Origin of the sequence: Hymenobacter bucti (assembly GCF_042681145.1) — a bacterium.
GTDB lineage: Bacteria > Bacteroidota > Bacteroidia > Cytophagales > Hymenobacteraceae > Hymenobacter > Hymenobacter bucti.
Window position 1 is genome coordinate 686,522 of record NZ_JBHUFD010000003.1, and the last position, 82,405, is coordinate 768,926.

Genomic DNA, 82,405 nt, shown 5'->3' on the forward strand with positions numbered 1-82,405 from the left:
ACGTCTGTCATGCAGAGCGCAGCGAAGCATCTGCGTGGTGCAGTAATTTCTTACGCTAGCAATGAAGCGAGCGAGATGCTTCGCTGCGCGCTGCATGACAAGGCGTTAATTCTCATAAATGGCAATGTCATCGAGCCCCAGCCGGCCATTGAGTACGGCGGGCGGGTTGCTGACACCTAGGCCCAGCTTGTTGATGCGGAAGCGCACCGGTCCGCTGATGTTCATGAGAAAAGTGATGGAGCGCTGCCAGTTGCCGGCGTCGGTAATGACGGGGCCGGTTTGCGTCCAGGTCGCGCCCTGGTCCCGCGAATACTCCAGCTTCCAGGAGCTGGCGGCGTCGGTGTAGTAGGCGCCGTAGAGCAGCGTGACTTTGGTAGCGCCGTTGGGTACATCGAATCTCATTTCCACCACGGCCGGCACCGTGAGGCCCTGCTGCAGCCGAATGCCCTGAGTACCGGTGTAGCGGTCGCGCCCCGCAGTGTTGCCCAAAATGGCCTGAAACAGCTTCCAGCGGCCGGTGCCAAACTGCACGGTGTTGTCGGGCACGGCCGTGGTATTCATATTATACATGTCTTTGGTGGTCTGCGGCACCGCCTCGAAGCTCTCGGGGAAACCGGGGTAAATCGGGCCGCTAGGGTCCACGGCATCGCCGGCGGTGCGCAGCCACAGCTGCGGCGCGGCGGCTTGCGCGGCATCGAGCGCGCCCACCGCGACGCCCACAAACGTGGCGCTGGCCGGCAGGCGCCGGGTAGCGAAGGCGGCGGCAGTTTCGGTGTGCAGCGTGAGGCGGTTGTTGCTGCCGTCGGCCAGGGTTTTGTTGCCCGCGTAGGTAGCGCCCGATACCGGCAGCGGCGTGATGCTGGCGCTCGTGATGCGGACCAGCGTGCCGTCGTAGGCGTTAACATCGGCCAGCAGCGTGCTGATATTGATGTCACGGGCCAGCACGGCGTTGCCGCTGCTCACCTTGCGCACGCGGTCGGCGGTGATGCCTTCGAGGCGTAGCGCGCCGGCGCTTTTGGACAGCGTCGCGCCTTTGATGTCAACCACTACCGAGTCGCCCACGGCCAGCGCCGGCGCGGGACCGCCGCTGATGGGGATGATGATGCCGCGCACCACGCCGCGCCGCTTGTTTTGCACCACGATGGTGCCGGGGCCGCCGGGCACGTTGCCGCCCGCCGCATCCGAAATGACGAGGCCCACCACTTGGTGCGCGCCCGACAGTTGGCCCGGCTCCAGCACCACATTGCTGCCCTGGTAGAGGCGGCGCAGCTCGTCGAGCGACACGTTGGGGCTGGGCGTACCGGCCGCGTAGTTGGGGTTGTCCTTAAGGCAGCTGGTGGTAGCCAGGGCCAGAAAGATGAGCAGGCTAGCTAGAAAATGGTTTTTCATAAGGAATTGAAGTAGTAAAAAACCGCGCTTGTCATGCAGCGCGCAGCGAAGCATCTCGCGTGGCGCAGTAAATCCTGACGTTTTAAGGTTAGTGCAGCACGCGAGATGCTTCGCTGCGCACTGCATGACAGGCGCCAACTACCGCTATACCGCGTTAGAAATGAGCTACAATTGCCACCATACCTTGGTATTAACATCATCCGCTCCCTGGTCGGCCACGGCGGCCTGGTAGTTCACCTGGTTGAGCGACTGCACGTAGACGGGGTAGTTGATGCGGGCCGGCATCTGGCGATTGTTGCGCACGCCGGGGCCAATGGGCAGCACCGGGTGGCCCGTGCGGCGGTACTCAAACCACTGCTGGAAGTCGGTGAAAAACAGCGCGTAGTACTTCTGCAGGTGTATCTGGTCGAGCTTGGTGGCGGGGAGGCTGGTGGCGCTCCACTGCACGTCGGGGTTGGTGAGGAAGCCGCTGGGCACGGCCAGGCCCCAGAGCGTGATGCCGTTGGTGGCGCCGGTTTCGTAGTAGGTTTTGGCGTCGCCAGTTATCCAGCCGCGTAGGGCGGCTTCGGCCAGCAGCAGCTGCACCTCGGAATAGTTGAGGATGTTGCCGAGCAGCGGCTCGGTCATGAGGGCCGTAGGATAGGTCGATTGGGCGGCCGGAATCTGGCCCGGCACGTAGCCGCTTGGAATGCCCTTGTAGACGCCGCCCGCCAGCGTGGCCCACTTGGCCAGGCGCGGGTCGTTCCAGCTCACCAGGTTGTTGATGAAGAACTCGCCCATCGAGCTAAACGACGTGAAATCGGCCGTGCGGTAGGTCTGGAACGGCGACTGGTAGGGCGCGGTGCCGGTCCAGCGCATGATGGCCGATTCCGCGTTGTTGGCGATGAGCGGGTAGTCGCTGGCGCGGGTGTTCACCATGTCGCGCAGCTTGGCCTGCGGGCTGAGGCCGCCCGGCGCGATAAGGTTGGTGCGATTGGACACCCGCATGAGCAGCCGCAGGTAGAGCGAGTTGCCAAACTTGCGCCACTTCAATGCGTTACCCTGAAAAAGCGGGTCGAGCTGGGCCTGGTCCACGCCTAGGTTCACGTTGGTTTTCAGCAGGTCGTTGGCTTCTTCCAGCTTCACAAACAGGTCGCGGTAGATGTCCTCCTGGCGGTCGAATTTGGGCTGCAAATTGCCCGACCGGCCTTGCAGGGCCTCTGAGTACGGCACGTCGCCGAAGGTGTCGGTGAGCAGCGAAAACGTCCAGACCTCGCAGATGCGGGCGATGGCCATGAAGGTGTTGCTCTTCACCGCCACCGCGCTGTTGTACATATCCCGAAAGTCGGTGAGCTGGGTGTACCAGCCGTTCCACATGTAGTCGGCTTCGGCCGAGCGGATGATGTAGCGGTGAAACTCGTCGTTATCGACCCGCGACACGTGCACCTGCATCAGCTCATTGGTGATGCGAAAAGCGCGGTCCATGTTGCGCTTCACCAGGTCGGTGAGGGCCGGCGCCAGCAGCGTTTCCGGGATGACGTTGGGGTTCTGGTTGGGGTTGATATTCAACTCCTCGAAGCCCTTGGTGCAGGATGAGATGCCGCCTAGGGTGGTGGCGGCGAGGAGGAGGGAGGCGAGTAGTTTTAGCTTTTTCATATTAAAATCAGCGTATGAAAATCGGTCATGCAGCGCGCAGCGAAGCATCTCGCGTGGCGCAGTAAATCCTGACGTTTTGAGGTTAGTGCAGCACGCGAGATGCTTCGCTGTGCGCTGCATGACAGACGCTTTGAAGTTGAGCAAATAGCCAGGCTATATCCCCACCGTCAGGTTAATCCCCATCGTGCGGGTGCTCGGAAACTGCCCCAGCTCAAACCCTAGGTCAATCGTCCCGTCATTCAGCGTTCCAAACTCCGGGTCAAACGCTGGCCAGTTGGTGAGGATGAATAGGTCGCGCCCGTACAAGCCAATGGAGGCCTGCGTGAGGTGCAGCTTGCTCAGCAGCGAGGGCGGCAGGCTGTAGTCGAGGCGCATTTCGCGCAGCTTGATGAAATCGGTGCTGAAGAGGTTGCCCTCCACGTTGTCGCGGCCGTAGTGGGCGGTGTAGTAGTTGGGCAGGTTTTCGGCCACCACGTCGTTGGGCCGGAAGGTGCCGTCGGAGTTGCGAATCACGCCCTCCCCGATGATGCCGTTGTAGCGGCCGGGCAGCGTGATTTTAGTCTTGCCGCCCTCGGCCAATACGGCGTTGGTCATCGAGTACGCTTTGGCCCCAAACTGGCTGTCGAACAACACATTCAGCCGGAACTGCCGGTACGTGAACTCGGTGCCCGCGCTGGCCTTCCGCTTGGGCAGCGCACTGCCTAGGTACTGCACCGCATCGGTGAGCAGCGGCAGGCCGTTGGCGTAGATAATCTGGCCATCGGGGGCGCGCTCGTAGCCGCGGCCGTAGATGGCGCCCATGCTGCCGCCGGGCCGCGCCTCCACCGAGCCCCGGCCACCGGGGCCGCGCTGGAGCTGGTAGGTGAGTACGCTGTCGGCCAGCTCCACTACCTGGTTGCGGTTGGCGGTATAGGTGCCGTACACGCGCCAGCCCAGGCCGCGGGCGTTTTCGAGCAGGCGGGCATTTAGCTGAATTTCGAGGCCCTCGTTGCGGACCAGGCCGGCGTTGAGCACGGCCGCGTTGTAGCCCGAGGCGCGGTCCACGGGCACGCTCAGAATCTGGTTCGAGGTGTTGTTGCGGTACACCGTCACGTCGAGGCCGATGCGGTTGCGCACGAAGCGCAGGTCGGCGCCCAGCTCCACGCTCTCGGTGCTGCGGGGCTGAATGCCGGCATTGGCGATGGAGCTGGGATTGGTGAGGCCCGAGGGGTAGCCCGTGGCCACGGCGTAGGTGTAGGCCGTGAGGTAGGGCGTGGTGCCGCCGCTGCCCACCCGCGCCCACGAGGCCCGCAGCTTGGCAAACGACACCACTTCGGGCAGCGGCACGATGTCCGACACGATGGTGCTCAAACTGGCCGACGGGTACAGCGGAATGTTGGTAATGCCGCTCGCGCTGGCCAGCGTGCTGCTCCAGTCCTTGCGGGCCGTCAGGTCGAGATAGACCAGCTTATTATAAGAAAACGACCCTAGGGCGTACAAACCATTGAGCGCAAACTCGGCCCGGTAGGGCAGCGCGATGGGCAAATCGCGGCTGTTGGCGAAGGTGAACACGCCGGGGTAGAGCAGGCGCTCAGCCCGCAGCTCGTCCTTGTTGTAGCGGTTATTCAGGCGGCTGCCGCCCACCGACAGGCTGGCGTCAAATTTCTTGAAGGTATGGGCGTATTGCAGCAAAAAGTCGCTGTTAATCTCCTGCGAGAACACGTTTTGCGTTCGGTACATGCCCTCCTTGTACTTCTCCGTGTCCTTGGGCCGCTGTTGCGAGCGCGCCTCGTAGGAGTAGTCCAGGGTCGAGCGCAGCATCAGGTTGAAGCCCTTGGCAAAGGCGTAGTTCACCTGCACGTTGCCCGTGAGCTGGTGGCGGTTGGCCTTATTGAGCATCTCATTGGCAATGAGATAGGGGTTATCGACCAGGCTGCTGAACGGGTAGCGCTGCGTGATGCCTTGCGCGCCGGGCAGCCAGTAGTCCTTCAGCCAATCCAGGTTGTTATTGGGCACCTGCAAGATGGCCCAGTACATGATAGTCTGGTTGTTATAGCCCGTCGAGGGCAGATTGTCGCTGTAGCGATTGGTGTAGTTGACCTTGGTCGAAATCCGCAGGTTGTCGGTGATTTTCTGGCTCGCCGACAGCGCCACGGTATTGCGGTCGTAGCCCGTATTGGGCATAATCCACTGGTTCTGCAAGTTGGTCAGCGACAGACGCACGGCCGTGCGGTCGGTGCCGCCCTCCAGCGCCACGGTGTTGGTAAAGGTGCTGCCGGTCTGGAAAAAGCCCTTGCGATTATCCGGGTACGCCACCCAGGGCGTGCGCTCGGTGCCGCCGGTATTGGTGGCCGGGTCGTACTGGTAGAAAGACTGCCCGTTGAACCTAGGCCCCCAGGCCGAGCTGGTGCTGCGGGTGCTCAAGCCGTCGGCCGTGTTACCAAACGAGTAGTAATTCTCGCCCGCCGTGCCCTGGCCGTACTCGTACTGGTAGTCGGGCCAGCGCGAAATCGACTCAAAAGCCGAGTTAGAATTGAACGTGACGCCGATGCCTTTTTTGCGTGACTTGCCCGATTTGGTGGTCACAATCACGGCCCCGTTGCCACCGCGCGCGCCGTAGAGGGCGGTGGCCGCCGGCCCCTTCAGCACCGTCACTGATTCGATGTCCTCGGGGTTAATGTCGTTGAGGCTGGTGCCAAAATCGACCGGCGACTCGGTCTGCAAATACGCCGAGCTGCCGGTGCCGGTGGCGCGGTTGCTGCCGCCCAGCACCACGCCATCCACCACGATGAGGGCGTCGTTGTCGCCCGCTAGCGAGCTTTCGCCCCGCAGAATAATGCGGTTGGAGCCGGCCGGCCCGCCGCCCGATTTTATCAAATTCAGGCCCGCCACCTTGCCCGCCAGCGCGTCGGTCCAGTTGTTGGATTTGGCTTCGGTGAGCTGCTCGTTGCTCACCGTAGTATTGGCGTAGCCCAGGGCTTTCTCGTCCCTAGGGATACCTAGGGCCGTTACCACCACCTCGTCAATGCTGTTAGCGTCTTCGCGCAGCACGAGGTCGTAGGCGGTGTTTTCGCCCACCGTCAGCTGCTGCGGCAGGTAGCCGATAAAGCTGAACGTCAGCATGCTGCCCGCCGGCACGGTCAGCTGGTAGCTGCCGTCGTTGCCGGTGATGGTGCCCGCCGTAGCGTCCTTCACCCGGATGGACACGCCGGGCAACGCCTCGCCCTTGGCATCCGTCACGTGGCCCTGCACCAGCACCGGGTCGGCGGCGCTGGTGGCGGCCGTGCTGCGCTCCATGGCCTTCACCACGATGCGCTTGTCCTGCACCGTAAACTGCACGCCGGCCTGCGCGGCCACCAGCGACAGCACGGTTTTGAGGTTGCTGTGCGGCGCTTCCACCGTGATGCGGCGGCTCAGGCGAGCGGCCTGGTCTACGTACAAAAACCGGTATCCGGTTTGCTGCTCGATGCTGGCCAGCACCTCGGCCAGCGGCTGCTGCCGCACCGTGAGGGCGCAGGGCACCACGGCGGGTTCTTGCCGCATCAGTGGCCCGCGGGCGGCCAGAGCGGCCGGCGCGGGGCTCAGCGTCAGCAGCCCCAGGCCGGCGAGCGCACTGCGCCAGGCCCGCTTTTGGCGGGAGGATATCGGTTGTTTCATGGTTTTGCTGGTGAGCTGGTTAGGTACTAAAAAGCACTAGTTATTTTCCGCCTCAGCGGGTTCTCGTCGCAGGTATATCACCTGTCCTTCGCGGTGGTAGCTAAGGCCCCCGGCCAGCCGCAGCGCATCGAGCACGCGGGGCAGGGGCTCGTTGTCGAAGGTGGCCCACAGGCGCACCTCGGCCGTGGCCGAATCAGCGAAGACCAGCTTCACGCCGTAGCGGCGCTCGAGCTGGTTGGCCGCATCGGCCAGCTTCTCGTTTTTGAAAATCAGCTGGTTGTTGCGCCAGGCCAGTACCTGCTGCCGGTCGAACGCCTGCCGATAAATACGCCCCGTGGCGCGCTCGGCCCGCAGCTGCTGGCCCGGCGTCAGCAGGTATTTATCTTGTTTATCCGTCACCTGCACCTTCCCCTCGACCAGCGACACCGCCAGCTGACTGGCCCCCGGCACGGCGCTCACATTAAATTTGGTGCCGAGCACCTGCGTCACCCACGCCCCACTATGCACCCGAAACGGCCGCCTAGGGTCCTTGCTCACTTCAAAAAACGCCTCCCCCTCCAAATACACCTCCCGCGAGCCCGCGCCAAACTGCGCCGGGTAGCGCAGCTCGCTCTGCGGAGCTAGCGTCACCACCGAGCCATCGGCCAGGCGCAGGCGCTGCGGCTGGCCGGCCGGCGTGCGGTACACCCGGTAAGCCACGGCCGGAACTGGCCGGCCGTAGAAATACACGCCGCCTAGAACGCTCATTATAAATACTACTAGCACCGCCAGCTGGGCGGGCCGCGCTAGCCGTAGCCGCCAGCGGCGCACGGGCGGTGCAGTTGGTGCAGGTGCGGCGGCTAACTCAGCCGCTAGGGTAGGCTGCGCCAGCCGGGCTTTCAGCCGACCTAGGGCCGCCGAAGTTTCGGCAGGGGCGGCGGGCGTCTGGCTGGCTTGCCACACGGTTTTCAGCTGCTCAAAGGTGCGCTCGTTTTCGGGCGACTGGGCCACCCAGGTGGCCAGGCGCTCGTTCTCGTCCGACGAGGTTTGGCGGGCGAGGTAGCGGGCGATGAGCAGGTAGACTTCTTCTTGTTGCAAGGGGCCAGCGGCCGGCTCTGATTGCCGGCGCTGTGGTTATGACGCCGCTGCCCGCCGACCTCGTGACACCAAAAACCACTCTTAACGTAAGGATAACAGCCGTAATCTGAGCGTAATACACTGCTCGCCGGGGGTGAGGTCCCATGCCCGGCGAGCTAAAAACTACTGCACGCCCGAAGCATACAGCGTGCTTTTCAAAAAGCGCAGCGCCCGGAACATGTGCGTTTTCACCGAATTGATGGAAATGCCCAGCAGCCCGGCCATCTCCTCGTAGGTCAGGCCACCATCGCGGTGCAGCTGAAAAACCTGGCGCGTGCGCTCGGGCAGCTGCCCGATGAGGTGGCCGACCTGCTCGCTCAGCTCCTGGAAGGCCAGCAGCTGGTCGGGCTGCAAGTGCTCGGCTTCGGGCTGGGTTTGGGGCAGCTCGTCGGTGGCGTCGAGCGGGGTGCGGCGCTGCTCGCGCAGGCGGTCAAAGGCGCGGTGCTTGACCGCCGTGTAGAGGTAGGCGGCTAACGAGCCCACCACGGCGAGCTGCGCGCGATTGGTCCAGAGGGTGCCAAAAACCTCGGCTACTACGTCTTCGGCGGCATCGGTTGGGTAGCGCAGCAGGGTAGCGGCGTAGCGCTGCAAGCCGGCGTAGTAGCGGGTAAAGAGCGCTTCAAAAGCCGCCTCATTGCCCAGGGCTAGGGCCGCCAAATACTGCTTGTCGGAAGAGCTAATCGGGAAGGCCATACTAGCAGACAAAGCTATCGGACCAATGCGGCCAGCACATTATCGGCCTGTTATGGTATGATTAAACATATGTAGAACAGGGTTTAAACTATCTGGCCGCGGGCGCTGGCTGGAAGCAGCACTGCTTGCCGGGCAGCCGCTACTTGCTCAAGTACTTACCCAGGTTTGAGATGTTGGCTATGCCTAGTTGCTCGGCCTGCTGCCGCCGCATAAGCAGGCAGTAGGCATTGTTGAAGCCCAGCGGCGCCCGCCACGCCAGCCCGTAGCGCCGCCGAAACTCGGCCTGCACGTACTGAAATACGGCCTCGGGGCGCCCGCCCAGCGAGTCGAGCACCGCGGCCGAGGGCTGCAAGAGCACTTGCAGGCCGGTGCCGGTGTACTCGGGGTACATATCAATCTGGCCGCCGCGCAGGGCTTCGAAGCAGATGGTGGTGCCTCCCAGGCCGGTTTTGGTAGCCACGGCCAGGTCGGTATTGCCGCGGATTAGGGCGGCGTACATTTCGACCAGAATATATTGCTCGGCAAAAATCTTGGAGCCCAGGCGCACCTCCGGCGCGCCGGGCGGCAGCGGGCGCGGCGCTTTGAGCAGGCCGCGGCGCCGCAGCCACCCTAGGGCCACGGCCTTGGGGTCGCGGTGCAAATAATCGACTTGGTAGTTGAGGTTGGTCATGGCCGAATCGGAGAGCTGCCCGCTGAGCTGGTCGAGCACGGGGCCCAGCTCGGGGTGGGCACGCAGCAGCGCGGGCCGCAGCACGGGCGCGCAGTAGTAGGGCGGCAGGGCGTGGCGGTCGTCGCGCAGCACTTGCAGGCCGTAGGCCCGGATGCGCCCGTCGGTGGAGTAGCCGTCGATGACATCAACGCGGCCGTCGCGCAGGGCTTCGTAGACCAGGGCGGGAGCTAGCACGCCGTGGGGCAACCGGGCCAGGCCGTAGGTGCGGCTGAGGCCCGGTAGGCAGTCGGCCCGCCCGATAAACTCGGGGCTGAAGGCGGCTTGCAGCGCGGGCCGGCCACTGCGCGCGCCCAGCAGCTGCGGCCCCCAGTAGCCGGCCGCCAGCAGCGGCAGGGCCACCAGCAGCCCCAGGCCCACCGCCCGCAGGCGCTGCACCGAGAGCTTTTCGAGCGCGCCTAGGCTTGCATCGAAGGCCAGCGCCAGGGCGGCCGAGGGCAGGGCGCCCGCCAGTATCATCACGGGGTTGTTGAGCGAAATGCCCTCGAAGATGAATTCGCCTAGCCCGCCCGCCGCCACGTAAGCCGCCAGCGTGGCCACGCCCACATTAATGACCGTGGCCGTGCGGATGCCCGCCATAATCACGGGCAGGGCCAGCGGCAACTCGACCTGCCGGAAAATCTGCCCATCGGTGAAGCCCAGCCCGCGCGCCGCCTCCACCACGGCCGGCGGCACGCCCTGGATGCCGGCCACCGTATTGCGAATAATGGGCAGCAGCGAATACAGCAGCAGCGCCACGATGGCTGGCCGCGCCCCAATGCCCATAAACGGAATCAGGAAGCCCAGCAGTGCGATGCTCGGCACGGTTTGGAGTACGCCTGCCACGCCCAGCACCGCAGGTTGCCAGCGCGGCTGCCGCGTCAGCCACAGCCCGAGGGGGCCGCCCACGGCCACCCCGAGTACCAGCGCCGCCGCCGTGAGCCGCACATGCTGGAGCGTTTGCAAGCCCAGCTTGCCGGCCTGCTCGTGCCAGAATGTGAAGAGGTCGGAGAGGAAATGCATGGTGAGGTTTTTACCGCGGAAAGCGCGGAAGAGAACGCGGAGAGGCCGCGGAAGCTGAATAGATTTACCCTAGGTTCCGAATCAAGAATCAAAAAACGCTTGTCATGCAGAGCGCAGCGAAGCATCTCGCGTGGTGTAGTAAAATCCTGCGTATTGATTACTGTATCACGCGAGATGCTTCGCTGCGCTCTGCATGACGAGCAGTTCTTCCAATTCAAATGATTATAAATCAATTTCTTACCCCAGGACTTGGCCAAAGGCGGCCAGCAGCTGGCCCCGCGTGATGGCCTGCGGCTGGTCGGCCAGCCGAAACGCGGGGGCCGCCTGGGTATCCAGCTGCCCTAGAGCCTCGTGCACGCTGGCGGTGGGCGGCAGAGTAGGTGCGTCGTCCGGGGCCGCGGGCTGGCCGGACTGGGGCAAAAAGGGCAGCACCTCGGCCAGCGTGATGCTGCGCAGCTGCAAGGCCAGTTGCTCGGCCTGGAAGAAGCTGCGCACGAAGTCGCTGGCGGGGTGCAGTAGCAGCTCGCGCGGCGGCCCTAGCTGCTGAATCTTGCCATTATTGAGCAGCATGATGCGGTCGGCCAGCTCGAAGGCTTCGGTTACGTCGTGGGTCACGAGCACTACCGTTTTGCGGCGCAGCTCGTCGAGCTCCCGGAAGTCGCGGCGCACGGCGGCGCGGGTGATGGGGTCGAGCGCGCCGAAGGGCTCATCGAGCAAAATCACGGGCGGGTCGGCGGCCAGGGCGCGGGCCAGGCCCACGCGCTGCTGCTGCCCGCCCGAGAGCTGGGCCGGCAGCATGGGGCCAAAGTGCTCGGCCGGCAGGTGTAGGCGATTGAGTAGCTCGGTGGTGCGGGCAGCCGTTTCGGCTTTGGGCCGACCTAGGAGGCCGGGCACCACGCCCACGTTTTGAGCCACGGTGAGGTGCGGCAGCAGCCCCACCTGCTGAATGACGTAGCCGATGCCGCGCCGCAATTCCTCCGGCTTTTGCTGGCGCACGTCGCGGCCGTTGAGCTCGATGGTGCCGCCGTCGGGCTCGATGAGGCGGTTCAGGGTTTTGAGCAGCGTGGTTTTGCCGCAGCCGCTGGGGCCGAGCAGCACCAGCGTTTCGCCCTGCGCTACTTCAAAGCTGAGGTCATCGACCACCACCTGCGCGCCAAAGCGCTTGGTGAGGTGCGACACGCGGATGACGGGCGAGCTGGACAATGGGCGAGGAGTAGAAGTAAGTGCCAATGGCGTCAGAGCAATCCGCAGGTTAGGGCGCGGGCGGTGGCGATGAGTTGCCCGTGCACTAAGTAGGCCCGCAGGTAGCACCCTAGGGGTACTACTTGCGGGCCTTATTGTTTAGGATTTAGGAGCTGTTAGGGTGTGCTAAACACAGTTGTCCTTGCGAGCGCAGCGAAGCAATCGCATCTGTTGAGCGCCACCGTTCGGGTGCGATTGCTTCGCTGCGCTCGCAAGGACAACTGTGTTTAGCACGCCGCTCGGCTGGTTCTAGAAGCTTACCCTGGTAATGGCGAACCGCGGCGACGTGGCCATATATGGGTACAGCACGTAGGGCACGCTGCTCGCGCGGCGAGTGATGGTGGTGGGGCTCACGGCTCCCGTGGCAAAGCTGCCGGTGGGGCGGGTGGTGGCCCAGGCATCGCTGCTGGCCATGCGGAAGACGGTGCTTTGGCTGCCCGCTACCACGAGCAGCGTGGTGTTGTCGAGTAGCAGTAGCCCATCGGCCCCCACCAGGCTCTGGGTGCTGGCCACGGCGGTGAAGCCCGTGGGGTTGGCGAGCGGTACTTTATAGAGCGTGCCGTCGTTAGACTTAGCCACCAGCAGGTAGCCATCGGGGTGGTAGACTAGGCCATTGAGGCCGAAGCCCGTGCCGCCGCTCAGCTGCGCGTTTTCTAGAAAAACCGTGGCCACGCCCTGCGCATCGACCTTGTAAATGATGGGCGACAGGCTATCGGTGATGTAGGCATTGCCCTGGCCGTCCACGGCAATGTCGTTGGCGAAGTGGGGCAGGTTGGGCCGCAGCGCCCCTAGGTCGACGTAGCTGAGCAGCGCGCCGGTGCTGGGATTAAAGCTGGCCAGGGCGGCCAACTTGCGCAGCGTGGTGGCCGTCGAGCGGGTGGTGTTGGCGCCCGCATCCGACACGGCGGCCAGCAGGCGCTGGCGCGTGACATCGAGGTTGAGACCGATGGTCGAAACCAGCCGAGGGTCGTCGGCGAGCTGGGTGTAGGTGCTATCGTCGCGCACGGTGCCAATGCGCCCTTGGGTGCGCGAGCTCACGATAAAGCGCTGATTGGCTTCGTCGTACTGAATGCCCTCGGGCGAGAGCGCCCGTTGGGGCACCGTTATTTTGGCGGGTAGGGAGGCCTCGATGGGCTCGCTGTTTTTGTCGCAGCTGGCCAGCAGGCCCAGCACGCTTAGCGCTAAGGCCGTGCGGCGCGCCCGGCGCGCCAGCGCCGGTGACCCAGGCTGGGCCGATAAGAAGAGAATACCCATGAGCAGCAGGATTAAATGAAGAAATAATGAAATGCTAGCTTGTACGGCCGCCAGCTTAAAAAGCTGCCCGGCCCACGCCCGGTTCAGCCGGCCCCCAAATACCAAGTGGCCGGGCGGTGGCGTTGGGGTGGGAGCGGCCGCGTTCGGCCGCCCCGCATTTTCTCGCTACTTTTGACCACTTATGCGGCCCGGCAGCCCGGTTGGGGCCGCGTTCTTCGTTCACGCTGCGCTACTTTCATGAAGCAACTTCCCCGGCTCGCGCTGGCGGCCAGCCTAGCGGCGCCGCTCGCGCTGGCTTCTCCCACCGCCCACGCCCAGCAAACCCAGACGTTCGCCGCCACCGAGCGGTATTTTCAGGAAGGCCTCGACCTGTTTGACCGCCAGCAGTACGGCGCGGCCCAGCAGGCCTTTCAGCTCTACCTGCGCCAGGCCCCCCAACGCGTGAATGAGCAGAGCGGCCCGGCCGACGTGAGCGGCCGCCTCGAGCGCCTCGCCGATGCCGAGTACTACTACGCCGTGAGCGGCCTCTACCTGCTGCACCCCGATGCCGAGGGTCTCATCCTGGCCTTTGCCCAGCAGCACCCCACGCACCCGCGGGCGGCGGTGGCCTACTTCGAGCTGGCCAAGTTTTACTTCGACCAAAAAAACTACGGCCAGGCCCGCGCCTACTTCCTGAAAGTGGCGCCCGCCAACCTCAGCGCCGACCAGCGCGCCGAGTCCGACTTTAAGCTGGCCTACAGCCACTACGAGTTCAAGGAATACGACCAGGCGCGCCTGCTCTTCGACCGTAATAAGAAGCAGCCCGGCCCGTACCGCGCCGCCAGCGCCTACTACGCCGGCTACCTGGCCTACCAGGCCGGCGAGTACCCCGCCGCCCGCCAAGACCTGCTGGCCGCCGCCGACACCGACCCGTACCGCAGCGCCGTGCCGGTGCTCATCACCCAGATTTACTACAAGGAGGGCGACTACGACGGCCTGATAACCTACGCCGGCCGCGCCTTGCAGCAAACCCCGCCGCCCCAGAGCGCCGACGAGGTGAGCCTGCTGGTGGGCGATGCCTACTATCAAAAGCAGGATTACAAGCAGGCCAATACGTATTTCAGCCAGTACGCCGGCGCCCGCCAGGGCAAAATCGACCCCAGCCTGCAATACAAAATCGGCTTCGCTAACTACAAACAGGGCGATTACAAAAACGCCATTACTAACCTAAAGCCCGTGGCCGCCCGCCGCGATTCGTTGGGTCAAAATGCCGCCTACCACCTCGGCCTGAGCTACCTGCAAGCCGGCCAGAAAACCGCCGCCCTCACCGCCCTCGACGCGGCCCGCCAGAGCACCCTGCAAAAAGACGTGGCCGAAAACGCCACCCTGCGCTACGCCCAGGTGCAGTACGAGCTCGGCAACCAGCCCGAGGTGATTGCGGCGCTCAAGGACTTCCGCCAGAAGTATCCGCGCTCGAAAAGCCAGCCCCTAGTGGACCAGCTACTCAGCGACAGCTTCCTGGCCTCGACCGACTACCAGCAAGCCCTGACCTACCTAGACGGCGTGCCGGACCGCGGCACGACCCTCAATGGCACCTACCAGCGCATTGCCTATGCCCGCGCCGCCACGCTGTATAACGATGGTAAATACGCCGAGGCGCTGCCGCTGCTCGATAAGTCCTTGCAATACCCGCAGGATGATGCCCTGCGCGCCGCCGCCCAGGTGCTGCGTGGCGAAATCTATTCCGTGGGTCAGCAGTACCCCGAGGCCATCACGGCCTACGCCGCGGCCGCTCGCTCGGCCCGCGAGGGCGGCGTGGACGCTGATGAAACGCAGTACGTGCAGCTGGCCCGCTACGGCCTCGGCTACGCCTATTATAACACCAAGCAGTACGACAAGGCCCAGCCGCAGTTCAAGGCCTACCTGGCCGACCCCGCCGCCAAGCCCGCCGACCCCAACTACTACGATACCACCCTGCGCCTGGGCGATACCTACTACGTGGCCAAGGACTACCAAACGGCGCTGGCGCAGTACGACAAAGTCATTCAGGCCAACGCGCCCGACAAGGACTACGCCTACTACCAGAAGGGCGTGACCCTGGGCTTGCTCGGCCGCAAAGACGAGGCCGCCCAAACGCTCTCGACGTTGCTCAAGGCCAATCCCAACTCGCGCTACGCCGAGCAGGCCGTGTTTCAGCAGGCGCAGCTCGACTTTCAGGCCGGCGACTACGCCCCGGCCTCCGAAGGCTTCTCGCGCCTCATTCAGAACCGGCCCACGTCGAGCCTGTTGCCCGATGCCTACCAGCGCCGCGGCGTAGCCTACGCCAACCTAGAGCAGCACGAAAAAGCCGTGGCGGACTTCCGCAAGGTGCTGGCTGACTATCCGCGCAGCTCGGCCGCCCAGCCTGCGCTCTACGGCTTGCAGGAAAGCCTGACCGCCCTAGGTCGCACTGAGGAGGTAGACCAGGCCCTGGCCAATTTTAAGACCCAGAACCCCGATAGCAAGGCCACCGAAAGCGTCGAGTTTGAAGCCGCCAAATCGCTGTACTTGGCCGAAAAATACCAGTTGGCTTTGCCGCGCCTACAAGCCTACCTCAAGCAGTACCCCGACAATGCCCTAGCGCCCGATGCCCGCTTCTTCTTGGCCGACTCGTACCTGAAAACCGGTGACAAAGCCGCCGCGCTGCCGTTGCTGCGCGCCGTGGCGACCGAGAATAAGAGCGAGTTTGTGAACCGCGCTGTGGGTCGCGTAGCTGACTTGGAGCTAGAAAACAAGAACTACCCCGAGGCCATCATCTACTACGGTCGCCTGCGCACCGCCTCCTCGAACCGCCGCGAAGTGGCCACCGCCACCCTAGGGCTGCTGCGCAGCTACTACGATAGCGGCGACTTTGCCGGTGCCCGCCGCACCGCCACCGAGCTCAGCACGCTGGCCGGCGCCACCGCCTCGGCCACCAATACCGCCCTGCTCTACCTCGGCAAATCCGACTACCAGCTGGGTAACCTCGACCAGGCCGCCACCGAATTGGCTGCCACCGTCGCGGCCGCACCCAGCGATGTGACCGGCGCCGAAGCGCAGTACACGCTGGCCGAAGTGCGTTTTAAACAGCAGCAATACGACGAGGCCATCAAAGAAGCCTTTAAGGTGAATGCCAACTACAGCGCCTACGAGCTGTGGCAGGGCCGCGCCTTTTTGCTGCTCGCCGATGTGTACACCGCCCAGGGCGATACCTACCAGGCGCGGGCCACCCTGAACTCGATTATCGACAATAAATTCCCGGTGGCCGACATCGTAGCCGGCGCCCGCCAGCGCCTCACCGCCCTGCCCGCCAGCGACGACACCGCGACGCCCGCGCCGGCATCGGCTCCCACGACACCCGCCAAAACCACGCCCGCTAAGGCCGCTGCTCCGGCTAAAACGGCCCCGGCGTCCCCTAGGGCCACCACGCCGGCCGCGCCCAAAACGCCGGTCCGCCCGCCCGCAACCACGCCGGTCAAGCCCAGCACCCGGCCCTAACTTGATTAGTAGCTCCGATGCGTAAAAATATAATAATGAAGCGTTTAGAAGTGAGTAAATCAAGCTTTACTAGAAGGTCGGTGCGGCCGCTATTGTTGGTGGCTGGCCTGAGCGGCGCCGCGGCCCTAGGCGCCCAGGCGCAAGCCCAGCCCGCCCGTGGCCGGGCCCGGGGCACCATTCAGGATGCCGAGATTGAGATTGTGAAGGACCGGGTGAACACCCTGCCCGAGGCCACCCGCAACTTCGAGAAAATCCGGCTGGCGCCGCCGCCCAAACCCACCCGCACGGTCACCTACACGTATCCTGATTTCCGGCTGCCCGCCACCCGGCTCAACACCGCCATTCCGGTGCTGCCCATCGCCCCCGAGGCGCCGAGCCTGCTCACCGGCAACTACCTCAAGCTGGGCATCGGCAACTACGGCACCGTGTACGGCCGCGCCCACCTGCACTCGACTCGCAACGAAAAGTATAGCTACGGCCTCGACCTGCGCCACCAAGGCTCGGCCAACGGCCCCGTCGATGGCAGCAACTCGGCCACCAGTCAGAGCAGCGCCGCCCTCACTGGTGAGGTCTACCAGGGCAGCGCCGCTTTAGGTGCTAGTTTGGACTACGGCCGCGAGCGTTATCATTTCTATGGCTACGACGCCAGTAAACTAGCGGCCACGCCCGACAAGGGTAGCATCGAGCAAACCTTCAACCGCTTCGGCGCCCGCGGCTACGCCCGCAACCGCGCCCCCGATGCCGCCATTCAGTACGAGCTCGGCCTGGGTTATAAGTATTGGAAAGACGCCTACACGTCGTCGGAAGGCAATTTCTTCCTCGATGGCAAGCTCGGCTACGCGCTCAGTGAAACCAGCAAGCTGACCTTGCAGGGCGAGGCGTCGTTCATCACGGAGAAGGAGGACCTGGCCGTGACGACGCCGCAGCCGGGCACCAGCAACTTTAGTCGCGCCCGCAACTTTGTGCAGGTGACGCCCGCCTATGAGCTGACCGGCAAAACCGGCGTTTCGCTGACCCTAGGGGCCACCTTAGGTTATTCGAGCGAGCCCGGTACGGTGCCCGGCGGCAATACCGACCAGCCCAACGGCGTGAGCAAGACCGCCGTGTACCCGGCCCTGCGCATCGGCTACGCCCTGGTGCCGGAAAAACTCCAGATTTACGGCGGCCTGGGCGGCGCCTTGCAGCGCGTGACGCGCTACGACCTCACCCAGGAAAACCCCTGGCTGGCCCGCGGCGCCAGCCAAACCGTGGCCGACGCCCACCAGGGCGTGTCAGTGTATGGCGGCTTCACGGCGGCCCCGGCCAGCGGGCTCGAAGTGGCGGCCCGCGCTACCTTCAGTCGCTCGCGCAACCTGTACTTCTACCGCAACTCGCTAACCGATACCACCAAGTTTGACTTGGTGTATGACCAGGAAAGCATCGGCGTGACTAACGTTCACGCCGAGGTGCTCTACAGCGCCGCCGAAAAAGTGCGGGTGGGCCTCAAGGCCGACTTCAACCACTACGGCGTGAAGAACCTCGACCAGGCCTACGGCCGGCCGTCGTTTATCGGCACGCTCTACGGCACCTACAACGCCACTGATAAGCTGCTGCTGGGCGCCAACCTCTACTATTACGCCGGTAACTACGGCGTGGGCTACCGCACCAACCTAGCAAATGGCTTCCCCGTGCGGGAGGTGGTCAGCCGCAAAACCGACGCCGTCGTAGACCTCAGCCTGCGCGCTGACTACCGTATTACCCCAAAATTCAGCATCTTTGCAATGGGGAATAACCTCACCAACCGCCATTACCAGCGCTACCTGAACTACCAAAGCCAGGGTATCAACGTGATTGGCGGCGCCGCTTACTCGTTCTAAATCAGTTTTTAGTAGTTGATTGTCAGTTGTTAAGACAACGGACTGTCAGCTAGTTTAAAGCCTGAAACTACCGCCTGCCAAACCTACTCTTATGAATCTTTCCGACCACCTGCGCCCACTACTCCGCGAGCACGATTGCGTGATAATTCCGGATTTTGGGGGCCTCGTGGCCGAGTATGCGCCAGCCCGCGTGCAACTCGCCGGCCGGCACTTGCTGAGCCCACCCACCCGCCACGTCGCCTTCAACCAGTCCCTAACCCGCAACGACGGCCTGCTGCTCGACGCCCTGCGCCAGCACCTGGGTTTGTCGGCCGCCGAGGCCCGCGAGCAGTTGCGCCAAGCCGTGGCCACGCTGCACCAGGAGCTGCAAGCCCAGCAGCGCCTCGAGCTGCCCGGCGTCGGGATATTCCGGCAGTTGGCCGGCCGCGGCTTGCAGTTTGAATACACCGGCACCGAAAACCTGTTTGCCGCCGCCTACGGCCTGCCCGAGCTCACGGCGCACCCCATCGCCGTGATTGACGCCCGCCTGGCCCGCGAGCAGCAGGCGCAGCTGGTGCCGCGCCTTCGCTCGGCCGCCACCCGCAACAACCGCGTGCCCCTGGGCCGCCTGGTTCGCGGCGGCGCCATTGGGCTGGCTGCCGGGGTGGTGGCCGGGGCCATCTACCTGCTGTCCTTGCACCCGGCTGCGGTGCCCGTGGCCTGGCAGGGCTACCTGCCCCGTTGGGAGCAGGCCCGCACGGCGCCCGTGCCGCAGCAGGCTACGCTGGCTACCGCCCCGCTCGCTACCCTAAATACACCGGCCGCCGCTGCTGAGGAAACCGCCAGCGAGGCGAAAGAGGAAAAAGTAGAAATGCCCACGGTGGTGCTCAAGACCGTGCCCGTGTCGGTCCCGGTGGCTTCGGCACCGCCCGCGCCCGCTCCAGTGGCCGCCGCGCCCAAGGTAGTAACTGCCGCTAAGCCAGTGGCGAAGCCCGTGGTTAGCATTAAGGACAGCAAAGCGGTGACCGTAGCCCCGGCCGCCCCCAAGGCAACTGTCACGGTTGCCAGCCCGGCCAAAGCGGCCACCGCCGCCGCCTCCGCTACCACAATTAAAGCGCATACGGGTCGTTTCTACGTCATGGTGGCTGCGTACTCCTCGTGGAATCGCGCCGAGGAAGGCCGCCGCAACCTGGCCCACGCCGGCCGCCCAGCCAAGATTATCGCCCCGTATCCCGGCACGCGCTACTACCGCCTCACGGCCGCCGATTTTGCCGACCGCCCCACGGCGCTCGCCGCCGCCGCCCGCCTGCGCCAGAATCCGCACCTCGACAAAGGGCTGTCGGTGATAGCTTACTAAGTACTGCAAGCCGCTAGTGGTTACGCGCTGTGACCTAGGTTATTATAAACGCTTCCGAAGCTAGTAGCCGCCTGCCGCTAGTAGCTAATTGCCTACTTCTTCTCCCGCTGAATGTCCGTTTTTCTGCTGCAAGCCGGCCCCGCCCTCACTACCGTCGCCACCGACACGGCCGCCGCCCACGCTAATGCCATAGCTAACGCCACCCCCGGCCTCTCGCTCGTCGACCTAATTTTGAAGGGGGGCTGGATAATGCTGCCCATCTTCGCGCTGCTCGTCGTTTCGATTTACATCATCGCCGAGCGTTACCTCACCATCCGCAGCGCGGGCGGCAATCCCGAGTCGTTCATGACCGGTATTCGCTCGCTCATGGTGAAGGGCGACCTGCCCGGCGCCAAGCTCTACTGCGCCCAAAACCCGTCGCCGCTGGCCCGCATGGTGGAGAAGGGGTTGCGCCGCATTGGCCTGCCCATCACCGAGATTGAAGCCAGCGTTGAGAACGTTGGAAAAATCGAAATTGCCCGCCTCGAAAAGAACATCAGCATCCTAGGTATCATCGCCGGCATTGCGCCCATGCTGGGCTTTGTGGGCACGATTATCGGCGTTATTAAGATTTTCTACGCCATCTCCAGCAGCGGCGAGTTCGGCATCACCCAGATTGCGGGCGGCCTCTACACCAAGATGGTGACCTCGGCGGCGGGCCTTGTCGTGGGTATCATCGCTCACATCGGCTACCACTGGCTCAGCATCCTGGTCGAGCGCATGGTATTTCGGATGGAAAACTCGGCCATCGAGTTTATGGACATCCTTCAGGATAATTAAAAAATTATGAATTAAAAATTAAAAATTGACTTCTAAAATAGCTGTTTAAAAGCTTCATAGAGAGTCAATTTTTTAATTCATAATTTTTAATTTTTAATTCAACCGCAGTGAATCTCTCCCGCCGCCGCCACGCTTCTTCCCACGTCGAGACCAGCTCGATGAACGACATCATGTTCTTCTTGATGTTGTTCTTTCTGATTGTGTCCACGATGGTGAACCCCAACGTTATCAAGCTGCTGCTACCCAATGCTAAAAGCAGCAAGCAGGTAATGAAGCAGCCCATCACGGTGAGCATCAACGCGGCCGGCGAGTATTTCGTCAATAAAAAGCCCGCCACCGCCGCTACGCTCGAGCCCGAGTTGCGCGTCCTCATCCCGGCCAACGCGCCCGCCGAGGCCCAGCCCACGGTAGTGTTGCGCGTCGATGCCGGCCTGAACGTACAGAAGCTGGTAGACGTGCTCGAAATCGGCAACCGTTTGAAGATGAAGATGGTCATGGCCACGCAGTCGCAGCAGGCCGCTGGGAAATAGGTTAAATTAAAAATTATGAATTAAAAATTAGAAATTGGCTACCCAGTTTGACCAGTGCGGCACGAGGGAAAACCAGCTTTTAATTCATAATTTTTAATTCATAATTCATAATTTTAAGAATGGCCCTCGATTATCCCGAAGAGCACCGGCGCGAAGCCCTGGGTATCACGGCGGCCATCGTGCTGCTGCTGGCGCTCGTGTGCTTCTTCCTGAAGTTTAGCGGCCCCAACCCGCCTCTGACTGCCCTAGGTGGCGATGGGGTAGAGTTGAACTACGGCCTCGACGAGGCCGGCTCGGGCGACGTACAGACCATGGCTACCGCCAACGCCTCACCCAACCGCGAGGACTCACGCCCCGCGGCCGCTCAACCCGACCCCACGCCGCAGCCAGCCCAGCCGCGCGTGGAAGCCACCCCCGCACCCCAGCCCGAAACGCAGGAAAAAGTAATTACCAGCGAGGCCGAGGACGCCGAGGTGGCCGTCCCGCCCGTTGAGAAACCCACTGTGAAGCCGGTGCGGCCCGCCGAGCCCGTGCGCGAAACACCCGCGCCGCCCAAGCCTCGCGAGCAGCCGCGCGCCCTATACACACCTAGGGGCAGCGCCAGCGGTGCGGCCGGCGGCAACGGCGTGGCGGGCTCCAGTAGTGCGCCCACCGGCAACAGCAATGGCGACCGCCCCGGCACCGTGGGCGACCAGGGCGACCGGAACGGCTCGCTCGACGCCAAGGCGCTCTACGGGGCGCCCGGCAGCGGGGGCAGCGGCTCGCGCCCCGGCAGTGGCGGCGGGGGGGGCCTCGAAATGAGCGGCTGGCGCTTTGATAATACGCCCGTAGTAGAAGCCGTGGACGACAACCCCGGCGTTATCCGCTTCAAGATTAAAATCAGTAGTGATGGCGAGGTAGAAGCCGTTACCAAGGTGTCGGGCAACGTATCGCCGGCCCAGGAAAAGCTCTGCCGCGATAAGCTGCTCGACGCCAATTTTGTGAAAACTAATGCCGGTGTTAGCGGTGCCACGGGCTTCTACACCTTCCGTTTTTCGGTGCGGTAGTTTGCAGGAATGAACAATTATCAATGAGCAATGAGCAGTTGGGAAGAGCATCTTCTTTTTAACTGCTCATTGCTCATTGCCTATTGATAATTAAAAATGACTTATCAGGAAACGCTGGCCTGGCTTTACGCACAACTACCCATGTATCAGCGGGTAGGGGCAGCAGGCTTCAAGAAGGGCTTGGGCAACACGGAAGCCCTGGCAGCGGCCCTAGGGCACCCCGAAACTAAGTTCCGGAGCGTGCACGTGGCGGGCACCAATGGTAAGGGCTCGTCGTCGCACCTGCTGGCGGCGGTGCTCCAAAGCGCTGGCTACAAAGTGGGCTTGTACACCTCGCCGCACCTGCGCGAGTTTACCGAGCGCATTCGGGTGAATGGGCAGGAGCTGGCCCCGGACTACCTGGTGAGCTGGGTCGAAAACCACCGCCACTTGTTCGCGGAAATTGAGCCCTCGTTCTTTGAGATGTGCGTGGCGCTGGCCTTCGATTACTTCGCCGCCGAGCAGGTCGATGTGGCCGTTGTGGAAGTGGGCCTGGGGGGCCGGCTCGACTCGACTAACATCATCACGCCATTGGTGTCGCTTATCACCAACATCAGCTACGACCACCAGGCCATGCTGGGCAACACACTGCCCGAGATAGCGGGCGAAAAGGCTGGCATCATTAAGCCCGGCCGCCCGGTGGTGGTGAGCCAGACGCAGCCCGAGGTGTCCGCGGTTTTTGAGGCTAAAGCTGGGCAGGAGGGTAGCCCGCTGCTTTTTGCTGATACCCGCTACGAAGCACGCCCCGCCGCCGAAACTACTGCCGACGATTACGCCAAGGGCGTGCAGCTGCTGCACGTGTACCGCGAAGGGCAGCTGTACCTAGAAAACGTGGCGCTGGGCCTGCTCGGCGACTACCAGCGCCTGAACCTGCCCGGCGTGCTGGCCGCGCTGGACGAGCTGCGGGCGCAGGGCTTCGCGATTTCGGAAGCTGCCCTGCGCCAGGGCCTGCGTGATGTAACGCGCCTCACTGGCCTGCGCGGCCGCTGGAGTATTCTGGGGCAGCGCCCGCTGGTAGTGGCCGACACCGGCCACAACGAGGCCGGGCTGCGCCTGGTGCTGGCGCAGCTGGCCCGCGTGCCGCACGAGCATTTGCACCTGGTTATCGGCACCGTCAATGACAAGGACGTGACTAAGGTGCTGGCGCTGCTGCCCCGCGAGGCCACGTATTACTTCTGTCAGGCTGATATTCCGCGGGCCCTGCCCGCCACCGAGTTGGCGGCCCTGGCCCAGGCGGCCGGGCTCACGGGCCAGGTTTACGGCCCGGTGCCCGCGGCCGTGGCCGCCGCCCGTGCCGCCGCCGGGCCCGCCGATGTGGTCTTTATCGGGGGCAGCACCTTCGTGGTGGCCGAAGTAGCCGAGCTCTACGCCTAGGTCTAAGTAGGCGGGCAACGCGGCACGAAGCGTAGTTTTGTAGTCATTTTTTCGCCGCCATTTTCGCCCACCGTGCCCCGTATTAAACTCCAGCGCTTTGCTGAAAACGCCAACCGCCCCGACATCATCGAGCCGGGTAAGGAAATATTTGGCCGCTTATCGGGCAACTGGGCGGCCGATTTTTTTCACAATACCCAGCCGCTGGTGCTCGAAGTGGGCTGCGGCAAGGGCGAGTACACCGTGGGCCTGGCCCAGCTGCACCCCGAGCAAAACTTCCTGGGCCTCGACATCAAGGGCGAGCGCATTTGGCGGGGCAGCACCCGTGCCGAGGCCCTAGGGCTGAATAATGTGGGGTTTCTGCGCCTGATGGCCCACCAGCTCACCGAGCATTTTGCCCCCGGCGAGCTCAGTGAAATCTGGATTACCTTCCCCGACCCGCGGCCCCGCGACCGCGACATCAAGCGCCGCCTCACCGCGCCGCGCTTCCTGAACATGTACCAGACGCTGCTGGCGCCCGGCGGCGTGGCCCAGCTCAAAACCGACAGCGAGGGCCTGTACGACTACACCCTGGAGGTGCTGGCCGGGCGCCCCGGCGCCACCGTAGAGGTAGCCACCCGCGACCTCTACGCCGAAACCGACCCGGCTTTTGCCGCCGCCCAAGCCATCCAAACGCACTTTGAGGGCAAATACCGCGCCGTGGGCGTGCCCATTAAGTACGTGCGGTTCCGGCTCGGCTAAGCCGCTGCTTCTATCTTAGGGCCCCATATGGAGCCTGTTATTATTGATACGCTGCCGCTTTTGCCGGAGCTGGACCGCCTCTTGCTGAAATTGCTGCGGGGCCTGCGCCCGGCCGACTGGGACCTGCCCACCGTGGCCGGCCATTGGCGCGTGCGCGACGTAGCCCTGCACCTGCTCGACGGTAATTTGCGCAGCGTGTCGATGCTGCGCGACGGGCATTTCGCGGACCCCGGCCCGGCCAGCGCGGCCCCGGCAGACGTGGTGACTTACCTCAACCAGCTCAACCAGAGCTGGGTGGCCGCTACCCAGCGCCTGAGTCCGGCCGTTATTATCGATTTGCTGGCCCACACCGGGCCCCCTTACCACGAGTACCTGGCCACGCTCGACCCGCAGGCCCCGGCGACGTTTGCCGTGGGCTGGGCGGGCGAGACAGAGTCGGCCAACTGGTTTCACATCGCCCGCGACTACACCGAGAAGTGGCACCACCAGCAACAGATTCGGCACGCGGTGGGGCAGGAGGCCGCGCTCTACGAGCCGGCGCTGTACAGGCCCTACCTGGCTACCAGCGTGCGGGCCTTGCCCCACCGGCTGCACCACGTGGTCGCGGCGCCCGGCGAGCGGGTGCGCTTTGAGGTCACGGGCCCTGGTGGGGGCAGCTGGGTGCTGCACCGCGCGCCCACGGGCTGGGTTATCAACCCGGAAGCGGCTGCCGAAGCCAGCGATGCCCCGGTTCGGGCGCATGTGAAGGTAGCCGGGCCGGTGGCCTGGCGCCTGTTTTCGAAGAACATCAGCCTCGCGGACGCCCTACCTGCTGCCGAGCTGGCGGGCGACCAGCAGCTCGGGCAGTGGCTGCTGGGCGCGGTAGCCGTCATGGCCTAGATAGGGCGCGCCGCTGCGCTACTTAGGCCTCTTCCAGGGCTTCAAACACGGCTTCAAGCTCCGTGAAGTCGCGTAGGCCGGGCTTTATCTCGTCGCCGCCTTCCAGAATGAGGCCGGCCGGGTGCACGTACTGGGCCGTTTCGGCGGCCTGGGTGGGGTCGGGGGGGCCGGCCAGCCACAGCGGGGCCTGCCGGGCCAACTGGTGCCAGTAGGCGTAGTCGGCCGGGTAGGGCTGGGGCGCGGTGGTGAAGAAGGCGAACCCAACGGGCAGCGCCGCCGTGAGGTCGGCAATGGCCGCGGCGTAGTGCTCCTGGTTGATGAGCAGGCTGGCCGGCACCTCGATGAGGGCGGGCACGGCCAGCCCCTGGGGCCAGGCTTGGCGGGCGGGGTCGAGGCGCAGCAGCACGCCCGTCAGGCCGCATTCTTCAACCAGGCGGTTGATTTCGGCCCCGGCCACGTGGCCAAATTCGCCGATGAGGTCGACGCCCGCCACCCAGCCGGCCAGCTCGCGGGCCGTGGCGGCATCGACGGCGCCCGGCAGGCTGGCATCGAGCGTAAAAATGAGGCCCTGGGCGCCCATGCCTGCACAATAGCGGGCGTCGGAGAGGTTATTGATGCCGCGCACGAGCACGGGAAGAGCAAGCATTATAGGAGTTAAGAGTTAAGAGTGATGAGTTAGGAGTAGGAGGGGGCGCTTCGGAATAACAGTTTTAGTAGTCCCAGCGGAGGTACAGGACCGCAAAGGTCGTGTAGTTACTCTTAACTCATCACTTTTAACTCTTAACTTTGTACTGGCGCCAGCCGGAACATTCACTTCCCTGGGTGGCTTGCCGTTTTAATGGAAAATACTCCGACCAAAGGCCGCGTTCTCGTGGCCATGAGTGGTGGCATCGACTCGTCGGTGGCCGCTGTGCTGCTGCACGAAGCCGGCTACGAAGTAGTGGGCATGACGATGAAAACCTGGGACTACGCCACGGCCGGCGGCTCGAAAAAAGAAACCGGCTGCTGCTCGCTCGATAGCATCAACGATGCCCGCGACATTGCCGTGCGCCTAGGGTTCCCGCACTACATCATCGACATCCGCGACGAGTTCGGCGATTTTGTCATTGACAACTTCACCGAAGAATACCTTGCCGGCCGTACCCCCAACCCCTGCGTGCTCTGCAACACCCACATCAAGTGGGACGCCCTGCTGCGCCGGGCCGACATGCTGGGCTGCCAGTACATTGCCACCGGTCACTACGCCCAAATCCGGCAGGATGCCGACACCGGCCGCTTTGTGGTGAGCAAAGGCCTCGACGAAAACAAAGACCAGAGCTACGCGCTCTGGGGCGTGACGCAGCAGAGCCTGAGCCGCACGCTGTTCCCCCTAGGGGCGATGCGCAAAACCGAGATTTACGACGAAGCTCGCCAGCGCGGCTTCACGGCGCTTGTCAACAAGCCCGAGAGCTACGAAATCTGCTTTATTCCCGATAATGATTACCGGGGCTTTCTGCGGCGGCGCGTGCCGGGCTTGGAGGCGCGGGTGGCCGGCGGCCGCTTCGTGGACCGCGACGGCCGCGACTTGGGGGCGCACGAGGGCTACCCGTTCTACACCATCGGGCAGCGCAAGGGGCTGGGCATCGCCCTCGGGTTTCCGGCCTACGTCACGGCCATTCGGCCCGACACCAACGAGGTGGTGCTGGGCAACTACGACGAGCTGGCCAGCACCGCCACCACCGTGCACAAGCTCAACATGGGCAAGCTGGCCGACCTAGGGGGCCGCGGCCTGGTGCCGGCCGTGGTGAAGGTGCGCTACCACCACGCCGGCTCGCCGGCGTTTCTGGAGCAGGATGGCGACCAAATCCGCATCTACTTCACCGAGCCGGTGCATGCTATCACGCCCGGCCAGGCGGCCGTGTTCTACGACGGCGACGACGTACTGGGCGGCGGCTGGATAACGCGCCACGTCATTGGCGAAGTACCGGCGCTGGCGGCCGAGGTGGCCCTGGCGTAGCCTACTTAGCCACCAGTTAAAAGAGAGGGGTTAATGCGCAGTATATCCGCGTATTAACCCCTCTCTTTTATTTGGTGACTGCCACGTGCCTGCTGAGGAAAATGCCCTAGGTGCCTGTCTGGCTCGGGGCTGAGTGCGAGCTAGTTGCTAGCTTTGCCCCCGAGCCTGGGCCAGCTTCGACCCAGGGCGTTAGTTAATGCTATTCTATCGTGCTATGATGCTACGTTTCCGCTATTCGCTACCGACTAAAACGCTGGCGGCCGCCGCTTTGCTGGGCGCCGGGGCCCTGCTGGAAGGCTGCCGCCACGAAACGGTGACGCCCGCGCCGGTCGTTGATTACTATCCGCTCGAAGTGGGCACCTACCGCACCTACGCCGTGAGCGACACGGTGTGGAGCAAGGGCGTGGCCACGCCCGCCAACTACCAACTGCGCGAGGCCGTGACCGAGCAGTTTACCGATGCGGCCGGCCAAAAAGCCTACCGCGTGCTGCGCGCCCGCCGCGTAAACAGCACCGACGCCTGGGCCGACGACAGCGTGCTGGTGGTGCAGCCCCAGGCGCAGGCCATTCTGATGACGCGCGACAACGTGCGCACCATCGAGCTTATTTACCCGCTGCGGGCCGGCAAAACCTGGAAAAAATACGCCTTCACCACCGCGCGCCCCGACAGCGTGCGGGCCTTCGATGCCGCCGTGGAGCAGCCCTTCACCACACCCGGCGCCGCCCCCCAAACCTACGCCACCACCGTCGTGGCCCGCGACCGGCAGCCCATCGAAGCCAATGATGGCCTGCTGCGCCGCGGCGGCTACCTGCAGGTATTTGCCCAGGGTGTGGGCCCGGTGCTGCGCCGCCGCTACGCCTACGAAACTTTCTACACCACCTCCAACGGCGCCTCGGTCATCACGCCGACCGTGGTGCAGGTGGGACGCTCGCGCCTCGAAGTGCTCGTGGCCAGCGGCAAGCTCTAGGTCCTACCTAGGCGCTAGAGCGCGGCTTGCAGCAGGGTAATGCCGTGCGCCGCCACCGTATAGGTGGTGGCGCTGGCCAGCAGGGTGCGCTGCTTATAGCTGACCACGTTGGTGTCAGGCGCTTGCAGCGTATTCATGGCCGCTACGGAGGGGGCGTTGAGCTCGTGCGCAATCCAGCGGCCGGCTACTTTGGCGTTGATTTTTACCGTAATCGCCGCCGTGCTGTCGCGGTTGACGATGGCCAGGGTGAGCGTCTTGCCATCCGTGGAGGCCGAGACGTCGAGCGTGGCCGCGCCAGTCGTCGTTGCGGCCACGCTTCGGGGGCCGCACAGCCGGCGGTAGAGCTCCATGGGGTAATAAATCGTTTGGCAGATGGAGGTGGTCTCGTTCGTCATGATGGGCGCTAAGACGTTGACGGTCTGGGCCCAGGTGGCCAAGCCGATAACCGCCGCGTTGCGCTGAAAGATGTTGAGAAACGTGGCCACCCCCAGCGCGTGGTTCCAGGTGTAGTCTACCTCCAGGTCGTAGGCGCCCTTGCCGCCGTTTTCCCAGATGCCCCACTCATCGAGCGCAATCTTCACGGGCTGCTGCCGGCTCGGGAAGCGGTACCACTTGCTGAAGCCCGTGACTCGCTCCGGGGTGAGGGCTTTAATCTGGGCCGCGGTGGTTTTGATGGCCACCTCCATTTCGGCGATGGATGCGAACAGCGAGGCGGGGTCGCCGGGCTTGGAGTTGGCGTAGAGGTGCAGCGAAATGTAGTCGCATATCGGGTGCAGCTCCTGCAAAATCTGCTGGTTCCAGTCCGGCTTATCGCCCACCATAATGAGCTGAATGGTGGGGTCTTGCAGCTTCATGAGCTTGGCATAGTACCAGGCCTGCTTGACGTAGTCGCGCGGGTCTTGCAGCCGGCCGGCATCCTCCTTGGCCGCTTCTTCATTGCCCAGGCCCCAGTATTTTACTTGGTAGGGCGCGGCGTGCCCGTTGGCCTGGCGCTGGGCGGCGTAGTAGCCCTGCGTGGCGTTGCAGTACTCGACCCAGTCGGCGGCTTCCTCCGCTGTGCCGGTCGACATGTTGACGGTCAGAAAGGGCGCCGCCCCTAGCAGCCGGGCGTACTGCACAAACTCATCGGTGCCGACCTGGTTGGTGTCGTAGCCGCCCCAGATGAGGTTTTTGCGCACCGGCCGGTTCTGGCCCACGCCGTCTTTCCAGTGGTAAATCTTGGTGACCGTGCCGCCCGGATAGCGCAGCAGGGGCGGCCGCAGCCGCTGCACCTTTTCGAGCACGTCGGGCCGAAATTGCCGGTGCTGCTCGTCGTAAATGCCGCCGTAGATGGCGCGCCCCAAGTGCTCAATAAACTGCCCGTAGATGGTGGGCGCTATCTCCCCCAGGCTCTGGGTGAGGTGAACGGTGATTTCCGCCGTGGGGGGCGCGAATAATCTCTTGACCGGGCCGGGCACCAGCGCGCCCGCGAGGGCGCTGGTGCTCAGGCCAATAAACTGGCGGCGGGGCTGATGGGGCATAAAGGCTGACTGGTACGCGGCGCTAACATAGTGCCCAGAAGCTGGCTGAGGTAGCGCCGCGGGCCGATGGCCGCGGGCACGGGGCGCGGCCCTGGGCCGCCCACGGGCCGGGCCCTAGGTAGGGGAGGGCGGCCGCGAACTACCTAGGGCGTGCTACTGTCTGGCTATACGCGCCGGCGTGCACCCCGCGTTAACTTGCCGCTTCCTCCCTATCTGCTTCTAATGAACTATTCCTTTTGGCTGGCCGCCTTGCTGCTGTTGGGCGGGCTAAGCCCCGCGGCCCGGGCGCAGGGCACGGTGCGCCGCCACCTCATCTACTTTCAGGATAAAACCGGCACGCCCTACTCGGTGAGCCAGCCGCAGGCCTTTTTGTCGGCGCGGGCGCTGGCCCGGCGCAGCCGCCAGGGCATAGTAGTGCGCGCGCGCGACCTGCCCGTGAATCCCGCCTACGTGGCCCAGGTGCGGGCCGTGGGCGGCAGCCCGCAGGTGCGCTACACCTCGCGCTGGCTCAATGCGGCGGTGGTGGCCTGCGACTCGGTTACCCTAGGGCGCATCTACCAGCTGCCCAGCGTGAAGGGCGGCCAGACCCTGAGCCGCCTGCCCGAAGCGCCCCGCCCCGCGCCGGCCCCCGAGGCGGCGCCCGCCGCCCGCACCACCGCCGAAGTCCGCGCCACCTACGGCAAGGCCTACGCCCAAAACGAGCTCATTGGGGCAGTGGCCATGCACGCGGCGGGCTACCAAGGCGAGGGCATGCAGATTGCCGTGTTCGACGCCGGCTTTCCGGGGGCCGACCAGATTGGGCCCTTGCAGCTGCTGCAGCAGCAGGGCCGGGTGGCCGGCACCCGCAATTTTGTGGATGGCGGCACCAGTGTGTACCAGCGCAACAGCCACGGCACCAACTGCCTGGGCCTGATTGGCGGCGAGCTGCCGGGCACCTACGTGGGCACCGCGCCCCACGCCACGTTTCACCTCTGCCTCACCGAAGACGTAGCCAGCGAATACCCGGTGGAAGAAGCCAACTGGCTGGCCGCCGCCGAGTACGCCGACTCGGCCGGCGTCGATGTCATCAGCTCGTCGCTGGGCTACAACACCTTCGACCGGCCCGCCGTGTCGCACACCTACGCCGACCTCAACGGGCGCACGGCCATCAGCAGCCTGGCGGCCCTGGGGGCCGCGCGGGCCGGCATGGTGGTCGTGAACTCGGCTGGTAATGATGGCAATAACGCCTGGCGCTACATCGCCGTGCCGGCCGATGCCGACAGCATTATCACGGTGGGGGCGGTGGACTCCCTGCGCCAGCACGCGGGCTTCAGCTCCTACGGCCCCACCGCCGACGGGCGTATCAAGCCCACTTTGTCGGCCATGGGCGTGGCCTCGGCGGTGCTCTCGGCCACGGGCACTATTGGGCGGGGCAACGGCACTTCCTACGCCTGCCCCGAGCTGGCGGGCCTGGTGGCGGGTTTCTGGCAGGCCAATCCCACGCTCACCGCCCAGCAGGTAATTGCCGCGCTTTGCCGCTCGGCTTCGCAGGCCCAGGCGCCCGATAACAGCCTGGGGTACGGCATCCCCAACTTCGTGGCGGCCTACAACCTGCTGCACCCCAGCACGCCGCTGGCCGCCACTCCTGCGGCGGCCCCCAGCGCCCGGCTTGGTATCTACCCCAATCCCAGCCGCACCGGCGAGCTGACCCTGGTGCTGCCGCCCGCCTTGCAGCGCCAGGCGCTGCGCGTGCGCGTGCTCGACGCCAAGGGCGCCGTGGTAGTGGAGCGCAGCCTGCCGGCCCAGGCCACGGCCGAAGTACCGCTGCGGCCCGCCCGCCAGCTGGCGCCCGGCACCTACCAGTGCGTGGTGCAGCCGCTGGCCGGCGGCACGCCCCAGGCGGTGCGCTTCACGCAGCAGTGACAGCCCACTGGGGCGCGGACTACAAAGCCCGCGCTCCAGTGGGCTGTCCCGGAGTATTTTATCTGGAAAGCTTCGCGCCGTCTGGCCGCGCTAGAGCCCCATTCCGCCCGTTGCCTCCAGGCGTTGGCCGTTGAGCCAGCGCGCGGCGTCGGTGCAGAGGAAGGCGACGAGACCACCGATGTCGTCGGGCTCGGCCACGCGGCCTAGGGCCGTCATTTGGGCCACCCAGGCCCGGATTTCGGGCGTATCCGTCATGGCCCCGCCGCCAAATACGGCGCCCGGCGCCACCACGTTGGCCGCAATGCCCCGGCCGCCTAGCTCCAGGGCCAGGTAGCGGGTGAAGACTTCCACCGCCCCCTTCATGCTCGCGTAGGCCGATACCCCCGCAAAGGAGTTGCGCGTGGTGGCCGAGGAAATATTGACGATGCGGCCGCCATCGCGCAGCAAGGGCAGGGCCTGCTGGGTGAGGAAGTACACGCCCTTGAAATGAATGTTGAGCATCTCATCAAACTGCGCCTCGGTCATCTCCGCAATGGGGGCGGTCAGGCTCGTGCCGGCGTTGTTGATGAGAAAGTCGAACCGGTCGGTGCCGAAGGTATCGGCCAGGACCGTCGTGACCTGCGCGAAAAATGCCGCGAAGGTGCTCAGGTTGGCGGCGTCCAGGGGCAGGGCCACGGCGCGGCGGCCCAGGGTTTCGATGGCGGCAACTACGGCTACCGCTTCGGCCTGCTGGCTGCGGTAGGTGAGGATGACGTCGATGCCCTGTTGGGCGAGTTTGAGGGCCATGTCTTTGCCCAGGCCCCGGCTGCCGCCGGTAAGGAGGGCGATTTTGGAAGTACTCATGGAGGGTGCGTTTGTGCGGTTGATTTGAACACGACAAAGGTCCCCTAGGTAGCTTCTGGCGGCGTTGTAGCCGCCAATCAGCTTCTTGTAGAAATCAAACCGGCGCGGCGGCCAGCGTGCGAAACGCGCCGGGACTCACGGCGGCGTAGCGGCGGAAGAAGTGCGAAAAATGCGCTACATCGACGAAGCCCAGGCTGTCGGCAATTTCCCAGAGCGTCCAGTCCGTTTGTTGCAGCAGGGCCTTTGCCTCCTGCGCCAGCCGCCCGCCGAGGAGGTCGGTGGTGGTGCGGCCGGTGCTGTCCTTGAGCACCTTGTTGAGGTGGTTGACGTGCACGGCCAGGTGGTCGGCAAAATCCTTGGCCGTGCGTAGGGGCACGCGCTGCTGGGGCGTGGTGAGCGGAAACTGCCGCTCCAGCAGTTCCGCGAAGCGCGACGTGAGCCGGGCCGCCGCCGAGTGGGCGGGGTGTAGCGTGGCCGTGGTCTGCCGCTTCTGGCCCAGGTGCAGCAGCTCCAGCACGTAGGCCCGCAGCAGGTCGTACTTGTGGGCGTAGTCGGAAGCCAGCTCCTGCTGCATTTGGGTGAAAATAGCCGCTGCCCGCGCCGTTTCGGCCGGTGTCAGCTGAAACACAAGGTACCCGTTGGCTCGAAATAGGGGGAGCTCATCGGGCGTGAGGCCCCCGAGAACGGGCAGCAAAAACTCGGCCGTGTAAAGGCAGAACTGCCCCTGCTGCGCCTCGGTGGGCCGCCACTGAAACGCCACTTTGGGCGTCGAAAACACCAACGCGTCGGGCTCAATGTCGATGGTGTGGTCGGCATACTCGGTGCGGCTGCGGCTGCGCAGGAGGCTGATTTTGTAGAACGAGCGGCAGGGGTAGGGCGTGCCCGGTCGCAGCTGGTTAGACTCCGCGAGGTCGGCTAAATCAAACACGTTGAAGTGGCCGACCTCGCGCTGAATGCCCCCGGGCAGCAGCGTGCTCAGGTCGGCGCCCGTGCAGGGAGTCAGCTCCTGGTAAAGGGCAGTCAGCGCGGTAGTCGTCATGGCAGCAGGGTGCTTGTAAGATTCAAAGACGTAGTAACCTGCCTAGGATAGGAAAGTTGCGGCTACTAAGCCGATGGACCCAGGTAAAGCACCCAAGCGCCCCGGCTGGCGAAGCCCACGGCCGCCCCAAGTACCGCGGCAGTACCCGCTGCAAACGGGCCAGTATAGACCGGATTAGCTAAATTGCCGATGCTTATTTACTAATAAAAATTGCTTTTACTAGCTAATATTATTGGCTATTCGCTGCTTTTTTCGTACCTTTAAGTCGTAATAAAACCCGCTTCTCTCATGGTTCAGATGATGACCACCAAGCGCATTGGGCGCCGCCAGTTTCACTTCACGGTGGAGGGCAAAAACTTTCACGAAGTAGTGGCCGAGTACGAGCGCCTGAGCTTTGCCGACGTGGGGGCCTGCGGCCTCTGCGGCTCCGACAACCTGGATTTGAGCAGCCGCGTGGCCCAGGGCAAGTTCAAATACACTTCCATCAAGTGCCGCGACTGCAAAGGCGACCTCACCTTCGGCAAGATGCAAGAAGATGAGAACACCTACTTCCTGCGCCGCAAGGAAACCGGCGAGCTCGACTGGCGCGCTTTTGAAAAAAAACCCGACTAAAATTGGCCACTCACTAAAATTTGCCTTCTTCGCGTTAGAAGCCGGCTGCTGGCATTTGGTCCGGCAGCCGGCTTCGTACTTTTGCCCGCTGTGGGCTGGTGCGGGCGATTTCCTTCCTGACTACTCTTCTTTCTCTACCTCCGTGATTATCAAACCTGGCCGCCGCCACGAACCCTTGCTCGCCCCCTCGCTGCTCGCCAGCGACCTGGCCAACATCCAAGCCACTGCCGAAACCCTGGCCACCGCTGAGGCCGACTGGCTGCACTTCGACGTGATGGACGGCCGCTTCGTGCCCAACATCTCCTTCGGCCTGCCCGTGCTCGAAGCCCTGCGCCCCCACGCCCGCCAGCCCATCGACGTGCACCTGATGATAGAGCACCCCGAAAATTACCTGGCCGCCTTCCGCGACGCGGGCGCCACCAACATCACGGTGCACTACGAGGCCTGCGTGCACCTGCACCGGGTGGTGGAGCAAATCAAGAACCTAGGCTGCACGGCCGGCGTGGCCCTGAACCCCGCCACGCCCATCTGCCTGCTCGAAGACATCGCCGCCGACCTCGACGTGGTGCTCCTCATGTCGGTAAACCCCGGCTTCGGGGGCCAGACATTTATTCCGAATACCCTGCGCAAAGTAGCGGCCCTCAAGGAGCTGCTGCTCGACCAGGGCTCGGGCGCGCTCATCGAGGTCGATGGCGGCGTGAACGAAATCAACGCCGGCCCGCTGGTGGAGGCCGGGGCCGACGTGCTGGTGGCCGGTAGCTTCGTGTTTAAGTCGCCCGGCGGGCCGGTGCCCACGCTGGCCAGCCTGCGTAAAAAATTGCGTCAGGTAGTAGAGTCGAGCGCTAAGTAAACCACTGAAGGGTAGCGGCCCCAGGCGATGGAGCTGCTGCCTAAGGTACTGTTTTATAGTTAACTATTAAAGTTGAAGCAGCGCGTACTACTTATTTGGGTGCTGGGGAGCTTGGCCGCAGTACCCAGAGCTGGCTACAGCCAGCAGGCGCCTGCTACGCCCGCCCCGGCGGCTCGTGCGGTTGGGCTCACCCTTACGGGCACCGTGCGCGATGCCCTAGGGCAGCCCCTGGAGCTGGTAGTAGTGGCAGTGGAAGGCCAGCCCGGCGGCGCCACCACCACGGCTACCGGCAGCTTTAGCATGCGCCTGACCCGGCCCGTGGAGGAGGCGACCGTGGTGCTGGTGGCCCGCCGCCTCGGGTACCAGCCCGCGCGCCAAACCCTGCGCCTGCCCGCCGATGCCGCCCAGCCCCTGCGCCTGGTGATGCAGCCCGATACCAAAACCCTCACCGACGTGACGGTGCGCGCCCGCGCCGCCGACGCCGACAGCCGCGAGCAGGTCAGCCTCATTCAGCTCGACCCGCAAACGGCCAAGGTGTTGCCCTCGCCCTTCGGCGACTTCAACGCCATCCTCAAAACCCTGCCCGGCGTAGTTAGTAACAATGAGCTGAGCAGCACCTACAATGTGCGCGGCGGCAATTACGACGAGAACCTGCTCTACGTCAACGGCTTTGAGGTGTACCGGCCGTTCCTCGTCACGCAGGCGCAGCAGGAGGGCCTGAGCTTCATCAACCCCGATTTGGTGCAGAAGGTCGATTTCAGCACCGGCGGCTGGCAGCCCAAGTACGGCGACAAGCTCTCCTCGGTGCTCGACATCCAGTATAAGGAGCCGGCCAAGTTCGCGGCCTCGGCCACGGGCAGCCTGGTGGGCGGCGCGCTCCACGCTGAAGCGCGCTCGGCCAACGGCCGGGTGAGCTACCTAGGCGGCGTGCGCTACAAGAATGCGCAGTACGTGCTCAGCTCGCTGCGCCAAAACCAGGGCCAGTACAACCCCACGTTTTACGACGCGCAGGGCTACGTCAATATTGGGCTGGGGAAGAAGGGCGGCGATTTGCAAAAAACCAGCCTAGGCATCCTGGGCGTACTGGCGCACAACGACTACCGCTTCGTGCCGAGCAGCGGGCAGGTCACGTTCTCGACCGGCGGCGCGCAGTTCACCCGCGTCAACATCTACTACGATGGCCGCGAGCGCATGCAGTACGACACCTACCAGGGCGGCCTGAACTTGCGGCACAATTTCCATCCCGGTCTGCAAGTAGAGCTGCTGGGCTCGGCGCTGCTCACGCGCGAGTTCGAGTTTCGGGACGTGGAGGCGTCGTACCGGTTTTCGGAGGTCAACAACGACCCCACCAGCCCCGACTACAACCAGCCGGTGCGCACCCGCGACATTGGCTCCAGCTTCAACCACTCGCGCAACGACCTCACGGCTCGCATCTTCACGGCCGAGCTGCGCGGGCGCTGGAACCCCGGCGGCGACCCCCTAGGGGCCCACACCATCCGCTGGGGCGTGAAAACGGGCCGCGAAATCATCCACGACCAGCTCGACGAGTACAGCTTTGCCGACTCGGCCGACTACGTGCCCGACAGCCGCCGCACCCGCCTCGCCGCCGACCTCACCCTCGAAAGCCAGCGCACCCAGGGCTACGTGCAGCACACCTGGCAAATCGACTCGCTCAAAACGCTCACATACGGCCTGCGCGGCCACTATTGGTCGGTTAATAAAGAGTTTGTGCTGAGCCCCCGGGTGCAGTTTGCGGCCCGCAGCCGCCGCCACCCCGAGCGCAGCTGGAAGCTGGCGGCCGGCCTCTACGCCCAGCCGCCGTTCTACCGCGAGCTGCGCAACATGGCCGGCCAGCTCAATCCCGAATTGCGGGCCCAGAAGTCGTTGCACCTCGTGGTGGGCCGCCAGGCGGAATTGCAGCTCATGAACCGGCCGTTTCGCCTTAGCACCGAGGCCTACTACAAGTATCTCACCGACGTCATTCCCTACGAGGTCGACAACGTGCGCCTGCGCTACTCGGCCAAAAACAACGCCCGCGCCTACGCCGCTGGCCTCGAAGCCCGCCTCAGCGGCGAGTTTGTGAAGGGCGTAGAGTCGTGGCTGAGCCTAGGGCTGCTCACAACCAAGGAAAACATCGATGGCGCCACCAAGAACCTGACTGACAGCACGGGTAAGGTTACGGGTACCACGCCGCTGGGCTGGATTCGCCGCCCCCAGGACCAGCGCCTCACGGCCAGCATCTTCTTCCAGGACCACCTGCCCGATAACCCCTCGGTGCGCGGCTATGTCAACCTGGTGTTTGGTACCGGCCTGCCCTTCAGCCCGCCTGGCCAGCCGCAGTACCGCGGCGACCAGGCCATCACCCGGCCCTACCAGCGCGTCGATATCGGCTTCTCCAAAGTAGTGAGCCTGCGCAACACGCCCAAGCCCCACCTGTATTCGCTCGAAAGCCTCTGGCTGGGCCTGGAGATTCTCAACATTCTAGGGGCCAACAACGTGGCCGGCTACAGCTACTTGCAGGATGTGAGCGGCACGACCTACGCCGTGCCCAGCTACCTCTCGCAGCGCGTGCTCAATATCCGGGCGATAGCGCGGTTTTAAAAAGTTCGCGCTACTACAAAATCCATGAAACGCCTGCTGCTGCTGCCCGGCTACCTCGAAGACGGTACCATCTTCGACACGCTGCGGCCCTTGCTGCCGCCCGCCGCGGTAGAGGTTATTGAGTTGGAGCCAGCCCTGGACCAGTGGCGGCCCCGCGGGGCGGTGAGCGCCGTGACGCTGGCCCGGTACCTGGCCGAGCGCCACGGCATCGGGCCGGCCGATGTGGTGGTGGGCCACTCGATGGGCGGCTGGATTGCGGCGCACATTAAGGCTCAAACCGGGGCCGCTGCCGTGCTGCTCAGCTCCTTCACTGACCAGCACAAGGTGGTGGCCCGCGCCCGCAACCCGCTGCTGCTGGGGCTCTACGCGTGGTCGGGGCTGGGTCGTAGCCGCTGGCTGCGCGAGCGCGCCAAGCGCACCTACCTGTTTGAGGAGTCGCGGGAGCTGTATGGACAACTGGCCGACAGCATGGCCCGGCACCCGCGCCGCCACGTGCACCGGCAGCTGCAAGTGCTATTTGCCCCGGTGCCGCCCCTAGGCGTCTTGCCCGAGCTGCGCGTGCATGCCCTGGCCGACAACGTGGTGCGCCCGCCCGACGAGCCGTTTCTGGAGATTCCCGGCGACCATTTTGCGCATTACTACTACCCGGCGCTAGTGGCGGCGGCTATTAGAGAAGTGATGAGTTAGCAGTAATACGGTGCCTTATCAGCTACCTTATAACTCCATCTTAATGCGCGGGTCGAAAATAAAATCCTCCGTGCCCAGCAGCTTCACTTGCTCGAAGTCGGGGTGGCTGGTGTTAAGCAGGTAATTAGCCTCGGACGTGATAATGGCCGACGGTACCTTCAGCACCGCGCTGCGGCGCAGCTGGTACCACGCGCTCCCGATTTCCTGGCACTGCGGGTAGCTAGTTACCTGCTGCCAGTCGGCGGGGAGCATCTCGGCGGGTACTTCCTCGATGAGCACCTGGTCGGGAATGACGAGCCGCATCAGCTTAAACGGGGCCTGTAAGCCTTCGCCGCTCCGGTGCACCACGTTTTCGAGGCAGGCCAGCGAGGCCGTGGCGGCAGTATAGATAATGTATTGGCCCGCCGTATTCCAGCGGTTGGCCACGCCCGAGGCCGTGAGGCGCTGGGCATACCTAGGGGCCGAAATGCGAAATACTTCCACCGCTACGCCAGGTCGCCGTAGGCAATGCGGGTGAGCTCGTCGGCGACCAGGTCGATGCCGCCGCCGGTGTAGAAGAGGTCGATGGGCAGCTTGCCGGCTAGGCCGTAGGCGGGTTTGTGCAGCCAGCGCGTAAACGATTCGGCATCGCCAAACACTTCGCGGCCTAGCTCGGCCACCTGGGCTAGTTTCAGCAGCTGCTCGCTCTTGGGCGCGTCGAGCACCTTGTCTTCCTGCTGATAATGGCGAAAGGTTTTCGTTGTAATGCCTAGTATATCTGCCATTTGCGTCGCGTCGAGCCCTAGGTTGCTGCTGATGGCCTGCGCCTTTACGGCCGGTAGCCCTTGCTGCGCCAGCAGCACCAGCCGCAGGGCATCGTGGGAGGCTTCGGGCGACCCAAATAGCTCCAGGATAAAAGCCGAAACAGTTTCCTGTTTCCGGGTTTCGAATGCGAATGGAACAACTTGCATGGCAGAAAGGCTAAGGGACAACAAAGTAAGGGAATTTTTTCCTTTAAACTGAGAAAATATTCTTTAAGTTTTCCGCTGTCTCAGATAACTCCGCAGGCAAACGCAGTCGTGGCCAGTGCGGTAGGCGTATTGGGGCGTTTATCGGCCCTGAATACGGGGTGGGGGCAAGCAGTAAGCCAACTAACTATACCGTGTCCGGTTATAAATATTCTGGCTCCTTTGCTTGGCCAGGGTTGGCAAACAGCACCCGCCGCTTACCTTTGCCCCGTTATGATGTTCAACGCCCGTTGCGCTACGCCCGTGCTTACTGCCGCCTTGCCGGCCCCTAGGGGCTGGGTCGGGGCGGTGCATCACCACCACCATCGCTAGGAGACCGGGCAATCGGGCTGGCCGCTACCCCGTAGCCGTACCAGCCGCTCGCGTCTCCGCCACCGCTCCCGGGTTATCGGGGTTGTCAGTTTCTCGTTCGGGTTTTTTAGTGCGTTGCTCGGCTGGCTAAGTGCCGCCGGGGGCGTGTTCGTTATCGCCGCTCGCCGCGCGGGCGGTCTCCTTCCTTAAATGCTACGCATCGCCATTCAAAAGTCCGGCCGCCTGTCGGAGGACTCCCTCAAGCTCATCCGCGAGTGCGGCATCAGCTTCGTCTCGTCTTCGTATAAACTGAAGGTCGAGGCCAGTAATTTCCCTTTGGAAATCCTCTACCTGCGCGACGACGATATTCCGGGCTACGTGCAGGACGGCGTAGCCGACCTAGGTATCGTGGGCCAGAACGTGCTGGTCGAAGCCGGCGGCTCCGCCCTCGAAGTGGAGGCCCTGGGCTTCAGCAAGTGCCGCCTGAGTCTGGCCGTGCCGCGGGGCGCCGAGTACAACTCGGTGGCCGATTTGCAGGGTAAGAACATCGCCACTTCGTACCCTAGGTTGCTTGGCGACTACCTGGCCGGCCAGGGCGTGCAGGCGCACTTGCACACCATCAGCGGCTCGGTCGAAATCGCGCCCAGCATCGGGTTGGCCGAGGCCATCTGCGACATTGTGAGCAGCGGCTCGACGCTGCTCGGCAACGGCCTGCGCGAGGTCGAAACCATCTTCCGCTCGGAGGCCGTGCTCATCGCCGCCCCCAACCTGAGCCCCGAAAAGCAGCAGCTACTCGACCAGCTGCGTTTTCGGATGCAGGCCGTGCGCCGCGCTCAGCGCTCCAAGTACATCGTGCTCAACGCCCCGGTGGCCGCCCTCGACGCGGTGAAGGCGCTGCTGCCGGGCATTAAGTCGCCCACCGTGACGCCGCTCGCCGAAGAAGGCTGGGTATCGGTGCAGTCGGTGGTCGAAGAAGATAAGTTCTGGCATATTGCCGGCGAGCTGCAAGCCATCGGGGCCGAAGGCATTCTGGTGCTGGCCATTGAGAAGCGCGTAGGGTAGGTTTTAGTGGTTAGGGACTAGTGTTGAGTGATTAGGGTAGTTATCTACTCCCTTAACACCAGCTACTAATCGCTTACCACTAACCGTTAATCACTATCATCCATGCAGATTATCCGTAACCCCGCCCCCGCCGAGTGGGCCGCGCTCCAGCAGCGGCCCCAGGCCGACAGCAACGCCGCCGTGCTGGCCCGCGCCGCCGAAATTTTTGACGACGTAACCCAGCGTGGCGATGAGGCCCTGCGCCAGTACGCCGCCCAATTCGATGGCGTGCCCGACCTAGGCAGCTTGCGCGTGAGCGCCGAGGAGCTAGCTGCCGGCGCCGCCCAGGTGCCCGCCGAGTTGCAAGCCGCCATCCGGCAGGCCCGCCAGAACATCGAGAAGTTTCACGCCGCCCAGCGCCCCGCCGCCGTGGAGGCCGAGGTGGAAACGATGCCCGGCGTGCGCTGCTGGCGCCGGAGCGTGGCCGTGCCGCGGGTGGGCCTTTACATTCCGGGGGGCTCGGCGCCGCTGTTTTCTACCTTACTGATGCTGGGCGTGCCGGCCAAGCTGGCTGGCTGCCGCGAAGTTGTGCTCTGTACGCCGCCCGGCCGGGGCGACGGGCAAATTGCGCCCGCCATTCTCTTCGCCGCGCAGGAGCTGGGCCTCACCACCATCATTAAAGCCGGTGGGGCGCAGGCCGTGGCCGCGCTCACCGTGGGCACCGCTTCGGTGCCGGCCGTGGATAAGATTTTTGGTCCCGGCAACCGCTACGTCACCGCTGCCAAGCAGCTGGCCGCCCAGCGCGGCGCGGCCATCGATATGCCCGCCGGCCCGTCGGAGGTACTCGTTATTGCCGATAGCAGCGCCAATCCGGCCTTCGTGGCGGCCGACTTGCTCTCGCAGGCCGAGCACGGCCCCGATTCGCAGGTAGTACTGCTGACCGATTCGGAGGAAATTTTACAAGGCGTAGTGGCCGAGTTGGAGCGCCAGCTGCCGCTGCTACCTAGGGCCGAAATAGCGCGCCAGGCGTTGGCCGAGAGTCGGGCCATTCTGCTGCCCGATGTAAAAACGATGCTCAAATTCAGCAACCAGTACGCGCCCGAGCACCTCATCCTGGCTGTGGCAACTCCCGAGGACCTAGCCGCCGACATCTACAATGCGGGCTCCGTTTTTATGGGCCACTTCACCCCCGAAGCCGTGGGTGACTATGCTTCGGGCACCAACCACACGCTGCCGACCGGGGGCTACGCCCGCGCCTACAGCGGCGTGTCGCTCGATTCGTTCTACAAGAAAATTACCTTCCAGCAGCTCGCGCCCCACGGCCTGGCCGCCCTGGCCCCCGTAGTAGAGGCGATGGCCGAAGCCGAAGGCCTGCGTGCCCACGCCCAAGCCGTAGTGCTGCGCCGCCTGGCCGTCAGCCAGTAAAGCAGCGCCCCACCACCCAGGGCCCGCCAAGCCGGGGCGCCACGAGCCAGCGCACTAGCCAAGAAGCCTATCCGCCAACCAAAAAACGGCGCCCCAAAGTCAGCCCGGCGCAGCCGGGCGTATCTGCGCAATCCGTTAAATCCGTTAAATCTGCGATGATTGAAGACCTCATTCGGCCCAACGTGCGGGCCATGAAGCCGTACTCCTCGGCCCGCTCGGAGTTTCAGGGCGAGGCCCAGGTGATGCTCGACGCTAATGAGAACAGCCTGGGTAGCGCCGGCCCCGCCGAGTTCAATCGCTATCCCGACCCGCACCAGCTCAGCGTGAAGCAGGCGCTGGCCCCGCTCAAGGGCGTGACGCCGGCCCAGGTATTTCTGAGCAACGGCTCGGATGAGGTAATCGACCTGCTGGTGCGCCTGGTGGGCGTGCCGGGCCGCGACAGCCTGGTGATTACGCCGCCCACCTTCGGCATGTACGAGGTGGCGGCGGCCCTCAACGACATTGCCGTGGAGCGGGTGGAGTTGAATGCGGACTTCCAGCTGACCGCCGAGGCCGTGCAGCAGATACTGGCTTCGGACGCAAAAATCGTTTTCCTCTGCTCGCCCAACAACCCCACCGGCAACGCGCTGCTGGCGGCCGATATCGAAGCCGTGCTGCGTGGTTTCAAAGGTCTGGTAGTGGTGGACGAAGCCTACGCCGACTTTGCCAACCAGCCTAGCTGGACGACCCGCCTCGGGGAGTTTCCCCACCTGGTGGTGCTGCAAACCTTCTCCAAAGCCTGGGGCCTGGCGGGCATCCGCCTAGGGATGGCCTTTGGTTCGGAGGAGCTGATAGCGTACCTCAACCGCATCAAGGCGCCGTACAACGTATCGGAAAACACTCAGCGTCTGGCCCTAGCCGCCCTGGCCGATACCACCCGCTTCGAGGCCATGCGGCAGGAGCTGCTGGCGGGCCGCGCCTGGCTGGAAGCCGAGCTGGCCGGCCTGCCCATTGTGGAGCACATCTTCCCGTCCGACGCGAATTTTCTGCTCACCCGCTTCCGGCCCGATGCGGGCGCGGTGTACCAGTATTTGCTGAGCCGGGGCATTGTGGTGCGCCGCCCCAGCCAACCCGCCTGCGCTGGCACCCTGCGCCTGACGGTGGGCACCCGCGCCGAAAACGCCGCTTTGGTAGCCGCGTTGCGGGAGTTTAGCGCGTAACCTGGCCACTCGATGAAACGCGAACTTACAGCCGGCCCACTGGTGCTGCGGAAGCTGGAGGCGACCCTGGCCCCCCTGCTGCTGGAAGCCGCTACTGCCTCCTGCTCACCGGCTTTCACGCAATTTGCCCCCTGGTGTCAGCCAAGCTATTCGCTAGCGGATAGTGCGCGTTTCATTGCCCAGAGCGAGGCCGATTGGGAGCAGGAGGAAGCTTTTCAGTTCGCGATACTCGATGCCGCGACGGGCGCGTACTGCGGGGGCATTGGCCTCAATCAGCCCAACCGGGCGCATGGCTTTTATAACCTAGGCTACTGGGTGCGGCCTTCGTGGCAGCGGCAGGGCATAGCCGCGCTGGCTACCCGTGAGCTAGTAAAAGCTGCTTTTACGGACGGGCCGGCCATTCACCGCCTCGAGTTGTTAACCCTGCCGGATAATGTAGCCAGCCAGCGCACGGCGCTGGCGGCCGGTGCCACGTGCGAGGGCTTGCTCCGGCAACGCCTGCGGGTAGGAGCGGCCTCGCACGACGCCCTACTATTTTCTTTCATCCGGGCTGATGTAGCAAAAGCTACCCAGCCTTCCACACCCTAGCCTAGGCAGCCCGGCGCAGCCGGGCGTATCTGCGCAATCCGTTAAATCAGTTAAATCTGCGATGATGAAGGTATTATTTATTGACCGCGACGGCACCATCCTCATCGAGCCGCCGACCGACTACCAGATTGATGCCTGGCATAAATTTGACTTTGTGCCCGGCGCCATCACGGCCCTGGCCCAGTTGGCCCGCGATGGCGAGTACGAGCTCGTGCTGGTTACCAACCAGGATGGCCTTGGCACCGACAGCTACCCCGAGGCCACCTTCTGGCCCTACCAGCAAAAGATGCTGGACATCTTGGCAGGGGAGGGGGTCGAGTTCAGCGAGATTCTCATCGACCGCAGCTTTGCCCACGACCCGGCCCCGACGCGTAAGCCCGGTACGGCGCTGCTCACCCGCTACCTCGACCCGGCCAACGGCTACGACCTGGCGCACTCCTACGTTATCGGTGACCGCCTGACCGACGTGCAGTTGGCCGAGAACCTAGGGTGCCGCGCCATCCTGCTGCATGCCGAGGCCGACGAGCGCGCCGCGCTCAGCACCACGAGCTGGGCGGCGGTATACGAGCACCTGCGCCGCCCGCCGCGTAAAGCCCACGTGATGCGCAACACCAACGAAACCCGCATCGAGATTATTCTCAACCTCGATGGCACCGGCCACACCGACTGCCAGACCGGCCTGGGGTTCTTTGACCACATGCTTGACCAATTGGGTAAACACAGTGGCTGCGACCTCTACGTGCGCACCCACGGTGACCTGCACATCGACGAGCACCACACGGTGGAGGACACGGCCATTGCCATTGGCGCGGCTTATAATGAAGCCTTAGGTGATAAGCGCGGCGTGAACCGCTACGGCTTTTTGCTGCCCATGGATGACGCGCTGGCCCAGGCGGCCATCGACTTTTCGGGCCGGCCGTGGCTGGTCTGGGCCGCCGACTTTCGGCGCGAGCGGGTGGGCGACGTGCCGACGGAGCTGTTTTACCATTTCTTCAAAAGCTTTTCCGATGCGGCCCGCTGCAACCTCAACATCAAGTGCGAGGGCGACAACGAGCACCACAAAATCGAAGCGATTTTTAAGGCCGTGGCCAAATCCATCAAGCAGGCGGTGCAGCGCGACCCTACGGGGCAAAACGTAATTCCAAGCACCAAAGGCATTTTATAAGCCAGGCTTTCCTTACTCATTTGTTGAAAGTGGGTAAGGTGCACAGTTTTAATCAAATGGTAAAATCATGAATATCGCCGTCATCGATTATCAGGGAGGCAACGTGCAATCGGTGCTCTTTGCTTTGGAGCGGCTGGGCGTCACGAACGCCGTGCTCACGTCGGACCCCGCCGTAATCCGGCAGGCCGACCGGGTGCTGTTTCCGGGTGAGGGTGAGGCTAGCTCGGCCATGCGGGCGCTGCGGGCGGCGGGTCTGGATAAGGTGTTGCCCACGCTCACGCAGCCTTTTTTGGGCATCTGCCTGGGTATGCAACTGCTGGGCCGCCACAGCGAGGAAGGCCCGGCGCGTGGGACCGAGCTGCTAGGGATGCTACCTTTCGATGTGGTGCGCTTCACGCCGCCTGATGCCGCGCATAAAGTGCCGCACATGGGTTGGAATAACCTGCACGACCTGCAAACGCCGCTCTTTGCGGGTTTGGGCGGGGTGGCTTTACTGGGTGATACCCACCCCCAGTCGGACTCGAACCAACTCGTAAGTGCAACCCGCCAGCCCGCGAATGCTGACTACGTGTACTTCGTGCACAGCTACCATGCCCCGGTGGGGGAGTACACTATTGCCCAGGCCAGCTACCCGGCAGGCGCGCCGTTCAGCGCGGGTGTGCGGCACCGTAATTTCTACGGCGTGCAGTTTCACGTGGAGAAGAGCGGCCCAGTGGGTGAGCACATTCTGCGCAACTTCTTGACTGGCGACCTAGGGTAGATTGATTTACTCAAATGTTATAAATGTGTTCGTTAGTAGCGACGCCTGACTAATCCCCAAATGAATATACTACCTGCTATCGACCTCATCAATGGTTCGTGCGTGCGCCTGACCGGCGGTGACTTCGCTCGCCAGACTACTTATTCTGCCGACCCTCTGGCGCAGGCCCAGCACTTCGAGCAGCTTGGGGCTACCCGGTTGCACCTGGTGGACCTCGATGGCGCCCGCGCCCGCGAGCCGCGCCAGTTGGCGGTGCTGGAGCGCATTGCTCGCCACACCAAGCTGCACATCGACTTTGGCGGCGGCATTCAGACGACGCTAGCGGCTGAGCAGGCCTTTGCGGCGGGCGCGGCGCAGCTCACGGCGGGTAGCATCGCAGCCCGCGAGCCGGCGCTGGTGGGGGAGTGGCTAGCCCGTTTTGGGGCCGAGCGCATCATTATCGGGGCTGATTTTAAGGGGGAGCACATTGCCGTGAGCGCCTGGACCGAGCAGTCTGACCAAACCCTGACGGGCTTCATCGGCGCCTACCTAGGGGCGGGCGCTACCACCTTCATCTGTACTGACGTAAGCCGCGATGGTCAGCTGCAAGGCCCCGCCACCGAGACCTACACTGCGCTGCGGCAGCAGTTTCCGGCGGCGCAGTTCGTGGCCAGTGGCGGCGTGACGACTGTAGCCGATGTGGCCGCCCTGCGGACTCTAGGTATGAGTGGGGCCATTATCGGCAAGGCTTTGTATGAGGGCACGATTACGGAGGCTGAGCTAAGAGCCGAACTGGCCGAGTAAACGAGTAATGAGTAGAGCCGGTCGAGTAGCCGATTTTAGCCCGCTCCGCGGTCCGCTTTAGTAACCTGATTTGAATTTACCTGCTCTCATGCCGCTAGCTGCTTCGGCTATCACCACCATCCTCTTCGACCTGGATGATACCCTGTTCGACCACGCCGGCACGGCGCGGGCGGCCCTGGCGGCCATAGCTGCTGGCCGCGCCGCTCTGCACGGGGTGCCGGTGGAAGACCTCTACGGCCGCTACAGCGCGCTGCTGGAGGAGCTGCACCCGCAGGTGATGACCGGGCGCATTTCCTACCTGGCGGCGCGGGAGCAGCGGTTTCAGCGGCTGCTGGCGCCCTATGAGCCGGCTGCTTCGGCCGCCGAGGCGGCCCAATTGGCAGCGCAGCACTATGGGCATTACCAGCAGCTGCGGCGGCCGGTGGCGGGGGCGCTGGCCTTGTTGCAGGCCCTGAAGCCGACCCATAAGATTGGCATCGTGACCAATAACCGCACGGCCGAACAGCAGGAAAAGCTGCGCTACCTGGGGATGAGTGAGCTAGTTGATGCCCTGATTACCTCCGAAGAAGTGGGGGTGCTTAAGCCCGACCCGCGCATCTACCAGGTGGCCCTGGCGCGCTTGGGCTCGCAACCGGCCGAAACCGTGATGGTGGGTGATAACTGGCTGGCCGACGTGTTGGGGGCGCTGGCCGTGGGTATTCGGCCCGTGTGGCTGAACCGCACCGGGGCGGCGCGGCCGCTACCCCACGTCACCGAACTCACCAGCCTGGAGCCGCTGGCCGAGGTGCTGCACCAGCTCACCACGCGGCCCACCGCTCCCGCCGAGTCGCTTTCCTAGCCCGTACTGCCCGCTTACCTTACCATACGACACCTGCGATACCTACGATATGCTGACTAAACGCCTCATTGCCTGCCTCGATGTGCAGAACGGCCGCACCGTGAAGGGTACCAACTTCGTGAACCTGCGCGACGCCGGCGACCCCGTGGCCCTGGCCGCCCGCTACGCCCTGGAGGGTATCGACGAGCTGGTGCTGCTCGATATCACGGCCACCGTGGAAAAGCGCCGCACCCTCATCGAGCTGGTGCGTAACGTGGCCCGTGAGGTCAATATTCCCTTCACCGTGGGCGGGGGCATCGGGGCGGTGGCCGATGTGGAAGCCCTGCTGCTGAGCGGGGCCGATAAAGTCAGCCTTAACTCTTCGGTGCTGCGCGCGCCCGGCCTTATTGACGAGCTGGCCCGCCGCTTCGGCTCCCAGGCCATCGTGGTGGCCGTGGATGCCCGCCAAACCAATGAAGCGGCCACCGACCCCGCCGCCGAAGCCTGGGAGGTATTCACCCACGGCGGCCGCCACCCTGCCGGCCGCGAGGCCGTGGCCTGGTGCCGCGAAGCCGCAGAGCGCGGCGCGGGCGAAATCCTGCTCACGAGCATGAGCCACGACGGCACCCGCGACGGCTACGCCCTGGGCCTCACGCGGGCCGTGGCGGCGGCCGTGGGCGTGCCGGTCATTGCCTCGGGTGGGGCGGGGGCCGCGCCGCACTTCCGCGATGTGCTGCGGCTCGGCGGGGCCGATGCCGCGCTGGCGGCGAGCGTCTTTCACTTCGGCGACTTGTCGGTGGCGGGCCTCAAAAACTACCTGCTGGCCGAGGGTGTGGCCATGCGGCCGGTGGGGTAGGGCGGTAGCAGCTAGTTAGGCGAGGGGCGCCCTAGGTCGGCTTTGGGGCTTTCGTAGACGGTACGTCCCGACCGTCTGGTGGCCGCTACCAGAAGTAGTTTGCGTTAAGCTATGTAAGTAAATAGCTTGGGGGTGTTGCCAGAGAAGCGCCGGCCAACGGCTGCTAGATGGCCTAGGGCCAGCTAATTTTTAGTACCCGGTTACTTTTGCACGAATACCTGGTTTTAGTTTCCCGCGCTCTATGACTCAACAACTCGCCCACGTGGCCCTGCTGGTGCAGGACTACGACGAGGCCATCGCCTTTTATACCACTAAGCTGGGTTTCCGGCTGGTGGCCGACACGCCGCTGAGCCCCGGCAAGCGCTGGGTGCTGGTGGCCCCGGCCGGCACGGCCGATGCCGCGCTACTGCTGGCCAAGGCTGAGGGCCCCGAGCAGCAAAGCCGGGTGGGCAACCAGACCGGCGGCCGGGTATTTTTGTTCCTCAACACCGACGATTTCTGGCGCGATTACCACGAGTTTACTGCCCGGGGGGTGGCCTTCCAGGAAACGCCCCGCGAGGAAGCGTACGCTACGGTCGCCGTCTTTGCCGACCTCTACGGCAACCTCTGGGACCTGCTGCAACCTAAACCCCAGCCAGCTTAGCCGGCTTACTACTAGATATGGACTTAGATTTTCAGAAAATGCCCGACCAGCTCGTGCCCGCCATTGTGCAGGACGCCGCCACCGGGCAGGTACTCATGCTAGGCTACTTCAACGCCGAAGCCTGGCACAAAACGCAGGCCGAGGGCCGCGTTACCTTCTTTTCGCGCTCCAAGCAGCGCCTCTGGACCAAGGGTGAAACCAGCGGCCACTACCTCCAGGTAGCCAGCCTGCACCTCGACTGCGACCAGGACACGGTGCTGGTGCGCGCCCACCCCGCCGGCCCCACCTGCCACCGCGGCACCACCAGTTGCTTCGAAACCGAAGTACCCGTGGCACCTGCTGCACCCGGTGCGCAAACCACCGCCGTGGTAGTGGGCGCCGGGCTGCCCGCCCCCGCCGTGGGCTTGCTGGCCGAGCTCGACCAGCTTATCGAGCGTCGGCGGCAGTTTCCGGCCGAGGAGCCCGGGTCCTATACGGTCCGGTTGTTTGAGAAAGGGCTGGCCCGCATTGCCCAAAAAGTAGGGGAGGAGGCCGTCGAAACCGTTATCGACGCCATGGCTGGTAACCGGGTCGGTCTGGCGGGTGAGGCTGCCGATTTGGTGTACCACCTACTTGTGCTGCTGCGTGTCAGCGGTTCTTCGCTCGAGGAGATGCTGACGGTGCTGCGCCAGCGCCACCAAACGATAGCCGCTGGCCAGCGGCGCCCTTTGCCTGAGTAAAGGAGGGTACTACCTGCCTAGGTTAGGTATAGTAGTACAAAGACTACGGATTTCCTAGAGTACAGTGTTTGCTGCTTAGATGTGACCATACATCCCCTTCCTGACTGCATGGTCGGGAAGGGGATGTATTTTTTAGGTAAGGTGTAAATGAAAGTAATAATTAGTTAATCAACTTAACATAATTATTAAATGACACTGTATGTGTCTCTGTTTTAGCTATTTATTGTTTGAGGCGACGTTCAATCTTATCGAGCAGCGCTCGAACCAAGATGAGGTCATCTGCATCCACAACGTCTAGCTGCGTATTGAGCCCAGGGCCGGCTAGTTGGATGCGAAATAATAGTCCCTCAGTAGCCGTAGCTGGTGCTGCTAAAGTGCCCGGAATAGGCAAGGCCGCTGGTGTAAGTAATTTAGGAGTGGTTTCCGACGTATTCTCCCGTCCTATTGGAGTCTGCTTAGAACTGGCAGGAGGCGTCGAGACGGGCGTTTGGGCAGGTTCGGAAGTCGCAGTAGTCGATTGAAGACCGAATAAATGAGCAATAGCGTCGGTGGTGGCCGCTGGGGCTGGGCGAGAGGCCGGTAAAGGCAGTCGATGCGCCCCACTGGGTTTCGCCTGAGTTAGTGCAGGGGCAGAAGAAACTTCAGCTTCTGCGGGAGTATCGTCTGTCTCCGTTTCCTGGTCCTCGTTCTCATCGGTAGTAGCCGCCTGTGTGGTCAGTGTAGCCGACGTGGGAGGAGATTGCCGGAAGATGTTGCCCGCGGGTGGTGGGCTCGCTAGCTCGCGACGGGGTGGCTGCTGGGCGGCGAGTTGGTCGATGTCGGCCACGATGTTATTCTCGTCCAAAACGCCTACCATTCTGGCTCCATCAACAAAGGCTTTGGCCACGCTTTGGGCGTTTATTTCTTCCACACCAAACTCTCGAATGAGTAGGACGTCGAGCATGGCCACTGGTAATTCGCGGGAGCGAAACTTGCGGCAGAGCTGCGTAAAGAGTGGTGGCGTCAGGAAGGCTTCCCGATGAAACAAGAGTTCCTCCTGCTTATCGTAAGCGTGCTTAATGCGTCGGAATAGGGTAGTAGTAGTCAGGATTTCTCGCTTGCTGGTTAGCAAGCCAAACTTGACTCCTGAACCTACGATGGCTTTGAAGGAGCCACTGACCTTGCGGTTAAGTTTTCGGGCACAAGTTTCCAAGGCGCATTTGCCCCCCGTGTCATCAACTACTTCGGCTACTTCCCAGGCTCCGGTGTAGCTAGTACGAGGGTAGTCTATAAGTTTAGGCATAAAAGGCGAGTGAGAAGAATTAGTAGTATGGTAATACGCTAACGGAAGTAAATAAACAAAGTTATTGAAACAAGTACTATAAAGTATAAAAAAGTTCAAAAAATATAGATTATTTATTACTTTTTTATACTTTATAGTACTTGTTTATAAATACCAAACCCTGTCCACAGTATATACTGAGAATATTTGCCTAATTGAGACTACCCTTATCTTACCTTCCCTAACATGCTAACAAACGATATTAGTAGGCGAGAAGCACATAATAAGAAACCTTAGCTACAAGCTACAAAAGCTACTATTGATACCCCTTTAATATTGCAGGCTCGATTAACAAGTAGTTATGGACTCCGCCTTATGCAAAGACAAGTTTCTCTGGTAACCAAGTGCCAATAGCGCCGCAGCTATTCGCGTTGCTCATCCTACCACGGGCATACCAGATACTTGGTTTCTGCTGTCTACTCAGATTAACAACGATTAGCTTTTAGAGACGTCATCTGAACACAATTTATGCGCGGCCTAGATGACTCAACTGGGTGCTTCCAATCCATGGCCGGGGAACCAAAACAGCAAAGTCAAAGTGCGCACACAACCTGCTGTTCGCAGTGGAGAACGAATAGCTGAACAACCTGACGAACTTCCACGCAAACAAACCTAGCAGTATTACGTCGAGACTGTGGAGCCCGCTGCCATACTGCGATGTGCCTAATAGGCACATACTGATGTACACTTACACTATCAGCTGACAAGGTCCACATCAACACCCTAGATTTCACCCTGATATGATTGTCTTATAATTTATATTATGTTAAGTTGAATGTGGGGAAACACCTGGTTCACTGCTTCCCCCTTCCCCTCCTACACATTCACCCGCACAAAAAAGCCCAGCTACTAGTAGCTGGGCTTTTTTGTGCGGATAGAATGATACGAACTATCCCTTATTTCATCGCCTGCAACTTCGCGTTCATCCGCTCAGAATCGGCCGTGCGACCTAGGCGATAGTATACTTTCTGCAGCGCGCTGGCAGTGTTGCGGTCATTGGGCTGCAGCTCCAACGCCTTCTCAAAATATGGTACGGAAGCCTCAAAGTATTTTTTACCTTCGGCTTCAACTTTTTTACCCTGAACCTGGTACGTCTTCAGGTCCATCTTGCTCGCCTTGGTATAAATCGTGGCCGCCCGGTTGAAGTTATAGATGCCCATGTTGAACTGCGAATCAAAGTTATTCGGGTCCAGGGTAATCGCTTTTTTGTAGTCTTCCTGCGCCAGGTCGGTCTTTTTCTGGGCATCGTAGAGCGAACCCCGCACGGCGTACAGGTTAGCGTTGTTGGGGTCGGCGGTGATGGCTTTGCTGATTTTATCCAGCGCCGCCGTGTTGTTGCCGCCACTCATCGACATGTTCAGGTCTTCAATCAGGAAGGTCTTGTTATTGGGATATGCCGCTAAGCCCTGCTGCACGACTTTTTGGGCTTCGGCCGTGTTTTTTTCCTCTTTGGCGATGGCCAGCAAACGCGTGTAGACCGTAGCCGGGGCAGGCTTGCTCTTGTACACATCCAAGCCCAAAAGCTGGTTGTAGCTAGTCTTGGCGCCGGCATAGTCCTGCTTGGCATCCTGCGTGTAAGCGCTATACAGCACAGCCGTAGAGTCCTGCGGCTTAATCTGCGAAGCTAGCTTAAAGCCCGACAGCGCCTTGTCGTACTCCTTAGCTTGGTAACCCACCACGCCCGCGTTGAACGCCACGTTGTAAAGGTTGGTCAGGCGGTCGGGCACCTGCTTGCCGTACTCCCCAGTGGGGCCATCCAGCGCCAGCACTTTGTTATACGACTCCACCGCTTTTTGCACGGCTTCGCCTGGCTGCATGTCCTTGGTGTATTTACCATACAAGGCCTGCGTAGCCGGGTCTACCAGCTGGTAATAAATCTCACCCCGCGTAAACCACGCCTTGGGCTTGTCCTTATCCTTGGTTTTTTCGCTGGCCACCGCCTCATTGATGCTCGTCAGGGCTTTGTCCAACTGACCACCTTTTTGGCTAAGAATAGCATTGGTAATGGCCGAACTCTGGGCTTGGGCGGGAGTAGCCACGCCGATAGCTACCGTAAGCGCGGCCGAGGCGGCCAGCGTCAGGAATGTTTTTTTCATTGGGAGGGAGAAAGAAAAATGATGACGGGGGCAAAACTACACCCGTCGGGCAAACGAATAAGATATCAGTGCGAACCGGCCGCCCGCCGGTGCACAGAAAATTCCGGCTAAAATCCTGTTTCACGGCTTGGACCCGAGAGAGGGGCACTCCATTACAGCTTGCCCCTCCCCTGGTACCTAAACAACTTCTATACCGTTTCTTCCGCTTCTGCGGCGGCGGCGGAAGTATCCGCGTCCGCACCATCGGCAGCGGCTCCTGCAGCCCCATCAGCCTCACCGAGTAGGAGTTCACTGCTCCCGGCTTCTTCAACCAGGGCCAGTTCCTGCTCAGCCGCCGCCACCTTGGCCACCGACGAAATCTCGTCGTTCGCAGCTACCTTAAACAGGCGCACGCCCTGCGTGGCCCGCCCAATGGTACGCAGCTCGCTCATACTCAGGCGGATGGTGAGGCCCGAACGGTTGATTATCATCAAGTCGTCGGTATCGGTCACCCCTTGAATACTCACCAGCTGACCAGTCTTATCGGTCAAATTCATGGCTTTCACTCCCTTACCGCCACGCTTGGTCTTGCGGTATTCTTCTACCAGCGACCGCTTACCGTAGCCGTGGTCGCTCACCACCAGCAGCTCCTGAGGGCTATCGGCGGGCAAGCAAACCATCCCGACTACTTTATCGGTGGCCTCTTCTTCGTTGAGGGCAATGCCGCGCACGCCGGCCGCCGTGCGGCCCATCGGGCGAACGTCCGTTTCGGCAAAGCGCACCGCCCGGCCCGAACGCGAAGCCAGAATCACCTGCGAGTTGCCCGAAAGCAGCTGCACGTCGAGCAAGCGGTCGCCCTCGTTGATAGTAATAGCGTTGATACCCGCCGCCCTAGGGCGCGAATACGCCTCGAGCGGGGTTTTCTTCACCGTGCCCTGCTCGGTGCAGAACATGAGGAACGTGTTTTCGAGGTAGTCGGCCGAGCGCAAGTTGCGCACGTTGAGCACCGAGCGCACCGCGTCTTCCTTGGGCTTGTCGATGAGGTTTTGCAGCGGCGTACCCTTGGTGGTCTTCGCCGTTTCGGGCACTTCGTAGGCTCGCAGCCAGAACATGCGCCCCTGCTCGGTGAAAATGAGCAGGTACTCGTGGGTGGTGGCCACGAACAGGTGCTCCGTAAAGTCGTCCTGCTTGGAGCCCGCGCCGCGAGCCCCAACCCCACCCCGACCCTGGGTCCGGTACTCGTCGAGGCTGGTGCGCTTGATGTAGCCCTCGCGGCTCACGGTAATAACCATGGCCTCGTCGGCAATCATGTCCTCCATCGAGAAGTCGCCCCCCGCGTGGTTGATGCTCGTGCGGCGCTCGTCGCCGTAGCGCTCGCGCATCTCCAAAAGCTCGCTCTTAATTAGGGCGCGCTGCTCCTCTGGCGAGGCCAGAATGGCGTTCAACCGGTCCACAAGGCGCATCAGCTCCTCGTACTCGGCCACGAGCTTGTCGCGCTCCAGGCCGGTAAGGCGCTGCAAGCGCATGTCCAGAATGGCGCGGGCCTGCACTTCACTCAGCGCAAAGCGCTCAATGAGCCCCATGCGGGCCACTTCCGGGTCGCGCGACTCGCGGATGAGCTTAATCACTTCGTCCAAATGGTCGAGGGCAATAAGCAAGCCTTCCAAAATATGGGCCCGCTTCTTGGCCTCGGCCAGCTCAAACTTGGTGCGCCGCACAATCACTTCCTCGCGGTGCTCCACGAAGTACTTGATGAGGTCGCGCAGCCCTAGGGTCATCGGGCGGCCCTTTACCAGGGCCACGTTGTTGACGCCGAACGACGATTGCAGCTGGGTGTACTTAAACAAGTTGTTCAGCACCACCGTGTTCAACGCATCGCGCTTGAGCTCGTACACGATGCGCATGCCGTCGCGGTCGCTTTCATCGCGCAGGGCGGCGATGCCCTCAATTTTCTTGTCGTTGATGAGCGCGGCCGTCTTCTCAATCATCGAAGCCTTGTTCACCTGGTAGGGAATTTCGGTCACGATAATCTGCTCCTTGCCATTGGGCAGGATTTCGAAGTGGTGCTTAGCCCGCATCACGATGCGGCCCCGGCCGGTTTCGAAGGCCTGCTTCACGCCCTCGTAGCCGTAGATGATACCCCCGGTCGGGAAGTCGGGCGCCGTGATGTGCTCCATGAGCTCGGTCACCGTGATGTCCTCGTTGGCCAGGTAGGCCACGATGCCATTCACGACTTCGGTCAGGTTGTGGGGCGCCATGTTGGTGGCCATGCCCACGGCAATGCCGCTAGTACCGTTGACGAGCAGGTTCGGGAACTTAGCCGGCAACACGCTCGGCTCCTCCAACGAGTCGTCGAAGTTGGGCTGGAAATCTACCGTGTCCTTGTCAAGGTCACCGAGCAGCTCATCGGCAATGCGCTTGAGGCGGGCCTCGGTGTAACGCATGGCAGCCGGCGAGTCACCGTCCACCGAGCCAAAGTTACCCTGCCCGTCCACGAGCGGGTAGCGCAGGCTCCAGTCCTGGGCCATGCGCACCATGGTGTCGTACACGCTACTATCGCCGTGCGGATGGTACTTACCTAGTACCTCGCCCACGATACGGGCCGATTTCTTGTGGCTCTTGGTGTAGCTCACGCCCAGCTCGCTCATGCCGTAGAGCACGCGCCGGTGCACGGGCTTGAGACCGTCGCGCACATCGGGCAGCGCCCGCGAGATGATAACCGACATCGAATAATCGATGTAAGCCCCGCGCATCTCGTCTTCAATATTTATCGGGATGATTCTTTCGCCTTCGGCCATGTGCGTTCGAGTTAGGAGTTAAAAGTCATGAGCTATGAGTTGAAAAGAAGCAATGACGGCGCCTGAGGCAACGCATAACTTTTAACTCATAATTCATAACTTTACCTTATTGCCCGCGCAAGTTACGGCGAAAAACCCGGTTTTCCTAGCTTGTACGCCACTCATGGGCGCCTCTCGTCCTCCCCACGGCCTAGGGCCCTGCGCCTACTCTACCCCCGTTAAAATCGGTAATTTGAGTTTGGGGCGCTGTAGCCTTGCTTACTTCAGCGACTTACTGTGGTCGCTGTCCCGCCGGCGGTTCTTGCCTTCCGAGTTGAGCTTGATACGCTCGCCCACGGCGGGAAACTGCATTTTCCAGATGGGCCGGGCCCGGTACTTTACCCCGTTGTGCAGGTGCGCTTTGCGAGCGTGGCACGAGTCGATGGGACAGGTGCGGCAGCCCGCCACCAGCAGGCCAGCCAAGAGTGCCAAATAGAGCGGCCCACGGCCGAAAACGGAGAGTACACGAAGCTTCATCGCCCTAAAGATACAGGGCGGCCTGCTTGCTCACAGGCTCCTTAAGTAAGCTTATTGCCCAAGAAGCGGCCACTAGCCTACCCTACGTCCGTACTGTCCCACTCGGCCAGAAACTGCGCCACAAACTCCTCCATAAACTGGTGCCGCCGGGCGGCCAAATGCCGGCCGGCCGGCGTGTGCAGCCGGTCCTTGAGGTGCAGCAGCTTCTCGTAGAAGTGGTTGAGGGTGGGCGCGGTGCTTTGCTTGTACTGCTCAAAGTCGGCGTGCGAGACGGGCGGCGTAGACGGGTCGTGCATCGGGCGGCCCTTGTGCCCGCCGTAGGCGAAGGCCCGCGCCACCCCGATGGCCCCAATGGCGTCGAGCCGGTCGGCGTCCTGCACTACGGCCGCCTCGGGGCTACTCACGGGCGTTTCGACCCCTAGGCCCTTGAAGCTCACCTCCCGAATAACCTGCTCGACGCGGGCCACCGTGGCCTCGGGCACCTGCTGGCTCAGCAGCCAGGCACGCGCCGCGCGCGGGCCGGCCTCGTAGTCACCACCGTGAAACTTCCAGTCGGCAATGTCGTGCAGCAGCGCCGCCAGTTCGGCCACTTCGAGGTCAGTGCCGGGCGTATCGGCCCCTAGGGCGCGGGCCACGTGCCACACCCGCCGGATGTGGGGCCAGTCATGGCCCGAGCCTTCGGCCTGAAATTTTTCTTCGATGAAAGCGGCGGTAGCGGCGATTACAGACGTCATAGAGTAGGAGCGCGAACTTTGTAGCGCGCATTCGGCAGCGGATACTTCCCCCACGAGCACGCTCTACAAAGTTCGCGCTCCGGCGGCTACAATACCGCTGCCGGCGGTAGTTTGCACCCTAAATTCCCTCCTGACCTGTTTTGACGGGCCGCCCCGGCGCGGCCCTCCCCTATGGAAAAAATTGCCATGCTGGGCGGCGGCTCCTGGGCCACCGCACTTACCAAAATCCTCTCCGAAAACGGCGCCCGCGTCGATTGGTGGCTGCGCTCCAAGGACGACGTGCAGCACCTACTGCGCACCGGCCACAACCCGCGCTACCTCTCGGCCGTGCAGTTCGACCGCAACCTCGTCTACCCCACTACCGACCTCAGCGACGCCGTGGCCGAGGCCGACTGGCTGGTGCTGGCCGTGCCCGCCGCCTTCGTGCAGCCCGTGCTCGACAAGCTGGGCCGCGACGCACTGCGCCACAAAAGCGGCGTTATCTCGGCCATCAAGGGCATGATACCCGGCAAAAACGTGCTCGTGACCGACTATGTGCAGGAGCGCTTCCGGCTGCCCGCCGCCCGCCTAGGGGTCATTGCCGGGCCTTGCCACGCCGAGGAGGTGGCCCTCGAAAAGCAGAGCTACCTGACCATCGGCTCGCCCGACGTCTCGGGTTTGGCCAACGGCTTCTGCCAGCTGCTACGCAACCGCTACGTGCAGGCCCACCCCGCCGCCGACCTCGACGGCATCGAGTACTGCGCCGTCATGAAAAACATCATCGCCCTCACAGGCGGCATCGCCCACGGCCTGGGCTACGGCGACAACTTCCTAGCCGTGCTGGTAAGCAACGCGGTGCAGGAAATCCGACGCTTTCTGCAGGCCATTTCACCCCAGCCCCGCGACCTCTCGGCCTCGGCCTACCTCGGCGACTTGCTGGTAACGGCCTACTCGCAGTTCTCGCGCAACCGCACCTTTGGCAACATGGTAGGCCGCGGCTACTCCGTGAAGTCAGCCCAGCTGGAAATGAACATGATTGCCGAGGGCTACTACGCCGTCAAGAGCATTCACGAGCTCAACCGCCAGCTCAAGGTGAATATGCCCATCACCACGGCAGCGTATAATATTTTGTATGAGCGCATTGCGCCGGCCGTGGAGCTGGAGATATTGAAGGAGAAATTACGGTAATGCGCTTAGTAGACGCAGCAAATCTCCTACTAATAATTGCTTCGTGGCTGTTTGCACTACTTGGAATGTAAGCTAGTCTGATAACAGGACTAAATTCCACGCTGGCCATTATCATCCTACTTTTTTGGACTGTGCTAACATGGAGAATTTACCGCTTGGCATCCTCCTCAACAGGACAAGCACGCTGGCGCAAAGTCATTCCCACCTTGTTTTTCCTCTTAAGTGTTACGTGCTTTAAGTACACGTTCACCTTCTTTCGGCAGAAGTATAGTATAGCGACGAACAAGGATTCCCGCGCCGGTACTACCGGAATATATAGGCGTGAGGTGAAGGGTTGCAACAAACCCCCGCTTCAGAAACCCCGACTATTCGCATAGTCGGGGTTTCTCTTTTTCAAGAACTACCATAGGCCGGGTGACCTACCCAACGCACCTAGGGCAAAAGCTACTTGGCCCCCGCCGCTACCCGCTACGTGCAACATCATTCCGGCTAGCCGGTCTCATGCGTAGATGCGCACCCAGCCTCCCTCCGTTCTTACTGACCAGCAGCTGGTGGCACAGGTGCTGGGCGGCGATACGGCGGCGTTTGGGCAGCTGGTGCAACGCACGCAAGGGCTAGTCACGCAGCTAGTATTCAAAATGATTCGGCACCCCGCCGACCGCCCCGACCTTGCGCAGGAAGTGTATCTGAAGGTTTTTAAGAACCTGGCCGGCTTTAAGTTTCAAGCCAAATTCTCGACCTGGGTCGGCCAGGTCACCTATAACACCTGCCTGCACTACCTAGAAAAAAAGCAGCTGGTACTACTAGACCCCACCGAGCCCGCACCAGCCGCGGCAGTGGAAGATGGACGCCGGGCCCCGCCTCCGCTGGTAGCCGGCCCCGAAACTGACCCCGAAACGGCCCTCTTCGACCAGGACCTAACGGATATTCTGAGCGCGGCCATCGAGCAATTGCCTCCGCTCTACCGCACTCTCATCGCCTTGTATCACCAGCAGGAGCTGAGCTACGAGGAGATAGCCCAGATAACCTCCCTGCCCGACGGCACCGTGAAAAACTACCTCTTCCGGGCGCGCAAGCAACTCAAGCAGCACCTGCTGGCCCGCTACCAACGCACCGACCTATGACCAGCCCCCACCTTTCTGAGCGCGCCCTGCAAGCAGCGGCGGAAGCGGCCGCGCTGCTGCCCGCCGCCGCAGCCGCCCACCTGCGCGGCTGCCCCCTGTGCCAGGGCCGAGTGGCTACCTACCGGCAGCTCTTTACGGCCGCGGCCCAACTGCCGCTGCCGGCCTTTGACTTCGACCTCGCGGCCAGCGTGCTGGCGCAATTGCCTGCACCTGTAGCTATTCCTAGGGCGCAGCCTGCTCTTCCGTGGGTGCTTTGCTGGCTGGCCGTGCCGGTGCTGGGGGGAGTCGGCGCGTTTCTGGCTTTGTTTGGGAGCGCGCTGCGAATGGCTTTGCAGGACGTGTCCACCGGATTGGGGGCCGGGCTGGCGCTGGTCGCCGCCTTCCTCGTGGCCGGGCAGTGCCTGGAACTGCTGGCCCGGCACCGCCGCCAGCTGCGTCTACTGGCTTTTTCGTAATTTTTTGCAACCTGACCGGCACCGGCCGGTCTAATCCGGTATCGCCCCCACTACCCGACCTATGAAAAGTTTTCTGCTGCTCCTGCTTTGCTGTCTGGCCGCCGGGGGCGCCGCGGCCCAAAGTACCCCGGTACCGGCCCTGGATATGAATACGCTGGAGTTCTGGCGGCGGGTCGTTTTCCCCGCGTTCGCGCTTTTTTTGCTAGGCTACTTTATCATCGCCGCCATAAAAATGATTTTAAACTACCTGCTGAAACGGCAGATAGTGGCGGCCGCCCCGGCGGCCAGCATCGTCGAGCGCCTGCTGCCTAGCCCGCAAGACGAGCAAAACAAGGTCGTGAAGTGGATAGCGCTGCTCACGAGCAGCGGCGCGGGCCTGGCGTTGTGCAATTACTATTTACCCCTAGGTATCCATTCGCTCATTATTCTGCTCTTCAGCACCGCTCTGGGCTTTCTGGCCTACTACCTCTTCCTGAGCCGCCGCGCGAAGTAAGCGCGCCCTGCATCAGGCTGATTGAGCAATTATTTAAGCTAAACCCCTCCCACTTTCAAGCAAGCGTAGAGACGCAATAGTTGGAATCTGACGTTGCTTAGCAACTACAAGGCGGCTCTACTCCTACTCTCCGTCAGCCCAAGACTAAGCCCACTAGGCGCTTCTGAGTCTGTTCAGCCCTCGCCAATGCCGGAGTAGCGGCTAGGCTAAGCAGCCTGCCCCCCAAGCTCACCCTCCTTTTCTCGTCACCTCCCTCCCAAATCTGATGAATCAGCCGGTACACTCAGCACTGATTACTAGGCATTACCTGGTAGCTTGCATGACACTTAAAACTATTATTCAATCAGTTGCCAGGCCCAGCACAATACTGAACCCTGTATTGCGCCAGCTGCTTACCAGTTGCTTATCAGCCATTCGCCCAACTGGGCGGCGCTGGCTCGCGCTCCTGGCAGTGGCAGTGGGCCTGTTGCCGGGCTCGCTCGCGGCGCAAACCCTAGGGGAGGTATCGGGCACGCTCCTCGACCAGGGCACGCGCCAGCCGTTGCCTTTTGCCAACGTGCTGCTACGGCGCTTACCCGACTCAATCGTGGTGGCCAACACCCAAACGGCGGCAAACGGCACCTTCGCGCTGGCTAGCGTGCCGCTGGGGCGCTACCTGCTGCGGGCCGAAGCGCTGGGCTACCGGCCCGCCGGCCGGCCCCTTACGCTGGCAGCCCCTACCCCGGTAGTGCGCCTGGGCGAGTGGCTAGTATCGCCAGCGGCCGTGCAGCTTGGCAGCGTGGTAGTACAGGGCGAAAAAGCCGCCTTGGTGGATGACCTGGATAAGAAGGTTATCAACGTGAGCAAGGACTTGAACAGCGCGGGCGGCACGGCCGCCGACGTACTACAAAAAGTACCGTCCGTGGCCGTGGATGAGAACGGGCAGGTGAGCCTGCGCGGCAACTCGGGCGTCACGCTCTACCTCGATGGCAAGCCCGCGCCCAGCAGCCTGCGCCTCGACCAGCTGCCCGCCAGCCGCCTCGAAACCATTGAGGTCATTACCAATCCCGGAGCCCGGTACTCGGCCCAGGGTGCGGGCGGCATCATCAACCTGGTGCAGAAAAAACAGGTAAAGGACGGCTGGAACGGCGACGCGCTGGCCTCCCTAGGTACCCGCGACAAGTACTACGCTGCGCTCAACCTCAGCCGCAAGGCGGGCAAATTCAACTTCTTCGGCAGCGCCAACGGGGTCAGTAATTGGTTCCGGGGCAGCGCGGCCTTGCAGCAGGTGGCCACGGCCGAGGGCCGCACCACCCGCACCGACCAAACCGGCCAAACCACCCGCCACCAAACCAGCAAAGACCTGCAGCTAGGCTTCGACTACTCCCCCAGCGACCAGCAGCGCTTCAGCCTGAGCGCCGAGGTCTACAAGAATAACCTACCCCAGACCAGCGACTTTGCAACCCGCCTGACCCGGGACGCCGACCCGGCCATCGCCCTGCACAACCAAAACCTGGAAATGGACGACCTATACTACGGCCGGCTTTCGGGCAGCTACCGCCGCACCTGGGCCGCCCAGCCCGGCCGCGAGCTCACGGCCAGCGCCACCTACACCCTGGATGGCGGCACCGTAACCACCGAGCAGCGCGTGCTCGACGGGCCGGCCAGCTACGCCCGGCAGGCGCGCCGGCAGTTGCTCGACGTCACCATCCGCATGCCCTCGGCGCAGCTCGACTACGTGCACCCCCTGGGCGACAAGCGCCGCTGGGGCGCGGGCCTGAAAACCGACGCGCTACTGTCGCCCGGCACCGCCGACTACGCCGTGCAGCCGGCGGCGGGCGGCGAGTTTGTGCCGCAGGAGGCCGGCTCGTACCGCTACCAGTACCAGCAGATTATTCCGCAGGGCTACGGCACCTACCAGCACAAAGCCGGCCCCTGGGACTACCAGGCGGGCCTGCGGGCCGAGTTTACCGGGCTGCGGGCGCAGGTGCAGCCCAGCGGCTCGGCTAGCCAGCGCATTTTTAACCTGTTTCCGTCGGCCACAATGGCGCGCACCCTGCCCCACGACCAGCGCCTGCAATTCAGCTACGCGCGCCGTTTGAACCGACCCAATTTTCTGCAAATCGTTGCCCTGCCCATCTACTCCGATGCGCGCAACTACGTGGTGGGCCGCCCCGACCTGCGCCCCGAGTACGTGCACGTGGCCGAGCTGGGCCACCAGGCAACCTGGAAGGCCACGACGCTGAGCACGACGCTCTTCGGGCGTTTTACCAACCAGGCCATCCAGAGCCTGCGCACCATTGATACGGTGGCAACCCGCCTCAGCGGCCAGCCAGATTTTATCGCCCGCACCAGCTACGCCAACCTAGGCCGCACCACCAACTACGGCCTAGAGCTCTCGCTGACGCACCCCGTGGCTGCGTGGTGGAAGCTCATCGCCAACGGCTCGTTCTACCGCAGCCAAGTGGCCAGCTACGCCGGCGACGGCACGCGCGCCAACTTCACCGGCACGGCCTACGTGCTCAACACCTTTAGCCCGACCAAGACCCTGGCCATCCAGCTCAGCGGCAACTACCGCGCCCCGCTGGTGGTGCCGCAGGGCCGCCTGCTGGCCGTGTACGGGGTCGATGTGGCCCTGCGCCAGCGCCTGCTCGGCGACCGGGCTGCCCTCACGCTGCGCGTGAGCGATGTCTTCAACACGCGCCGCCAGTACACCCAACTAGAAGCCGCCGGCCTCACCGCCAACCTGCAAACCAAGTACGAAACGCGCGTGGGCTACCTCAGCTTCTCCTGGTTCCTAGGTACCAAAAAGCCCGCCAGCACCCCCGACAACCAGCTTAAGGGCGACCCGGGCGGCTTTGGCGGGTAGCACGGGCAAAGGCCAAAGTCGTAATTTGGACGGCACCAACTACCTAACGCATGGTCATTCTACTCGATTTAGATGGAGTTTTAATTACCACGCCAGCCTGGCGAGCGGTGGAAACCGAGCCCGATGGTTTCTTTAGGTTCAATGAGCGGGCCACTGCGAACCTAGCTACCATCCTCGCCGAAACCAACGCCGCCGTGGTCCTAACGACTTCGCACCGCATCAACTACTCGCTGGCGCAATGGGCAACGTTTCTTCGCACGCGGGGCCTCTTGCCCTCGGCCATTATGAAGGTGAATGACCGCTCTACCCTACCCCCGACTGGCTCTCGCGCCAGCGAGATTGCAGCGTGGGTGGCCCAAGCCGACGCCCCGGCCAACTACGTGGTTCTTGACGACGACCTTTCGCTCCACGGCTTACCAAACGCAATTAAAAGCCGATGCGTTATTACCAAACCCTTGCTGGGCCTGGATGCCGACGCCATGCGGCAGGCATTGCATATCTTGCGTGGCTACACGACCCAACCTGGTTTATGAATTGGCTTCCCCTGGCCCTGGTCACGGCGCTGTGCCTGGCGGGCTACAATTTCTTTATCAAGCTGGCGGCCGAGCACCTGCCACCCGCCGTGGGCGCGGTAGTGCTGCAACTAGTGGCCGCCGGGCTGGGCGCGGCGTGGCTCGTGCGCCTCAAGCTGCAAGAGCAGCCGATGGCCATTTCGGGCAAGGGGCTGGGGCTGGCGGCGCTGGCCGGGCTGAGCGTGGGGCTGGCCGAAATCCTAACGTTTGTGGTGTTTAAGCGCGGGGTGCCGGCCTCGGTGGGCACGCCGGTTATCGTGGGCGGCTCGGTACTGCTGGCGGCGCTACTGGGGCTGGTGGTCTTACGCGAGGCCCTGACCCTGGGGCAGGCCGGCGGCCTGCTGCTGATAGTGGCCGGCATCGCGCTGCTGGCGCGCGGCCACTAGGCGCCTAGGTGGGCGGGCGCGGGTTTTCGCAACCGAGACGCGCCGGGGGCGGTTTAGCCGGGGATGAAAGCATTTATTTTCGACCTCAACGGCACGATGGTCCACGACATGGACTACCACACCCAGGCCTGGCAGCACATTTTCAACCACGAGCTAGGCGGCAATTTTAGCTGGGACGAGGTGAAGCCCCAGATGTACGGCAAAAACCAGGAGGTGCTCGAACGCATGTTTGGCCCCGACCACTTCACGGCCGAAGAAGTACAGCGCCTCTCGCTAGCCAAGGAAACCCGCTACCAGGACGAGTTTCGGCCGCACCTGCGGCTACTGCCGGGGCTGGCCGAGTTTCTGGCCGTCGCCCGCGCGCGCGGCATCGCGCTGGCCATCGGCTCGGCGGCCATCCCGTTCAACATCGACTTCGTGGTCGATGGGCTGAACCTACGCTCGTATTTCCCCACCATCGTGAGCGCCGACGACGTGACCCTGAGCAAGCCCCACCCCGAAACCTTCCTTAAAGCGGCCGCGCTGCTCGGCGTGGCCCCGGCCGACTGCCTCGTCTTCGAAGACGTGCCCAAGGGCGTGGAAGCCGCCGCCCGCGCCGGCATGGACGCCGTGGTACTCACCACCACGCACCCCGAAAGCGACTTCGCCGGGTTAATTAACGTGCGGCACTTCGCGCCCGATTTCACGGATGCGTTTTTTCAGGGGCTGCTGTAGCGCGAACTCTGTGAGTCCGCGCAGTGAGTGGTCAACTGGTGATAATATACGCAGACTCGCAGCGTCCGCGCTACAAAAACGCTTGCAGCGCCGCCCACACGCGGTGCGTGGGCAGGCCCATGACGTTGAAGTATGAGCCTTCGAGCCGGTCGATGCCGACCAAGCCCAGCCAGTCCTGGGCGCCGTAGGCGCCGGCTTTGTCGAGCGGGTGGTAATTGGCCACGTAGAAGGCAATTTCTGCCTCGCTCATGGCCCGGAAGTACACGGTCGTTTCGTCGGCAAATACCACTGGCTCGCGGCCGTCGCCGGGCAGCACGCACACGCCGGTGTACACTTGGTGGGCGCGGCCTTGCAGGCGGGTGAGCATCTGGCGGGCCTCGGCTGCATCGGCGGGCTTGTTGAGCACATCGTCATCGAGGCACACGATGGTGTCGGCAGTGAGCAGCACCTCATCGGCCCCTAGGTCGGCGCGGTAGGCGGCAGCCTTGCGACGAGCCAGGTACTCGGCTATTTCGGCCCGGCGCAAGTCGGCCGGAAAGCTTTCGTCAACCTCGCGCAGCCGGATTTCATAGGCCAACCCGAGGTCGGTGAGCAGCTGGCGGCGGCGCGGCGAACCGGAGGCAAGAATCAGTTTCATGAGTAGTGCTTAGATGCTGTTTGAGCTAGCAAATATGGTTGTCCTTGCGAGCGCAGCGAAGCAAAGACAGGTAGCTTTTAGGTCGTTTCAAGTGGTTAGTATTCACCGCCTGGCTACTCGCTAAGGGGAACCTAGGGCTGCTCGGCCAAAAAATACCGCTCGAATACCGACGCATTGGCCCCGTCTTCTAAGCTAGTAAAGAGCAGGCCCGCTAGGGTTTTAGGGTAGAAAAAGGTAGACTTGGCCGGCATCACGGCGCCCGAGTGGCACACGGCTTCGACCTGGGCCATCGTCACTTCGTTGGTGAGGAAGGCGGCGCGGGCCTCGCCGCGGTCTACCTGCTGCAGGCACTCGGCTAGGCCGCGCACGTAGGCCACGCCCGGCCAGGTGCGCTGCGCGTCGGGGCCCACGATGCCGAGCACTTTTTCGAGCACGAAAAAGTGCAGTACCGTCAAGTCGAGGTCTTTGACTTCGGGCGTCGTAGCCCAACTTAGCTCGGCGTGCACCTCGGGGCGCAGGCGCAATTTGTAGGCCGCCCCATTGCCTAGGTAGAGCCCGAAGGCCCAGCGCCGGCCGGCAATAAGCTCGGGCAAATCCTGGGCCTCGGCCTGGGGCTGCACCACGAAGTAAGTGGCCAGCCGGGCCAGCAGCGCTTCGTCGCTGAGGTTGCCGGGCAGCTCGCGCAGCACCCGGTGGGTGGGCAGGATGCGCAGGTCGTCGCTGGCGGCGTTGGTGAGGTACATGAGGTGGTAGTTCCAGGGCTCGCGGCCGGTGTAGCCGCCGGGGCCGGCGGCCAGCTCGCGCGCCTGCCGATAGGCCAGCGAGCCCTCGTAGCGGTGGTGCCCATCGGCCAGGATGATTTGCTGCCCGGCCAGCGCCTGCTGAAAGCGCCGGATGGAGCCGGCGTCCTGAATAACGGCCAGCACGTCGCGGGCGCCCTGGTAGTCTTCCTCGGTCTGGCAGAGCGGGTCCAGGATGGCCTCGTCCATAAGCTGCTCCAACTCAAACGCCTCGTCGCGGTACAGGCCGTGGGTGGCGCTGGTTTGGAAGCGCAGGGCCGCCAGCAGCTCGGCGCGGTCATTGACAGCGGCGGGCAGCGTGTTTTCGTGGCGCAAGACCACACCCTCGCTCCAGTCGTAGGCCCGGATGTGGGCCATGAAACCCTTGCGGCACAGCTCGCGCTCGGTGCCGGGCAGCCGGAAGTACTGGTAGTACACGTAGATACCCGGCAGACCATCCTGCCGCAGCACGCCCGCGGCCTGCCACGCGGCTAGCCGTCGGGCAGCGGCCTCGTGAGGCGGCACGTCGCCCTCGGCCCGCGGCACCGAGAGGTGAATGGAATTAAGCGGGTTTTGGTAGAGCGCCTCGCGCTGGCGCACGCTCACCACGTCGAACAGCGGCGACACGACCTCGTCTATCTCGGCGCTCAGGGCCGGGCTATAGCGCCAGCCGCGCACGGGTTGAATTTCAGCCACGTTTCATTTAACAAGTAACATTTATCATTTAACAGCCTCCCAAATAGCACTCAACAGTAATGGCCGACCTACGGCAACGATAACGTGCCTGTTCAGCCTGTTAAATGATAATTGCTACTTGTTAAATGAAAATCACGGTGCCAGGCGGCTGATTTTCCAGCTCTCGCCGGCGCGCTCGTACACCAGGCGGTCGTGCAGGCGGCTGGGGCGGCCCTGCCAAAACTCGATGCGCGTGGGGCGCAGCACGTAGCCGCCCCAGTGCGGCGGGCGCGGCAGGGGCGTTTGGTCGGCGAAGCGGTCGGCTACTTCGTGCTCGCGCTGCTCCAGTTCCTCCCGGCTCTCGATAACCTGGCTCTGGGGCGAGGCCCAGGCGCCCACCTGGCTGCTGCGCGGCCGGCTCTTGAAGTAAGCGGTCGAAACCTCCTCCGAAGCTTTTTCGACCCGGCCTTCCACCCGCACTTGGCGCTCGAGGCCGGGCCAGAAGAAGTTGAGCGCCGCCAGCGGCTGGGCCGCCAGCTCGTGGCCTTTCTGCGAGTCGTAATTGGAGTAAAACAGAAAGCCGGCATCGTCGGGCAGGCCTTTGAGCAGCACCACGCGCTGGCTGGGCTGGCCGGTGGCGGCATCCACGGTGGCCAGGGTGAGGGCGGCGGGCTCGGGCAGCTGGGCGGCCACGGCCTCGTCGAGCCACTGCCGAAACTGCCGCACGGCGTCGGGCTGCACGTCGGCTTCGAGCAGCGTGCGCTGGGTGTAGGTTTGGCGCAGGTCGGCTAATTCGGCATCGGTCATGGGCAAGGAGCGGGCGCCGCAGAAAGCAGATGCCGCGGCCGCCGGGCAAAGGTAGCGGCCCGCGGCGGGCTAAAAATTTGCCCCTAGGGCACTATCTGGCCCGACCCTGCGTAGTGCCTACTCCGTAATGCCGTCTTATGAAGCCCGGAACCCTCCTCATTTCGCAGCCCTTCCTGGGCGACCCCAACTTTGAGCGCAGCGTGGTGGTGCTCTGCCGCCACCACCCCGACGAGGGCGCGTTTGGCCTGGTACTCACCCGCCTCACCGAAGCTACCCTCGGGCAGGTGCTCACGCTGCCCCTCGGCGCGGCGGGCCCCGCGGCGGCCCTGCCCCTCTACATCGGCGGGCCGGTGCAGCCCGATACGCTGCATTTTTTGCACCAGCGGGCCGACCTGCCCGGCGCCCAGCCCCTAGGCCAGGACGTGTACTGGTCAGGCGATTTCGACGTGCTTATCGGTCTGATAAACAGTGGGGATATCGAACCCAGTAGTATACGCTTATTTATAGGCTATTCGGGCTGGTCGGCGGGCCAGCTGGAGGAGGAGATTGAGCGGGGTTCTTGGATTCGGCAGCCCGCTAGTGCCGGGAAAGTATTTACTTTGGAGTCTGATGCGTTCTGGCGGGGCATCTTGCGCGAAAAAGGCGGCCGCTTCCGGGCGCTGTCCAATTATCCGCTCGACCCTCGGCTCAACTAGTTTTTCTCGATTTCTGACCTGCGTCCGGTTTCCGCCCCCTGTTTTTCACTTTCCTGACCTAGGGCTGGGAGCCGGCTTTTGTTTTTGTATATGCTACCCGAAGAAACCCCTACCCCCGCTGCGTCGACGCCCCCCGAGGGCACGCCGGCCGACCGCATGAGCATCCTGGAAGCCCGCCTGGCCGAAATTCGGTCCAAGCAGGACGACGCCCCGGCCGATGCTGCCACGCCCGAGCCCGCGGCTAGCCCCGCCGCCCCCGCCCTCAGCGATACGCCCGCCGAAGCGGCCGTGCCCCCCGGCGGCGGCGCCACTCAAACCGAAGCCGACCCGCTGCTCTCCGAGCCCGGCCTGAGCGAAGCCACCGGTGTGCCCGTCCCGGCTCCGGTCAATGCCCCTACCCCCACCGACGCGCTGCAAACGGCCGATGCCCCCGCGGCAGCCGAAGCCCCCGCGCCCACCGAGGAGGTAGCGGCCGAGCTACCCGCTCCCCAGCAGGACGAAGCGGAGGCCCTCACCAGCGAGGAGCCCGTCGCCACCGAGTCTACGCCAGAGCCGACGCCCGCGCCCGCCGACGAGGCGGCCCCCGTGCAAACGCTGGCCCGCGCCGAGGACATCGACAACATGCCCGACGTAGTAGCCACGCTGCCCACCTCCGCTACCGATTCGGCGGCCGAGGCGCACCAGGCCGAGCTAGCCCACCTAGGGGCCGAAACCGAGCACCCCGAGCACTCGGAAGAAGCGACCAGCGAAGAGGCTGACGACTACGTGCCCGAAACGCCGGCCCCCGACTTTGCCGAGCTCGACCTCGACAGCCAGGCTACCTACCTGGTGGGCCTGTTGCAGCGCCCCGATGCGCGCCGCAACCGCCAGCAGATTTTCGACCTCAACCGCCAGTACGAAACCAACGTGGCTGCCGCCCGCGCCGCCTCACGCCAGAAGCTGGCCGAGGACGCCAACGCGCCCCAGGAGTTCAGCTTCCAGCCCCCCGCCAGCCAGGCCGAGCTCAACAAAGCTTTGCAAGACTTCCGCGAGGGCCGCGCCCGCGACGCCAAAACCGAGGACCAGAACCGCGGGCAGAACCTGGCCCGCAAGCAGGAACTCCTAGGTCAGCTGCGCCAGCTGGTCGAAAGCGCCGAAACCAAGGACAGCTCGCAGAAGCTCAAGCAGCTGCAAGCCGACTGGAAGGCCACCGGCCCCGTGCCCCAGACCGACAGCCAGGAAACCTGGAACACCTACCACGGCCTGCTCGACCGCTACTACGCCAACCAGGGCCGTTTCTACGAGCTCAAGGAGCTGGACCGCCGCCGCAACCAGGAGGCCAAAGAAGTCCTTATTGCCCGCGCCGAAGCCCTGCAAGGCGCGCCCGGCATCAACAAAGCCTTGGACGAGCTCAAGAAGCTGCACGACGAGTGGAAGCACATTGGTCCAGTACCGGGTGAGCAGCGCGAGCCGCTGTGGCAGCGTTTCCTGGCCGCGTCCGAAGCCATTCACCTGCGCCGCAAGGAGTTTGTGGACGTGCGCTCGGCCCAGGAAAAGGACAACCTGACCATCAAGCAGGCCCTGCTGGCCCGCGTGCTGCCCTTCGCCGACTTCGCCACCGAGCGCGTGAACGAGTGGCGCTCGCGCACCGACGAGCTTCAGGAAATCAAGAAGGAATGGGAAGCCGCCGGCCCCGTGCCCCGCGCCCAGGCCGACCAGCTCAACAAGCAGTACTGGAACGCTTACAAAGCCTTTTTCAACCACAAGAACGACTTCTTCAAGAGCCTCGACTCGGAGAAGAATACCAACCTGCAAGCCAAGTACGCCCTCATCGAGCAGGCCGAAGCAGCCCAGCAGAGCGCCGATTTTGAGGAGGCCCGCGGCATCATCATCCGGGTGCAGAAGGAGTGGAAGGACATTGGCCGGGTGCCCGAAAAGCAAGCCGACAAAATCTGGAAGCGCTTCCGGGCCGCCTGCGACAGCGTATTTGAGCGCCCTAAGCAGGAAACCCGCCAGCGCGAAGAGCGCCAAACGGCCGCCAGCACTGAGCAAGTAGCCCGCCTCGACAAAGTAGGCCAGCAGGTAGCCGCCCTCTCGCCCGCCGAGCCCGGCACCCTGGAAGGCTTCCGCGCCCTGGCCGCCGATTGGCAGACCCTGGACGGCGAAGGCGCCGGCACGTCGGACCGCGGCGAGGAGCAGTTCCTCACCCTCATGGGCAAGTACCTCGACCAGACGGCCGGCATCACCCCCGCCGACCGCGACGACCTGCTCTTCCAACTGGAGATTGCCCGCCTCAAGGCCCGCCCCCAGGGGCAGCAGGCCTTCACCCGCAAGGAAACCGGCCTGCGCCGCGAAATCCAGGAACTCGAGAACGACGTGGCCACGCTGCAAACCAACCTCGACTTCTTTGGCCGCTCCAAGAACGCCGACCAGCTGCGTACCGAGTACCAAGGCCGCATGGACGAAAGCCGCCTGCGCATCGACAAACTCAAAAAGCAACTGAAGCAACTGCGCAGCTAGTCGCTCAGTCTCAGTTACTAAAAAAGCGAGCACTCCTGGGCGCTCGCTTTTTTGTTGCTTTTTGTTTGGCTTAAAGCGTTTGCGCCTTACTTTTGCACCACGATTAAGCCTCCATAGCTCAGTTGGTAGAGCTTCTGACTTGTAATCAGAGGGTCGTTGGTTCGAGTCCGACTGGGGGCTCAATGTAGGCAAAGGCCGTTGTAAATCATAGATTTGCAACGGCCTTTTTGTTAGTGTGCCTAAAAGCTTCTTTTAGCCCCCTACTACCCCACTATGCCCTACTTCTCGCTACCTAATAAGTCGACCCTACGGGGGCTGTCGCTCATAGCGCGCGGCCGGGCCAGCCGCGATAGTGCTTATCTACCCACCGAACCTGTCACGGTTCGCCCGGCAACTGGGCTCTGGTGGAAGCACTCATTTTGCCTTAACTAACGTCATGACTGAAACCCGCATCTATGTCGGCGAAACCGGCACCACCGCTTTCGACGGCTTCAAGGGCCTGCGCATTGGCCAGCGCTATACAGGCGTGGGGCAGGAGGATGGTTGGGTACTGGTGGCGGTCGTGGGCGCACCGTTGGGTGCGGGCGTCACGGTGAGCAGTGGGGGAAGTGGTTTGGGAAGTAAGTAAAGTCGGTTAAATAAATAATGCAGTATGGGTGAACTAATAAAGAAACTGCTTTTAACTAATTCAATAGCGCAACGATTGTGGGCTTGGCGTAGCGAAGGGTTGAGGCAGAGCCATCTCTGTTATAATCCACATTGCCCAAACTCAGCTCAAGCTATTAAATCTCATATTTTGCAAAAGAATGGGATATTAAATTATGTTAGTGAAGATATAGGTAATGGTAAAGAGATAATAGAACTCAGGTATAATGATTATTTTAAACAAGATAAAACAAGGAAAATTTATGATTTTGTTAAAGCGGGTGTCACGAAAAGTAACGAAGTAGCATTTTGGGGATTTTGCCCCGAGTGCGACCGAAATCTATTTTCTTCTTTAGAAGTAGGGCCGCGTGATTTTACTAATAGGCGCAATCAAACTTTGCTTACATATAGAGCACTAATGCGCGATATATGTAAGCAAGAGTATAATATAGCATTCTATACTAAAGTCCGTACTAGTGCTAATGTTACTAGAGAAGCAAGAATGTATTGCCGAGATGCTCAATTGCCGCAGGCTGTGCAATTGCGTTCTAATTATGAACTTAGATATCGATTAGAATCCTTTTTGTTCGGTGGTGCAACTGATTATGTTTTTAACTATCTTGTCTTCTGCCTTCCATTAGTAAAACTTGCTCATTCCGCTATAATTGGTGGGCCACATCATACTGTTCTAAATGGAGCGGAGGCAAACGAACTATTAGCTTGGAAACCTGATTACATTTCTATTGGTGATGCATCTCAATATAGGTTTACTGGGCCTCTAGGTACTTTTAATCTAATACCTACCGCTAATGAACTCATAGTTGTAATTGGTTATGACGAAAATATGCAAGAAATATGCGGTGTTCCTATTAAATCCATAAATTCGATTGATAACAAAAGCAAATTTAAATTAATAAGTGATATTCTAATTACTAGAGGTAAATCATGGTGTATGGCCCCTTCTTTGTATGAGAATCTAAAAAGCGCAGGACACGATGATTTAATCTTGGACTCTATAACTTATTTTGGTCCTGATAGAATGAAGCATTTGACTCCTGCCATAAATATGTTTGATGGACAAGGGCTGTTTTAATTAGGTTGCAACAAAAAGCCCCGGCCGGTCAGGTCGGGGCTTTTTTGTGGAAGCATGAATAACTAGCCAACGGTGCACCTCCTAGCACCCCTAGGCCACCGGCAATGTAAAATAAAAAGTGCTGCCCGACCCTAGGTCGCTCTCGACCCAGAGGCGGCCGCCCTGGGTAGTGATGAACTCGCGGGCGATGCTCAGGCCCAGGCCCGAGCCGCCTTTGTAGCCAGCCTTGTCGGGAATCTGGGCGAAGCGCTGGAAGATGCGCTCGTGGTGCTCGGGGGCGATGCCCGGGCCCTGGTCCTGCACGCCTAGGCGCACGAACTTGCCCTGGCGCTCGGCCCGGATGGTGATAGTTTCGCCGGGTGGCGAGTAGCGGATGGCGTTGGCCAGTAGGTTGATGAGTACCCAGGTGGTTTTCTCGATGTCGGCCCGCACGGGGGGCAGGTCGGCGGGTAGGTCGCGGTGCAGCTCCAGGATTTTGCTTTCGAGCTGCACCTGCACGGTGTCGGCGGCGAAGCGGGCCACCTCGGCCAGGGCCGTGGGCGCGAAATCGAGCTGAATGCCGGCCCCGGCCTCCAGGCGCGACACGTCGAGCAGTTCGGCCACGATGCGCTGCATGCGCTGGGTTTCGCGGGTGAGGCCGCTGGCCACCTGCTGGCGCTCCTCCTGGTCGATGCGCTCGTCCTGCAACAGCTTTAAGCTCAAGCTAATGCTGTTGAGCGGCGTTTTCAGCTCGTGGCTCACGGTGGCCAGGAAGTTGGACTTCACCTGGTCGAGTTTCTTGAAGTCCGACACGTTGCGCAGGGTCAGAATCTGGCCCACGAACTCGGTTTTTTGACGGGCCTCGTTGAAGGAAACCAGGTCCTGCACGTCGAGGCGGTAGTACACTTCCTCGCCCTGCCGGGTGATGGTGAGCAGCGGGGCGTCGGCCACGGCCGCTTCGGGGTGGCTGCCTTCGAGGGGGCGCAGCATGGTGCGCAGCAGGTCATTGGCGCGGGCGGCGTCGGCGGCGGGCTGGCCCAGCAGCGCGGCGGTGGGCACGCTCAGCAGTTCGCTCATGGTGGGGTTGACCAGGATGATGCGGCGCTCCTCGTCGAGCACCAGCAAGCCCTCATCGAGGCTGTTCACGATGCTTTGCACGCGATTGCGCTCGGTCACGAGGCCAGCCAGCGTGGAGCTGCGGTACTCCTGCAACTGCACCAGCATGCGGTTGAAGGCGCGCGCCACGCGCCCGTATTCGTCCTGGCTTTCGACCGGGATGGTGGCCGTAAAATCCTGGTCGGTGGCGTGCTCCAGGGCGTTGGTGAGCTTGCGCAGCGGCCCCACGGCGGCCTCGGGCACGCTCAGCACAAACATCAGGGCCACCAGCAAGCTCAGGCTCGCGAAGACCAGCAGGTAGCGCCCGGCCTGGGTGGCGCGCTCATTGGTGCGCGCGTTTTTCTGCACCAGCGCCTGAGTGTTGATGGTCATCATGCGCTGGGTCTGGTCGCGCAGCTGGTAGATGACGGCCCGCTGGGTTTCGGCCGGGGCGCGCTCGGCGCGGCGGGTTTGGTAGGCGGCCAGGGTCTGGGTCAGCTCGTCCACCACGCGCTGCTCACCGGGCTCGGTGATGTTACCGGCCTCGCGGGTGAGGCTGCGCCGGAAGCCGGCCAGCCCGCCCGAGTCGGCCGGGGCCTGCTCGATACGGTCGAGGTCTCGCAGCATCCGCTGGCCCAACTCGACCGAGTAAAAGTTGGCTTGTAGAGTGTTGCGCGAGGCGGCTTCGAGCCGGTGTACCGAATAATAGGCGTAGCCACCCAGGGCCAGCAGCAGGGCCAGCAGGGCCACGTAGCCGAGCGTAATCTTGGTTTTCAGGTTCATGGGTAACGAGCTAAATAGCGGAGCAAAAGGCACCTAGGCGGTAGTGGACAGCTGCTGTAAGAAGTAGAGACGCAGCAGTTAGAGTCTGGCGACAGCCCTCAGTAATTGACCAGAAACACGTCGAGGTCCTGGGCATCGCCGGCCACGGCGGCCAGCAAATCCTGCGTCACGCCGCCGCGGTGGAGCCGCTGCCATGCGCCCTTGGGGCTGGTGAGGCCGCAGACCAGCAGGGTCGCATGCTTGTCGAGGGCCACCTGCTGAATGGCCCGCACCACGTCGTCGTTTTTTACGCGCAAAATCTGGCCCCCAAGCTCGGTAGCCAGCTGCAAGTTATTGATGAGGTGGCGCTGGGTGGCCAGCCCGATGCGGTCGCCACTCTCGCGGCTGGTTTGCACGTAGAGCACGTACCAGGCGGCGGCCCCGAGCTGGTCGGCCAGGCGCGAGGTCTTCCGAATTATCTCCTTGGCGGCCCGCTCGTTGGCATTGATGCAGGCCAGCAGCCGGTCGTCGTTGCGGCGCTGGGCAGGCACGGCCTCCGAGCCGCCGGCGCTGGTCTCGACCTGCCGGCCCAGCAGCTGGGCCACCTCGCGCACGGCCAGCCGGCGCAGCTGCAAGAGGTTTTCGGCCTGGAAGAAATTGGCCAGCGCGGTGGGCACCTTGGCCGGGTCATAGATTTTGCCTTCTTCGAGCCGGGCGCGCAGCTCGCCCACGGTCAGGTCCACGTTGATGACCTCGTCGGCGGCCTTGAGCAGGCGGTCGGGCACGCGCTCGGTCACATCCTGGCCCGTTATTTTGAGCACCTGGTCGTGCAGGCTTTCCAGGTGCTGCACGTTCACGGCCGTTATCACCGAGATGCCGCGGCTCACCAGCTCCTCCACGTCCTGCCAGCGCTTTTCGTGGCGCGAGCCAGGTACGTTGCTGTGGGCCAGCTCGTCCACTATCACCACCTGCGGCCGGCGCTGCTCGATGGCGTCGAGGTCCATCTCCTCCACGGCGTGGCCCTTGTAAAACACCTGCTTGCGCGCCAGCAGCGGCAGGCCCCCGAGCTGGGCCACTGTGCCGGCCCGGCCGTGGCTTTCCACGTAGCCCAGCAGCACGTCCAGGCCGTGCTGCTGCAACTCGCGGGCCTCTTGCAGCATGCGGTAGGTTTTGCCCACGCCGGCGGCCAGCCCTAGGTAGATTTTGAGCGTGCCGCGCCGCTTGCCCTGCACCAGGCGCAGAAAGCGCTCGGCCGACGCGTCGCGCTGGGAGTCGTCAGAAGGAGGCATGGGGTGAAGCAATGTAGTATATTGGCCTTTCTGGCGTGTAACCTCACCCCCTAGCCCCCTCTCCTTGGGGAGAGGGGGAACTAGTTTTTAACTCTAGTTCTAGGCATTATTTTTTTAGAACTAGGGCTAGTCCCCCCTCTCCCCAAGGAGAGGGGGCTAGGGGGTGAGGTTGACGCTCGACAGGTTAAAACGACAGCGCTACGCTAGTCGTCAGGTTGCCGTAGTTGCGGCTGTTGCCGGTATCGTGCTGAAAAATAGCCTGCTGCGCCCGCAGGTAGCGGCCTTCTACCCGGAAGGCCACGTTGGGCGTCGGCAGGTAGTCCAGGTTGAGCGAGGTGCCGCCGGCCAGAAAGCGGGCGTCGAGGGCGGCGGGCATAATGCTGCTGATAATCACGCCCCGGTCGGCGTTGTAGTACTCGCCGCGCAGGGTGGTCGAGAACTTGTCGGCCAGCTTGTACTTGACAAAGGCCGACCCCGTGTGCCAGGTATCGTAGCCGCGGCGGCCTTCGCTCTGCTGCTTGCCCACGTCGAAAACCAGGGCCAGGTTGAGGCGCTCGGTGGCGGCGTAGGTCACGTAAAAATCGTGGAAGTAGCGGCGGCGCTTGAGCGAGTCCTGCGGCTGCTCGTTGCCGTAAAACGTGCTGCTATTGATAAGCAACTTGTCGCTGGGCTTCCACTGAATCTGGGTACCTAGGGCCTTGCCCTGGTTGGTTTCGCGGATATTTTGCCAGCCGTTGAGCACCAACGCGGTCAGCGTGAGCTTGGGGCTAACCTCGTAGGTGAAGCGGGCGCCGGCCTGGTAGTAGGGCGAGTTTTCGGCCATGAGCGAGCGCGTCAGCGTCCAGTTATCCTTCGAGATGGCCGACTCGAACCCGATGTGCGAGCCAAAAATCCCGAGGTCGAGCCAGGCCTTCTCAAACGGCCGGAAGCCTGCGTAGGCCTCGTAGATGTGCTTGAGCACCTGGTCCTCGGCAGCGTAGTTGGCGCTCACGTAGGTGCCGGCGTGGATGCCGAGCGCCCCGCGCACCTTGCCGTCGTCGTAGCGCATGCCCAGGATGGCGTTGTTGACCGTGAACTCGTTTTGGCGGTTGTGCGAGTAGAGGAAGCCCGGCCGCACGTTGGTATTGGCGTGGTTGAAATCGAAGCCGTAGTAGGCATCCACGAAGCCGTAGGTGGTGAGCGGGCCGGCCGGGGGCGCGGGCACGGTGGGCGCCGCCGGGGCCGGCACGGCCAGGTTGGGGTCGTTGGTGGGGGCAGTTTGGGCCAGCGCGGCGCTTGTGCAAAGGGTGGCCAGCGCGGGCAGTAAAAACTTTTTCATGAATCGGGGCAAGGCGCCGGGCTTTGCCAAAAAGGGAGGGAAAGTGCCCGCCCCGCGGCGGGAGCAAGCAAAATAGTATGCTCGGGCTTACTTAGCCAGCGCGTCCAGGGCCAGGTTGAGCTGGAGCACGTTCACGGTGCTGGGGCCCAGCAGGTGGGCGGCGGTATGCTGCTGCACCAGGGTACGCACGCGGGCCGCGTCGAGGTGGCGGGCCGCCGCCACGCGGGGCACCTGCACCAGCGCGCCCTGGGGCGAAAGGTCGGGGTCGAGGCCCGAGCCGCTGGCAGTGATGAGCTCGGCCGGTACGTCGGCGGCCCGCACGCCGGGGTTTTTTACCAGAAAGGTGTCGAGGCGGGCTTGCACGTCCTTGAGGTAATCAGGGTTGCTAGGTCCTTTGTTGGAGCCGGCCGAGCCGTCGGCGTGATAGTCCACGGCCGAGGGCCGCGAGCTGAAGTAGCGGGCCTCGGTAAACTTCTGGCCCACGTTGGCGAAGCCCACCAGGCGGCCATTGCGGACGATTTGTTCGCCCTGGCCGTGGCCGGGAGCCAGCTGGGCGGCGGCCCACACAAGGGCTGGATACACCACGCAACACAGCACCAGCAGGGCTAGGGTCAGGCGGGCGGCGGGCAAGAATTGAGATTTCATGAGGTTGGGTTGGTTTTTTTGACTGTCATGCAGAGCGCAGCGAAGCATCTCGCGTGGTGCAGTAATTATTACGCTAGCAACAGAGCGAGATGCTTCGCTGCGCTCTGCATGACGGACGGTTTTACACAAACATGCCCACTACCATATCGAGCAGCTTAATACCGATGAAGGGCACGATAACGCCGCCTAGGCCGTAGATGAGCAGGTTGCGGCGCAGCAGGGCCGAGGCCCCGATGGGCGTGTAGGCCACGCCCTTGAGGGCGAGCGGCACCAGGGCCGGAATGATGAGCGCGTTGAAAATAACGGCGCTCAGGATGGCCGACTGCGGCGAGTGCAGGCCCATGATGTTGAGCGCCCGCAGGCCCGGAATGGCTACCATAAACAGCGCGGGCACGATGGCGAAGTACTTGGCCACGTCGTTGGCAATCGAAAAGGTGGTGAGCGTGCCGCGGGTCATGAGCAGCTGCTTGCCGATTTCGACCACCTCGATGAGCTTGGTGGGGTCGTTGTCGAGGTCCACCATGTTGCCGGCTTCCTTGGCGGCCTGGGTGCCCGAGTTCATGGCCACCCCCACGTCGGCCTGGGCCAGGGCGGGCGCGTCGTTGGTGCCGTCGCCCATCATGGCCACCAGCTTGCCGCTCTGCTGCTCGCGGCGGATGTACTGCATCTTGTCCTCGGGCTTGGCCTCGGCGATGAAGTCATCAACGCCCGCTTTCTCGGCGATAAACTTGGCGGTGAGCGGGTTGTCGCCGGTCACCATCACGGTTTTGATGCCCATTTTGCGCAGCCGCTCGAAGCGCTCCTGAATGCCGGGCTTAATGATGTCCTGCAACTCGACCACGCCTAGGATGCGGTCGTTCTCGCTCACCACCAGCGGCGTGCCGCCGTTGTTGGCCACCAGGGCCACGCGCTCGGTGGTTTCGGGCGGGAAGATTTGGCCGGCGGCGTTGGCCTGGGTGCGGATGGCGTCGGAAGCGCCCTTGCGGATGCGCAGCCCGCCGGCCAGGGTCACGCCGCTGCTGCGGGTTTCGGCCGTGAACTTGATGGGCTCGCTGCCTAGGGCGCGCTCGCGCAGGTGGTCTTCGTCGAGGCGGCGGTTTTGGCGGGCTAGCTCCACGATGCTCTTGCCCTCGGGCGTTTCGTCGTGAAAGGAGCTCAGCGTGGCGGCTTCAATCAGCTCGCCCTCGCTCACGCCGGGCGCGGCCCAGAAGTGGGTCGCCTTGCGGTTGCCGATGGTGATGGTGCCCGTTTTGTCGAGCAGCAGCACGTCGATGTCGCCGGCCGTTTCCACGGCTTTACCGCTCTTGGTAATCACGTTGGCGCGCAGTGCCCGGTCCATGCCCGCAATGCCGATGGCCGAGAGCAGCCCGCCGATGGTGGTCGGTATCAGGCACACAAACAGGGCGATAAACGAGGCCACCGCAATGGGCGTATTAGCGTAGCGGGCGAAGGGCTGCAAGGTCACGCACACGATGATGAACACCAGCGTGAAGCCGGCCAGCAGAATCGTGAGGGCAATCTCATTCGGCGTTTTCTGCCGCGAGGCGCCTTCCACCAGCGCAATCATCTTGTCGAGGAACGACTCGCCGGGGGCGGCCGTCACCTCCACCACGATGCGGTCGGAGAGCACCTTGGTGCCGCCCGTCACGGAGGATTTGTCGCCGCCCGACTCGCGGATAACCGGGGCCGACTCGCCGGTGATGGCCGACTCGTCGATGGTGGCCAGGCCCTCGATAATCTCGCCGTCGGTGGGGATAATCTCGCCGGCCTCCACCACGAACACCTGGCCTTTCTGGAGCTGCGCCGAGCTCACGCTCGTGAAGCTGCCGTCGGGCTGGCGCACCTTGGCGGGCGTGTCCTGGCGGGTTTTGCGCAGCGAGTCGGCCTGGGCCTTGCCCCGCGCCTCGGCGATGGCCTCGGCAAAGTTGGCAAATAGGAGCGTGAGCAGCAGCACGAGAAAGACCGTGAAGTTGTAGCCGAAGCTGCCCTGTGCGGCGTCGGGCCGCACCAGCAGCCCTAGGGTGACCACGAGCATGACCACCGTGCCCAGCTCCACGGTGAACATCACCGGGTTGCGGAACATGATGCGCGGGTCGAGCTTAACGAACGCCTGCTTGGTGGCCTCGGCCATCAGCGCGGGCTGAAATAAGGATTGCGATTGGGTTGCCATTTTAAAGAGAGCCGGGCAGGCGTGACGCCTCACCCCTAGCCCCTCTCCGAAAAGGAGAGGGGAACTAGCTTCTAGCTCTAGAAACCAGCCAGGGGAGGCGATAAAAACGTGAGACTAAAAACTGGAATTAGAGCTAGTCTCCCCTCTCCTTTTCGGAGAGGGGGCTAGGGGGTGAGGCGCCACGTTAGACTAATACAGGGTAAAATGCTCGGCCAGCGGCCCCAGGGCCAACGCCGGGAAGAAGGCCAGCGCGGCAATGATGACGATGACCGCCAGCACCATGACGCCGAAGGTAGCCGTGTCGGCGGGCAGCGTACCGGCGCCCTCGGGCACCACCTTTTTGCGGGCCAGCAGGCCGGCTATGGCCACCGGCCCGATGATGGGCAGGTAGCGCGAGAGCAGCAGCACCACGCCGGTCGAAATGTTCCACCAGGGCGTGTTGTCGCCCAGGCCCTCGAAGCCCGAGCCGTTGTTGGCCGACGAGGAGGTGAACTCGTAGAGTATTTCCGAGAAGCCGTGGTAACCGGGGTTGGCCAGCCAGCCGGCGTACTCGGTGGGGTTGCCGGCGTAGAGGTGGGTGGTGAGGGCCGTGCCGGCCAGAATGAGCAGCGGGTGCAGCAGGGTCACAAGCACGGCGATTTTCATTTCGCGGGCCTCGATTTTCTTACCCAGAAACTCGGGCGTGCGGCCCACCATCAGGCCGGCGATGAACACGGCGATGATGAGGTAGGCGAAGAAGTTGAGCAAGCCCACCCCGCAGCCGCCGTAGAAGGCGTTGGTCATCATGCCCAGCAGCTCCACCATGCCGGTCAGGGGCATGTGCGAGTCGTGCATGGAGTTGACCGAGCCGCAGCTGATGACCGTGTTGGCGATGCCCCAGAAGGCCGAGGCGGCAGCGCCTAGGCGCACTTCCTTGCCCTCCATCGCCCCCAGGGCCTGGTCAACGCCCATTTTGGTGATGGCCGGGTTGCCGTGCAGTTCATAGTACACGGCCGGGGCCAGCAGGGCCAGGAAGCCCACCGTCATCACCCCGAATATCATCCAGGCCAGCCGGGGCCGCTTGAGGTAATAGCCGAGGGCGAAAATCAGGGCGAAGGGAATGAGCATCATGCTCACATTCTCGGCCACGTTGGTGAGGTAGGTGGGGTTTTCGAGCGGGTGGGCCGAGTTGGCGCCGTAGTAGCCGCCGCCGTTGGTACCCAGCTCCTTGATGGCCACCAGCGAAGCCACCGGGCCGCGGCTCACGAAGGTGCTGTCGCCCTGCACCGTCACCACGGCCTGCTTGCCCTGCCAGTTCATGGGCGTGCCCTGGAAGGCCAGCACCAGCGCCACCACCAGCGCAATCGGCAGCAGCAGCCGCGTGATGCTCTTGACGAAGTAGTTGTAAAAATTGCCCAGCTTCTCGGTGGTACGGGTTTGCAAGCCGTTGAACACCACCACAGCAGCCGCAATGCCAGTGGCGGCCGTAATGAAGTGGAAGAAGCTAAACACCACCGTCTGCGAGAGGTAGGTGGCGCCCGACTCGCCCGAGTAGTGCTGCAAGTTGCAGTTGACGAGGAAGGAAATGGCGGTATTAAACGCCAAATCGGGGCTCATCGAGGGGTTGCCGTCGGGGTTGAGCGGCAGGCTGCCCTGGGTGCAGAGGATGAGCATGGCAAACAGGAACCACACCACGTTGAGAGCCAGCAGCGCCAGCAGGTGCTGCTGCCAGCTCATTTCGCGGGTGGGGTCGATGCCGGCCGCCCGGAAGATGCCCCGCTCCACCGGGGCCATAAAATCGAGGGCATTGCGCTCGCCCTGAAACACGCGGGCTAGCAGCCGCCCCAGGGGCAGGGCCAGCACCAGCGTCAGCAGGAAAATGGCGGCAATGCCAAGTAACGAAGAGGTCATGGGATTAAAACTTTTCGGGCTTCAGCAGCACGTACACCAGGTAGCCAAACACGGCGACCGATAAGAAAAAGAGGGCGAGCATCATGGCGCAACGGCGGGGGTTAGATGTTGTCGAAAAAATGTATCGACTTGTAAAAGAGCCAGAAGCCGGCCAGGCCGGAGGCCGTTAGCAGCGGAATCATTAGGGCAGCAGACATAAGCAGCAAGCGCGTGAGGTGAAAGAGAAGAGCGTAAGAGGAGCGCCGGGCAGCGCCGTACCAGCTCCTCTGCCAATGCCGGACCCAACTGGCCGGCCCCGCCCCTACCCTTTTATAGTTTATTGATTTCTAATTACTTAAAAAGTAAAAAACGACTTTAGCGGGCGGGCCGCTCTAGAGGGCACCGCTCCATTTTGGTAGGGGCACCCTACCAAAAGGACGCGCCTAGGCGGGGCGGTGGGCCGCCACGTACTGGTAGCGGGCGTAGCTGAGGTACAGGGCCACGGGCATCAACTGGCGGGCCAGGCGCTCGCCGCAGGGCTGCACATCGAGGTGCAGGCAGGGGAAGTAGGCATCCTGGAAAGCGGCAACCAGCTCGTCATCAGCCTGCTGAAGCAAGCGGTCGGCCACCGTGAAACAGTGCTCGAGCAAGCCGAGCTGCTCGCCCCGTAGGGCGCCGCGGGTGAAGGCGGCGAAGCGAGCCAGCTGGGCGGCCAGGCTGGCCATGGTGGCCGGGGCGTGCAGCTCGCGCCCCAGGCCGGGGAAAACAATCGTCAACTCGTCAGCAATTTGCAGCGGTAACATGGGCTAGGTGTACTAAGAAAAAAAAGGAAGGAATGCCGGGACTTCCCGGCTGTGCCCCGCGGCCGGCGCAACCGCGCCAGGCCGGGGGCTAATAGCCGCACAGGCCGAGTGGCCAGCGCTTATTCAGCTCGGGCCACTGGCGGCAAGCGCCGGGCCAGCCGGCCGCTTGCGGCTATTTATCCTTGATTTTCAGATTCTTATTTTTTCATTAGCACCTAGGCCGCCGGCCCCACCCCTACCAAAATGGAGTGGCGATTTTCATTTCGGCAGGGTAGCACCTGCACCGTAGCGCGGACTTTCAGTCCGCGAGTAGGTTCGATTGCTC

At 62.9% G+C, this 82,405-nt stretch carries 69 protein-coding genes and 1 tRNA gene; 40 read left to right on the forward strand and 30 right to left on the reverse strand.

What is annotated here, in order from left to right; genetic code table 11:
* Window positions 1–105 precede the first annotated feature (105 nt).
* The 8 genes from ACFSDX_RS10575 to ACFSDX_RS10610 all read right to left on the reverse strand — a co-directional run bounded on the left by ACFSDX_RS10575 (window position 106) and on the right by ACFSDX_RS10610 (window position 12,694).
* Complete coding sequence (locus ACFSDX_RS10575; protein WP_382313345.1) at window positions 106–1,389, reverse strand: DUF5689 domain-containing protein; 1,284 nt, start codon at window positions 1,387–1,389, stop codon at window positions 106–108.
* A 165-nt stretch (window positions 1,390–1,554) separates the two neighbouring features.
* Window positions 1,555–3,024, reverse strand: a complete 1,470-nt coding sequence (locus ACFSDX_RS10580) for a SusD/RagB family nutrient-binding outer membrane lipoprotein (RefSeq protein WP_382313346.1) — start codon at window positions 3,022–3,024, stop codon at window positions 1,555–1,557.
* Window positions 3,025–3,177: 153 nt separating this feature from the next.
* Window positions 3,178–6,660 carry a SusC/RagA family TonB-linked outer membrane protein gene (locus tag ACFSDX_RS10585; protein WP_382313347.1) on the reverse strand — a complete coding sequence of 1,161 codons (3,483 nt, stop codon included), beginning with the start codon at window positions 6,658–6,660 and terminating at the stop codon, window positions 3,178–3,180.
* 36 nt (window positions 6,661–6,696) lie between these two features.
* Window positions 6,697–7,737 (reverse strand): FecR family protein, encoded by a 1,041-nt coding sequence (locus tag ACFSDX_RS10590; RefSeq protein WP_382313348.1) that lies wholly within the window; start codon window positions 7,735–7,737, stop codon window positions 6,697–6,699.
* A 162-nt stretch (window positions 7,738–7,899) separates the two neighbouring features.
* Window positions 7,900–8,469 carry an RNA polymerase sigma factor gene (locus ACFSDX_RS10595; RefSeq protein ID WP_382313349.1) on the reverse strand — a complete coding sequence of 190 codons (570 nt, stop codon included), beginning with the start codon at window positions 8,467–8,469 and terminating at the stop codon, window positions 7,900–7,902.
* A gap of 139 nt (window positions 8,470–8,608) precedes the next feature.
* Window positions 8,609–10,198: an ABC transporter permease/substrate-binding protein gene (locus ACFSDX_RS10600; protein ID WP_382313350.1), complete on the reverse strand. Its 1,590-nt coding sequence runs from the start codon at window positions 10,196–10,198 to the stop codon at window positions 8,609–8,611.
* Between the two features lie 237 nt (window positions 10,199–10,435).
* Entirely contained in the window at window positions 10,436–11,401 is a 966-nt protein-coding gene (locus ACFSDX_RS10605; protein WP_382313352.1) for an ABC transporter ATP-binding protein, read from the reverse strand.
* Between the two features lie 288 nt (window positions 11,402–11,689).
* Window positions 11,690–12,694, reverse strand: coding sequence for a gluconolaconase (locus ACFSDX_RS10610; RefSeq protein ID WP_382313354.1), 1,005 nt, complete (start codon window positions 12,692–12,694; stop codon window positions 11,690–11,692).
* 237 nt (window positions 12,695–12,931) lie between these two features.
* Between ACFSDX_RS10610 and ACFSDX_RS10615 the strand changes: the two genes are divergently transcribed.
* The 9 genes from ACFSDX_RS10615 (at window position 12,932) to ACFSDX_RS10655 (ending at window position 24,806) form a co-directional block, all read left to right on the forward strand.
* Complete coding sequence (locus ACFSDX_RS10615) at window positions 12,932–16,189, forward strand: tetratricopeptide repeat protein (RefSeq protein WP_382313356.1); 3,258 nt, start codon at window positions 12,932–12,934, stop codon at window positions 16,187–16,189.
* Window positions 16,190–16,269: 80 nt separating this feature from the next.
* On the forward strand, window positions 16,270–18,045 hold the full coding sequence (locus ACFSDX_RS10620; RefSeq protein ID WP_382313357.1) for a TonB-dependent receptor: 1,776 nt from the start codon (window positions 16,270–16,272) through the stop codon (window positions 18,043–18,045).
* 91 nt (window positions 18,046–18,136) lie between these two features.
* Window positions 18,137–19,381: an HU domain-containing protein gene (locus ACFSDX_RS10625; RefSeq protein ID WP_382313358.1), complete on the forward strand. Its 1,245-nt coding sequence runs from the start codon at window positions 18,137–18,139 to the stop codon at window positions 19,379–19,381.
* A 111-nt stretch (window positions 19,382–19,492) separates the two neighbouring features.
* A complete protein-coding gene (locus ACFSDX_RS10630; protein ID WP_382313359.1) occupies window positions 19,493–20,200 on the forward strand; it encodes a MotA/TolQ/ExbB proton channel family protein in 708 nt (235 codons plus the stop codon).
* A gap of 107 nt (window positions 20,201–20,307) precedes the next feature.
* Window positions 20,308–20,730 (forward strand): ExbD/TolR family protein, encoded by a 423-nt coding sequence (locus ACFSDX_RS10635; RefSeq protein ID WP_382313360.1) that lies wholly within the window; start codon window positions 20,308–20,310, stop codon window positions 20,728–20,730.
* Window positions 20,731–20,849: 119 nt separating this feature from the next.
* The gene (locus ACFSDX_RS10640; protein ID WP_382313361.1) at window positions 20,850–21,776 is read left to right on the forward strand and encodes a hypothetical protein; all 927 of its coding nucleotides are present in this window, start codon (window positions 20,850–20,852) and stop codon (window positions 21,774–21,776) included.
* A 96-nt stretch (window positions 21,777–21,872) separates the two neighbouring features.
* On the forward strand, window positions 21,873–23,189 hold the full coding sequence (locus ACFSDX_RS10645) for a bifunctional folylpolyglutamate synthase/dihydrofolate synthase (protein WP_382313362.1): 1,317 nt from the start codon (window positions 21,873–21,875) through the stop codon (window positions 23,187–23,189).
* Between the two features lie 72 nt (window positions 23,190–23,261).
* A complete protein-coding gene (gene trmB / locus ACFSDX_RS10650) occupies window positions 23,262–23,927 on the forward strand; it encodes a tRNA (guanosine(46)-N7)-methyltransferase TrmB (protein ID WP_382313363.1) in 666 nt (221 codons plus the stop codon).
* 27 nt (window positions 23,928–23,954) lie between these two features.
* Window positions 23,955–24,806: a maleylpyruvate isomerase N-terminal domain-containing protein gene (locus ACFSDX_RS10655; RefSeq protein ID WP_382313364.1), complete on the forward strand. Its 852-nt coding sequence runs from the start codon at window positions 23,955–23,957 to the stop codon at window positions 24,804–24,806.
* Window positions 24,807–24,828: 22 nt separating this feature from the next.
* On the opposite strand, the gene ACFSDX_RS10660 is transcribed toward ACFSDX_RS10655, so the two are convergent.
* On the reverse strand, window positions 24,829–25,452 hold the full coding sequence (locus ACFSDX_RS10660; RefSeq protein ID WP_382313365.1) for a beta/alpha barrel domain-containing protein: 624 nt from the start codon (window positions 25,450–25,452) through the stop codon (window positions 24,829–24,831).
* A 192-nt stretch (window positions 25,453–25,644) separates the two neighbouring features.
* On the opposite strand from ACFSDX_RS10660, the gene mnmA reads away from it, so the two are divergent.
* Window positions 25,645–26,802: a tRNA 2-thiouridine(34) synthase MnmA gene (gene mnmA / locus ACFSDX_RS10665; RefSeq protein WP_382313366.1), complete on the forward strand. Its 1,158-nt coding sequence runs from the start codon at window positions 25,645–25,647 to the stop codon at window positions 26,800–26,802.
* A 214-nt stretch (window positions 26,803–27,016) separates the two neighbouring features.
* The gene (locus tag ACFSDX_RS10670) at window positions 27,017–27,769 is read left to right on the forward strand and encodes a hypothetical protein (RefSeq protein WP_382313368.1); all 753 of its coding nucleotides are present in this window, start codon (window positions 27,017–27,019) and stop codon (window positions 27,767–27,769) included.
* 14 nt (window positions 27,770–27,783) lie between these two features.
* Here ACFSDX_RS10670 and ACFSDX_RS10675 read toward each other — a convergent pair whose 3' ends face one another.
* The gene (locus tag ACFSDX_RS10675) at window positions 27,784–29,289 is read right to left on the reverse strand and encodes an alpha-L-arabinofuranosidase C-terminal domain-containing protein (protein WP_382313369.1); all 1,506 of its coding nucleotides are present in this window, start codon (window positions 29,287–29,289) and stop codon (window positions 27,784–27,786) included.
* 222 nt (window positions 29,290–29,511) lie between these two features.
* Between ACFSDX_RS10675 and ACFSDX_RS10680 the strand changes: the two genes are divergently transcribed.
* The gene (locus ACFSDX_RS10680; protein ID WP_382313370.1) at window positions 29,512–31,191 is read left to right on the forward strand and encodes a S8 family peptidase; all 1,680 of its coding nucleotides are present in this window, start codon (window positions 29,512–29,514) and stop codon (window positions 31,189–31,191) included.
* Between the two features lie 90 nt (window positions 31,192–31,281).
* Here ACFSDX_RS10680 and ACFSDX_RS10685 read toward each other — a convergent pair whose 3' ends face one another.
* Window positions 31,282–32,034 (reverse strand): SDR family NAD(P)-dependent oxidoreductase, encoded by a 753-nt coding sequence (locus tag ACFSDX_RS10685; protein ID WP_382313371.1) that lies wholly within the window; start codon window positions 32,032–32,034, stop codon window positions 31,282–31,284.
* Window positions 32,035–32,128: 94 nt separating this feature from the next.
* Window positions 32,129–33,073 carry a helix-turn-helix transcriptional regulator gene (locus ACFSDX_RS10690; protein WP_382313372.1) on the reverse strand — a complete coding sequence of 315 codons (945 nt, stop codon included), beginning with the start codon at window positions 33,071–33,073 and terminating at the stop codon, window positions 32,129–32,131.
* 297 nt (window positions 33,074–33,370) lie between these two features.
* Here ACFSDX_RS10690 and ACFSDX_RS10695 point away from each other — a divergent pair, with 297 nt between their 5' ends.
* The 4 genes from ACFSDX_RS10695 to ACFSDX_RS10710 all read left to right on the forward strand — a co-directional run bounded on the left by ACFSDX_RS10695 (window position 33,371) and on the right by ACFSDX_RS10710 (window position 37,823).
* Window positions 33,371–33,685, forward strand: a complete 315-nt coding sequence (locus tag ACFSDX_RS10695) for a hypothetical protein (RefSeq protein ID WP_382313373.1) — start codon at window positions 33,371–33,373, stop codon at window positions 33,683–33,685.
* Between the two features lie 142 nt (window positions 33,686–33,827).
* Complete coding sequence (rpe, locus tag ACFSDX_RS10700; RefSeq protein WP_382313374.1) at window positions 33,828–34,535, forward strand: ribulose-phosphate 3-epimerase; 708 nt, start codon at window positions 33,828–33,830, stop codon at window positions 34,533–34,535.
* Between the two features lie 111 nt (window positions 34,536–34,646).
* Entirely contained in the window at window positions 34,647–37,136 is a 2,490-nt protein-coding gene (locus tag ACFSDX_RS10705; RefSeq protein WP_382313376.1) for a TonB-dependent receptor, read from the forward strand.
* Between the two features lie 24 nt (window positions 37,137–37,160).
* Window positions 37,161–37,823, forward strand: a complete 663-nt coding sequence (locus ACFSDX_RS10710) for an alpha/beta fold hydrolase (RefSeq protein WP_382313377.1) — start codon at window positions 37,161–37,163, stop codon at window positions 37,821–37,823.
* Window positions 37,824–37,850: 27 nt separating this feature from the next.
* Here ACFSDX_RS10710 and ACFSDX_RS10715 read toward each other — a convergent pair whose 3' ends face one another.
* Window positions 37,851–38,306 (reverse strand): RES family NAD+ phosphorylase, encoded by a 456-nt coding sequence (locus tag ACFSDX_RS10715; protein ID WP_382313378.1) that lies wholly within the window; start codon window positions 38,304–38,306, stop codon window positions 37,851–37,853.
* Between the two features lie 2 nt (window positions 38,307–38,308).
* A complete protein-coding gene (parS, locus tag ACFSDX_RS10720; protein ID WP_382313379.1) occupies window positions 38,309–38,773 on the reverse strand; it encodes a type II RES/Xre toxin-antitoxin system antitoxin in 465 nt (154 codons plus the stop codon).
* A 558-nt stretch (window positions 38,774–39,331) separates the two neighbouring features.
* Here parS and hisG point away from each other — a divergent pair.
* The 11 genes from hisG to hisIE all read left to right on the forward strand — a co-directional run bounded on the left by hisG (window position 39,332) and on the right by hisIE (window position 49,117).
* Entirely contained in the window at window positions 39,332–40,183 is an 852-nt protein-coding gene (gene hisG / locus ACFSDX_RS10725) for an ATP phosphoribosyltransferase (protein WP_382313380.1), read from the forward strand.
* 102 nt (window positions 40,184–40,285) lie between these two features.
* Window positions 40,286–41,587, forward strand: a complete 1,302-nt coding sequence (gene hisD, locus ACFSDX_RS10730) for a histidinol dehydrogenase (protein ID WP_382313381.1) — start codon at window positions 40,286–40,288, stop codon at window positions 41,585–41,587.
* Window positions 41,588–41,742: 155 nt separating this feature from the next.
* Entirely contained in the window at window positions 41,743–42,786 is a 1,044-nt protein-coding gene (gene hisC, locus ACFSDX_RS10735; RefSeq protein WP_382313382.1) for a histidinol-phosphate transaminase, read from the forward strand.
* Between the two features lie 12 nt (window positions 42,787–42,798).
* Complete coding sequence (locus ACFSDX_RS10740; RefSeq protein ID WP_382313383.1) at window positions 42,799–43,374, forward strand: GNAT family N-acetyltransferase; 576 nt, start codon at window positions 42,799–42,801, stop codon at window positions 43,372–43,374.
* Window positions 43,375–43,435: 61 nt separating this feature from the next.
* On the forward strand, window positions 43,436–44,539 hold the full coding sequence (gene hisB, locus ACFSDX_RS10745) for a bifunctional histidinol-phosphatase/imidazoleglycerol-phosphate dehydratase HisB (RefSeq protein ID WP_382313384.1): 1,104 nt from the start codon (window positions 43,436–43,438) through the stop codon (window positions 44,537–44,539).
* A gap of 67 nt (window positions 44,540–44,606) precedes the next feature.
* Complete coding sequence (hisH, locus tag ACFSDX_RS10750; RefSeq protein WP_382313386.1) at window positions 44,607–45,299, forward strand: imidazole glycerol phosphate synthase subunit HisH; 693 nt, start codon at window positions 44,607–44,609, stop codon at window positions 45,297–45,299.
* A gap of 60 nt (window positions 45,300–45,359) precedes the next feature.
* On the forward strand, window positions 45,360–46,082 hold the full coding sequence (locus ACFSDX_RS10755) for a 1-(5-phosphoribosyl)-5-[(5-phosphoribosylamino)methylideneamino]imidazole-4-carboxamide isomerase (RefSeq protein WP_382313388.1): 723 nt from the start codon (window positions 45,360–45,362) through the stop codon (window positions 46,080–46,082).
* An 88-nt stretch (window positions 46,083–46,170) separates the two neighbouring features.
* The gene (locus ACFSDX_RS10760; RefSeq protein ID WP_382313389.1) at window positions 46,171–46,920 is read left to right on the forward strand and encodes an HAD family hydrolase; all 750 of its coding nucleotides are present in this window, start codon (window positions 46,171–46,173) and stop codon (window positions 46,918–46,920) included.
* A 49-nt stretch (window positions 46,921–46,969) separates the two neighbouring features.
* Window positions 46,970–47,755, forward strand: a complete 786-nt coding sequence (hisF, locus tag ACFSDX_RS10765) for an imidazole glycerol phosphate synthase subunit HisF (protein WP_382313390.1) — start codon at window positions 46,970–46,972, stop codon at window positions 47,753–47,755.
* Window positions 47,756–47,996: 241 nt separating this feature from the next.
* The gene (locus ACFSDX_RS10770) at window positions 47,997–48,398 is read left to right on the forward strand and encodes a VOC family protein (protein ID WP_382313391.1); all 402 of its coding nucleotides are present in this window, start codon (window positions 47,997–47,999) and stop codon (window positions 48,396–48,398) included.
* Window positions 48,399–48,415: 17 nt separating this feature from the next.
* Entirely contained in the window at window positions 48,416–49,117 is a 702-nt protein-coding gene (hisIE, locus tag ACFSDX_RS10775) for a bifunctional phosphoribosyl-AMP cyclohydrolase/phosphoribosyl-ATP diphosphatase HisIE (RefSeq protein ID WP_382313392.1), read from the forward strand.
* Window positions 49,118–49,337: 220 nt separating this feature from the next.
* On the opposite strand, the gene ACFSDX_RS10780 is transcribed toward hisIE, so the two are convergent.
* The 5 genes from ACFSDX_RS10780 to ACFSDX_RS10800 form a co-directional block, all read right to left on the reverse strand.
* Window positions 49,338–50,498, reverse strand: coding sequence for a hypothetical protein (locus ACFSDX_RS10780; protein WP_382313393.1), 1,161 nt, complete (start codon window positions 50,496–50,498; stop codon window positions 49,338–49,340).
* Window positions 50,499–51,334: 836 nt separating this feature from the next.
* The gene (locus ACFSDX_RS10785; RefSeq protein ID WP_382313394.1) at window positions 51,335–52,534 is read right to left on the reverse strand and encodes a tetratricopeptide repeat protein; all 1,200 of its coding nucleotides are present in this window, start codon (window positions 52,532–52,534) and stop codon (window positions 51,335–51,337) included.
* A 188-nt stretch (window positions 52,535–52,722) separates the two neighbouring features.
* Window positions 52,723–55,311 carry a DNA gyrase subunit A gene (gene gyrA, locus ACFSDX_RS10790; RefSeq protein WP_382313396.1) on the reverse strand — a complete coding sequence of 863 codons (2,589 nt, stop codon included), beginning with the start codon at window positions 55,309–55,311 and terminating at the stop codon, window positions 52,723–52,725.
* A gap of 258 nt (window positions 55,312–55,569) precedes the next feature.
* Window positions 55,570–55,827 carry a hypothetical protein gene (locus tag ACFSDX_RS10795; protein ID WP_382313398.1) on the reverse strand — a complete coding sequence of 86 codons (258 nt, stop codon included), beginning with the start codon at window positions 55,825–55,827 and terminating at the stop codon, window positions 55,570–55,572.
* 77 nt (window positions 55,828–55,904) lie between these two features.
* The gene (locus ACFSDX_RS10800) at window positions 55,905–56,561 is read right to left on the reverse strand and encodes an HD domain-containing protein (RefSeq protein WP_382313399.1); all 657 of its coding nucleotides are present in this window, start codon (window positions 56,559–56,561) and stop codon (window positions 55,905–55,907) included.
* Between the two features lie 171 nt (window positions 56,562–56,732).
* Between ACFSDX_RS10800 and ACFSDX_RS10805 the strand changes: the two genes are divergently transcribed.
* From ACFSDX_RS10805 to ACFSDX_RS10840, 8 genes are all read left to right on the forward strand, one after another.
* On the forward strand, window positions 56,733–57,728 hold the full coding sequence (locus ACFSDX_RS10805) for an NAD(P)H-dependent glycerol-3-phosphate dehydrogenase (protein ID WP_382313400.1): 996 nt from the start codon (window positions 56,733–56,735) through the stop codon (window positions 57,726–57,728).
* Between the two features lie 509 nt (window positions 57,729–58,237).
* The gene (locus tag ACFSDX_RS10810) at window positions 58,238–58,852 is read left to right on the forward strand and encodes an RNA polymerase sigma factor (RefSeq protein WP_382313401.1); all 615 of its coding nucleotides are present in this window, start codon (window positions 58,238–58,240) and stop codon (window positions 58,850–58,852) included.
* Window positions 58,849–59,307 carry a hypothetical protein gene (locus ACFSDX_RS10815; RefSeq protein ID WP_382313402.1) on the forward strand — a complete coding sequence of 153 codons (459 nt, stop codon included), beginning with the start codon at window positions 58,849–58,851 and terminating at the stop codon, window positions 59,305–59,307. The genes ACFSDX_RS10810 and ACFSDX_RS10815 overlap by 4 nt, the downstream gene beginning before the upstream one ends.
* A gap of 61 nt (window positions 59,308–59,368) precedes the next feature.
* On the forward strand, window positions 59,369–59,800 hold the full coding sequence (locus tag ACFSDX_RS10820; protein ID WP_382313403.1) for a hypothetical protein: 432 nt from the start codon (window positions 59,369–59,371) through the stop codon (window positions 59,798–59,800).
* Between the two features lie 379 nt (window positions 59,801–60,179).
* Entirely contained in the window at window positions 60,180–62,648 is a 2,469-nt protein-coding gene (locus ACFSDX_RS10825; RefSeq protein WP_382313404.1) for a TonB-dependent receptor, read from the forward strand.
* Window positions 62,649–62,698: 50 nt separating this feature from the next.
* On the forward strand, window positions 62,699–63,181 hold the full coding sequence (locus ACFSDX_RS10830) for an HAD domain-containing protein (protein WP_382313405.1): 483 nt from the start codon (window positions 62,699–62,701) through the stop codon (window positions 63,179–63,181).
* A complete protein-coding gene (locus ACFSDX_RS10835) occupies window positions 63,178–63,606 on the forward strand; it encodes an EamA family transporter (RefSeq protein WP_382313406.1) in 429 nt (142 codons plus the stop codon). The genes ACFSDX_RS10830 and ACFSDX_RS10835 overlap by 4 nt, the downstream gene beginning before the upstream one ends.
* Before the next feature lie 63 nt (window positions 63,607–63,669).
* Window positions 63,670–64,320, forward strand: coding sequence for an HAD family hydrolase (locus ACFSDX_RS10840; protein ID WP_382313407.1), 651 nt, complete (start codon window positions 63,670–63,672; stop codon window positions 64,318–64,320).
* Between the two features lie 70 nt (window positions 64,321–64,390).
* On the opposite strand, the gene ACFSDX_RS10845 is transcribed toward ACFSDX_RS10840, so the two are convergent.
* The 3 genes from ACFSDX_RS10845 to pdxH all read right to left on the reverse strand — a co-directional run bounded on the left by ACFSDX_RS10845 (window position 64,391) and on the right by pdxH (window position 67,218).
* Complete coding sequence (locus ACFSDX_RS10845; RefSeq protein WP_382313408.1) at window positions 64,391–64,957, reverse strand: Maf family nucleotide pyrophosphatase; 567 nt, start codon at window positions 64,955–64,957, stop codon at window positions 64,391–64,393.
* Window positions 64,958–65,088: 131 nt separating this feature from the next.
* Complete coding sequence (locus ACFSDX_RS10850) at window positions 65,089–66,432, reverse strand: DUF1015 domain-containing protein (protein WP_382313409.1); 1,344 nt, start codon at window positions 66,430–66,432, stop codon at window positions 65,089–65,091.
* Between the two features lie 132 nt (window positions 66,433–66,564).
* Complete coding sequence (gene pdxH / locus ACFSDX_RS10855; protein WP_382313410.1) at window positions 66,565–67,218, reverse strand: pyridoxamine 5'-phosphate oxidase; 654 nt, start codon at window positions 67,216–67,218, stop codon at window positions 66,565–66,567.
* A gap of 137 nt (window positions 67,219–67,355) precedes the next feature.
* Here pdxH and ACFSDX_RS10860 point away from each other — a divergent pair, with 137 nt between their 5' ends.
* From ACFSDX_RS10860 to ACFSDX_RS10880, 5 genes are all read left to right on the forward strand, one after another.
* The gene (locus ACFSDX_RS10860; RefSeq protein WP_382313411.1) at window positions 67,356–67,913 is read left to right on the forward strand and encodes a YqgE/AlgH family protein; all 558 of its coding nucleotides are present in this window, start codon (window positions 67,356–67,358) and stop codon (window positions 67,911–67,913) included.
* Window positions 67,914–68,003: 90 nt separating this feature from the next.
* Window positions 68,004–70,412, forward strand: a complete 2,409-nt coding sequence (locus tag ACFSDX_RS10865) for a DUF349 domain-containing protein (protein ID WP_382313412.1) — start codon at window positions 68,004–68,006, stop codon at window positions 70,410–70,412.
* A gap of 107 nt (window positions 70,413–70,519) precedes the next feature.
* Window positions 70,520–70,592, forward strand: a tRNA-Thr gene (locus tag ACFSDX_RS10870).
* Between the two features lie 256 nt (window positions 70,593–70,848).
* Entirely contained in the window at window positions 70,849–71,040 is a 192-nt protein-coding gene (locus ACFSDX_RS10875) for a hypothetical protein (protein WP_382313413.1), read from the forward strand.
* A 24-nt stretch (window positions 71,041–71,064) separates the two neighbouring features.
* A complete protein-coding gene (locus tag ACFSDX_RS10880) occupies window positions 71,065–72,150 on the forward strand; it encodes a hypothetical protein (protein WP_382313414.1) in 1,086 nt (361 codons plus the stop codon).
* 90 nt (window positions 72,151–72,240) lie between these two features.
* Here ACFSDX_RS10880 and ACFSDX_RS10885 read toward each other — a convergent pair whose 3' ends face one another.
* The 8 genes from ACFSDX_RS10885 to ACFSDX_RS10920 all read right to left on the reverse strand — a co-directional run bounded on the left by ACFSDX_RS10885 (window position 72,241) and on the right by ACFSDX_RS10920 (window position 82,080).
* On the reverse strand, window positions 72,241–74,007 hold the full coding sequence (locus tag ACFSDX_RS10885) for a HAMP domain-containing sensor histidine kinase (protein WP_382313416.1): 1,767 nt from the start codon (window positions 74,005–74,007) through the stop codon (window positions 72,241–72,243).
* Window positions 74,008–74,105: 98 nt separating this feature from the next.
* A complete protein-coding gene (locus ACFSDX_RS10890) occupies window positions 74,106–75,275 on the reverse strand; it encodes a sensor protein KdpD (RefSeq protein WP_382313417.1) in 1,170 nt (389 codons plus the stop codon).
* A gap of 184 nt (window positions 75,276–75,459) precedes the next feature.
* Window positions 75,460–76,593, reverse strand: a complete 1,134-nt coding sequence (locus ACFSDX_RS10895; RefSeq protein ID WP_382313418.1) for a porin — start codon at window positions 76,591–76,593, stop codon at window positions 75,460–75,462.
* 87 nt (window positions 76,594–76,680) lie between these two features.
* A complete protein-coding gene (gene kdpC, locus ACFSDX_RS10900) occupies window positions 76,681–77,238 on the reverse strand; it encodes a potassium-transporting ATPase subunit KdpC (RefSeq protein WP_382313419.1) in 558 nt (185 codons plus the stop codon).
* A 121-nt stretch (window positions 77,239–77,359) separates the two neighbouring features.
* The gene (gene kdpB, locus ACFSDX_RS10905; RefSeq protein ID WP_382313421.1) at window positions 77,360–79,408 is read right to left on the reverse strand and encodes a potassium-transporting ATPase subunit KdpB; all 2,049 of its coding nucleotides are present in this window, start codon (window positions 79,406–79,408) and stop codon (window positions 77,360–77,362) included.
* Between the two features lie 189 nt (window positions 79,409–79,597).
* Window positions 79,598–81,298 carry a potassium-transporting ATPase subunit KdpA gene (kdpA, locus tag ACFSDX_RS10910; RefSeq protein ID WP_382313422.1) on the reverse strand — a complete coding sequence of 567 codons (1,701 nt, stop codon included), beginning with the start codon at window positions 81,296–81,298 and terminating at the stop codon, window positions 79,598–79,600.
* A gap of 4 nt (window positions 81,299–81,302) precedes the next feature.
* Window positions 81,303–81,383 (reverse strand): K(+)-transporting ATPase subunit F, encoded by an 81-nt coding sequence (gene kdpF / locus ACFSDX_RS10915; protein ID WP_382313795.1) that lies wholly within the window; start codon window positions 81,381–81,383, stop codon window positions 81,303–81,305.
* 337 nt (window positions 81,384–81,720) lie between these two features.
* Window positions 81,721–82,080, reverse strand: coding sequence for a DUF7674 family protein (locus ACFSDX_RS10920; RefSeq protein ID WP_382313423.1), 360 nt, complete (start codon window positions 82,078–82,080; stop codon window positions 81,721–81,723).
* Window positions 82,081–82,405: the final 325 nt, after the last annotated feature.

What these genes read in the sequence shown, in the direction of transcription:
- ACFSDX_RS10795 (WP_382313398.1), bottom strand. Translation starts at nt 55,827, where the DNA reads ATGAAGCTTCGTGTACTCTCCGTTTTCGGCCGTGGGCCGCTCTATTTG.
- ACFSDX_RS10800 (WP_382313399.1), bottom strand. Translation starts at nt 56,561, where the DNA reads ATGACGTCTGTAATCGCCGCTACCGCCGCTTTCATCGAAGAAAAATTT.
- ACFSDX_RS10835 (WP_382313406.1), top strand. Translation starts at nt 63,178, where the DNA reads ATGAATTGGCTTCCCCTGGCCCTGGTCACGGCGCTGTGCCTGGCGGGC.
- ACFSDX_RS10890 (WP_382313417.1), bottom strand. Translation starts at nt 75,275, where the DNA reads ATGCCTCCTTCTGACGACTCCCAGCGCGACGCGTCGGCCGAGCGCTTT.
- ACFSDX_RS10895 (WP_382313418.1), bottom strand. Translation starts at nt 76,593, where the DNA reads ATGAAAAAGTTTTTACTGCCCGCGCTGGCCACCCTTTGCACAAGCGCC.
- hisD (WP_382313381.1), top strand. Translation starts at nt 40,286, where the DNA reads ATGCAGATTATCCGTAACCCCGCCCCCGCCGAGTGGGCCGCGCTCCAG.
- kdpB (WP_382313421.1), bottom strand. Translation starts at nt 79,408, where the DNA reads ATGGCAACCCAATCGCAATCCTTATTTCAGCCCGCGCTGATGGCCGAG.
- ACFSDX_RS10575 (WP_382313345.1), bottom strand. Translation starts at nt 1,389, where the DNA reads ATGAAAAACCATTTTCTAGCTAGCCTGCTCATCTTTCTGGCCCTGGCT.
- gyrA (WP_382313396.1), bottom strand. Translation starts at nt 55,311, where the DNA reads ATGGCCGAAGGCGAAAGAATCATCCCGATAAATATTGAAGACGAGATG.
- ACFSDX_RS10585 (WP_382313347.1), bottom strand. Translation starts at nt 6,660, where the DNA reads ATGAAACAACCGATATCCTCCCGCCAAAAGCGGGCCTGGCGCAGTGCG.
- ACFSDX_RS10770 (WP_382313391.1), top strand. Translation starts at nt 47,997, where the DNA reads ATGACTCAACAACTCGCCCACGTGGCCCTGCTGGTGCAGGACTACGAC.
- ACFSDX_RS10865 (WP_382313412.1), top strand. Translation starts at nt 68,004, where the DNA reads ATGCTACCCGAAGAAACCCCTACCCCCGCTGCGTCGACGCCCCCCGAG.
- pdxH (WP_382313410.1), bottom strand. Translation starts at nt 67,218, where the DNA reads ATGACCGATGCCGAATTAGCCGACCTGCGCCAAACCTACACCCAGCGC.
- ACFSDX_RS10670 (WP_382313368.1), top strand. Translation starts at nt 27,017, where the DNA reads ATGATGCTACGTTTCCGCTATTCGCTACCGACTAAAACGCTGGCGGCC.
- ACFSDX_RS10815 (WP_382313402.1), top strand. Translation starts at nt 58,849, where the DNA reads ATGACCAGCCCCCACCTTTCTGAGCGCGCCCTGCAAGCAGCGGCGGAA.
- ACFSDX_RS10755 (WP_382313388.1), top strand. Translation starts at nt 45,360, where the DNA reads ATGAATATACTACCTGCTATCGACCTCATCAATGGTTCGTGCGTGCGC.
- ACFSDX_RS10600 (WP_382313350.1), bottom strand. Translation starts at nt 10,198, where the DNA reads ATGCATTTCCTCTCCGACCTCTTCACATTCTGGCACGAGCAGGCCGGC.
- ACFSDX_RS10920 (WP_382313423.1), bottom strand. Translation starts at nt 82,080, where the DNA reads ATGTTACCGCTGCAAATTGCTGACGAGTTGACGATTGTTTTCCCCGGC.
- ACFSDX_RS10885 (WP_382313416.1), bottom strand. Translation starts at nt 74,007, where the DNA reads ATGAACCTGAAAACCAAGATTACGCTCGGCTACGTGGCCCTGCTGGCC.
- kdpF (WP_382313795.1), bottom strand. Translation starts at nt 81,383, where the DNA reads ATGATGCTCGCCCTCTTTTTCTTATCGGTCGCCGTGTTTGGCTACCTG.
- ACFSDX_RS10655 (WP_382313364.1), top strand. Translation starts at nt 23,955, where the DNA reads ATGGAGCCTGTTATTATTGATACGCTGCCGCTTTTGCCGGAGCTGGAC.
- hisC (WP_382313382.1), top strand. Translation starts at nt 41,743, where the DNA reads ATGATTGAAGACCTCATTCGGCCCAACGTGCGGGCCATGAAGCCGTAC.
- ACFSDX_RS10820 (WP_382313403.1), top strand. Translation starts at nt 59,369, where the DNA reads ATGAAAAGTTTTCTGCTGCTCCTGCTTTGCTGTCTGGCCGCCGGGGGC.
- ACFSDX_RS10830 (WP_382313405.1), top strand. Translation starts at nt 62,699, where the DNA reads ATGGTCATTCTACTCGATTTAGATGGAGTTTTAATTACCACGCCAGCC.
- ACFSDX_RS10810 (WP_382313401.1), top strand. Translation starts at nt 58,238, where the DNA reads ATGCGCACCCAGCCTCCCTCCGTTCTTACTGACCAGCAGCTGGTGGCA.
- ACFSDX_RS10615 (WP_382313356.1), top strand. Translation starts at nt 12,932, where the DNA reads ATGAAGCAACTTCCCCGGCTCGCGCTGGCGGCCAGCCTAGCGGCGCCG.
- hisB (WP_382313384.1), top strand. Translation starts at nt 43,436, where the DNA reads ATGATGAAGGTATTATTTATTGACCGCGACGGCACCATCCTCATCGAG.
- ACFSDX_RS10580 (WP_382313346.1), bottom strand. Translation starts at nt 3,024, where the DNA reads ATGAAAAAGCTAAAACTACTCGCCTCCCTCCTCCTCGCCGCCACCACC.
- ACFSDX_RS10860 (WP_382313411.1), top strand. Translation starts at nt 67,356, where the DNA reads ATGAAGCCCGGAACCCTCCTCATTTCGCAGCCCTTCCTGGGCGACCCC.
- ACFSDX_RS10680 (WP_382313370.1), top strand. Translation starts at nt 29,512, where the DNA reads ATGAACTATTCCTTTTGGCTGGCCGCCTTGCTGCTGTTGGGCGGGCTA.
- ACFSDX_RS10640 (WP_382313361.1), top strand. Translation starts at nt 20,850, where the DNA reads ATGGCCCTCGATTATCCCGAAGAGCACCGGCGCGAAGCCCTGGGTATC.
- ACFSDX_RS10845 (WP_382313408.1), bottom strand. Translation starts at nt 64,957, where the DNA reads ATGAAACTGATTCTTGCCTCCGGTTCGCCGCGCCGCCGCCAGCTGCTC.
- ACFSDX_RS10840 (WP_382313407.1), top strand. Translation starts at nt 63,670, where the DNA reads ATGAAAGCATTTATTTTCGACCTCAACGGCACGATGGTCCACGACATG.
- kdpC (WP_382313419.1), bottom strand. Translation starts at nt 77,238, where the DNA reads ATGAAATCTCAATTCTTGCCCGCCGCCCGCCTGACCCTAGCCCTGCTG.
- ACFSDX_RS10610 (WP_382313354.1), bottom strand. Translation starts at nt 12,694, where the DNA reads ATGGGTATTCTCTTCTTATCGGCCCAGCCTGGGTCACCGGCGCTGGCG.
- ACFSDX_RS10625 (WP_382313358.1), top strand. Translation starts at nt 18,137, where the DNA reads ATGAATCTTTCCGACCACCTGCGCCCACTACTCCGCGAGCACGATTGC.
- hisIE (WP_382313392.1), top strand. Translation starts at nt 48,416, where the DNA reads ATGGACTTAGATTTTCAGAAAATGCCCGACCAGCTCGTGCCCGCCATT.
- ACFSDX_RS10675 (WP_382313369.1), bottom strand. Translation starts at nt 29,289, where the DNA reads ATGCCCCATCAGCCCCGCCGCCAGTTTATTGGCCTGAGCACCAGCGCC.
- ACFSDX_RS10805 (WP_382313400.1), top strand. Translation starts at nt 56,733, where the DNA reads ATGGAAAAAATTGCCATGCTGGGCGGCGGCTCCTGGGCCACCGCACTT.
- ACFSDX_RS10645 (WP_382313362.1), top strand. Translation starts at nt 21,873, where the DNA reads ATGACTTATCAGGAAACGCTGGCCTGGCTTTACGCACAACTACCCATG.
- parS (WP_382313379.1), bottom strand. Translation starts at nt 38,773, where the DNA reads ATGCAAGTTGTTCCATTCGCATTCGAAACCCGGAAACAGGAAACTGTT.
- hisG (WP_382313380.1), top strand. Translation starts at nt 39,332, where the DNA reads ATGCTACGCATCGCCATTCAAAAGTCCGGCCGCCTGTCGGAGGACTCC.
- mnmA (WP_382313366.1), top strand. Translation starts at nt 25,645, where the DNA reads ATGGAAAATACTCCGACCAAAGGCCGCGTTCTCGTGGCCATGAGTGGT.
- ACFSDX_RS10740 (WP_382313383.1), top strand. Translation starts at nt 42,799, where the DNA reads ATGAAACGCGAACTTACAGCCGGCCCACTGGTGCTGCGGAAGCTGGAG.
- ACFSDX_RS10760 (WP_382313389.1), top strand. Translation starts at nt 46,171, where the DNA reads ATGCCGCTAGCTGCTTCGGCTATCACCACCATCCTCTTCGACCTGGAT.
- ACFSDX_RS10660 (WP_382313365.1), bottom strand. Translation starts at nt 25,452, where the DNA reads ATGCTTGCTCTTCCCGTGCTCGTGCGCGGCATCAATAACCTCTCCGAC.
- ACFSDX_RS10690 (WP_382313372.1), bottom strand. Translation starts at nt 33,073, where the DNA reads ATGACGACTACCGCGCTGACTGCCCTTTACCAGGAGCTGACTCCCTGC.
- ACFSDX_RS10685 (WP_382313371.1), bottom strand. Translation starts at nt 32,034, where the DNA reads ATGAGTACTTCCAAAATCGCCCTCCTTACCGGCGGCAGCCGGGGCCTG.
- ACFSDX_RS10695 (WP_382313373.1), top strand. Translation starts at nt 33,371, where the DNA reads ATGATGACCACCAAGCGCATTGGGCGCCGCCAGTTTCACTTCACGGTG.
- ACFSDX_RS10595 (WP_382313349.1), bottom strand. Translation starts at nt 8,469, where the DNA reads ATGGCCTTCCCGATTAGCTCTTCCGACAAGCAGTATTTGGCGGCCCTA.
- kdpA (WP_382313422.1), bottom strand. Translation starts at nt 81,298, where the DNA reads ATGACCTCTTCGTTACTTGGCATTGCCGCCATTTTCCTGCTGACGCTG.
- ACFSDX_RS10880 (WP_382313414.1), top strand. Translation starts at nt 71,065, where the DNA reads ATGGGTGAACTAATAAAGAAACTGCTTTTAACTAATTCAATAGCGCAA.
- ACFSDX_RS10875 (WP_382313413.1), top strand. Translation starts at nt 70,849, where the DNA reads ATGACTGAAACCCGCATCTATGTCGGCGAAACCGGCACCACCGCTTTC.
- ACFSDX_RS10710 (WP_382313377.1), top strand. Translation starts at nt 37,161, where the DNA reads ATGAAACGCCTGCTGCTGCTGCCCGGCTACCTCGAAGACGGTACCATC.
- ACFSDX_RS10630 (WP_382313359.1), top strand. Translation starts at nt 19,493, where the DNA reads ATGTCCGTTTTTCTGCTGCAAGCCGGCCCCGCCCTCACTACCGTCGCC.
- hisF (WP_382313390.1), top strand. Translation starts at nt 46,970, where the DNA reads ATGCTGACTAAACGCCTCATTGCCTGCCTCGATGTGCAGAACGGCCGC.
- hisH (WP_382313386.1), top strand. Translation starts at nt 44,607, where the DNA reads ATGAATATCGCCGTCATCGATTATCAGGGAGGCAACGTGCAATCGGTG.
- ACFSDX_RS10785 (WP_382313394.1), bottom strand. Translation starts at nt 52,534, where the DNA reads ATGAAAAAAACATTCCTGACGCTGGCCGCCTCGGCCGCGCTTACGGTA.